The sequence below is a fragment of the Mucilaginibacter terrae genome (assembly GCF_042679325.1).
Classification (GTDB): Bacteria; Bacteroidota; Bacteroidia; order Sphingobacteriales; family Sphingobacteriaceae; genus Mucilaginibacter; species Mucilaginibacter terrae.
Genome location: NZ_JBHTMJ010000011.1, coordinates 403,700 through 512,744, shown reverse-complemented (window position 1 = coordinate 512,744; position 109,045 = coordinate 403,700). Strand labels below are relative to the sequence as shown.

Genomic DNA, 109,045 nt, shown 5'->3' with positions numbered 1-109,045 from the left:
GGGTGAGTGTGTTTCATGTAAATTGCAATAAGGCTGGTTGTTTAACCCACAGGCAAGATAAGTGATTGATTATTAACCTGCAAGGGAATTATTTTACAAAATTTTGTAAAATATTACCAGATTATAACTGGTATTTTCACCGCACCACTAATCAATAAGCAAAGCGAGGACAGCTATGATCGAATTTCCCCGCTGGCGAATGGTGCGTTGATAACACTGTACATAGGCCAAAAAACTATGAATCGAAAAACTTCTACTCCCCCTTTAGGGGGCAGGGGTTATTCTGCTCATGGCACCATCAACCGGTTATAAACCAAAAAAGCCTGCCATAGGCAAGCTTTTGGTAGGTTTTACTATTTTTATTAATGGATGCCCATAAACAACCGGTTCCAGCGTATTTTGTTGAGGAAGGTACCGTTAGTGTCCCAGCTCATCCATACAAATAAGGCTTTGCCCACTATATGATCTTCGGGTACAAAGCCCCAAAAGCGGGAATCGAGGGAGTTATGACGGTTATCGCCCATCATCCAGTAATAATTCAATTTAAAGGTGTAGGTATCCGTTTTGGTACCGTTAATGTATATATCGTTACCTTTCATTTCCAGCTTGTTACCTTCGTAAACGGTGATGGCGCGTTTATAAAACGGCAACGACAGGCTATCCAGCTTTACGGTCCACCCTTTTTTAGGAATAATAATAGGCCCGAAATTATCCTGGTTCCATTTAATATAATGCTTATCCATCGGGAACACTTCGCCGCCATCGCCCATTTCGTTTTTAGGGGTAATATGCGGTTTCATAATGGTGATGTTACCGAAACCTTTGAGTTTGGTAGCCGATTCTTTGGTCATGGTAAAATACGGGCTATACTCCGACATACTGATGTGCAGTTTATCCAGCAGCATAGGGTTTACCTGTGTACCATTGGTTTGCACCTCGTAATTAATCTGGCTTTCGGGCGGGTTAGGGTTGGCTCTACCGTTCACAAACACCTGCGCATCAACAATAGACAGGGTATCGCCCGGGGTACCCTGGCAACGTTTAATATAATTTTCGCGTTTATCAACCGGGCGGTATAAAGGGCTATCGGCCTCCATAGGCCAATTAAACACCACTACATCACCTTTTTTAATATTACTTAAACCAGGCAAACGGTAATAGGGCAATTTAACACCATCCCAATAAGCTTTGGTATTAATAATAGGCATGGTATGGTGCGCAAATGGGAACGCAATAGGCGTCATGGGCGTACGGGCGCCGTAATTCACTTTACTCACAAATAAAAAGTCGCCTACTAAAAGCGATCGCTCCATAGATTCGGTGGGAATGGTGTACGCTTCTATAAATAACGTACGGATAAGCGTGGCTGCCACTACAGCAAACAAAATGGCATCGGCCCACTCGCGTGCGGCACTTTTTTTCTTTTTGGGTTCGGTTGTATTCTTCTTATCCCAGAATTTCCAATTCATATTATCTTATATAAGCTAAGCCCTAATTAATCAGGCATTAAAGGTAAACATATCTGTTACCGGGTAAAATCCCTTTTTATCTTTTAACCACTCGGCCGCTAATACAGCGCCTAAGGCGAAACCGTTGCGGTTGTGTGCCGTGTGTTTAAATTCAATACTATCCACTTCCGAATCGTACATTACGGTATGTGTACCGGGTACGTTCTCTATCCGGTGCGATTCTATCAGTAGCTGATCTGCTGTTAAAGTCTCATCCTCAACCAGGCCGGTATCGCTTACCAGTATATTCTTCCAATGAATTTTGTCGTCCATGCTTTCTAAAATACCTTCGGCAATAGTAATAGCAGTGCCGCTTGGCGAATCCAGCTTTTGCGTATGGTGGATCTCCTCAACCTGTACATCATAGTACGGGTACTTGTTCATGATACCGGCCAGCACCTTATTCACATGAAAGAATATATTTACGCCCACACTATAGTTAGAGCCATACAGGAGCGTTTTGTTACCGGCCAGGCATTTTTCTTTTACTTCGTCCAATTGTTCGTACCAACCTGTGGTACCTACCACTACAGGTACACCCGCATCAAAACAACGGTTAATATTATCAATAGCCGATGCCGGGGTGGTAAACTCGATAATTACATCGGCTTGTTGCAGGTTTTCGGGAGTGGCCTCGTGCAGGTTATCTTTATCTATTTTCAGTACAACTTCGTGTTGGCGGCCCAAGGCAATTTTTTCAATAATTTTGCCCATTTTACCATAACCGAATAATGCGATTTTCATGTATTAAAAAATGTAGGGTTCTGTATAATTACCAACAGATTTAAGGTTTACTTTAAGGTAAAGGTAAGTTTTAAAACCGGCATAACCGAAGGAATATTACTGGAGGCATATACGGGCCCGGTTATTACACCCGGACTGATCTTAAAACTCAAATCCCTATCCATAGTGTAAGAGTGGATGAACTTGGCATCAATATAAGCGTCGACCATTTGAATACCCCAAAAACCTACCATTCCTAATATACTTAGTTGCATATTACGCTGATAGCCGGTTACCGCGCCCTCAATAGCTGTAATACTTACACCGCTTACATTGTTATACAATGTTTTAACGTCCTGCGAATCGCCATCTCCGGGCTGCTCGGCATTTTGCTTGAGGCGGTACACCCGAAGGTATTGCTTATAATAACGCTGGTTAAATTCTACGGCCAGCCCTAACGAAACTAAACCTCCGTAAACAAGCGGTACTTTCCACCAGCGGTGGTTATATAACTGCCCCCAGCCCGGCACAAAACCCGAGCGTTTAAATGCTAAACCCGGGCTATGTGTACTATCGGGGTTGTACTGCTTTTTATTTTTTTTACTGAGAATTACAGGGATTACCGGTTTGGACACCACCGAATCGCGTACGCGGGTAAGGCTATCGTTAACGCTTTTGTTCTTTACCGTATCGGGCTTTTGGGCACTTGCGGTAAAGGAAAATAAAGCCAGTATGCAAATTAGGAGTAACCTGTTCATTTTCACCAATCCAGCATTTGCAAAATACGGCCCAGGTCATCCTGCGATAAAAAAGGGATCTCGATACTGCCCGACCCTTTGTTACCTACCTTTAGTTTTACTTTTGTACTAAATTTAGAGGCCAAACCATCCTGTATCTTCTGGATCTGGAATGGTACCGGTTCGGGCTTTTTGCCTTCCTTTTTAATAAAACCGTTTTGCAGCGCACGTACCATCTCTTCTACCTTACGCACCGAGAGGCCTTGCTGTAAGATCAACTGGTGCAGGTGTATTTGCTTAACAGGATCTTCTACCGTAATTAAAGCGCGGGCATGACCCATGCTGATGTCACCATCGCGGATGGATGCCTGGATGCTTGGCGGCAGTTTTAACAAGCGCAGGTAATTGTTTACCGTGCTGCGGTTCTTGCTTACGCGCTCGCCCAACTGCTCTTGCTTTAAACCGCACTCATCCAGCATGCGCTGAAAGCTTAGCGCTACCTCCATGGCGTTCAGGTTTTCGCGCTGTATGTTTTCTATTAGGGCCATTTCCAGCATTTGCTGGTCGTTGGCGGTACGTATATAGGCAGGTATTGTGTTTAACCCGGCACGTTTGCAGGCACGTAAACGGCGTTCGCCCGATATGAGCTGGTATGAGTGCGAATTTACCCGCCTAACGGTTATGGGTTGTATTAGTCCCTGAACTTTAATGGATTCGGCCAGTTCAATAAGTGCCTGTTCATCAAAATCGGTACGGGGTTGAAACGGGTTAATCTCAATTTCGGCAATACGGATCTCGTTAACCGAACCTAAGCTGCCATCGTTACCACTATTATTACGCCCCCCGCCATCGGTTTCGGCACTGGTAAAGTTCCGCTGCGATTTTAAGCTCGATGTATCATCCAGCAGGGCACTTAGCCCCTTGCCTAATGCTTTCTTTCTGTCTACGCTCATTTAATTAAACTACTGCAGGGGTTGCCTTTCCCGTTGAATGAACTAACCCGTTTTTACGGATGATCTCGCGTGCCAGGTTCAAATAATTTACCGCACCCTTACAGGTGGCATCATGCATAATAACCGATACGCCAAAGCTCGGTGCTTCGCTCAAACGGGTATTGCGCTGTATAATGGTATCAAAAACCAGGTCCTCAAAATGTGTGCGAACTTCTTCTACCACCTGGTTAGACAGGCGCAGGCGCACATCATACATGGTGAGCAAAATACCTTCAATATCCAGTTCGGGATTTAAGCGGTTTTGTACAATTTTTATGGTATTCAGCAATTTACCTAAACCTTCCAATGCAAAATATTCGCATTGCACGGGTATAATAACCGAGTCGGCGGCGGTAAGGGCGTTAATAGTAATTAAACCTAACGATGGTGAGCAGTCGATAATAATGAAATCGTACTGGTCGCGGATGCTATTGAGTATGGCCCGCATTTTGTATTCCCGGTCGGTAAGGTTGATCATCTCAATCTCGGCACCCACCAGGTCAATATGCGCGGGTAACAGATCGAGGTTGGGGGTTTCGGTTTTTTGAATAGCTTCCGACGGATCGATCTGGTTAATAATACACTCGTATATGCTGTTTTTTATCGTACGCGGATCAAAGCCTATGCCCGAGGTGGAGTTGGCCTGCGGATCGGCATCTACCAACAAAGTTTTGTACTCTAACACAGCCAAACTTGCAGCCAAATTAATGGAAGACGTGGTTTTACCCACACCGCCTTTCTGATTAGCTAAAGCAATTATTTTACTCATTTTTTATACCTCAAATATTATAACACAACATCCTGGCCGGTTAGCCCCAAATAAAGCTAAAATTTTATACTTTCGCTTTGCTTTAACCAGGGGCTAAATATACGAATTTAAACAATTCGGCAGCCTGGCATGTTCAGCTTACTTATAAACACTTTTTAAATGATCACCATTGTTGCCTCTACTAATCGTCCTGGAAGTTCAACTCTAAAATTAGCTAAATATTATCAAAAGCTCCTGTTAAATAGAGGTTTGAAGGCAAACGTGCTATCGTTAATGGATTTGCCCGCCAACTTTATACAAACCGATATGTTTGGAAGCCGCAGTGCGGAGTTTGAACCCATTCAGCAATTGATTACCGCCACGCAAAAATTCCTGTTTGTTATACCCGAGTACAATGGAAGTTTCCCCGGAGTATTAAAGGCCTTTGTTGATGCTTGTACTTTCCCCGATAGTTTTTATGATAAAAAAGCCGCACTGGTGGGCCTGGCATCGGGTACGTATGGCAACGTACGTGGTATAGATCATTTTGCAGGAGTATGCAGTTACCTGCATTTAACGGTTTTGCCGCTACGTTTACACATCCCGCTTATCCGTAAAGAGATGAACGCTGAGAACGAGTTATTTGAAGAAAAGACGGTAAAGTTTGTGGAGGAGCAGGTGGAAAAGTTTGTTAAGTTTTAGCCCCTCCCAAACCCTCCCCGGGAGAGAGGGCTTCAAAAATTTAATAAGAAACAGCTAATATATCGTTTAGCTTTTCTTCAGTTAAACCATTTGCAATAGCCATTTGATCTATTTTTATCTAATTCAAACTTGTAAGCATCTAAAGAGGCATCATTAATCGACTTTTTCAACATCAGGCTGATCGTTTCCTTAAACCTGACTTTCGCCTCATCACTAAACCCATAGTAAATTTTACCAACAGCATCATCCACTTCTAATACGATCCATTCCATACTTGTAATACTTAATATCCAAATTTGCAATTATGATGTTTAGTATGCATAAAATATTTATAGAAGTATATTTCCAGCATAAACGTTTATACAGCTATTTTTATCCTTCAAAAACAAATAATTATCTAAAAGGTTAAATCTCTTACCATTAGCAAGTGATTTAATTATGAAAAGTATAAACTCCCTCTATGCTTTAGCTTTAGCAGCTGCAATTTTTACCGGTTGCCAGCAAAAGCAAAAACCCGACCCCAGTAAAGCCGACACCGTTGCCGATAATGTTGGCCAGCAGGTTGATCTTCCGGCACCGTTCGAAACCAAATCGGCACAGGTATTTTGTACCGTTATTGCATGGCCTAAGGGTAAAATGCCTACCGCCCCTGCCGGCTTTAAAGTAAGCTTATATGCCAAAGATTTAAACAACCCACGCAACCTTTACGTAGCACCTAACGGCGATGTTTTTGCCGCTCAGGCTACCACGGAAGCCAAAGGATTAAAGAAAATGCAATCGAAACTGGTTGGAAAAGACAAGTCGCAAAACATGGGCGACAGCCCCAACAGCATTGTAATTTTCAGAGATAAAGACGGCGATGGTGTTGTAGATAATAAAGGTGTGTTTTTGAGCGACTTAAACCGTCCTTTTGGTATGGCGGTTGTAGGCCGTTACTTTTATGTAGGCAATACCGATGGTTTATGGAAGTTCCCTTACTCACCCGGTGATACCCGAATTACCAAACCGGGCACCCGCATCTTAAAATTACCGGCAGGTGGTTACAACAACCACTGGACCCGTAACTTATTGGTAAGTAAAGATAGTACGAAGATCTATATCACGGTAGGATCGGGCAGTAACGTGGCCGAACATGGTATTGCCAACGAGGCCCGTCGTGCTAATATTTTGGAGGTAGATTTAGATGGCCGTAATGAAAAAATTTATGCCAGCGGTTTGCGTAACCCGGTAGGTGTACGCTTTTTCCCGGGAACTAATACCATATGGACCGCCGTTAACGAGCGTGATGAATTAGGAGACGAACTCGTTCCCGATTATTTAACCAGTGTTAAACAAGGTGGTTTTTACGGCTGGCCTTATGCCTATTTTGGCACTCACGAAGATCCGCGCCGCAAAGGTGAACGCCCCGATTTAGTTAAAACTACTTTGGTTCCCGATGTAGCTTTAGGTCCACATACGGCCTCTTTAGGTTTAGATTTTTACGAAGGTGATGGCTTTGGAGCCAAATATAAAAATGCAGCCTTTATTGGTCAGCATGGTTCATGGAACAGTAGTAAACTGGTAGGTTACAAAGTAGTAGCTATACCGTTTAGCGGCACCAAACCCGGCAAACCCGAAGACTTCCTGACCGGCTTTGTAGCCAATGCCGCAAAAAATGAAGTTTACGGTCGCCCGGTGGGTATAGCCACAAATAAAGACGGCAGTTTGTTGGTGGCTGATGATTCGGGAAATAAAATATGGCGTGTTAGTGCGGAGAAATAAGCCCCCCTTCTAAATCTCCCCCCGGGAGGGGGAGACTTTTTATTTTAATAAGCCAAGCCTCTATCTTAAGCCCTCCCTCCCGGGGAGGGTTTGGGAGGGGCTTTTCTACTCCTGTCAATGGTTAAAACATCTACTTTACTATTTATTGCTTCACTATTTTGTGGCTCAACGGTTAGTGCCCAGCAGCGCGATACATTAAAAACCGATAGCACCCGTAAGTTACAGCCGGTAACTGTTCGCGGTTATTTGTCGGAGCAGCAGGTATTGCAGGTACCGGCTTCGGTGGGTATTTTAACGGCTAAACAATTAAGCTTACAGCCTAACAACTCTTTAGTAAGTGCCATGAACACCATTCCGGGTATCCGCATGGAAGAACGTACCCCTGGCAGTTATCGCTTATCTATTAGGGGGAGTTTGCTGCGGTCGCCGTTTGGGGTACGCAATGTGAAGATCTACTTTGATGAGATCCCTTTAACCGATGCCGGAGGCAATACCTATTTGAATGCTTTAGATGGTAGCAGTTTGCACAGTTTAGAAGTACTGAAAGGGCCCGATGGAAGCTTGTTTGGCGCTAACTCAGGCGGCGTATTACTCATCAATCCGGTTAACCGTGGCGTAGATAGTAGCTTAGCATCCCTTAGCTTTACGGGAGGATCTTATGGTTTATTGCATGAAAATGCAGCCGTTCACCAAAAATGGAGCAGTAACGAACTAAACATTAACCAAGGTTACCAAAGCTATGATGGCTACCGCGATCATAGTTATATGCAGCGACATTATGTGCAGATAGTAGATAGGTATAAGTATAGCAATAGCAACCAATTGAAAGCCATAGGTTTTTACTCCGATCTGCAATACCAAACACCGGGCGGTTTAAACCTGGCACAGTTTGAGGCAAATCCGCGCGCATCAAGACCGGCAACGGCTACACTACATGGCGCCATTCAGCAAAACATCGGCATTACTACTAAAACCTTATTTGGAGGATTAGTGAATGAAGCCCGGCTAACCGATCGTATCCGTAATGTGGCTACTGTATTCGGTACACATGTTAATTTCAATAACCCGTTCATTACCAATTACGAGCAAAGGGAAGAAAGCACTTTGGGTGGCCGCACCTATTTTGAACTAAACAGTTTATCCTCAATCAACCTGGAATGGAAACTGAACCTGGGGGCCGAGTGGCAGCAAACCAATGCCGACATCAACAATTACGACAATTTGCAAGGCGAAAGGGGTAAACCACAGGCATTAGATGTAGTAAACACTAATCAGCATTTTTTTTTCACCCGTTATGCGGCCACGCTTTACCGCCGATTGAATTTAGAAGCGGCTTTAAGTTTAAACTATTACCAGTATAAATTCAGAAACGTATTTCCGCTTGACCAAACTAACCTCAATACCAAAAGCTTTACCCCGCAACTGATGCCACGGCTGGCATTATCATACCAGGTATTAAGCAACTTTATATGGCGGGCATCGGTTAGCCGGGGATACTCTACGCCAACCATTGCCGAGGTAAGGCCTACCAACAATATAATTAACACTGGTCTGCAACCCGAAAGCGGCTGGAACTACGAAACAGGTTTCCGCTTACGTAACCGAGATGAAAGCCTGATGCTGGATGCTTCAGTATTTTATTATCGTTTAAACAATACCATTGTTAACCAGCGCCTGCCTAACGAAACCGATTACTTCATTAATGCCGGCGGCACCAAGCAATTAGGTTTCGAGCTTAACTTCACCGGGTGGATCATAAGCCCAAGAACCAGCGGCATCATTCGTGGCATACAGTTTAACGAAGGATACACGCTCAGCCGTTTCAACTTTCGCAATTACAGCATTAACAATGTAAACTACTCGGGCAACCGTTTAACAGGCGTACCTAAACAAGTAGCCGTAAGCAGCTTGCAGTTCAGGCTGCCGCAAGATGTTTACCTGTTTGTGCAGCATAATTACACAGCCCGCATTCCGGTGAATGATGCCAATACGGTTTATGCCAAAAGCTATCACTTGTTACAGGCTAAAGCCGGCTTGCAATTTAAAGCAGGTGCCAAAGCACGGGTAAACCTGTTTGCCGGGGCCGATAATTTGCTGAACAAAACCTACAGCTTAGGTAACGATTTGAACGCGGTAGGCAACCGGTATTACAACCCGGCGCCATTGAGGAATTATTATGCTGGGTTGAGCGTAGGGATATAGAGCCCCCAGCCCCTAAAGGGGAGCAGAAAGCTTCGGCTCTTTCGCCCTCGCTCGGCTCGAGTGAGCACTATTATTCGGCCTCTGGCCGCCACTCTATCTCACACACTTTGCATACGTTAACACCGGCCGGAGGCCGGGTAATAGTTGCCACTCGGCTGCAGCCGGGCGGCTGCAAATTATGTTGAGTGGATGCATTTAAAACAACTGAAAGACGATGTGGGTTATACAGAGGTTTATCAATCAAATTCACTCGAAACTAATGGTAAACTCACCTGTATCGGTTGACGAAGCACTTCAAAAAGGCAAGAGCATGTTGTTGCTGCCCCGCGTTTTGCTGCTTTTTGGATTATGGGTTACGCTGTTTATAGGGTGGATATTTTTTATGGTGTGTAAAAATGCATCACCTAATGCTATTAACCTTGTGTTGTGCTTTGGTGAGGCCTGGCTGATCAGCTTATTCATAGTAGGCTTTTTGCCCTACTTATATTGGAGTAAGCAAACCACCAAATGGAAGCTATGGGCTTTAAAGAACGTGCAAAACGTGCATGAACTAAGGCACAGGGCTAAACGTGCAGCTTTGCTTTTTGATTACGGCAGTTTGATAGACAGACTGCAAATACAATCGGCCAGGGAGCGGGAAGAATGGAGCCTGTTACAAATCCGGTATCGCATACCCGACCCGGAAACAGACGATCCATCAATACCCATACAAACTAAGATATATTTATGGACAAGCTATGCTATAGCTATTATTGTCTTCTATTTACTTCTTACCGGTGCCAGCCTGTATATAACCTATCAAATTTATATAAGCGGCCGTTCCGATTTCTACACCATGTGCGGTATAGCTGTGGCGGCCCTGTTTTTGTATCTGATCTTCAGGAAAGCTAAAGTACTCATTGAACATAAACCACAGCTTATTATCAGTGACCATGGTATTCAATCGCCTTTATATGGTTTACATGGCTGGAACGATATATTTAACGAAGAAGTAAAGCCCGGCAGTTCGCGCAGAGACGAAGGCTGGTATTTAAGTTATCGTTTTTCAACCAGGTTTATCAAAGTTGAATTAACGCCGCTTAAAATCAGCGCAGACAGGCTGCAAAAAGTTTTAAAGATTTACAAATACAGGTATAAGGTTAATCAATCTTAAACGCTGCATATAATATTGATTTTGGCCGGAGGCCGGGTAATAGTTGCCACCCGGCTGGAGCCGAGCGGCGGCGGATATATTATCTTGATTCCTGATTCTGTACTCTTGATTCTATATATCAAACTTAATCCACCCTTCACCTTCGTACCCAAATATGAACTGTTTTGGATAGATAATTTCCGCCAGTATTTCTATCGAATCTACTATTCGCGGACCAGGGCGATTAAAATATTGATTACCATCGGTTAGGTATAGGCGTTTATTTTTAACAGCCTGCAGATCGGTAAAGTTAGGAAGTTGAAGCAACAGGTCAATTTCCTTTAGAGTACGTTCTATCGAAAAGCCGCAAGCCATTACCACAATTACTTCCGGGTCTTGCAGGCGCAGGTCTTCCCATTGCACGTAAGGCGAATGTTTACCGGCTTCAGCCATAACCGGGATGCCGCCTGCAATGCTCACCAGCTCGGGCACCCAATTACCCGATACCATCAGCGGCTCCAGCCATTCTATACAGGCTACGGTAGGTTTATTTTCTACAAATTTTAGTTTATGCCGAATAAGGTCTACCCGCTCCTGCAAATCTTCTATCAAGATGTTGGCGGCTGGCATGGCACTTAAGGCGCTGGCTATTTCGGAAATGTTGCCCATAACGTCGGCCAGGCTGTTGGGCTTTAAAGAAATAATGCGGGCAGGTTTCTGTAACTCGTTAGCCAGGGCTTGTTCTACATCGGGCAAAGACACCGCACAGGCTGCACACTGGTCTTGGGTAATGATCACATCAGGCTGCAACTGTTTAATCTGTTCGGCATTTACCTCATAAACCGAAAGTGCACTGGTAAGCAACTGTTTTACCTGCCTATCTATAGCTAAGCTACTCAGGTTGGTGCCAATACGGTCGTACGAACATACGGGTAATTGCTTCACGCTTTCGGGATAATCGCACTCGTGCGAGCGGCCAACCAGCTGACTTTCGAGCCCTAAGGCGCAAACAATTTCGGTGGCGGCAGGCAGCAGGGTAATAGTTCTTTCGGCAGGCATTCAGTCTTCAATCTTATAAAGTACAAAGAAAGTTTAATTTAGGGGCTAACTGAAAAAAAAATGGTCGTAGTAATCTCAAAAAACGGATTACTTTTGAGGTAATGATTTTCCTAACCTTTTTCCTGGGACTAATTGTCAACTTCACCGGTTATGTTCCGCCAGGTAATATCAACCTCACTTTAACGCAAATAGCTATCAATCGGGGCATGCGGCAGGCGTTGCGTTTTATAACGGCTTTTTCGTGTGTGGAGTTCTTTTTCACCTTCTTTATTATGCAGGCGGCCAAATGGTTGGCGGTGCAACCCCATATAGAAACCATTATTGATTGGGTTATGGTAGCCCTGTTTGGAACCCTGGGCACCATTACCTGGCTTAACCGTAATAAACCACCTAAATCAAACTACTCCGACCGCGAAAGCATCCGTTACGGCATATTGCTGGGCATTATTAACCCCATGCAAATCCCTTTTTGGATGATAGCCGGAACCTACCTGCTGGCTCACCAATGGATCTTACCGGGGTTATTTGCCCTGGGCGTTTTCAGTTTAGGATCGGCAGCCGGCTCGTTTGTATGCCTATACATTTATGCCCGGTCGGCACGGTACATTCAAAGCAAATTTGCATTGAGCAACCAGGTAATTAATACCAGTATAGCGATATTATTCTTTGGATTTGCATTATACCATGTAGCCAAGCAATTGTGGCTGGTTTTGGGGCATCGTTCAGTTGATATTCACATCAGCATGAATTTATGATGAGCCTTACTTACGGATTATGCTTCCGCACAATCAGCACAATGGTTGTGTTCAATATTATTGATTAACTCTTTTATATTTGCGCATGCCTATCGAAGAAATTTACCAACTTTATTTGCAGCACCCGGTTATTAGTACCGATACCCGAAAAATTTCGCCTGGCAGTTTATTTTTTGCCCTAAAGGGCGATAAGTTTGATGCCAACACATTCGCTGCCCAGGCATTGGAAGCCGGTGCCGTTTATGCCATTATTGATAACGCTGAATATCGCTTGTCCGACAAAACTATTTTGGTTGATGATGTGCTGACTACCCTGCAAAACCTGGCCCGCTATCACCGTAAGCAATTACAAATACCTGTTATTGGGTTAACCGGCAGCAATGGCAAAACCACCACTAAAGAATTGGTAAACGCGGTACTTTCGCAGCAGTTTAACGTACTGGCAACACAGGGTAACTTAAATAACCATATTGGCGTACCGCTTACTATACTTTCTATTAATACTTTACACCAGGTGGCCGTAATAGAAATGGGGGCTAATCATCAAAAAGAAATTGAACTGCTTTGTACAATAGCTCAGCCTACTTACGGATTAATTACCAACGTAGGCAAAGCCCATTTAGAGGGTTTTGGTGGGTTAGAAGGTGTTAAAAAAGGCAAAGGCGAACTGTATGATTACCTGAAAGCCACCAGCGGAACAGCCTTTGTAAATTCGAATAGCCCCGAATTGGTAAAAATGCAGGAAGACCGCCACCTGGATAGGGTAGTATATTACGGCCGCCATTCGTTGCTAAATACCATTAGCGGCAGCCTAACTGAAAATGCACCCTACCTGGCCTTGCAATGGAACGTTGCCGGTTCAACAGAAAAAGACCAGCACGTTAACTCGCAGTTAACAGGTGAATACAACCTGGATAATATACTCGCCGCCATTTGCATAGGTCATTATTTTAACCTGGGCAAAACCCTTATTAATGCCGGAATTGAGGGCTATCAGCCTAAAAATAACCGTTCACAAATTGTGACGACGGCTACCAATACCCTAATTTGCGATTATTATAACGCCAACCCCAGCAGCATGGCAGTGGCCATTGCTAACCTGGATAAAATACAGGCCGATCATAAAATAATGATACTGGGCGATATGTTTGAGATGGGCCCGCAGGCCGCCGCCGAACACGAAGCCGTTATTAAAATAGCCTTGTGTGTTAAAGCAGATGAGCACATTTTTGTAGGTGGCGAGTTTTACCTGCATAGGGCTAAGTACCCTGCTACTTTTTATAAAACAGCCGAAGATGTTGTTGCCGAGCTGCAATCAAAATCCATTATTGGTTCAACAGTGCTTATTAAAGGATCGCGCGGAATGGCACTGGAGCGGTTAGTTGCTTATTTGTAACTCATCCCGCTAAGCTATTTCCTTAAATAATGAAAACATGATACAACAAAAGGCACCTATAGATTACGTTTTGCAGCCGGTAAGCCGCTTTATTCAGCAGGAACACACCAGTGGTATTATTTTGTTTTTAAGTGTGCTAACAGCTATTATATGGGTTAATTCGCCTTTTCAGGAGAGCTATCATCATTTGTGGGAGATCAATTTTTCGCTGGGTTTTGCTGGAAGCGTACTTAGTAACCCTTTACACGTATGGATAAACGACGGCTTAATGTCCGTTTTCTTTTTTGTAATTGGTTTGGAGTTAAAGCGTGAATTTATGGCCGGTGAACTTTCCAGTTTACGCAAAGCAGCCTTACCTATGATTGCTGCATTAGGCGGCATGCTGGTACCCGCTTTAATTTATTATATTATAAACCGGGGTACCGAAGCCGCGCATGGCTGGGGCATACCTATGGCTACCGATATTGCTTTCGCCCTGGCCTTATTGTCTGTTGCGGGCAAAAACATCCCTTCATCGGTCAAAGTATTTTTATCGGCCCTTGCCGTAGCAGATGATTTAGGCGCGGTTTTAGTAATTGCTTTTTTTTACAGTAGTAACCTGCAATTTGTGCCTTTAACAATAGCCTGCGGCTTTTTACTGGTTTTGGTAACCGGCAATATATTAGGTGTGCGCAATAGCGCCTTCTACCTCATTATCGGCTTCGGAGTTTGGGTGGGCTTCCTGCTATCGGGTGTGCATGCAACTATTGCCGGGGTATTGGTAGCGTTTACCATACCGGCACGTACCATTATTGATGAAAAGGTTTACTCAGAAAAGCTACGCAAGCTTTCATACGAATTTGAGGAAGATATCCCTAATAACAGCACCTTAACCACACCCGAACAGCATGAAACCATTGAGGCTATAAAACGGTTAAGCCTGGCCGCCGAAACCCCGCTACAAAAAATTGAATACGTTTTGCATCCATGGGTGGCTTTTTTAATTATGCCGTTATTTGCCCTGGCTAATGCGGGTATTGTTATTGGCGGTGATTTCTTTTTATCGGTAATAAACCCGGTAAGTATTGGCGTAATTACAGGATTAATAGCCGGTAAGTTTATAGGTGTATTACTGTTTACCTGGCTCATGGTTAAAACCGGGTTTGCAGCATTGCCCAAAAATGCTACCTGGCGGCAAATGGCCGGAGTTGCCGCATTGGCAGGCATTGGCTTTACCATGTCGGTATTTGTTTCGGCACTGGCGTTTAAAAATGCCGAAATGATTACCCAAGCCAAATATGGAATATTGCTGGCTTCGCTTTTAGCGGGCAGTATGGGTTATATTATTTTAATGCAAAACAGAAAGCTGTAATTTAACACTGAGCTTAGCTTTCCTCATTAAACATAGCTTTAAGGGTTTCAAACCAAAGCTTGTTCTTTACGCTAAACCAATCGAGGTCAATAATAAGGTAAACTGATCTCATTTGGGCATTATCGGCATAGCTTAATTTAAGTGGCTGCCAAAAAAGACCTCCGTTTTTTGCAAAAGTTCTTCTGTACTGGTCATCAAAACCCATGTAAAGCTGTTGCAAATTATCTAAAGGAATTCGCAGGTCGGCATCCCCGTTAATTACGATCGAGTTATCGGTAAGCGTTATTTCGCCCACATGGTAATGTAACGGCATTGTAAACGACATCATGCCTCTGAACTCATCGGCCAAATTAGCCTGCTGTAGTTCATTATCATAACACCATAATACTTTCCCAGTTAACAAATTGCTACTGCCCATAACACCGGTAATTTACACATTAACCAACTAACTACAAAACCTATATGCATTAATGATATTTAAACATTATAAAAGGCATTTAGTTACAAAATGATTTTATCAAAATTCTATCTGTTAATATGCTCTCATTCAATACGTTGAATAAAATCTCTTCCCATGCTCATATCAAACATTTATAAGCGCTACCAAGGTATTGTTGAAACTACCTATAATAATTTACTTACTCTTCCTGTTTAATAATCAAGACATTTTAACATAATACATCTGCATTATTGACACGTTTTAATTAACGGCAAATGTTTACCATGGTTGCCCATACCTTAATAGCAGCTGCGGAATACTTTTTGATACCCATTAGTGTAAACATATCAAATACACATGAATAACATACTCATTATATTAGGCTACGTTGGCGGCGGCGGAATAAATTCGGGCTGGTTACTGATGATAGGCATAGGCCTCGTAAGCCTGGCGGTACAATGGCGTTTTAAAAGCAAATTTAAACAATATGCCGAAATTGGCCTGGCATCGGGCCTATCGGGGGCCGAAATCGCACAGCGTATGCTGCGCGACCATGGGATTGCTAACGTACAGGTAATATCGGTTGAGGGCGAACTGACCGACCATTACAACCCCGAAAACCGTACGGTAAATTTAAGCCCGGATGTGTATCACAGCCGTAGTGTGGCCGCGGCTGCCGTGGCCGCGCACGAGTGCGGGCACGCCGTTCAACATGCCAAGGCTTACAGCTGGTTAACCTTTCGCTCGGCTATGGTGCCTATTGTGAGCACGGCATCTACCTTAACTCAATGGACGCTGATGATAGGTGTAATGCTGCTCATCTTTTCGGGTAATAAGCTGGTATTGTTTATTGGCGTAGTAGCATTGGGTATAGTAACCACGTTTAGCTTTATTACCCTGCCGGTTGAGTTTGATGCCAGCCGCCGCGCATTGGCCTGGCTGGATAATAACCATAGCGTAATGCAAACCCGCCAGGAGCACGACGAAGCTAAGGATGCCCTTTGGTGGGCCGCCATGACGTATGTGGTTGCCGCTTTAGGTTCGCTGGCTACCTTGCTTTACTATGTGCAGTTGCTTAATAGCCGCAGAGGTTAAGATTGTTTTATGAAACGAAACAGGTCCGGTTACTTAGCGTAACCGGACCTGTTTGTTTGATAGATATGCTAATTAAGTTGCTTTAAACTTACTTAGGCATAAAATTTACAGGATTATTTTTTTGAGCCACAAGATCAATGACTACATTTTCTCCGGCGGTCATGAGCCATTTACCATTTTGCTTTACGTAAACCAGTAAGGCCAGGTCATCAGCCGCCGGCAGTTGATGACCATCGGGTGTAACAAACGAACCTACATGGCTGGTAAAATGCACCAAAGCAACGGTAGGACTAACAAAACGTACCGCCACCCCCTTTTTTTGCATAGGTGTTTTCTTAAACATTCTATCGTGGTAAAATTGAGTGCTAAATTCAACTTCTTTGCGGTTTTTCCACCACATGCCTACAATGTTCACCCAGTCGCAATCGACGGTAGTATAGTTTTTCATATCACTGTGATCGTGATTGTTCCAACTGGTTACCATGGCATCTACTTGTTTTTCGATGGCCTGGGCGTCTGCTTTTCTGTTTTGTGCCAGAGTGGTAAAGCTGCAAAGTACAGCGGCTAATAAAATGATGGTCGTTTTCATGGTTTTTGTTTTTTTATACCGGTAAAACTACCACTGCTACAACAAGCCAAATAGTACAAAAACGACATCTTAAAATTTCATACCGGCCTGTAAACCCATCGGTACATTTTTAATTTCGAGCGCAATGGTGCCGGGCACGGCATCGGTAAACTCTTTAAAATCGCGGATGAGGTGCATCTGGTCGAAGTAACCGCAGGTATGCGCAATATCGGTCCAGCTCAGGCCCTGCTGTTTTTCTTTTAACCGGTAAGCTTTAGAGAACCTAATGAGCCGCGAAAACACTTTGGGCGAATAACCCATAGACTCTTTAAACCTACGCTCAAATTGTCGCAAGCTTAGGCAGGCTAACGAGGCTGCTAACTCAATAGGCAGCAAACCCTCGCTTTTAACCATTTGTTTAAGGGCTAAATCAAAGCCTGCAATTTGCTCACCTACTGCTTTGGTTAAAAAAAACTGTTCCACGATAGTTTTCATATCCCAGGTATTAGCTGCTGCATTGAGTTGCTCAACAACCTGGTTAATACCACTGCCTAATAACCAGGCGGCATCATACGGCTCGTCGAACAGTTCGTACAAAGGCATTTTAAGCAAGCGGTGCAGGCCGCCAGGATGAAATACCACCGATACAATACAATGGTTGCGGCCCATTTTTAAATTAACCTTAGTAACCTGCGGACCTACCACAATACAATTGGGTGTAAAGACAAAGTCGCGGTTGAGCATTTGCGTTTGCAAGGCATCTCGCGGGTAAAAATGTATGCTATGCTGCGGCGTTGGCGGAAACGGGTACACTAAATGCTCCATGCCGGCGGGGAAGCGCGCTTGCATGATCATGATGTGGCTGATGTAGCCGCTCAATGCCGGGTTAGGTATGTAAAATACAGGCTGCAAAGCATTTACATTTTCATCAAGGTAATAAACTTTGCTTATATTATAACTGAAAATTATTTTCCCGCTTTAATACCCCACTAAACCAGTTCCCTTCTGCCGCTATTGGCCAGGCTGCGGTAAATGGCTTCCACTACTTTCATGTCTTTCAATCCTTCTTGGCCAGGTACACGAGTGGCTTTACCCTGTATAACACACTGTGCAAAATCGTCCATTTGAGCGGCTTGCTGGTTCATACGTGGGTAGCTGATGGCACCGTTGGAAGATTTACCCTGTATGCCATTATACGGAAAGCCCGGGTTTAGCTCAAAACCGCCTCTTTGTGCGGTAGCCTTTAAACTGCTCCAGTTATTGTTGTAACTGCTTTTGCACTGGGCTTTTAATCCGCCAGGAAACTCCAGTTCAAAAAACACGGTTTCGTCTACCTCTTTAAATAAGTCGGGCCGTGTTTTCTCCTGTCGGGCGGTTACAGCTATGGGCTCTTGTCCGGTAGTATAACGCGCCGCCTGTATAGTGTAAACGCCCATATCCATTAAACCGCCGCCGCCCGATAAGGCTTTTTTCAAACGCCAGGCATCGGGGTTGTTACCCCATTTAAAGCCGTTAGCAGCTTCAAAGCTGGTTAAAGCGCCAAATATCTGCTTTTGACCAAGCCGCATAACTTCCTGGTGATAAGGATCGAAATGCAAACGATAGCCGATAGACAGCAGGCGATCGGCTTTTTTACAGGCATCTATCATTTCCCGGCAGTCGGCCACGTTAAGCGCCATCGGCTTTTCACAAATCACATGCTTACCCGCATTGGCTGCCCTAATGGTAAACTCTTTGTGCATGGATACCGGTAGCACTACATACACAATATCAATATCGGGATTATCTTTTATGCTATCGAAGTTTTGATAATTGTAAATGTTTTTGCCAGGGATTTTATACTTTTCGCCCCATTCGGTAGCCTTGGCAGGCGTACCGGTTACTAACCCCGCCAAATAGCAATGCTGTGTTTGCTGCAAAGCCGGGGCCAGCTGCCCACCGCTGTAACCACCTAAACCAACTAACGCGATACCTAATTTTTTACTGGGTTGTGCTGCTGCTTTAAACGGCCACAGCGAGCCTAATGTTAAGGCCCCAATGCCTACAGACACGGTGCGTACAAACCCTCGACGAGACAGTTGCTCAAAATTTTTCATACCTAGTTTATTAGTGGATGTATGTCAAAGCTAAGCCTTGGATTTATAGAAAAAAAGCTTTAAATTAATTATATAAGTTTTTCTTAACTGCACCTTAGAATCGACAATTTACCTATTATCAAGACGGTACAATTATACGGCAGCACGATATGGCAGGTTTATTATGACCTTGCATTTGCATATCAGGATTGGGCTGAAATAAATAATTTATGCCATTTATGGAATCCCTTTCATTTGCGCATCATACAGTTATATTTAAAGTAAGCAAGACGAACTCACCGTTAACATGATCGATACTATAGCTGGTCGAGTTGTTGAAAAAAAGTGTAAAAATCTCTATAACTTAAAAAAGTTATGGCTTAACAGACCCTTTCGCAAGTTCAAGCCTTTCGTTTGAATTGTATTATTTGGAGCAAATACGCTCAAATAAAGCTAACATTTAACCATGGATACTTGACCCGGCTATGTTTAGAAGATCTAAGGTCAGAATGCAACAGCCATGCTCTCCAAAGGGGGAATAAATTTTAAAACACGATTTCACTGATTACCCGATAGTTAATTAGGCTTAACCGCCAATTAAGAGTACATTTACCAGGCATGGGTTACCTATTGTGATAGTGCATACTCATTTGGAAAAGATTTTTGATTGCCTGATAAATAGTTTTATAAACGATAAGGTAGGCATAGCCCATAATTTTTTAAGCGAAACCCTCGCTATGCAGTTGCACAACAATTTAAACCGGCTGTTTGCCAACGACCTTTTGTATGCCGCGGGCACCGGCAACCAAACCTTAGTTATTCAAAATACCATGGTACGCGGCGACCAGATCTACTGGCTGGACCGCAAACACAATGACTTATCTGAAAATACTTTTTTTGACCTGATGGATCAATTTGTGGCCTACCTCAACCTTACCTGTTACACAGGCATTACAGGCTACGAGTTTCATTATACCCGTTACGAAACCGGCAGCTATTATACCCGGCACCTCGATCAGTTTAAAAATAATAGCAGCCGGCAATATTCCATGATTATGTACTTAAACGAAGATTGGGTAATAGCCGATGGCGGCCAGCTTTGCATGCATCATACCCATAGCATTCAGTGCATTGCACCAACCAACGGCAAAAGCGTGTTTTTTAAAAGCAGCGAAATTGAACACGAGGTGCTGCTTACCCATAAACCCAGGCTAAGTATTACGGGCTGGTTAAAAGTAAATTAGCCGGTAACCAAAAAGCCCCGGTTTAAAACCAGGGCTTTCTATATTGATAAGCTTAACAAACGCTGTTAATTCATTTTAAACGGTGCTATCAGGTAAAACTCCGGGATCTGCGCATCGAACAAGGTATTGTCTATCAGACGCAGCATCTGGTATTCACCTTTCATGCTGCCCATATCGGTTTTTAAATTACAACCCGATATGTATTCGTGCGATTCGCCGGGTTCTATAATCGGCTGCTGCCCTACAACACCTTCTCCTTCTACCTCGCGGTGACTACCGTTTGAATCGAAAATATCCCAACGGCGGCGCAATAACTGCACGGTATAATCACTCAGGTTTTCAATGTTAATTTTATAGGCATACATGTAATGTTCACTTGCCGGGTTTGAGTATTCGGGTTGGTATTGTATTTCAACAGAGATTTTTACGCCATCTGTTATTGTAGTAGTTGTTGCCATTGTTCAGTATTGTGTGGTAATCAAATCAATAATCAAGCCAGTTCGGGTGTGTAACGTTCATTTATCTGCCATAGAATTTCGTACAGCTCTTCTATATTCTCGGTAGATACCATTCTCATCCTAAACTCCTTAAAGTTTTCTATCCCCTTAAAGTAGTTAGAATAATGCCTGCGCATTTCAAATATACCGGTTTTAGGGCCTTTCCATTCTATAGATTTTTGCAGGTGGGTTTTGCAGGCATCTATACGTTCGGCAATGGTAGGCTTTTCGCGATGCTCGCCGGTAGCAAAAAAATGCTTGATCTCGCGAAAAATCCATGGATAACCTATGGCCGCACGGCCAATCATCATACCATCGGTACCATACTCTAAACGCCAGTTAGCAGCCTTCTCCGGCGAATCGATATCACCGTTTCCAAAAATAGGTATCTGCACCCTTGGGTTCTTCTTAATTTCCCGGATGAGCGTCCAGTCGGCTTCTCCTTTATACATTTGGGCACGGGTACGGCCGTGAATAGTTAAGGCTTTAATACCTACATCCTGCAGGCGTTCGGCCACTTCATAAACGTTTTTGGTGTTATCGTCCCAGCCTAAGCGGGTTTTAACGGTTACGGGCAAATGGGTAGCTTCTACAACCGCCTTGGTCATAGCTACCATCTTGTCTATATCTTGCAGTAAACTGGCACCGGCACCACGGCAGGCCACATTTTTAACCGGGCAGCCATAGTTGATATCCATAAGGTCGGGCCCTGCCAGTGTGGCAATTTCGGTAGCGGTGCGCATGCTGTTAATATCGCTGCCAAAAATTTGGATACCTATAGGCCTTTCATACTCAAATATATCAAGCTTTTGGCGGCTTTTGGCGGCATCGCGTATTAATCCCTCCGATGAGATGAACTCCGTGTACATCATATCGGCCCCGTGCTGTTTACACACATAACGGAACGGCGGATCGCTCACATCCTCCATGGGTGCCAGCAACAACGGGAATTCACCCAAATCAATATTTCCTATTTGTACAGACATGGCTTATCTTTAACCGCTGCAAAAATACGAATTTGCAACAACTCTATGATCACCGAAAAACCACAATATGAGCCGCATTTAACACCGCCAATTCAACTTGCCATTTTTTTCGCCGTTTTAATCATACTATTATTCACCGGATATTTTATTGGACAAGGCATTGTAACGCTGGTATATGGGGCAAAGGTATTTAAACAGGTGAACTTATTTAACCTTACCTCGCTACAATCTATCAACGGTATGTGGATCATGCAAATAACCAGTACAACCATACCTATTTTGCTTACTCCTATACTGTTTGGCAAGTTTGTGATGCGCGACACCGAGGCTTACACCAGGACGAGCTTTAAATTTCCATTAATATTATTGATGATCGTTTTTTCGGTAATGATGATGAGCGCGCCCATTATGGAGGTACTGATAGCATTAAACCAAAAAATGGTACTGCCCGATTTTTTGAAGGGTGTTGAAAGATGGATGCGTGCATCGGAACAGGCGGCTCAAAAAGCCACTACAGCCTTGTTGAAAATGAATGACTGGATAGACCTCGTAAAAGCTGTATTACTGGTGGGACTGGTTACCGCCATTGCCGAGGAACTGATGTTTAGAGGTTGCCTGCAAACCATTTTTACCCGCTGGACACAGAATACGCATGTAGCCATTTGGATAACAGCTGCATTGTTCAGTGCTTTCCACATGGAATTCTTCGGCTTTTTACCGAGGCTGATGTTAGGGGTTTTCTTTGGATATTTTACGGCCTGGAGCGGTAGTGTATGGCCTGCGGTTTGGGCGCATTTTTTAAATAACGGCACCGCCGTGGTAATGACCTACCTGTTTCAGCATAAGCAGATCAATATAAACCCCGATGAAGCGTACTCGTTTAATTATAGTTTATATATTTTAAGTATTTTAATTACCGTAGCTTTGTTTTGGAGTTACCGTAACGCGGCGCTTCAAAAAAACGACCTTCAACGGCATTAATGGAAAAAAACTGGGTTAAAATTTATACTTCTACCGATTACTATCAGGCCGAAATAATTAAGCAGGTACTTATTGAACACGAGATAGGCGCTGTGCTGTTTAACCGGCAATCATCATCACACCGCAATTTTGGCAATATCGAAGTTTATATTCACCAGGATAACTTCAGCCATGCCATCGAGATTATGGTCATGAATCAAATTAGTTTATGAAAACACGTGCTATAACCGGAATATTTTTTGTGGCTGTAATGCTGGGCTCTTTTTTTGCCGGTGCGGTAGTTTATGGCTTGTTTTACCTTTTACTGAGCCTTATTTGTTTACAGGAATTTTACCGGTTAATTAAACATGCCGGCATAAAACCCAATGTACCAGCCGGGTTAATTAATGGCACCCTGGTATTTTTTTACTTTGGAGCCATTTGCTACCGCAATATATTAGTCACGCCCGATGCCGCGTTTAGCTTTCCGCTATACAAGTATGTTTTTTTATTACCGGTAACCTTAGGCTGCGTTTTAGTGCTCGAACTTTACCGCGACTTGCCCAATCCTTTTACCAATATAGCTTACACGCTTTTCGGGATCATTTTGGCGGTTGCGCCGTTCTGCTTTTTTCATGCGCTGGCTTATGTAAATACCGGCTATAATATCCATTTTCCTATGGCTTTTTTGCTGATGCTTTGGGCCAACGATACCGGGGCTTATTTAACCGGCCAATGGCTGGGCCGTACCAAGCTTTTTGAACGGCACTCGCCTAAAAAAACCTGGGAAGGCTTTATTGGTGGCATTTTAATAGCTGCTTTAGTGGGCTACATCATCAGCATTTACTTTACCGAACTGGCCTGGCGCCAATGGGTATCTGTAGCTATTATGATAGGCGTAGTGGGCACCGCGGGCGATTTAGTAGAATCGATGTTCAAACGGAGTATTAATATTAAGGATAGCGGCGGCATATTGCCCGGCCACGGTGGCTTGCTGGATAGGTTTGATGGTTTGCTACTATCGGCCCCGGTTGTATTTGCCTATTTATACCTCATATTTAATTAGTAATTTTGCATTTTATATTTACAAGTTATGACTTTTCATAAAGAAGGATACACCTCCATGGCCCTGTGCATTTTGTTTATTTTTATACTGAATGCGCTGGTACACTTTTTTTTGCCCGATGCCCTTATTTTAAGGTGGATCGTGTACATCCTATCGTTCCTGTTATTTATTATTATCCTGCAGTTTTTTCGCAGTCCTAAATTTGCTGTTACCACGCATAACCAGCATGTAATATGCCCTGCCGATGGTAAGGTAGTGGTTATTGAGGAAGTGGAAGAGACCGAATACCTGAAAGATAAACGCATCCAGGTTTCGGTATTTATGTCGCCTATAAACGTGCATGTTAACCGCAACCCTATTGCCGGTGTGGTGAAGTACTTCAAATATCACCCCGGTAAATACCTGGTGGCCTGGCACCCCAAATCATCTACCGAAAACGAGCGTACCACCATTGCTATTGAAAACCCCGAGGGCGTGACCGTATTGTTCCGCCAAATTGCCGGGGCCTTGGCCCGCCGTATTGTATGGTATGTTAAAGAAGGACAGGAAGTTGAGCAGGGCGAGCAGTTCGGGTTTATTAAGTTTGGCTCGCGGGTGGATATATTTTTACCTATAGGTACCCAAATTAATGTAGCCCTGGGCGATAAGGTTAAAGGTGGACGAACCATACTGGCCGAGTTAACCAATCCCCTGTAAACGGCACCCACAAAAGGGGATACTTGATAATAATGCAGTTGAAATACAGTTAATTAAATATAAACCCTACAACCATGAAAAAATCAGTATTAATTTTGGCTGCGGCTATCGTTTTATCGGCTGCCCAATCATTTGCCCATGATAAGGACAAAGGCAAAAAGAAATGCGGAAGCAGCGACTGCTGTAAAAAAGAAGTTAAAGCAACAGCGAAAAAAGCCCCGGCTGCCGTTGCTAAAAAAGCTTAAAGGTTATTCATTTAGCCTGTTGAAAAAACACCTGTTCACTCTATGTAATGAACGGGTGTTTTTTTGTTTAAATAACTTTGCATTTATAGTATGCGCAAATGCTCCCGGCCATAAGGGAATGCCCGCATTAATGCGCCATCAACAAAAAAGCCGGCATCCTTCAACGCCGGCTTTTTCATGAAATATGATTACTAACGCTTACTGGCCACCACCAAGCACATTACCAAATTTGGCTTCGTAGCCTTTGTATTGGGCACTTAACTTGGTAAACAGGGCCTTTTGCTGGTATTTGCCGGTCAGTTCAACCAGGCCGTTCAATATGTAAACGCCCAACTGTACATCGCGCTGGTTAACCGAACCGCCTTTTTGGGTTTGGGCATAGTTATAATCTAACGAGTTAGTAATGTAGGCATCCAGTTCTTCCGTCCATTTGTTAGCTATTTGCGTTTGGCCTAACTGGTAAGCATTGCCGTTCATATAAAACTTACGTAATGCCACCTCGCCGTAAGGGATCTTAGCAGGCATTACCTCTTCGTAGCGTTTAAGGGCTTTAACAGCCAAATCATTATGGCCTTCCTTCATCAAATTGCTAACCAGGCTATTAAACTGTTTCATGATGATAGGGTAAAACATGGTGATAGACTCATGATCCAAATAACGGGCGGTTTTCATATTGCCCCATTTAAACTTGGTCATCATGTTGTTATACATTACCATGGTGTTAACCGGCTCGGGCGCGTTGGCAGCCGTATCGGGCTTTAAGGGCTGTAAGTGGTAGGCAAAGCCTTCGTCGTGCATGTACTTATCCAGGCCCATCATGTTATCGTTACCCACGGTAATAGCAAAATAAACCGGGCGTTTCCATTGGTTGTGCGCCAGTATATCCATTAAGGCCAGGTTATCTTTAGTAACATAATTGGCGTTAAACTTCCACTCAACGGCAGGTACTATCTGGTCTTTTTGATTGGCTTTTACCGTACCTGTTTTTACCACATCATTGGGGTTAACCGTGATCTTAAAGTTTTTGGTAGGCAGGTAATTCATGGTTACACCACTTTCGTACTGCACTTTAGTTTCCGGGTTGTCCGAGGTAATAAAGTCGAACACGTCCTTCAGTTCGGTAGTATCGGTCACGTTCATCTGGTCGTTATAATAAACCACATCGCGCACACCGGCGGCAAACTTTTCGTTAGGCATGGTAATAGGCAACGGTGCCGATTGGTTCATCTGTTGCTTCATTTGGCGTATGTACCAATCGGTACCCAGCAAGCTCAGGTTTACAATACGCACATCGGGGCGAATTCCTTCCACTTCCTGGGCGTACCATAGTGGGTAGGTATCGTTATCGCCGTAGGTAAATAAAATGGCGTTAGGCTCACAAGAGTTCAGGTAGTTGCTGGCCATATCATGCGGGGTGGTTTTGGTAGAGCGATCGTGGTCGTCCCATTCCTGGCTGGCCATTAATACCGGCGCGGCCAATAAGCAAATTATGGTGGCAATTGCGGCACCCGCTTTAGGGCTTACAAGCTTGGTAAGCAGTTCGGCTAAAAACAATACGCCTAAACCAATCCAAATGGTAAATACATAAAACGAACCTACATACGCATAATCGCGCTCGCGGGGTTGCAGCGGGTTCTGGTTCAGGTATAACACAATAGCCAAGCCTGTTAGAAAGAACAGGGCGGCAACCACACCGGCATCGCGCTGGTTACGGCGGAAATGATAGATGAGCCCCATAATGCCTATAATAAGCGGCAGGCAATACAGGCGGTTATACGAGTTACTATCGGTAACCGAACTTGGGTACTGCTTAAACCAATCCAACGGACCAATCCAGTTACCATCGGTACCGTTGCTATCGTTTTGCCCGTCCATATCGTTGGTACGGCCGGCAAAGTTCCATAAAAAGTAACGGTTATACATTTGCTGAACCTGCCAGCTAAAAAAGAATTTTAAGTTCTCTACCATATTAGGCTGATCTTCGGCACCCATTTGCAGCCATTCGCGGTAGAATGCCGATTTATTTCCATCGGCATCGAATATGCGCGGGAACAGTACGTTACGGTCATACACCGTGCTCGATTTTTTACCGGCAACTTCGTATTTGGTAGCACCACGACGGTAAATAGTAGCACCTTCTTTGGATTCAATGGGTTTTGAATCGAAATACTGTCCGTAAATTAACGGGGTTTCGCCATACTGGTCGCGGTTAAGATAACCGTTTAATGCAAAGGCATCCTGCGGGTCGCTGTTGTTTAAGTTGGTACCTGCTTTAGCACGCACAATGATCATCACAAACGAGCTATATCCCAGCAGTAAGAACATGGTACATATCATCACCATGTTTAAAGTATAGCGTTTTTGGCGTACTTTTAACACGTATTCTAATAAAGCTAATACCGCAACAGCGGCAATAAAGCCTACAATACCGCCACTAATGGTTAAAGCCAGCACAAAGCTAACAGCGGCTGTTATTAAAGCTACTGCCGATAGGTTAACCGAATAGTAGATACCTGCAACCAGGGTAACAATAATTAGCAGGTAAAATATGATAGCTCCGCTATTAAAGCTGAAGCCGAATGAATTTACAAAAAGCAGATCGGCAAATGCCGCGCCTTTAACGGTAAACTGTATAATGCCCCAAAGCACTAAACCTAAAACTACGGTACCTATAATGAACGACCATATAGTGCCCGATGCGGTCACGTTTTTAGCCCTGCGGAAATAAATGATTAATGCAATAACCGGTATTACCAGCAAGTTCAGCAAGTGAATACCAATGGAAAGGCCCATTACATAGGCTATAAATATGATCCACCTATCGGCATAAGGTTCGTTGGAGTGGGCATCGAATTTAAGGATGGCCCAGAATACAATGGCCGTGCATAAAGACGATTGTGCATAAACTTCCGATTCCACGGCCGAAAACCAAAACGTATCGGAAAAAGTGTAAGCCAGCGCGCCTACCAGTCCCGACCCCATAATGAGGATCATATTGGTAGTGCTCATGTCTTCCGCTTTTTTAATGAGGATTTTTTTGGCCAACATGGTTATGCTCCAAAACAGGAACAAAATAGTGGCTGCACTGGCCAGGGCCGATGCCATATTAGTCCAGTAAGCAACCTTGGTTACATCGCCAAACGAGAGTAACGAAAACGCCTTACCTATCATGGTAAATAGCGGCGCACCGGGCTGGTGGGCCACCTGTAAACGGTAAGCGCAGGCAATAAACTCTCCGCAATCCCAAAAACTGGTAGAGGGCTCGAGGGTTAAAGTGTAAGTAATAGCGGCAATTGCAAAGGCCAGCCACCCAAACAGGTTATTAATTTTGGTATAGTTCATGTCCAAATATTACGATTCTGCAGTTTTATTTTAAGATGACGAAATTAATAAAACTATGCGTAGGTTAGGTTAAATAGTTATGCTTTAACATAAATTAACAGAGCCCCTCCTAAATCCTCCCCGGGAGGGAGGTCTTTTAATAAAATACGTCCGCGCAGACCTCTCGATAGAGGACCCTGCAATGCTGAAATAATTGCAACCGCTTGGTAACGCAGGGTCCCCTCCGAGAGACCCTGCGGAAACTCTAAAGAATGCGCTGTAGGAGCTACCTGTTTATAGCAAAGAGGTAAGCGTGTTTTTATACCTCGTAGAGGTTACCCTTAATAGCTATTTAGGGGTAGCACCTACGGCGCAAAATATTCATTAATACAAATTACTACAAACAGGTAGCCCCTAATGGGCACAAACCTTAACTTAATGACATTGCCGGGGAGGGGCTACTTTTTCATTTTTTTAAAATATATTTTTGAAGCTTCACATTTTCGCCTTACATTTGCATTCGATTTCGGAAGAGGATAACAATTCTGAAAAAGGATTGTCCGATAGTATAAAGGTAGTACGACGGTTTTTGGTACCGTTTGTCTAGGTTCGAATCCTGGTCGGACAACGAAAGAGAAATTCGAATTTCGGAATATCGAAATTCGAATTTTTTATTTTAAGTGGTTGGGAATCGTCTGAACCGGAATTTGAAGAATTTATAGAAAATACAAATTGAGTAACACGTGTTATGAATTCAGGTAATCTTATAAATTCTTTAAATTCCGGTTCGGGCAGCTAAATCGAAATCAAATATATGCCATTACAGTTCAATTCGGTTAAAGTATTTGCAGGCTCGGGGGCGCAAGACCTCGGCGTTAAGATTGCGAAATCGTATGACGGCCGGGTACTGGGCGATATGTCAATTTCGCGCTTTAGTGATGGTGAGTTTCAGCCGCACATTAACGAATCGGTAAGGGGTTGTGATGTATTCTTTATACAATCTACCAATCCGCCAACCGATAACCTGATGGAACTGCTGATGATGATAGATGCCGCCCGTCGCGCATCGGCCCATTATGTAACCGCGGTTATCCCCTATTTTGGGCTGGCCCGGCAAGACCGTAAAGACAAGCCACGTGTAGCCATTGGCGCTAAGTTAGTAGCAAACCTGTTAACTGCGGCAGGTGCCAACCGGGTAATGACCATGGATTTGCATGCAGCCCAAATACAGGCGTTTTTTGACATACCGGTAGACCACTTAGATGCATCGATCATTTTTGTGCCTTACATTAAAAGTTTGAATTTGCCTAACCTGACTATCGCTTCGCCAGACATGGGCGGATCGTACAGGGCGCGCACCTTTGCCAAGTTTTTTAACGCTGAGGTGGTTATTTGCGATAAGCGCCGTAAACGCGCCAACGAAATTGAAAGCATGACCATTATTGGTGATGTAACCGGTCAGGATATTGTACTGATAGATGATATTTGCGATACCGCCGGTACGCTGGCCAAAGCAGCCGGCTTAATTATGGAGCGTGGCGCCAACAGTGTAAGGGCGGTATGTACACACCCGGTATTATCGGGCAACGCGTACGAAACCATCCAAAACTCGGCTTTAACCGAGCTGATTGTAACCGATACCATTCCCCTAAAAAAGGAATGCAGTAAAATAAGAGTATTATCAACTGCCGAATTATTTGGTAAAGCCATTGCTAATGTAAATGAGCATGGTTCTATCAGCCAGTTGTTTAAAATAGATTGAAACCCACCCCGGCCCTCCCCAAAGGAGAGGGAGTTTTAACTTCCATTGGAAATACGGGAAAAAGTGAATTAATTAAATAGTTAACCATAAAAACGAGGCTTCAAACCCCCTCTCTTTTGGAGAGGGTTGGGGAGAGGTAAAAAAAAATGAAATCAATTGCTATTAGCGGTTCTCCAAGAGAGAACGTAGGGAAACGCGACGCTAAGGAACTGCGTTATCAAGGTCAGGTGCCTGCAGTACTTTACGGTGGTGCTACACAAACCCACTTTTCAGTGTCTGCAGCTGATTTGAAACCGGTTATTTACACACCCGTTGTTCAATTCATCGATTTAACCATTGCTGGTGTTGCTTCACAAGCTATCCTAAAAGACATGCAGTTTCACCCGTTAACCGACGAGATCCTGCACGTTGACTTTTTACTATTGGATGAGAACAAAGAAGTAACTATCGAAGTTCCAATCCTGTTAACCGGTACTTCGCCAGGTGTTAAAATGGGTGGTAAATTAGTGCAAAAATTACGTAAGCTACGTATTAAAGCATTACCTAAAGCTCATTTAGATAGTATTGAAGTAAGCATCGAAGGCTTAGAGGTTGGTAATTCAGTTCGTGTTAGAGATATTAGCTTCGAAGGCTTAACTATCACCAACACACCCGAAGATACGATCTTATCTATCACTACTTCACGTGCCCTGCGTCAGGCTGAACAAGAAGCTGCTGCCGGTGGTAAAAAATAAGTTGTAAATTCTTTTACTAAAAGAGCCGTTCCTTTGTTGGATACGGCTCTTTTTTTATGCTTAAAAATATTATCAGTTCCTCTTTCTGTTTAACATTTAGCAGTATAGTATAGTGGTTTGAATAATGCCGGTAAATGTTTAAAAGTACTTACCGTTTTAACCATTGTTTTTTATTTTAGCCTTATGGCCGAATACCGCATCCCCCTCAAATACCGGAAAATGGAAAACCTGCACATTGTTTTTTGGCTGTTAAAGGATATTGGCTGGTGCTTGTTCTGGAAACCGCTGGGCATCATTATGATCTTCCCTACCCTGCTGTTCTCTATCATCATTGCTTACCGCACACGCGATATGGCCTCCGAGCTATGCCATAACCTGGCCATTACCTTTTGGATAACAGCCAACTCTTACTGGATGATCAGCGAGTTTTTAGGGTTTGATGCGTTGAAGGTTTATGGTAGTATTACCTACAAACACCTATCACTTATCCCTTTTTTAACAGGTTTGCTTTGCTTGCTGTATTATTATTTGATCTGGCAACCGAGGCACCCACATGAAGAGGGGACGATGTGATTATTTAGCCGCCAATTTCAACTCCTTTTTAGTAAATTCTTTCCTGATGATCTCGGGTGAATCGGCCGCGGTATATTCCTGCTGTGGCACCAATACCACAGCCGCATTTTCGGTAGTACAAAATTTAGGAGTTATAAAGCCGTAATAGCTTTTAGAGGTCTTAAACGATTGATTGTCGGCAGTACCAAATTCAGCACTTTTAAGATAAGTAATTAATAGCGCAATGCTCGACCGGCCACTTGCACCAGCCTTGGCGGCTACAGCTAACGGCGTACCCGGAAAAACCGTTTGCCCTAATTTTACAGCTAAGCTTCCTTTTTTAAAGCCGCGGTAAGTAGCCAGCGTTCCATCGGCGTGTTCAATCATTAATTCGTTGGTTTGGCTGGTGTAGGCTACCTCGGCATTGGTATTGGTTTCGTAAAGGTCCTTTATACTCACCACTAATCCCTTTCGTACGGCGGTAACGGTATCTTCGGCCTGGGTAAAAAAGCGGTACACTTTCCAATCATCAGGGGTAGTGCTGCCAAAGTAGGTTGCGTTCACAAAGCTTGATTCAACGGCTTTTACCTTGGTACCTTTTTTAAAGGGCAACAGGTACACAAAATCGGCATTGTACTTTGGGTTCAGTTTACCACGGATGTAGGAATATTTGTACGAAAAACCAATGCCCTGCTCTTTGTTGGAAGGGGTTAAGGTTTTCAGGTTACCGGAGTAATCCTTAGCGGTTAAAGTCGACTGTTCGGCATCATAACTATTAGTGAGGTTGGTAAAAGCAAGTACCACAGTAAATGTGCCTGGGTCGGGTTTTGTAAAGCTAAAATCAACGGTTTTATTACTGTTCACTTTATAGCTTACCTGCACCGGGCTATCTTGCGCTGTAACATTTGCTGCCTGGAGGCCAATAAAAACAAAAATGATAAGGAATTTAAACAGGTTGTTCATGGCTGTAAAAATGCGTTATTCATATTAATAAGATATTAACACAAGCCATAAAATCAGCCGTAGTTACACTTTTTTGTGGATCACCAGTTTTTTGTTCTGCGCTTTGGCAATGTTATCCATGTATTGCTGCATTTCGGCGTATTTGGCCGCAGGTATTACATGGCGGTCCATGTTAAACTTAACAGTGCTTACCACTTCGTTTTTGGCCGCATCGTATTTATAACTGGCCTCATAGGTGCCATAGCTGAACTTCAGGTTTACGTTTTCGGGGAGCGAATCGGCCTCATAACCTGCGGGCAGGCTTATGACCGTGGTGCACGTTTTTTGCATAGGGTGCTCAAAGTAATAATCGCCCCGGCGCTTCTCTACTACGGGCAAAGTGGTTCCCCACAAATCAAACACCCGCGGACGGTAAAATTTTTTGCTACCTGCCGCTATCTCGGTAAAATTGTCGTACTCCAGCTCAAAGTTCACTTCTTTTACCCCCGCACTATCGGCCGCCTGTTTAAAATCAAAAAAAGAGGGTTGTTTAAAATTGAGGTTGCGTATAAGATACTGCTTTTGCTTATCCTGGCTAATGGTGGGCAATTCGCTCACAAACAAATCGCGGTAGCCGCCTGTACTTAATATTTTTACCTGGGCAATGGCGCCGCCATCGTCGGTAAGTTTTACCAGTACCCGGCTGTTAAACTGGTTATCGGCACTGGTACTTTTTGGAGTATTTACCAGTTTACCACCCTCTTCGGTAACTATTAACGCGCGCCGGTTTTCAGTAAACGCCCCTAACTTGCCATAGGGTTTGGTGGTGCTGGTACATTCCAGCCAGGTAGTATCTCCTTTAAAAGGGATACACAATATCACATGGTTAAACGGTGAGGCCGGAAAATCGGTATCGGCAGGTTCATCGTTTACCCCAGCGTTAATAATAGCATAATGCGAGCGGATACCCACGGCTTTAAGCAGCGCGTACATATAGTTGGATAGCGCCTTGCAATCGCCGTATTTGTTCTTATCTACATACGATGCCGGGAAGGGCTTTAAACCGCCTATACCCAACTGTACGCCTACATAGCGCATGTTTTGCTGCATGTAATTATACAAAAAGCGGGCTTTTTCGGGGTCGGTTTTTAAACTTGCGGTCATTTGTTTAATCTCGGCCTCGCGCTCAGGGCTCAGGCTGCATACATTGGCATTAAGGGCCATTTGCCATTGACCAAAATTTTGCCAGCTGCTGATATCACCGGGGATGCCGAAATATTCGAACTTGTTGGCGGCAAACACAATTTTTGGTTCAACCGTCCAGCCGGGTACTTCATCTTCGGGGGTTAAGGCTTTTAAATTTTTAACCTGCCAGGTGTAAACCTCATAAGCACCCTGGGTTTCTTTGGTAGGTTTAAGATTGGTGTTCTTATTTTTATACCTGAAATTGATAGCCGGCACCACCGAAATTTTGTAAGTAGCATTTTGAACGGCCGTTTCCTTTTTTTGAATACGCCATTCCGAAAGATCTATGTAACTGTTCTGCGTTTGTTCATAAATTTTTTCGATAGTGAGAGGATACGTGCCTACATCGTGCGATACCACCATAAAGCGGCTATCGGTAATAAGCGACATGCCATCGGCCGCGGCGCGGTCATACATATCGCTTTTGGTATATTTTTTCAATAGCTTGCCTTCGGCATTGTACACCTGCATCTGGGCCAAATTTATGCTGCTGTACTTTTTATCGTAATATAAAAACAGGGTTGCGGCATCATCCCCCTTGTCATCTAAAATGGTGATAATTTCGTGGGTTTTAGACTGAACCCTGCCCGGGCCCGCAACTTTAATATCTTCCATCGAATACCTGATCACACTATGCGCATCCTGCTTCAAACTATCGGGTATGGCGGCAGCCGTGTACAGTTCTTTAGGCAGGGTTTTATCCTGACCAAAAACACTTACATAATTCATCAATACAATAGCCGCTAAAATAAACGCGCTTTTAAATTGCCTGGAAAACATACGTTACGATGATTTTTTTAATACGACCTGCTCATTAAGCAACTCATGCATTTTTTTATAAAAAGCATATATCTGTGGGTAATCATCTTTAAAATAAAGTGTTTTTTTATATGTAATCACATACCTTATTAATATGGTACCGTCTTGTTCAACCACCATGCGGTTGCAGGTTATATTTTTATCGGGCATTACCAGGTTCATGCTTTTAGGAAGCGCGTCGGATTTAAAGCCTGCCGGTATTTTGTACATACCGGTTAAGTTGTAACTGCTGCAATGTCCAAAATCTATATCGCTTACCCGGTTCTCGCTCAAAAACGGGTTGCTCCGCAGCGAAGAAAACAAATTGGCGTTAAAATATATATAGTCCTTGTCCGATCCGGTTAGCTCTTGCTTAAAATTAATGTGTTGGTTTAAAGGCATATTGTCCTCATCCAGGTTTTCCATTTTGAGCGAGGTAATGCTCAAACTATTGTTATTATCGCGCAGGTAATCAATATACTTTTTTTCGCCATTTACCTTGTATTTTTCAACGTTGCTTGCCCTATCAAAGCTAAAGCTGCTTACCTGGGCCGTGCCATCCATCATACCACCGGGCTGTATCTGGGCATTAATCAGTACTACGCGCCTTACCGGGTTTTCGCGGGTGAGGTACACCAGGTCGTACTTTTTATTGTCTTTATCAATATATAAACCATGCGAGCCCAGTAAATTGGCCGGTGTTTCTAAATAACAGTTGTATTTACTGGTGGCGTCCAGCACATAATTGGTAGTGCTATCAACCGGCACATATACCACAGAGCGGTTAAACTGGTATAAAAAAGAATATACGGGGTTCACCTTGCCGTGCTCACGGGTACTTACTACCATGGGGTAAGCCTTAACGCCCGATTGTTTAAGCAAATGATATAAAATCAGATTTATTTCGGTTGAGTTACCTGTCTTTTTTTCCCATGCTTTACTGGTACCGTCGTTAGTGTACCAACGGTCAACGTTGTTCCACTTCATGGTATTTTTCACCTCGTTAAATACATAAGCAATTTTCTCTTCATCGGTTTTCAAGGTTTTTGCTTTATCAATGATGATATTTTCTCCCAACAGTTTCTTTTTTAACTGCAATCCAAAATCTTCATCATCTGCAAGCCTGCCCCCTACTTTAGCCCAGGTATTTGAAAACGACTGGGTAAAGCCAACCGGCGGCCTAAACGAGGTTAGGTGAAAGTACAAACATTGCAAATTATCCACTTCAGAGGTCATGTAAGGCTCCCTAACCATGGCAGGCACATTAGCCATTGCCCACTGGGTCTTATTTTCTAAAAACATTAAGGGTGTGCTGGTGCCACTGCTAATGGACCGCGATTCGGTTTGGGTTGCATATTTAGTGAACGGCCTGTAATGGCGCTGCTGCGTAGTAAAATCGAACCAATCGGGTATAGTGGTTACTAATTCACTGTATTTTATCGGGATCTCCTCTTGAAAAAACCAGTCGGGAATGTCACTCAGGGAATTTATGGTTTGCTGATATTTATATTCGATAACCGACCCCGATTTTACATTAGGGAACGAAAACACCAGGGCCATACGGCTTTTATCTACGTTTTCGGTAAAAATCTGTTTCTTATCCAGTTTTACGGCTTCTACCTTGCCATCGGCCAGGTTATAGATCTGCCCTTGCAGCCCGGTTATATACTCAAACCGGTTACCACCATAATACTCAATACGAACATCGGCTTGCTTTTTGCCGCTTTCGTTAAATATTTTAACCCGCTTATGATGCTGGATAACTATATTGAGGTTATCATCATAATAAAGCTCGCCTTTATTAAATAACACCATGGCGGCGGCATCTTTTTCAAACTCACATTCTTTAAGCTCCAGGTCGGCTTTATCAATTTTACCAAATGCCTGCCCCTCAGTTGTAAACTTTTGTGCATGCAGTGTAAGGGCACCAATAAACAGTAAAATGGTAGTAAATATTTTTTTCATGTATAAGGTTTATGGCACCAAAATAAATATAAAAGGTATTAAAAAAAAATATTAAAAACATTATTTAAAGCCGTTTGTAAAAAATCATATAGGGTTATAATTCAGCTTAAAGCCCCATAAAATCAATAAAAAGCCCTGAGTAAACTATTGTTTAAATAGTTTATAAGTTTTTTACTATAATCACTATATTAATACTAACTTTAAGTTAATATTTACATCTAAAAAATATTGCTACCATACGCTTAAATCACAGTTTTAATGTACAGCTGGCATGGATAATTTAAAACAGGTTAAACATTTATATGCACGAGCGGCTTTTGGTATAGATTATGCCACCCTGCACAATCAGCGTAACTGGGGACCAAAAAAATCGGTTAAAAATCTTTTTAAAGATTCGGAACACGCCAAACCAATTACAGCCGTAACCGAAAACCTTGACCTCATGCCTTTGGCTAAAGATGCTAATGAGGAGCAGCGAAAGGCTTTGCAGGAGAAACGCAACCAGCAGGAAAAAGCCCTGAACATGGCCTGGATGACGCAAATGGGAACTACCCGAGCCCAGTTGCGCGAAAAAATGACCCTGTTTTGGCACAACCACTTTGCCTGCAATATTGGTAATTATTACTATCAGCAGCAGTTAAACAACATACAGCGTACGCACGCCTTGGGCAACTTTAAAACTTTGCTCACGGCGGTATCGCAATCGCCCGCTATGCTGCAATTTTTAAATAATCAGCAAAATTATAAAGGCCACCCTAACGAGAACTTCGCCCGCGAATTGATGGAATTGTTCACGCTCGGCCGAGGCCATTATACCGAGCAGGACATTAAAGAATCGGCCAGGGCGTTTACCGGATGGGCTTACAACGGCAAAAACAGCGAGTACACCTTTAAGCCCGGCAGCCACGATACGCAGCCCAAAACCTTTATGGGCAAAACCGATAATTTTTGTGGTGAAGATATTATAGATATCATTTTGAATAACAAGCAAACTGCTCGTTACATCAGCACCAAGCTATACAAATATTTGGTGAACGAAATGCCCGACGATGCTCACATCAGTGAGATGGCAGACGTATTTTACAACGCCAACTATGAAATTCAACCCCTGCTGGAACATGTATTTACTGCCGATTGGTTTTACGAGGATAAAAATACGGGTAACCTGATTAAATCGCCGGTGGAGCTGTTGGTAGATTTAACACGCCGGTTTCACATCAGTTACCAAAACCCCGATGTGCTGATCCAGTTTCAACGTACATTGGGGCAGGTATTGTTCCGGCCGCCTAATGTAGCCGGCTGGCCGGGCGGAAGAAATTGGATAGACAGTTCGTCGCTCATGTACCGTATTAAAATACCATCAACCATACTAAATGCCGGGCTAATTGACTTTGCAGGCAAGGCCACGCCCGAAGATGAAGCCTACCTGGCATCGCAGCGTAAGCAGCAGTTAAATGTTATTAAACGTGTGCAGGCTTCGCCCGACTGGAATAAGTTTTTGCAGGGCATCCCCCTCAAGGTTCCGCACCAGGAAGTGGCCCAGTATTTACTCGAACCCATGTTGAACGACCGTATTATAGCGGAGGTGAATAAAGCACCCGACATTAAATCGATGGTAATACAGGTGGTTTCTACACCGGAGTATCAGCTTTGTTAAGCCAATGAGTGAGTTAGTGAGGGTGTGAGTTAATGAATTAAATTACAGGACTTGAATGAACTGATGGGTAGCGAAAAATCAAAGCAATCACTCATTCAAAAATCAGTCATTAATTATGAGACGCAGAGATTTCTTAAAGAGCAGTACCCTGGCATCGGGGGCGTTTTTAATACCGGCTTTTTTAAAGCCGTTCGAATCGTTGGCTATGGATGCCGTGAGCGGGTATAAAAACCTGGTGATTATCCAGCTTTCGGGCGGTAACGATGGTTTGAATACTATTGTACCTTTTGGCAGCGATGTATATTATCAAAAACGTAAAACGGTGGCTATTAATCAATCGGAGATCATTAAACTAACCGATATGCAGGGCCTTAACCCTAACCTGGCTGCCTTGCAGGAAATATACGACCAGGGCTGGATGAGCATCGTTAATTCGGTGGGCTACCCTAACCCCGACCGCTCGCATTTCCGTTCTATGGATATATGGCAAACCGCCAGTGATGCCGACCAGTTTTTAAGCACCGGGTGGATAGGCCGTTACCTGGATTCCAACTGCCAAACCTGCCAAAACCCATATACCGCTGTTGAGGTAGACGATACATTATCATTAGCTCTTAAAGGCGCCAAAATGAAAGGCATAGCCGTGCAAGACCCAAACAAACTGTTTCAAACCACGCGGGAACCGTTTTTTAAAGACCTGGTGAATGCTCCTAAAAACGATCACCTGCACGAAGACAACCTGGGCTATTTATATAAGACCATGATTGAAACCTATTCATCGGCCGATTATATACAGAAGACCTCTAAAACCTATAATGTAACGGCTACCTACCCCACCTCCGGTTTAGGTTACCAACTGAAAAATGTATCGAAGTTTATTAATGCGGGTTTACAAACACGCATTTACTACGTATCGCTCAGTGGTTTTGATACGCATGTGGGCCAGCAGGCACAGCAGGGCCGCCAGTTAAAAATTTATGCCGATGCCGTAGCCGCATTTGTAAAGGATTTAAAGCAAACCGGTAAATTGGATGATACCATGATTATGACGTTTTCTGAGTTCGGCCGCCGGGTTGAGCAAAACGCCAGTAATGGTACCGACCATGGCACGGCCAATAACGTTTTCCTGTTTGGCGGTAAACTGGCTAAACCGGGTATTTATAATGCAGCCCCCGACCTGGCTAACCTCGAAAACGGTGACCTGAAATACCAGGTAGATTTTAGGGAAGTGTATGCCACGCTGCTCAACAAATGGCTGGACGTGGATAACAGTAAGATTTTGAATAAAAATTTTGCGGGGTTGGATTTAGTATAGGTTCATGATTTTAAAAAAAAATTTCACCAACAGCTTTAAAAACTTTCTATTTATCCCAAAACACAGTTCATTGCATTGTATGATAAAAAATGCTGTCATATATTCTCCTGCTTTTACCTGTTCAATCATTAAACCGGGCCGTAACCGCAATGCTTACCGCTTACTTTTTGTTCAACCTTGCCCCGCTTTCGGCACAAACGGTTTCGCCAACCTATCCTAAAATAGCTGCCTACGTAGGTATTTTGCAACCTTTAATTACCTTCGGCAGCTATGGCACTCATGTTAATTTCAGCGGCAGCTATACCGTAGGCATACCAACAGGCATTAATATATGTAAGAGGGCCGAAAACGGCATCAGTAAAATGAATAACTTTTTATTTCATACCGGAGTGCTGATAGCTCTCGAGCATGGTTACACCATTGCCGGCCGTGCTCCATTTTAAACGTTGGGCAGGTACGGTGTAAAACCAGGTGTTTAATAAAGCACTGGTCACAAAAAGGATTATGGCTATTTTGCAGCTTACCCTTACCCGTACGCTTTGGTAACAATATGCCTACAAGCTATACAATTAGTTTTCAGTTTGGGATAGTGTTTTAATCATGGTTACTTACTCGTTAACATGATAATTGATGATTTTTTGCGGAAAAATGAAGTTTATTGAAGGTTTTATGAACTTTTATGAAGTAAAAACGCACTGAAATTGAGCAACTTTTTAAAAGCCATGTTTGAATTTTGTAATAAAATGTGTTATATTCGTAATAAGTATATCACATACAATAAATACTTTTGACTATAATTTTTAGCCATGGGAAAGCCGGAAACCTTAGAGGATTTTTATCAGCAAAAGTTTAATTACCTGCCCACCAACCTGCAGCAGGACATTGGCCATTTCAACGTATTCCGTTTGGAGGATTGTTATGATCCTGCTGCCAAACCGGTAACTTATAGCCGTCGCGATTTTTACAAAATCAGCCTTATGAGCGGCAGCGGACGAATACATTATGCCGATAAAAGTATTGAAATTGAGGGCACTACGCTTATGTTTTTCAATCCGCAGGTGCCTTATACTTTCGAATCCTTTTCGGATGACCGAAGGGGTTTTTTCTGTATTTTTTCAAAGTCGTTTTTTACCGATAAAGTACGTGGGGGCATAAGCGACCTGCCCATGTTTGCACCGGGTGGAAAGCCAGCTTATTCGCTTAATAATGAGCAATATGGCCAGGTAGCAAACGTGTTTGAACGCATGCTGGGCGAAATAGGTTCGGATTATGCCTTTAAGTACGACCTGCTGCGCAACTACGTAACCGAGCTTACCCATTTTGCTTTAAAATCTCGCCCTTCGGAGAGTTTATACCAGCACCCGGATGCCAAATCGCGCATTACGGCCGTGTTTACCGAGCTGTTAGAGCGGCAATTTCCTATAGAAACGCCATCGCAGCGGTTTACCATGCGTTCGGCTAAAGACTTTGCCTCACAGTTGGCTGTACATGTAAACCATTTAAATCGGGCCATTAAAGAAACTACCGGCAAAACCACTACCGATTTAATTGCCGAACGCATTGTAGCCGAGGCTAAATCGTTGTTGCGCCATACCGATTGGAACGTATCGGAAATTGGTTATTGCCTTGGTTTTGAGGAACCTGCACATTTTAACAACTTCTTTAAAAAGCAAACTCAGCTAACCCCCACAGGATTCAGGATAGCGGCTTAGGTTAAGTTGAAGCTTTGCGCAAACAAAAACTTTGCGGCTTGTTATGTAATATACAAATTACATTAAATGCCCAAATTATGGATCCCTTATTTAATGCCCTGCTGGTTACCGAAAAAGAAGGTGAATATGTAAAAGAGATTAACCAAGTAACTGTAGATCAGTTACCTGAAAATGATCTGCTCATTAAAGTAAGCTATTCTTCTATCAATTATAAAGACGCGCTTTCGGCTTCGGGCAATAAAGGGGTAACCCGCAAATTTCCGCACGTACCAGGGATAGATGCTTCGGGTATTATAGTACGCTCAAATACAAATATTTTTAGCGTGGGCGATAAGGTGCTGGTTACCGGTTTCGACCTGGGTATGAACACCTGGGGAGGTTTTGGCGAATATATCAGCGTACCTGCCGCTTGGGTTTTAAAGCTCCCCAAAAAGCTGTTGTTAAGAGATGCTATGGCTTTCGGTACTGCCGGCTTAACTGCCGGACTATCTGTTTATCAATTAATTAACGCAGGACTAAACCCCGATAAAGGCGAGGTGGTAGTAAGCGGTGCAACGGGCGGGGTTGGCAGCATTGCTACCGCAATATTAGCCAAACTGGGTTTTAATATAGCTGCGGTTTCGGGCAAAAAAGACGATGGTTATTTACTGGGTACACTTGGCGCCAAACGAATTATAACCCGGGAAGACTTTATAGCCGAATATGATAGCAAATCTGTATCCACGCCGACATTTGCAGCCGGGATAGATACGGTAGGCGGGCCAACCCTGTCGGGTATGTTAAAAGCCATGAAGTATGGTGCCACCGTTGCCAGTTGCGGCATGGTATCGGCTAACGAATTGAATACCAGTATTTTTCCATTTATTTTACGTGGCATTTGCCTTGCCGGCATCGATTCGGTACAAGCACCCATGCCACTGCGGAGCCAGGTGTGGAACCTGCTGGCAACCGGCTGGAGGCCGGCTAACTTAAACCAGATGATTACCGAAATTACCCTCCATGACCTCCCCGCCAAACTAAACGAGGTACTGCACGGACAGGCCAAAGGCCGCTACGTACTGGCGTATAGGTAATAATTTACAGGACTACAAAACCTGCCAGTTTAAGCTACTTGATGACTTAGCAAATTGTATAGGTCTTCGGCAAGCTTATACTACGTGGCAGTATTCCTGCAATTTTTCACTTCATAAAAGTTCACAAAACCTCATATAATTACATAAAACCACGTTATTTCTTCATAAAAGTTCATGTAGTGTGGCCCACCGGCTTAACCTGATCTTTATGATAATTTTATAGGATTGTTTGAATTTTGCAATCATTGGATTGATTTGCGCAAACGCTTGCCTGGTGTTTGCAGTACCTTTGAATCATCAAAACATCAGCACCATGAAAGCAAAAAAAGTATGGTTTATAACAGGCGCATCCAAAGGATTCGGGCTTAGCCTGGTGAAGCAGCTGCTAAGGTCTGGCCAGCCAGTTGCCGCTACCTCCCGCAATATAGATGAACTTGTTAAGGCTGTTGGCAGTAGCCCTGCTCACTTTTTACCCTTGCAGGCAAACCTGGCCAACGAGGCCAGTGTGGCCGCTGCTATTTACGAAACCAACGAACTGTTTGGCAGAATAGATGTGGTAGTAAACAATGCAGGTTACGGCATAGGCGGCAGTATAGAAGAACTCACCGACGAAGAAAACCGCAATAGTTTCGACGTGAACGTGTTTGGCACGCTCAACGTAATCCGCAAGGTAATGCCCTACCTGCGTAAACAGCAGTCGGGCCATATCATTAACCTGTCGAGCATTGCCGGCATAGCACCGGGTAGCGGGTGGGCCATTTATACCGCTTCCAAGTTTGCGGTAATAGGCTTGTCGGAAGTATTGGCCAACGATGTACGGCAGTTTGGCATTAAGGTTACCGTGGTTGCTCCCGGTGCTTTCCGTAACAATTTATTAACCCCCCATTCACTCATAATGACTGAAAATTCTGCAAACGAATACAGCGATGTACGTGACAGCCACACCCGTTACCTGCAAATAGACGGCAACCAGGACAGCGACCCCGAAAAAGCAGCCAATGCTATGATAGATATAGCTAACGAACAATATGCACCCTTGTACTTACTGTTGGGCACGGATGCTTACGAGCGTGCCATGCATAAACTGGAGTACCTGGATAAGGAGTTTCGCCTGAACAAAGAGCTGTCCAAATCAATGGCTTATCAAGGTTAATCACACAAAGTCAATCATACAATAAGCAAATACCGATCATGAGCAATCAACAAAAAGTATGGTTTGTAACCGGTGCCTCTAAAGGGCTGGGTTTAAGTTTAGTTAAAACATTATTGGCACAGGGATATAGGGTAGCCGCCACATCGCGCAAGGTAGAAGATTTGAGCGCGGCCGTGGGCCAGGCAGCTCAGGGACGGTTTTTACCATTTGTGATGGACTTAAAATCGGAAGATAGTGTAGGCGGGGCTATTAATCAAACCCTGAACCGTTTTGGCCGTATTGATGTGGTGGTAAATAACGCCGGTTACGGTATATTAGGTGCTTTAGAAGAGTTAACCGATGCCGAAGCACGCGAGAATTTTGAAGTGAACGTATTTGGTTCTTTGAATGTGATTCGTAAGGCTATGCCTTATTTGCGCGAACAACGATCGGGACATATCATCAATATTGCCTCTATTGGTGGTTTCAGCGGTAATTTTCCTGGGTTTGGTATTTATTGCGCTACTAAATTTGCGGTGCATGGTTTTACCGAATCGCTGGCGGCTGAGGCTAAAGCCTTTGGTGTGCATGCTACGGTAGTTTCTCCAGGTTATTTCCGTACCAACTTCCTCGAAGCCGATTCGGCAGTAGTGCCCCAAAATCCAATTGACGCTTATGAAGCCGTTCGCCAATCGCAAAAAACTCACCAGGAGGAAATCAACGGTAACCAGCCCGGCGACCCCGACAAAGCGGCCGATGCAATGATAGAACTTAGTAATGCCGAAAACCCGCCCCTTCATTTGTTTTTAGGCGAAGATGCTTATAACGTAGCCTATGCCAAAATAGATGCCTTAAAAAATGACTTAGAAACCTGGAAAGCGGTAACTGTTGGTACTAACTTTTCGGAATAATACCCCTCATATAGCGTTTATCGCATCATGTCATTACGAGCGATAGCGTAGCAACCGCACGCATGCCTATCTAAACGCGTGCGGTTGCCACGTCGCTATTGCTCCTCGCAATGACATGGTTTTTAATTACCAATCACCCAAAATAACACTTATGGAAATTTGCTATATCATGCTGAACATATTTCGTTTAGCACTGGCCGTTACAGTCAGCTATTACATGGTTAACCAGTTTTACACTATAAACAAAGGATAACAAGTCAACAACAATGGAAACCAAAACCGACTACACCGGCATGTGGGTAACGAAAGACGGCTACATACGCCACAACTTACTACCCAATGGCCGTTACGATGAAGCCCGCGGTGACCGAAAAAGCGCTTACCAGGGCCGTTATATCCTAACCGGTAACCATATAGACTATGTGGATGATACCGGTTTTACTGCGGACGGTGATTTTAGGGACGGAGTGTTGCACTATGAGGGAACGTTGGTTTGTAAGGAGTTGTGAATCCTATTGCACAATGCGTATTTACAAGAATAAGTTTATGGCATGAATTGCCTTATACTTTTTATATTTGTATATGGACGCACTCATTGTTTACCCGGAAAATAAAGACCAGCTTGTTGCTTTGAAAGCCGTTATGAAAGCCATGAAAATTGCTTTTGAGCAAAAGAGCGATACTTATCCTGATGAAGTTATTAAAGGTGTTGAAAAATCGTTACAACAAGCTAAAGACGGTGCTTTGATGCCTTATAAAGGAATAGACGAAATCCTTGATTTTCCCTATAGATAATACACTAAGCATAGAAACATTTATAAAAATTCCCTGTAATTTCTCTTCCAATACTGATTTATAAACCCCCATTTATAGTCTTTATAATTTTTAATAGTATTTATAGGGAGCTCAACAATTTTAATTTTCTTATCACCAACAATCTGATTAATATAAATACCGTCTTTAAAACGTTCATCATGGCATTGCCTCCCACTTATGTTTCCAATTCTTATTGTTCTATAATTTTTGATATAGAATAAATCACTATCCCAGTTCATATCTGCACATCCACTACGATGATACGAATAGTAATAATTTGAATGAGGGATTCGCTTTGAACCGGGAAATTTTTGTAAATCTATTACTTTCTTGAAGGTATGATTGTCCTTATCGTAAATTAACACATCTGTAATTCCGGGTACATTGGTCATGTATTCAATTAAGATATCTTTATAACCATCATTATTAAAATCAACAAATTGTTGATGTGGAGAATATACGCTATCCTGGTATATCGTGTCTCTTTTTTGATTTAGAATAAAAAGGCTATATGCACTGTTGCAGGTTATTGTAAAACGTTGGTCATCGACATTACCAGTAATTGAATTAAGTATGGTATCGACTTTTAGCACTTTTTTAGGATAGGCATTTAACATTAGAGCAGTTTGCCTTACACCTAATATAGGTTTATTGGTATTAGTACTTTGTTTGCAAGAGAAAGTTAGTATAAAAATCAGCAAGTAAAAGCAGCTGTTAAACCTAACGATAGAGTTATTTATACCAGCTTTTTTATAGATAACATTTGACATACAAAAATGGGGTATTTAGCTTATGGTCGGTGTTATCACTGCACCACTTATAAATAGTGTTACTCTTTTCCAAATTGTTCAATTTCTGCAATTACATCCTCTGCGCAATACTGAAAATAAGCAACATCATATTGAGCCAATACAGCCGAAAAATCCCATTTCTTCATACCACACATTTCAGCCGCCTGTGCTAACGATAATTTTTGAGCTTCGTATAATTTTGCAGCTATTAACTGCACGGTTTCGTCATGCTCTTTTTCAAGAGCATCTGGAATCTGGAGTGTCATGGTAGTCATATCATTTAACTATTCATATTTAAATATACACAGAAAGTACTTCATCAAAATCATTTTACTTGCATTTTCTGTATGCACTGCATGATGCACTCATTATCGTTAAGAGGTGGCTTTAGTTAAACTCGCACCAATTTCCTTTTATAACGAAGCTTGTGAGGTGCTGCATACTAATAGATACAATACAGCATCGAACCCAAAAATGGCCTAATAAATACAACGTACAGTATTAGCATATAGCGGGTGCTATCACCTAAAAGTAAAGTTGACGATATATTAATTTCTGAATCTCCAGAATTTAGCCACTTCAGCTCCGGGAGAAATTATTAGTAGCGTATCGTTTTTAAAACTTAAGCGAGTAATGTACTCATTATCTCTACAACAACTCTTCATCGGCAAAGCTGAAAAAGCCACCGTCGGTAATAATCAGATGATCGAGTACGCCAATGTCCAGGATACGGCCTGCTGCATGAATTTTGCGGGTGAGGTCAATATCCTGCTGGCTCGGTTTTAAATTGCCCGAGGGGTGGTTATGCGCCAAAATAATAGACGATGCCTGGTGTTGCAGGGCAATATGAAAGATGATCTTAGGATCGGCCACCGTGCCCGATAGGCCTCCCTTGCTAATCAGTTCTTTGGCAATAATTTTGCAGCTGCGGCTCAACAGCAATATCCAGAACTCTTCGTGGTTCAAATCTACCAAATGACGGCGCAATACATGATATACGCTGCGGCTACCGTTAATAACTTCAGGTGCTTTAACTTCGGTATCGCCGCGGCGGCGGCCTAATTCGAGGGCGGCAATAATAGATATAGCCTTGGCTTCGCCTATTCCTTTAAATTTAGAAAGTTCGGCTACCGATGCCTTGCCCAATCGTTGCAGATCGTTATCGTAGTAGTGGAGTATGCGCTTGCTCAGCTCCACCGCCGATTCATCGCGACTGCCCGAGCCTATGAGTATGGCTATAAGTTCGGCATCGCTTAATGCCCGGCGGCCCTGTGCATTCAGCTTTTCGCGCGGACGATCCTCTTCGGCCCAGGCTTTAATGCTTATTTTATTTTCATACGCTTCCACGCCGTTAAGCTATTCAAAAATCAGTACAAAACAAAAAAAGGGCTGCATAGTTATGCAACCCTGATCCTCATTTTTGAAATGAATATGTTAAGCTAAGCCGTTAACAAACTTAGTCAGTTTCGACTTGTTGTTAGAAGCTTTGTTTTTGTGTATAACGTTTTTCTTAGCCAAACGGTCAAGCATCGAAATTACGGTGGTCAATAAAGGAGCGGCTTCAGTTTTAGAAGTAGCACCTCTTAATTTTTTGATAGCGTTTCTGGTTGTTTTAGCCTGGTATCTGTTACGCAGACGCTTAGTAGCGTTGGCCCTGATTCTTTTTATTGATGATTTATGATTTGCCATTTGAGCTAATTATCTTTTTATTTTTCGGATTGCAAATATATCGCTAAAAAATATAACTATCAAGTATCTAATAAAAATATTTTTCGGTAACAGTTAAACAATATAATAATGGCCTTTATGTAAAACTAAAATGCCTTAAATAACTAATTAACAGCAACTACGCCAACGCCAAAAGCAGCGTTACCGGTTCCGCCTACTAATCCCTTAGCATATACCGTATAAATTTTGCCGCTCTCTAAATTAACCGTTGCTGTGGCAGAACGGGTTGTACCACTAACTACCGATAATACATAAGCTCCGGCATTAACTTCGGTTGAAGGTGCTATGCCCCTGAAATTTTGCTGGGCAACTACTATTCCGGTAGCCGAATTCAGCGTAGCTGCAGTAGCGTTAGGTGCCGCGTTTACAAAACGAACCTTAGCTTTACCTGCACCCGGAACGGTTAAATCGTCGGTAAAATACAATAAACCTAAGCTGCTGTTTTGCCCAACCAGTAAAAAGGTATATCTGTTATTGGCATCAAACTGCACCTGCGATGAGGTTAGCGTGGATTCGCCGGTGGTAGATCTGATGTCGACATCCTGATCGCCGAGGTAAGTTTTTTGGTATCCCGAAGCCTCGCCGTAATTGATACCCGTTGTAGTTCTTAAAATATCCTCCACATATAACCTGGCAGAGCCGGCATCGGGGCTGGCATTAATAAAATTAACTTCGGCACCAATGGTATCTTCAAAATTGTAAGGGTCATCTTTTTTGCACGATGACAATAACGTAAGGCCTAACAAACCAACAAATGCATAGCGCAACGTTTGTTTTATGGTAAGAGTAACTTTTTTCATAGAAAGCATTTTCGTAAAAATTGACCTTAAAAAGGCCGTGTGTTAGTATGTGTAAACGTAAAACCGAAAGTGGTAGTATTTGTTTTTTTGTACCTTGCTGCCTAAAGGGTACTGTAGCCACATAAATAATAGCTTAATAACCTATTAATCAATAACTACGAAATTGAAATTTTTTGTTCGGTTTTTACTGGGTTGTTTTTTTGTATGCCTGTTTGCATCGTGGGGATTTTATGCACATTACCGCGTTAACCGCCTGGCTATATTCACCTTACCTAAGGCCATGAGCGGTTTTTACCAGGCCAATATTAAATACCTTACCGAGCATGCTATTAGTGCCGACAGGCGACGTTATGTAGACTCGGCCGAGATACCACGCCACTTTTTTGACGCCGACCGCTACGGTAAAAATCCTTTTCATACTGTACCGCAAAAATGGACCGATGCCGTGCTAAAGTACACCGCCGATACCCTGCACAAATACGGCACCCTGCCCTGGACCATTCAATATAACTACTACCAGCTGGTAGATGCCTTTAAAAACCATGACACCAGCGCCATAAGGCATTACTCGGCCTACCTGGGCCATTATGTGGCCGATGCCTGTGTGCCGCTGCATACCACGCAAAACCACGATGGGCAACTTACCCACCAGGATGGCGTACATGCCCTTTGGGAGAGTCGCCTGCCCGAGCAATTTGGCAACACCTATAATTATTATGCAGGCAAAGCCCGTTATATTGAAAATCCATTATGGCAGGCTTTTATATTATGCCGCGGCTCGTTTAAAAGCGCCGATTCGGTTTTACGCCTGCAACGGCAGCTGGATAAAACTTTCCCGGCCGATAAAAAGTATGAAACCATATTGCGGGGCAAGCGTAAGATCAAAGATTATTCGGCGGCATACTGCCGGGCTTATCATACTTTACTTAAAGGAATGGTAGAACGCCGCCTACGCGTTGCGGTGCTTAATACCGGCAGTTATTGGTACTCGGCCTGGGTTGATGCTGGCCAGCCCAGCTTGAACAAACTGATAGACACTATACCCGATTTAGCCGAACAGCAAAAAACCGCCCATGAGGCGGCTTTGTATAAAATGGGGAAGATAGTTCCGCTACCTAACTTTGGTGTAGTGAACAAACCCTTGCTTCCGCTGCCATTAAGCAGCCGTACGGCTAAACCGGCTCCGTAAAGCGGCTACTATGGGTGGCAATAAAGATACCACTACTATACCTAAGGCAATAAGCGAAAAATTCTTTTCAAAGAAAGGTACTTTACCCAGCAGGTAACCTAAAAACAGGAAAATCACGATCCAGGCTATGCCGCCTACAATGTTATATAAACTATAACGGCCAAATGGCATACGGCCCACACCGGCCACAAACGGCGCTATGGTACGGATGATAGGCATAAACCTGCTGAAAATTACCGCCTTACCGCCATGTTTATCGAAAAATGCTTTGGTTTTTAAATAATAATCGAGCTTGAGCACTTTATTTTCGGCCTTAAAAACTTTGACTCCCAAATAATTTCCCAACATGTAATTGACCGTATTACCTAAAAAGGCGGCAATTATTAAAATTAAGGCCAGCAGGTATATATTCAAACCTGAATTACCAGGAGCAATTAATGCACCTGCGGCAAATAGCAAGGAGTCACCAGGTAAAAACGGGGTAACCACAAAACCGGTTTCAGCAAAAATGATGATGAACAGGATGAGATAGGTCCAGGCCTGGTAATCACGGGTTATATCCTTTAATTCCTTGTCAATGTGTAAAATGAAATGTATTAGATATTGAATTGTTTCCAAAGCTCAAAAGTTTGGGCAAAAGTAATCATATTTATGATGTGGCTAAAGATTTATCTGGTAACCGGCGGATTATTAGCCAGCACCCCAAGCCCGAAGGCGGCGGTATCGGTTGTAGCTTTGCCCACGATGCCGCGAGAGTATAGCGTATATAAACGGCCATCCTGTACGGTAACGTTCGGCAGCTCGGCTATACTGCTGGCAGAAGTTCCGGCAGGGTACACCCTGAACGTATAATTACCCGGCGACAGTGTAATGTAGTTTGACACGGTAGCAAAAGCCGTATTTTTTATAGCTACAGTTCCGTTCACCCATATATCTACATTTTCACTGCGTAGTGATGCATTTACAAAACGGATTTTCCCTCCCTTACCAACAGGCGGCAATGAGGTGGTATCGTCAACAGTTACAATTGTTTTAAGAGAGTTATTGGAATATAAACCTGTAAAAAATAAGCTGTACCGCGTATTAGGTAAAAAACCTCCGGTGTATGTATAAAATATCATCGTAGAATCGCCCGAACGGGTAGACCGAACCTGCAATGGTATATCGGTTTTATTAAGGTAAAAGTAGGCAGGTGTTAAACTATACCTGTAAGCGTTGTTTATTTTATCAGTACTCATATACAACTCAATGGGGTACGAATCGGGGCTGAGGTTAAGCACCTGCAACTGCACATTAGAGTTAGTTGGCGTAACCGTATCGCTGGTACCGCAGGAGGTAAGCAAGGGCAACACCAGTACCGCCATATTAAGCAGTAACAACACGTTAAATAAATTGAGTCTCTTTAGCATATAGAGGTATTACTGGTTAGTGGTTAAACCTGCCTTAAACGTTCTGTCGGTAACCCGGCCCTGGCTAAACAACGTATAGTTATTACCAACATTAAGTGTTAACCTGGTGCTATATAATAGCGTATTAGTATCTGCATCGCGTATTTCAACAGCTTTAACACCTGTACCCCCTACGGGTTTAAATACACTGGCTGATTTAAAAGCAGTAGTGGTAAAATACAATGTATCATTTAAAGTAACTTTTAGCTTGGTTGTCTCGGGCGATGCCACCACAAACCGCAGCTTAGCATTTCCGGTATCGCTTACTATAGTATCCCTGAGTATAAACGCGGTATTAGCGGTAGGGCCGGCCGTAAATAAAGAATACCTGCGGTTATCTGTACCGGTGGTGTCAACAGTAACAGGTACAGTAAACAAAATCTCTGAATTATCAAAAGTTTGGTTATTAAACAATCGCCGAAAGGCAAGCTGGCTGGCATAAGGAACATCAGTATAACCGCTGGCCGCTAACGGAAAAATACCCGTAGTGCTGTTTTGACGGGTTCCGTTCAGGTAAAAGTTCAGGATGTCATCGCTGGCATTTATGACGTTAACGTTAACTTCCAGGCCAACTATAGTTGGTGCCGGATCATTCTTCACACAAGCTGCCATTGTAAACAGTAACAGGGTTAGTAAAGCGTTTACACGTAAGTTTTTGATCATAGCCAAATTTATAACTGCTTTTTTCAAAGTTTGTTATCTTATACTTAACTAAAAAGTCCGGTTTTGCAACCGGACTTTCATTTTTGGATTTATAATTAAGTTTACAACTTAAGCGTAGGTATTCAGCATCACCGGCATCACCAGCATCAGCACATCTTCATTTTCATCGCCGCCTTGTGGCAGTAATAAGCCGGCACGGTTTGGCGTGCTCATGTGCAGGGCCACTTCTTCGCTGCTCAGGTTTTTCAGCATTTCTATCAGGAAACGGGCGTTAAAGCCTATCTCCAGGTCCTCACCTTCGTACTGGCAACTCAGGCGCTCGTGGGCCTCGTTAGCAAAATCAATATCTTCTGAGGAGATGTTCAACTCGCTACCGCTAACCTTTAGGCGAACCTGGTGCGTGGTTTTGTTCGCGTAGATAGCCACACGCTGCAAGGTGCCTAAAAACGCCTGGCGATCGATAGTCATTTTATTAGGATTACTTTGCGGGATAACGGCTTCGTAATCGGGGTAACGCTCGTCAATTAAACGGCAAACCAGGTTAATGTTACCGAATTTAAAGAACGCGCTGGTATTGTTATACTCTACCGAAACGTTCACATCATCAGATGGCAACGCCGATTTTAACAGGTTCAGCGCCTTTTTAGGTAAAATGAACGAAGTATTGGTTTCGGCCTTGGCATCTAAACGGCGGTAGCGCACTAACTTATGCGCATCGGTTGATACGAAGGTTAAGTATTGGTTGGACAGCTGGCAGTAAACACCCGTCATGGCCGGGCGCAACTCATCGTTACTAACGGCAAATATGGTTTTGTTAATAGCCTCGGCCAGTACCGATGCCGGCAGGTTAACCGACGATGCATTTTCTACAACCGGTATTTTAGGGAAATCCTCACCGTTTTCGCCGCTCAGTTTGTATTTACCGTCTCCGGCGCTAATTTCAATGGCGAAAGTTTTATCATCCACCGAAAAAGCTATAGGCTGCTCGGGTAACGATTTTAAAGTATCCAATAAAATACGTGAAGGGATAGCAATGCGGCCATTCTCTTTAGCCTCAACCGATAAGGAAGTGGTCATGCTGGTTTGCAGATCGGTAGCCGATATGGTTAATATACCGTCTTTGATCTCAAACAAAAAGTTTTCCAGTATAGGCAAAACAGTACTGCTGCTTAAAGCACCACTCACCGCCTGCAATTGCTTCAGTAAGGTTAACGTCGAAACAATGAATCTCATAAACAAATTTTAATCAACCCAAAAGTATAAAAATTTAGTGGGCATACTTCCTTTTGCGGTAATAATGTTGAAAAATAGCAAATATCAACACCGCTGCCAGCGGCACTACGGCGTTCACCACCTGCCAGTATGTTTTCTCGTTACGGAGGCGGGCCCGGTTTAGCAGGCGCAGCTTTATTTCTTTAGTACGTAGGGCAATTAGCCCCGAATCGTCGGTTAAATAATCGGCTATATTGAGCAGTAAATTTTTGTTGCCGTAGGTTTGCTGGCTGTACCTGTCGTACCCGAGCGGAAACGGTGAGCCATCGCTGCCTACCTGGTTTTTAAATATATCACCATCGCTTAACACGATCATTTTTGCAGGCTTGCTGGTATTAAGTACCGGGATGTTTTCCGTAATACCCTCGGGCACCGGGCGGTTTTTAAAATTGGACGTAAACTTACCTTCTACCAATACCCCTACTGCTTTAGGCTGACTTTGAAACTCACGCGGATTAGGCTCCTGCTCCAATGCCTGTAAAGATAAGGTACGCGGCGCGGTCAGCTTTTTATTAAAAGGCGATGAACTCAACAGGATGATTTGTCTCAACCCTTTTACCGGCAGCAGATCTATCGTACTGGCAAACTCACTGCGGATGCCTTCGAGGTTTTTAACTACCGGGTGTTTGGTAACCGGCATAAACACCGGGTAAAACAACCAGGGCAGCATTTGTATTTGCGCTTGCCCACCCATGTTGCCGGTACTCACCGGAATTTGCGAACAGTTGAGATCAGCTATCAGGTCGTAATTAATGCGCACTCCGTACCGAAAAAGCTGATCGTCTATATTCAGTTGTTTGGGGAAAGCCATTTGCTCGCCGCCGTGGCCGCGCAAACTGTCCAGCTCGGCGCTTACCTGATCTATAGCCCACAACACCCTGCCGCCCTGCATCAGGTATTGGTCTATCTTAAACTTTTCTACTTCGGTAAAAGGCTTTTCGGGCTTAGGAATCACCAGCAGCTTCAGGCTCTTTAAGTTAGCGAAAGGTATGGTTTGCAGGTTAACCCGGCCTACCTCAAAACCATCGGCCAGGCTTTTTAGCGCGTCGTTGAGTTGAAGGTCTGTCAGTTCTTTATGCCCATCGGTAAAACCTATCCGCGGGCGGCCACCACTGCTTACCTTTTTAATAGCTGAGGTTAAGGCATATTCCAGGTTTTGGATCGAATTGTTCAGCACTTCATCGGGGCTTAAACCTATCCGGGTTTGCAATAGCTTCACCCCTATCTGCCGTTCGCCCGAGGTAACAATTGCCGCCGGAAAAATAATTTTTTGCGATACGCCATTATCTGTTTTTACACTGAGGTTGGTAGGCTCAATACCCTGCTGCTGCATGGCTTGTATGGTTTGTTCCTGCTCCTGCTCACTAAGGCCTTCCAGCGGATTAATAAAATTAAAAGTAAGGCGATGATTGCTGTAGGCCTGCAAATCGTTCAGCATATCGCGCGTTCCTTGCTGCAGACGTTTCATGCCGCCGGGCAAATCTTTGCCTTCCAGGTAAACGGTCACTACTACCGGCTTGGGCAGGCTATCTAATATATTACGACTCACATCAGATACGGTAAAGCGTTTTTCGGCCGTAAAATCAAACCGGGTATAGGTAAAGTGCGATAATAGTGCTACAAACACCAAAGCACCGATTAGTATAGGCAGTGCTGTGTATTTCAAACTTTTTTCCCGCTGACGAGCAATTACCAGTAAGGTTAAGCCAATAAATATGCCCGATAGTATAATGAAATAAGCCAGATCGCCCGTGTTTAAAACGCCACGGCCTACGGCATCGTAATGCTCGGCTATGCCAGCATTTTCTATGTTGCTTGTTTGCAACGATAGCAGGCCGCTTAAAGAGTTAAACCCGCTATAAAAAAAGTAGCTGATGAAAACGGCAATGGTAAAAGCGATGATCTGGTTTTTACTTACTGATGAAGCGAACAAGCCAATGGCCACAAATGCGGCACCCAGCAAAAACAAACCGATGTAGGAACCTATAACGGCCCCCATATCCAAATTACCCTGCGGATTACCCAGTACCGATACCGAGTACACGTATATCAACGTGGGCACCAGCGCAAACACCACCAACAGCAAACAGGCCAGGTACTTGCCCATAACAATTTGCCAGTCGGTAAGCGGGCGGGTAGCCAATATTTCTAAAGTCCCCTCGCGGCGTTCTTCGGCCAGGGAACGCATGGTGATGGCCGGTATTAAAAACATGAACAGGTACGGTGCAGTGCTGAACAAGCTTTCTAAACTGGCATAACCATACTCCAAAATGCTCGACTCGGGGAACACCCATAGAAACAAACCCAGCACCAGTAAAAACACCCCGATGGTTACATACGCCACCAGTGAACTGAGGTAAGAACTGATCTCTTTTTGAAATATACTAAACATAAAGCCCCTCCCAAACCCTCCCCGGGAGGGAGGGCTTTAAAATTGAATGCATGGTTTGTTTCTTAGCTCCCTCTCTCCCGGGGAGGGCTGGGGAGGGGCTTACCATCCAAACCTGTACGCCACCCTGATCCCAAATTGCTGCGCACGATTTTTAGCCCAGTCTTCAAAACGCAAACCTAAGTCTATCATGTTTGTACTGCTTTTATTAATAGGAATAAGGAAACCGGTACCTATGGAATAAGCAAACAGGTTCTGATTAAAGCCGTTGTTATGGTCTATTACGCTACCCAGTTCAGCTTCGGTATAAAACCGGGGGTCGAAATAATATTTAATACCTGCTTTAAGCGGCACAAAGGTATCGTTACCCTGGCTAGCGCTGCCTATTAAAAAATTTTTACGATGAAATTGGTTGATACCTGCCGTAATTACCGCGCTGATAGTGCTGCTAACCGGTAGTTCAAACTTGCCCGATACGCCATAGCCTATATTGTATGCACTCCGTTGAAGCAAATTAAGTTCGGGGCCAATGCTCAGGGCTTTGGTGTTACGCTCCTGTGCTTTTAAAGTGCTATGTATTAAAGGCAGTAAAAGCAGCAGTAAACCGTATTTTTTCATCATCATGTAATAGTAGATTTAATCGGGCTCAAATTAAGCTATATCCTGTTAAAACAAAAAGTCCCTGCCGCTTTAAATTGCAACAGGGATATTGTATAAATGTTATTTTTCTTTGCACAACTGACCCATCTGATATCAATTGGTTAAATTTATAAAAATCTCTTCCAGGCTTTTGCCGCTGTGGTTTTCTTTTAAGCCTTGTAAACTATCGTTTGCTACAATGTTTCCTTTATTAATGATAATAACCTGGCTGCAAGTGGCCTCTACCTCCTGCATAATATGGGTAGAAAGAATAACCGTTTTAGTAGCACCCAAATTGCGGATGAGCTGCCGGATACCTACCAGTTGATTAGGGTCCAGCCCGGAGGTAGGCTCATCCAGTATCAGTACCTGCGGATCGTGCAAAATAGCCTGCGCCAAACCTACCCGCTGCCGGTAACCTTTTGAAAGCTGCCCTATCTTCTTATGCTGTTCGGGCTGCAGGCCGGTTTGCGCTATTACTTCGGCAATACGCTGGGCCGGGTTATGCAATTGATGAATGCCGGCCACAAAACCAAGGGCTTCCTTTACATACATATCGGTATAAAGCGGGTTGCTCTCGGGCAGGTAACCAATATGGCGCCTTACATCCAGTGTTTGTGTAACTGTATCAAAACCACATATACTGGCTTTTCCTGCCGTTTGAGGTATAAAGCCGGTCAGCATTTTCATGGTGGTTGATTTGCCCGCGCCGTTTGGGCCTAAAAAACCCAGCACACCCGGCATTGCCGTAAAGCTAATTCCGTTTACCGCCTTTTGCGTGCCGTAATGTTTTGTTAACCCCTCAACCCAAATGCTCATGGCGGTAAATTTATAGTGCAAACGTGAGATTACGAATTAATAGCTGAATTTTAATTACCAGGCAGGTAAAGGTAAGTTTTGATATGAATTTACAGGATATAAGCAATAACTCAATGATTGGAAGTATTTATGGCTATCTGCTTTTAGGATTAGCATTTAAGAATTGACGGCGTGATTGCCTTGATTGATTTGCTCCTACTATAATTTATTAACATGGTAATTCAAAATTCATCAAACAAAAGCCTATCTGAACCGTGTTTAAAAGAAATTAAAATAACTAATAGTAAAACACATCGCCATATATGAAAAATTTAGATCAACTCCTGCAATCTTTCTCGGGCCAGGATTCAGAATTAAACCGCCGCGATTTTATTGGCACTGCCGGTAAGGGCTTAGTTGCAGCTACCGTTACAGGAGGTTTAACATCTGGTGCTGCGCTGGCGCAAACTACCGGCAGCCCGGGTGGAGGTGGCGGTAAATCAATGGCTAATGTAATTACCGTAGATGTTCCCAGTCAGCATGCTACCAGCGAACGCCAGCAGGAAAACAGCACTAAAATGCTAAACCCCGATAACCGTATAGGCTACGCCATTGTGGGTATTGGCGAACTAACCATGGGGCAACTTATGCCTGCGTTTGGTTCGTGTAAATATGCCAAGCCTGTTGCCCTGGTAAGCGGTGATGCCGCCAAAGCTAAAAAGGTAGCCGCCCAGCACGGCATCCCCGAAAAAAATATCTACAACTACCAGAACTTCGACGAGATCAAAAACAACCCGGATATAGATGCCGTGTATATTGTGCTGCCTAATAGCATGCACGAGGAATTTGTGATCCGGTCGGCCAAGGCGGGTAAGCACGTACTTTGCGAGAAGCCTATGGCTAACTCGAGTAAGGAAGCGCAGAACATGATAGATGCGTGTAAGAAAGCGGGTAAAAAACTCATGATCGCTTACCGCATACAATACGAACCCAACAACCGCTTAATGATGAAGTGGACGCGCGAAAAGCATTTTGGGCAGGTAAAGGTAATTGACTCGGTTAATGTGCAAAACATAGGCGACCCTAACCAGTGGCGCTTAAAGAGAGCATTGGCCGGTGGTGGTTCCCTGCCCGATATTGGCTTGTACTGCATTAATACCAACCGGTTTTTAACCGGTGAGGAACCTTACATGGTATCGGCCGTGATCCATAGTGATGCTGCCGACCCGCGCTTTAAAGAAGTAGAAGATAAAGTGATGTGGCAAATGTTTTTCCCAAGCGGTACTATAGCCAATAATACTACTGCTTACAGCGTACACGACTCGAAGCATTACCGTTGCTACGCCGCAAACGGCGGCTGGTTTGGCATGGACCCGGGCTATAACTATAACGGTTTAAAAATTGAAGCCTCACAGGCTCAGGGCAAACTGGAGATGAAACAAAATGTAATAGTTGGCGAAAAGCAGCAGTTTGCCTTGGAGATGGACCACTTTGCCCAGTGTATTATGGAAAACAAAGAGCCCTACACTCCGGGCGAAGAAGGCCTGCAAGACCAAAAAATAATGGAAGCCATTTACGAAGCAGCCCGCAGCGGCAAACCTGTAAAACTGGATAAAATCACCACTATAGATACTTTCAGGAACGCGGCGAATGCGCCGAAGGAATAGTTGAACTGCAGAAACAAGAGGCAAGAGATAAGAAACAAGTAACGACATTTTAAATCAAAAAGCATTGCTCCTTTCTTGGCTCTTGCTTCTTGTCTCTTGTTTCTATCAATTACTTTTTCCGCTCCGTAGTGTACCTCACCAACTGTTCTAAGCCGGTGCGGGCCTCACCTTCGGGGAAGGTATTGAGGATAGCAAAGGCCTCGTTTTGGTATTTTTGCATTTGTGTTTCGGCGTAGGTTAATCCACCGGCTTGCTGCACAAACTTAATAATCTGCCCTATTTTTTCGGGGTCGTCGTTATGGTTTTTAACCAGGCTGATTATGCGTTTACGCTCGGATGAAGGACTGCTATTTAGTGCGTAAATTAACGGCAGGGTGATCTTTTTCTCTTTAATATCAATACCCAGGGGTTTGCCCACATCATCGGTACCAAAGTCGAACATATCATCCTTGATTTGAAATGCGATCCCTATCTTCTCGCCAAACAAACGCATCTTCTCAATATCCCCGGCATTTGCCCCGGCCGATGAAGCACCACATGCACAGCAGGAGGCAATTAACGAAGCCGTTTTTTGGCGGATCACTTCATAGTAAATACTTTCGTCGGTATTGGTTTTGCGGGCCTTTTCTACTTGCAGCAATTCGCCCTCACTCATTTGCTTTACCGCGTTAGAGAGGATGCGGAGCAGCTCGTAATCATTGTTTTCCAAGGAAAGCAGCATGCCCTTGGTCAGCAAAAAATCGCCTACCAAAACGGCTATCTTGTTTTTCCATAGGGCATTTATAGAAAAGAAACCCCGGCGCTGGTATGAGTTATCCACCACATCGTCGTGCACTAAAGATGCCGTATGTACCAGTTCTACCAAGGCAGCGCCACGGTAGGTAGACTCATTAATACCGCCGCATAGGCTGGCAGCAAAAAACACGAACATAGGCCTTATTTGCTTTCCCTTACGCTTTACAATGTAATGCGTTATCCTATCCAGTAACGGAACCGAGCTTTGCATCGAAGCTTTAAACTTCTCCTCAAACACATCAATTTCGGCAGCAATGGGCTTTTTAATTTCTTTTAGGTTCAGCATGTAAACTAAGCAACCTGTTTGTGTAAAATACGGTGTTTTGCCCTTGTAGGCATACAGGCGCAAACATAGCTAAAATAAATGATGTGGCTAATTACCGCAATTATTTTACAAGGCAATTAAACCAATAGTAGCGAGCGTAGTCATACTTGTGTTTATCTGAAGGTTGCAGATTAAACATAGGGTTATATTTAGTTGAAGTTTTGCTTGCGGGGCCTTGTTTACAGGGCCTCGCTTTTTTGTTGGTTAAACAGCCGTATTATTATACATTTGCAATCCATTTACCATGGAGAAGTGTCTGAGTGGTCGAAAGAGCACGCCTGGAAAGTGTGTATACGCCAAAAGTGTATCGAGAGTTCGAATCTCTCCTTCTCCGCAGTATCATACAAAAGCCTGCTAAACATCGATGTTTAGCAGGCTTTTTTTAACCCTTCTATTCAAAAAATATTTGCTCTCGTCATTTATACATCCGAAATAAATTCAAAAAAATTTGCGCAACTAAAAAGTTGCATATATATTTGCAACCTAAGAGTTGCGTAATTTATTATTGAGAATGAAACATGATATATTCCAGGCCATAGCTGACCCAACACGCAGGGCTATTTTAACGTTGATTGCTATCCAGGCGTTAACGCCAAATGCAATGGCCGAAAAATTTGATATGACCCGCCAGGCAGTATCAAAACATATTAAAGTATTGCACGAATGCGAATTAATTAAACCTGAGCATAGCGGCAGGGAGATCTATTATCACTTCAATGCCAAAAAAATGCAGGAGTTTGATAACTGGTTAGCCCAATTCAGGCAAAACTGGGAAACTCAATTTAACCAGCTCGACGCACTATTATCAACAATTAAAGAACAGTAAAATGAACAACGATTTGCTATTTGATTTCAATGTGGATAAAGCAGCGAAAACGGTAAACATTACCAGGGAATTTAATGCCGGTGTTTCTTTAGTATGGGATGCTTTTACTCAGCCAAACCTACTGGACCAATGGGGTGCACCTGCGCCCATGCGCGCCAAAACCAAGTATATGGATTTTAAGGTAGGAGGCCGTAGGTTTTATGCGATGATAAGTCCCGACGGGCAGGAGCGCTGGGCAGTACAGGAATTTACTTCCATTACTCCGAAGACCAATTTCAAGATGTACAACACGTTTGCAGATCAATATGAAAATCGAGAACTGCCGGGATCTGATTGGGATTACCATTTCAGCGAACAAAATGGTATAACAAAAGTACATATTACCATTTTTAATGAATCGTTTGAGCGATTAGAAAAATTACTGGAAGGCTTCAAAATAGGCTTCACCATGACTTTGAAAAACCTGGAAGAACTCTTAGCCACATTATCGTAAAAAGCATAAAAGAGAAATTTACAAACACTTGAAAAAATAAAATAATGAGAACAATTAACCCCTGGATCAACTTCAACGGAAATGCCGAAGAAGCATTCACTTTTTACAAATCAGTTTTTGGCGGAGAGTTCACCAAGATCGTTCGTTTCAAAGACCTGTCGAGCGACGAATTTCCGGTAGCCGAAAACGAAGCAGACAAGATAATGACCATTGCTTTGCCCATTGGCAAGCACCATGTATTAATGGCCAATGATGTTCCCGATTTTATGGGACGTGTAAACGAAAATGAAAACAGGTCTAAAATATCAATAAGTGCAGAAAGCCGTGAAGAAGCAGACCGACTTTTTAACGGATTATCAGCTGGTGGAAATATGGAAGGGCCTATTGGCGATAGTCCCTGGGGTACATACGCCGGAATGCTTAGAGATCAATACGGTATTGAATGGATTGTGGAATTCGACCCAAATTATAACGGGTAAATTTAACCAAAAAAAGGCCTCTTACTTGGTGTTTATAAAGTCGCTAAAAAAATCAAAAATGGTATAAGGTGTTCGATTAGAGTTTCTTCGCCTAACTGTAAGCTAAATCTCAGGAAGGCTTGTTTATGAAATATTTGTAAGACATTCTTATTTTTCATTTTTTAAACCGCTCATGAGATAATATATTTGCGGCCCTTCACCCGGAGAGGTGTCAGAGTGATCGAATGTGCCTGATTCGAAATCAGGTGTACTGTAACAGGTACCGGGGGTTTGAATCCCTCCCTCTCCGCAAACAATGATAGCCCGCAACACAAGCGGGTTTTCTTGTTTATACCAATGTAACGCGGTGTTTGCAACGTTACTGATGTAAGCAAACTCACTTCCTTTTTACTATTGCAACAGAACTATTAGCCATTATATTTGTCAATATGCAATTGCTGTTTACCTGCAATGCTCAATACCTCTATCTGCATGATTAAAACTGTTTTTATTACCAGTACCGAGCCGTACAGCGGCAAATCCATCGTATCGTTAGGTTTAATAAATATGCTGGTGGGCAAGGCGCAAAAAATAGGGTACTTTAAGCCTATTGTGAGCCGTAGTGCCGAAGAAGGCAAAAGCGACCACATTAAAACCGTGCTCAGCTATTTTGATTTACCCGTGAGTTATGAGGATGCACATGCCTTTACCTGGCAGGAGGCCATGCACCAGTCGGAAAATGAAAGCCAGGGCGAGATGATAGATACCATTATCCGCAAGTATAAAAAACTGGAAGACAAGTATGATTTTACCGTTATTGAAGGCAGCGATTACCAGGGCGAAGGCACCGCATTTGAGTTTGAGGTAAATGCTTCTATCGCTAAAAATCTGGGCGCTCCGGTTATTGTGGTAATCTCGGGCGAAAACAAAACCACGGCTCAGATTACTAATGCGGCTATAACCATTGTGCGCAATTTTGAATCGAGAGAGATCCAGGTACTGGCGCTGGTGGCTAATAAAATAAGCGAACAACAGGTTGATGATGTGCGCGAACTACTATCGGTACAACTGCCCGAAACCGTTATTGTAACCATTATACCAGCCATGCGTGGCTTGCAGGCTCCTACTATGAAAGAAATTTGCGAAAGCCTGGATGCTAAGCTTTTGTTTGGTGCCGAACGGCTGAGCAACCAGGTAGATAACTTTGTAACCGGCGCTATGCAGGTACCTAACTTTTTAAACTTTATTAAAGAGAACGTACTTATTATAACTCCGGGCGACCGTGGCGATATCATCATCGCAGCCTTGCAAGCCAACCTAAGTACCAGTTACCCGCAAATTGCTGGTATCATTTTAACGGCCGATACTATGCCCGAAGAGCCCATCATCAGGCTGATTGAAGGTTTGCAAACGGTAGTGCCTATACTTGCCGTTAAAACCGGGACTTTTCAAACCACAACTGAGGTAGGTAATATCCGCTCTAAAATCACTGCCGATAATACCAAGAAAATCCAGCTGGCTATTGATGTATTTAATAAATATGTGGATGTAGCCAAGTTAGATGAGCGCATTGTGACCTACAAACACAGCGGTGGCATTACGCCGCGCATGTTCCAGTACCAAATTACCAATTGGGCAAAAAGCTCTAAAAAGCATATTGTGTTGCCCGAGGGTAACGATGAGCGGATCTTAAAAGCAGCTGCACGCTTGATCAGTCAGGATATTGTAACCTTAACCCTTTTGGGGAACCCGGAGGATATTATGGCTAACATTAAGCGTTTAGGTTTAAACCTGGATGCCGGCAAAATCAACATTGTTAATCCGGCCGCGTCTGGTGATTACCAGGATTACGTGAATACCCTTTACGAACTCCGTAAAACCAAGAACGTGAACATGGAAATGGCTACCGATATGATGACCGATGTTTCTTATTTCGGCACCATGATGGTGTTTAAAGGCCATGCCGATGGCATGGTATCGGGCGCGGTGCATACCACGCAACATACTATTCGTCCGGCTCTGCAGTTCGTAAAAACCAAGCCGGGTATCTCAGTGGTATCATCGGTATTTTTCATGTGTTTGCCCGATAGGGTTTCGGTTTTTGGCGATTGCGCCGTTAACCCCAACCCTACTGCCGAGCAGCTTGCCGAAATTGCCATATCCTCTGCCGAGAGCAGCAAGCGCTTTGGCATTGAACCGAGGATAGCCATGCTATCTTACTCTTCGGGCACATCGGGCGAAGGCGAGGATGTAGAAAAAGTACGCCGCGCAACAGAAATTGTAAAAACCAAACGCCCCGATTTAAAGGTAGAAGGCCCTATACAATACGATGCTGCGGTTGACCCTATTGTGGGTAAAAGTAAACTGCCGGGTTCGGAAGTTGCCGGGCAAGCCAGTGTATTGATTTTCCCGGATTTGAATACGGGTAACAACACCTACAAAGCTGTTCAGCGTGAAACCGGTGCCTTGGCCATTGGCCCAATGTTACAAGGACTAAACAAACCGGTAAATGATTTAAGCCGTGGTTGTACGGTAGATGATATATTTAATACGGTAATTATTACAGCTATACAGGCGCAGGAGGTTGAGTAGTAGCAGTGGTGAGTGGCAGTAGCAGTTAACCTATCAGTCTGAGCCTATCGAAGCATTTGCCGCTTTGCTAAGTCTTCGATAGGCTCAGACTGACAATCGGTTATTAAGCATAAACATAATTTAACACATGAACATTTTCGTAGTCAATTCGGGCAGTAGCTCTATTAAATATCAGTTATTTAAAATGCCGGCTAAAAACCCGGTTTGCAGCGGCCTGGTAGAACGCATTGGGTTAGATCATCCTAACATTACCCATAAGGTTTACATTAACGGCGAGGAGAAAGTAATTAAGCTTACGCCCGAAGAACTGCCCGACCATGAGGCCGGATTGAAAGAGGTGAACAAACTACTTACCGAAGGCGAACTGGCCGTGATACAATACCCGGCCGATATACAAGTGGTGGGTCACCGCATTGTGCACGGCGGCGAACGTTTTACCACTACCACAGTTATTGATGCTAAAGTAAAGGAGGAGTTGAAACTAACCTTCCAGTTAGCGCCTTTACACAACCCGGCCAGTTATTTAGGTATTGAGGTGGCCGAAAAGATCTTTACCAATGCCACGCAAATTGGGGTGTTCGATACCGCTTTTCACCAAACCCTGCCACCTAAAGCTTATCGCTTTGCAATACCTAATTCTTACTATACCGATTTTAATATACGGTCTTACGGTTTCCATGGTACCAGCCATAAATATGTAACGGAGCAGGCAGCAGCTTATTTGGGTAAAACCGATTCAAAATTTATTAGCATTCATTTGGGTAATGGCTGTAGTATGGCCGCAGTAAGCAACGGGCAATCGGTTGATACGAGTATGGGCTTTGGTCCGCTGAGCGGTTTAATTATGGGTACCCGTTCGGGCGATATTGACCCTACGGTTGTTTTCTATTTGGTGAACCAGTTAGGGTATGATATTGACCAGGTAAGCAACCTGCTCAATAAACGAAGCGGAATGCTGGGCCTTACCGGCCAAAGCGATATGCGCGATATTACCGCAGCCATTGAAGCGGGCGACGAAAATGCCAAACTGGCTTACAACCTGTACGCCTATCGCATTAAAAAATATATTGGTGCTTATACTGCTGTTTTAAACGGGTTGGATGCCATTATTTTTACCGCTGGTGTGGGAGAAAACGATGCTAAAGTACGTGAACTGGTTTGCAGCGATCTGGAATATTTGGGCATTGAACTGGATGTGGCTGTTAACAAGATAAGAGCGAAAGGAATTAAAGAAATCAGCACTGCATCATCTAAAGTTAAAGTATTAATAGTTCCTACTAACGAGGAGTTAGAAATTGCGCAGCAGTGTTATGTAATGGTTGAATAGTTTGGATTTAGCCATGTAAAAAAACATCCATTTAAGTGCAATGAATGAGCATCGCCACGTGGCTATATTTATTACGTTTATAACAATAAGCAGTTACACTATACAACACTGGGTACACCTGTTGTTTAACGATAGGGTTAAAGTAAAACCGGTTGAAAACCTTACAAACTGGCCATAACCACCATTTGATTCATGGTTGGGTTAATACTGCCACCTCGTGGCTCAATAGTAACGGCAAACGCTTGAGCGGTGCTAATTGATTTCATCAGCTTCATATCTGCCGAATCGGCTACGGCACTGTCAAACACACCCAGGTCAACCGGTTTGCTATCGGCAATGGCCCATAACTGGTATTGGTGGTCTTTATCTATAACTGGTAATTCAGCATCGTGCATATCAACCATTACTTTTCGCTTTTTAGCACTCCAGGCTACGGTTAATACCGAAGCCGGAGTTTTAGGCGTTCCTTTTAAACGGATGAACTGGTATGAAGGATCGCGGAATACGGAAAGTTCGGTATCCATCTGGCTTACCTGGCGTGTAAACTTTTGCTCGCTCAGGCGCAGGCTTACCAATTGCTGCTGCGAATATTGCAAACGTTTATAAACAATACCAAGGGCGGCCACACTAACGCATAAAAGCAGCACGCTTGCCGCAAAGGCATATTTATAAAACCCACTGGAAATACTGGTTTGCGCCATAGGCACTACACGAGCTTCACGGTTGTGTTCTGGCTGAGTAGGTCTGAAATTTTGAGCGGTAACATTATTTCCATTAACATGCTGAACGGTTTTCAGGTTTCGATCATCGCCTAAGTTAGTAAGCAGGCTGTTCAGCACACGGTCACGCATTTCTGGAGCCGGTTCTATATCATGTAAATCAGCATATAATTCCATCGAACGCTCAATTTCATCCAGTTCGGCTTTAACCTGCGGATGCTGTTGCGCCATATCTTCTACTTGCAACTTTTCTTCTGCGCTCAAATCGCCCAGAACGTAAAGTTCCAATATTCCCGATTCTATATATGCCCTAATCTCTTCCACGTTAATTAAAATGTTTACGTAACTGCTGAATAGCCATGCGCAAACGAGTTTTGATAGTGCCTAACGGCATTCCAAGCTCATCCGCAGCTTCTGTGTGCGTGTAACCTTTAAAATATATAAGATCAAGTATTGATTTTTGCTCGGGTCTTAGCGTGTTAATCAAATCTTTTACACCCAACAGTTCAGGCTTATACTCTGTACTGTTATGCTTTTCAATATAACCTACGTTGTTTTCAAGCTCCTGGTTTTTAAACTGATTCTTAAAATCCTTAGACCGAATTTTATCGATAGACAAATTACGGGCTATGTTTACCATCCAGGTAAACAAACGTCCTTTCTCTGAACTGTAAGAGGCTGATGAATGCCAAATTTTTACAAAAACTTCCTGTAGTACATCTTCGGCGGTGGCCGTGTCTACAACTATACGGACTATAACTCCATACAACGACGAAGAATACATATCATACAATGCCTCAACGCCAATTTTATCGCGTCGTTGCAAAGCAAGTATGAGTTCTTCTTCAGAAAGGGAAAGTTTATGCTTTTTGGCCAAAACGCTGTAAATATATAATAATATACTATAACTTATATATCGAACAGATGTTTTTCCGCATGGTAAGAAGAACGTACCAATGGACCACTTTCCACATATTTAAAGCCCATTTGCAGGCCCACTTCTTTGTAATACTTAAACTGTTCGGGGGTAACCCAATCAATAACCGGGTGATGGGTACGGGTTGGTTGCAAATACTGGCCTAAAGTTAAAATGTTAACGCCTGCATTATAAAGATCGTGCATGGCTTCCAGTACATCTTCTTCGTGCTCACCTAAGCCCAGCATAATGCCCGATTTGGTGCGCAGCCCGGCAGCGGCTATATGCCTTAAACATTCCAGGCTACGATCGTATTTGGCTTGTATGCGTACTTCGCGGGTTAAACGGCGTACGGTTTCCAGGTTGTGCGATACCACTTCGGGGCGTACCGCCAGCACACGTGCCAGGTTATCCCAGTTACCCCTGAAATCGGGCAGCAAGGTTTCTAAAGTAGTTTGCGGACTTTCGCGGCGAATGGCATTAATTGTCTCGGCCCAGATGATAGAACCACCATCTTTCAGGTCATCGCGGTCTACCGAAGTAATTACGCAATGTTTAACCTGCATTAGCTTTACCGATGTAGCAACGCGGTTTGGCTCATCCATATCAACAGCCAAGGGCCTGCCGGTGGCTACCGCACAAAACGAACATGAACGGGTACATATATTACCCAGTATCATAAATGTAGCTGTACCTGCTCCCCAGCATTCACCCATATTGGGGCAATTACCACTCTCGCAAATGGTATGCAGTTTATGGGTATCTACTAAACTTCTTACGTGAGCATATTCTTTACCAACAGGAAGCTTAACCCTAAGCCAGTCTGGCTTGCGTTGCACCTGGTTGGCTGGAATTACCGGCAAATCAATCATGATGTAAAGTTAGGGATTTTAGGATAGAAGCAAGAACCAAGAGACAAGAAACAAGCTTTTTTACAATATGGTAGTTAACCGCCCAATTTAGGATAGTAATTGTACTGGTGGACAAGTCCAAAATCTTGGCTCTTGCCTCTTATTTCTTGAATCTGAAGCTTTACTGCACCATCACCAATGCTTCTTCAACCGAGATACCGCCGTGCGATTGGTCGAGGATGCATTCGCCGTCTTTGATCAGCAGTAACTGCGGCGATTCGTGGTGTACCTGGAAATCTTCGGCTATTTTGCCCGAAATATCGCGGTGTTTAATAAGGTCGAGAAAATATAAGGGAAGATTTTCGGGAAGTTGGTCCCAATCCAGCTCAAAACGGCGTTTAGCCATCATGCTGATAGAGCAACGGGTGCTATGTTTAAAGATGATACTGTAGCCCGGTTGTTGCTTAATGTCATTCAACTGATCTGCCGAATCTAACGCTGTCCATGTCATATAGAAAACTAAAATTATTTTCTACAAAAGTACGTTTAACGGCGACATAGGTTTTAACCTATTAGTAAAATGACAATTTGATGTTAGCGTCCCCGGCGGCTGGAGTTACCGTAAGCCGGGCACAATTTATTAGAACATGAAGCAAACGTGCTCAAAAAAGCGGCTAACAAGCCAATATAAATTATTTTTTTCATGATCTGTACTGCGCTATATTTAGAGTGACAATTAATTTTTTAATTGGTTTGCTAAATCGGCCATCTTAATAGCAGTTACAGCAGCTTCAACGCCTTTGTTACCGTATTTACCTCCGGCCCTGTCAATGGCTTGTTGCTCATTATCAGTGGTTAATACACCAAATATAACAGGTTTTAAGTGTTTTACCGCAACATTTGTTACGCCATTTGCTACAGCGGCGCAAATAAAATCAAAATGCCTGGTTTCGCCTTGTATAACACAGCCCAGGCAAATAACCGCGTCGAGGTTTTTATGCTGTAATAACAGGTCGGCACCCGAGGTTAATTCAAAGCTGCCAGGTACAGTGTAGGTAAAAATATTTTCATCTAAGGTACCGTTGTCCAGCAAACTTTGGTAAGCACCCTCATATAAGGCACCTGTGATTTTTGCATTCCACTCGGCCACTACAATGCCAAAGCGGTAAGCACCGGCATTTGGTATGGTAGTGTTTGAAAAATCGGAAAGATTTTTAAGCTGAGTAGCCATGTGTTGTGTTTTAAGTTAATGCAGAATGCGTTGACCTGTTATTGTTTGGCCTCGGCACGTGCTATATACTCATCAATGTTTTGAGCTTCGGCACTGGTTGGGTAGTCGGTCTTAATTTTCTGATAGTTTTCGGTAGCTGCCTTACTGTCTTTGCGGGCTTCGTTAACCAATCCTAATTTTTTAAGGTAAAAAGGGGTCAAAAATTTATTGCTGGCTTTATCAGCAGCTTTTTTAAAATAGCTTTCTGCCTTATCGTATTCTTTTAACTCTACATAGGCATCGCCAATGTTACCTAATGCTTCGGCACCAATCATGTTATCGTCACCATGGTAATTGGTCAGGTTATCAATAGCCTTACGGTACTGGCCTTTATTTAAATATGCTGTACCGGCATAATAGTAAGCAAGGTTAGCCGCTTTGGTATTGCTGTAGCTATCTATTATTTTTTCAAAACCTGGGTAGCTTGCATCACCTTTTAAGGCTTTGTCCCACTCCTTTTTGGCCCAGTAATCTTGCGCTACGTACATTTGGTTAGCTGCTTCGGTTTCGCGAGGAGCCAGGTATAATTTCTGGTAGCCTATATATACAGCAATTAACGCAACAATAGCTGCACCAATAAATATTAGGCTCTTTTGGTTCTCTTTTACAAAGCCACCTGTTGGCGCAAAAGTTTTTGGTTCAGTTGCAACACTGGCATTCACATCCGTTTTTGACATTTCTATGCTAAAATTAAGTTTGCAAAACTACGTTTTTAAAAAATTTTTATCAATACGAAATACATTAAATAATTTCAACCATATTTTTAACCCGCAAACCGGGCAAAACCACCGCTCTATTGCTACCTTTGAGGCTATTTATGTACCTGCAACAATTATCCTTGCTTAACTTTAAAAACTATACCGAAGCCCAATTAAGCTTTAGTGAGGGGGTAAACGCGTTTACGGGTAACAACGGCGCAGGCAAAACCAACCTGTTAGATGCTATACATTACCTATCGTTATGCAAGAGTTATTTTAACGCAATTGATAGCCAGCAGGTAAAACAGGGCAGCGATTTTTTTATTTTGAACGGCGTATTTGAGCGTGACCAACTGCCCGAAACAGTGGCTTGCTCCGTAAAGCGCAATCAAAAAAAAATCTTTAAGCGCAATAAAAAAGACTATCAGCGCCTGGCCGATCATATTGGCCTTTTTCCGCTGGTAATGGTATCTCCGTACGATGTGAGTATTATTATGGAGGGGAGCGAGGAGCGACGCAAATTTATAGACAATGTGATATCGCAAACCGATAACCATTACCTCGATGAGCTGATCGTTTACAATAAAATACTGGCTAACCGCAACGCGTTATTAAAAACCATTGCCGATACCGGCCGTTTTGACCCCAGTTTGCTGGAGATATTAGACGACCAGCTGGTGGCATCGGGTACCCGTATATTTCATAAGCGCAAAGCTTTTATGGAAGTATTTACCGGGGTGTTTAACCAGTATTATCTTTTTTTAAGTGGCGATGCCGAACAGGTAGAATTGGTTTACGAGTCGCAATTGCTGAACGAAGGCCTGGCTGCTTTATTAAAAAAGAGTACAGAAAAAGACCGTATTTTGGAACGTACTACCACGGGCATTCATAAAGACGACCTGTTGTTCAGCATCCATCAAATGCAGTTGAAAAAGTTTGGATCGCAGGGGCAGCAAAAATCTTTTTTAATTGCGCTTAAACTGGCACAATATAGTTACCTGCAACAGCAAAAAGGTTTTAAGCCCTTGTTGCTGTTAGACGATATTTTTGACAAATTAGATGAACACCGCATTACCAAGTTAATGCAGCTGGTATCGGACCAGGAATTTGGGCAGGTTTTTATTACCGATGCCAGCGAGGGCCGGGTTACCCGCATTTTCAGCCAGATTAATGTGGACGTGAAATTATTTAATGTAAACAAAGGGGAAGTGTTGGAGTGTTGAAAGTTTAAGGTTGAAAGTAAAAAAGTCAGTTAATATATTGATTTGTACTTAACTCTTTAACCCATTATTTTATACTTTTAACATATAACCTTATACTTTCAACTCAAAAAACTATGCGTAAGGCAAATGATAAAACCATGAAAGAAGCGATAGCGCAAATGCTGAACGTATATAAAATAAAACGCCGTTTTGATGAAACGGCGGTAATTGCAGCATGGCCCAATATTGTGGGTAAACCTATGGCTAACCGCACTAAAGAACTGTTTATCAATAATAAAAAGATGTTTCTGCGTATCGAATCGTCGGTGGTTAAAAACGAACTGATGATGATGCGCTCGCAAATAATAGAAAAAATTAATACCGAAGCGGGCGACTTATTAATAGAGGAAATTATTTTCCTTTAGCGTGACGCATGTTGTGTCCTGGTTTAGAGAACAAATCATCGCGGATGACAGCATAAATGATCATGATGGCTGCAGGAATGTAAAAAGTAAACTGCACTTCGGGGTGTGCTTTAACCAGTTCCCAGCTACCAATAATAAATAAAACTACAAATATTGAATAAATAGCGGCTTTTGATGCTGTTTTCATAAGGCTAATATAATATATATAACTGTTTTGCAGAAATAATTATGCCAAACAGGCATAAAAAAGATCAGATTTATCTATCGGGCAAAACGAAGTTGCTCAACAGGTAAATCTGATCATTCATATTAATGTGAACCCGTATATAAGGCTCTTAAAAATTAAAATTTCTCGAACGCTGAAAAGTAGAAGCTGCCTTCAATAGCGGCGTTCTCGTCCGAATCGGAACCATGTACCGCGTTGGCTTCAATTGATTCGGCAAACAGGTTACGGATAGTACCGGCTTCGGCTTTAGCAGGGTCGGTAGCACCAATCAGCGTACGGAAATCGGCAACGGCGTTGTTTTTTTCTAATATAGCGGCAACAATAGGGCCCGATGACATAAAGCTAACCAGGTCTTTGTAAAAAGGACGCTCACTGTGAACTGCGTAAAACTCACCAGCTTTTTCGGGGGTTAAAGAAGTGTATTTCATGGCTACTATTTTAAAGCCGCCTTTAATAATTTGATCTAATATACCGCCGATATGTCCGTTGCGCACAGCATCGGGCTTAATCATGGTGAAAGTTTTGTTATTTTCCATTTTTATTTTAAAATTGCCGCAAAAGTAAGGCTTTGTTGTGGTAAATTAAAGCTTTTTGTATAATTTACATCGCTTGTATTTCATTAATTTATATAAATTTGCGTCTTCTTTTTTTAGTTAATGTTAGATACAGCCGCGCTTAGCAAGTTATTAAACCAGCCTCAAAAGATTGTTATCACCACACATCATAAACCCGATGGTGATGCTATGGGCTCGTCTCTTGGGCTGTATAATTACCTTATACAGCTGGGCCACCATACCCAGGTGATTGCGCCGAGCGATTATCCTGAATTTTTAGCCTGGATGCCCGGCAACGAGGAGGTAATGATCTATACCGAAAATGCCGAACGCTCGGCACAACTGATAGCCAGTGCCGACATCATATTTTGCCTCGATTTTAATAATTTGACGCGCATTAACGAAATGGGCGAACTGGTGCGCCAGAGCGGCGCGGTTAAAGTAATGATAGACCATCACCTGGAACCCGAAGATTTTGATGATTACCGTTACTGGGATATTAACGCCTGCGCAGCCGCACAGTTAGTATATAGCTTTATAGCCGAAGAACTGCAACGCCCCGATCTGATTAATGCAGACGTAGCTACTTGCCTGTACACCGGCATCATGACCGATTCGGCTTCGTTCCGTTTACCTAAAACTACGGCCGCCGTACATCGTATTGTGGCGCACTTAATAGAAGCCGGTGCGGTTAACTGGCATATCCACGAGTTGGTGTACAGTAATTCATCCGAAAACCGTTTACGCTTTTTAGGCCATTGTTTAGCTAACAAGCTGGAAATTTTACACGAATATAATACGGCCATTATTAGTGTTACCCGCGCCGAAATGCAGCAGTACGATACCATAACCGGCGATACCGAGGGTATTGTAAATTATGCCTTAGGCATTAGCGGTATTAAACTTGCCGCCTTTATTGTGGAGCGTACCGACCTGGTTAAACTGTCTTTACGGTCAAAGGGGGAGTTTCCGGCCAACGAGATCTGCAAAAAGTATTTCAAAGGCGGTGGTCACCGCAATGCCTCAGGCGGACAATCGGACTTGTCATTAGAAGAAACAATCGAAAAATTTAAACAAATATTACCCGAATACAAAACACTATTAATTCAATAAAAAATGAGAAAGAATTTAATGCTTTTAGCCTTAGCTGCTATTGGTTTAGCCAGCTGTAACAGCGGCCAGAAAAAAGGTGAAGGCGGCTTACTTTACGAAATGCACGAGGATAAAGACGGCGCTACTGTTAAAGACAGCGATTTTGTGAGTATTAACCTCATTGTTAAAACTGATGCCGATTCGGTTATGGCCAACTCATACGATAACGGCATGCCATTTACTTTCCCGGTGCCAAAACCACAATTTAAAGGTGATTTTCAAAGCGGTTTAAACCTGCTTTCGGAAGGTGATAGCGCTACTATCAAGGTTAACTTAGATTCAATTGCCAAAGCATCGGGCAAACCTAAAGACCTTAAAGGTAAATACGTGGTTTACGAAGTGAAAGTGGTTAAGGTAATATCGAAAGGTAAACTTACCCAGCCTGTATTTCAGGGACGTGTAGAAGAATACTTTAAAGCCGAAGCTGCCAAAATGAAAAATGCTGAGCCAGGAAAAATTAGCAAGTACATTGCCAGCCATAACATTAAAGCTACTAAAACAGCAACCGGTTTAAACTACCAGATCACCAAGCCGGGTACAGGCCCGGTTATTGGTAAAGGCGATACTGCCGTAGTTAACTACGCAGTTAAATTAATGAGCGATAAGGTGTTTGATACCAATATTAAAAGCGAAGCCCAAAAAGCTAAAATTGACAACCCTATGCGCCCCTACACCCCTATGCGTGTTCCTATTGGTGTAGGCGCTTTTATAGCCGGTTGGGACCAAGGTTTGCAATTGCTGAACAAAGGCGCTAAAGCTACCTTAGTTATCCCATCGAGCCTGGCTTATGGTGAGCGTGGTTTTCAGCAGGTTGCACCTTATACACCAATTGTATTTGAAATTGAACTGGTTGATATTGTGCATCCTAACCCTAACGCGCCCAAACCAGCTATACCACAAGGACCGGCTATGCAGCCAGCTCCTCAACAATAATTTTTATACGGCCTTCTTAGCTTCTAAGAAGGCCTTTTACCTGAATAATGAAAAAGGCTTTTTTATATCTTATTTTTACGGCAGCCTTTGTTGGCCAGGCGTTAGCTCAACCTGTTTTCACCAAAACAGCTCAAGGCGCACAGTACTGTATTATTAAACCGGGCAACGGTTCCAAAGTAAAACAAGGCGAAGTAATTACCTTTAATTACACCACCAAGAATGATCGTGACTCCTTATTAGGCAGTACTTTTCAACGGGGCAGGCCCGAGATGGTGCAGGTACAACCCTCGCGCAATGTGGCCGACCTGATGGATGTATTCACCCTGTTAAGCGTGAACGATAGCGTATTGGTACGCATACCAACCGATTCGGCCTATGTTGGGCACGAAGAAGCTCGTCCGCCGTTTTTACCTAAAGGAAGCTTTTTGAACTTTGCCATTAAAATTGAGCGTGCACAAACTTTAGATGAAGCGATGGCCGAGCGAAACGCCGCCACTGAAAAAGCTAAAACTGAGCAAGCTGCCCTGGCTGCAAAGATGAAAGGTGCCGAAAGCGCTTCTACAGCCAAGTATATTACCGATAAGGGCATATCGCCACAAACAACGGCTTCGGGTTTAAAGTACGTAATAACCTCACCCGCAACCGGCCGCAAACCGTTAGCCGGGGATACGTTGGTAGTAAACTACGCAGGCCGAACGTTAGATGGTAAATTGTTCGATTCGAGCATTGAAACGGTTGCTAAAGCCAGTGGCTTACAACAGCCGGGCCGTACTTACGAGCCGTTAAAGTTTGTAGTAGGCAATAGCGAAGTGATTAGGGGCTGGGATGAAGGCTTGTTGTTATTAAATGAAGGTTCGAAAGCTACGTTTATCATCCCGTCTGCTTTAGCCTATGGCGAACGTGGTGCAGGTGAAGATATTAAGCCTTATAGCCCATTAGTATTCGACATTGAATTGGTTAAAGTAATAAAGGGCAAACCCAAACTTGTTAAACCTGCGGCGGCTGTAAAAAAAGCTGCGGGCAAAAAAAACCCGCTAAAAAAACCGGTAGTCAAGAAAAAAGTCACCCGTAAATAAAATATTATTAAAAAGCCCTGTTAACCACGCAGGGCTTTTTACTTTCGCAGCATGGTACTAACCGATACGCATACTCATCAATATTACGAAACCGACCCGGTAAAAAAGGCCGAGCTGATGCAGCGCTGCCTCGATAACGGAATCAGCCGGTTATTTTTGCCTAATGTAGATTCCACGAGTATATCGCAGGTAATGGATATGGTCGATACTTATCCCGATAACTGTTTCCCTATGCTGGGCCTGCACCCTTGCGATGTAAAGGCCAATTGGAAACAAGAACTGGAAACTATATATGCCGCTATAAAGGAAACCAAGGTGTATGCCATAGGCGAAATTGGGATAGACTTGTACTGGGACCAAACTTTTTTAGCCGAACAGCAGCAAGCCTTCCGGCAGCAAATTGGTTGGGCAAAGGCGGCTAAACTGCCTATAAATATTCACTGCCGTAACGCGTTTGATGAGGTATATGCCATTTTAAAGGATGAACATAACCAAGAGCTGCGCGGCATATTCCACTGCTTTTCGGGCACGTTAGAACAAGCCCGGCAAATTATAGACTTAAATTTTATGCTGGGGATTGGCGGCGTGGTTACTTATAAAAATGCCGGGCTGGATAAAGTGGTAGAACATATTGGACTAAACAGTATCGTTTTAGAAACAGATTCTCCGTATCTTACACCCGTACCATACCGGGGCAAGCCCAATGAGAGTTCGTATTTGATACACGTGGCGCAAAAAATAGCCGATCTGCATCAAACCACCCTGGAAACAGTTGCACGCATTACTACCGAAAATTCGAAAATAATTTTTGGTATATAAGCGTTTATTTAACTAATGATATTTATTTTTATAGCATAACCAATTATTCATGTGCCAAATACTGATCATCTATACCGGTGGGACAATAGGTATGGTGAGCGATCCAAAGACTAAAACTTTGGTACCTATTAACTTTGAACAGATTATGGAGAACGTTCCCGAACTAGAACGTTTGAATTGCCGCATCAAAGTGCATTCGTTCGAAGATATTATCGATTCATCTAATATGAGTCCGGCTATATGGAGCAGGCTGGCCGTTTTAATTCAAAAAAATTACCACGATGTAGACGGCTTTGTAATATTACACGGTTCGGATACCATGTCATACTCCGCATCGGCACTCAGCTTTATGCTCGAAAACTTGGGTAAACCCGTTATTTTCACCGGTTCACAATTGCCTATCAGCGCCATACGTACCGATGCCAAGGAAAACCTGATGACCGCCATTGAATTGGCCAAAGCTAAAAAGAATGATAAGGTACGTGTGCCCGAGGTTTGTATCTATTTTGATTACAAGCTGTTTAGGGGTAACCGCTCTTTCAAATACAATTCCTCTAAATTTGAAGCCTTCCGTTCGCCTAACTACCCGGTTTTGGCAGAGTCGGGCGTACATTTGCGTTTCAGCATTAACGATATCCGTCATCCCACTGAAGATGGAGAACTGATTGTGCATAAAGAACTGGTAAACGATGTGGCCGTATTAAAACTTTACCCCGGCATTAGCCCTAAAGTTGTTGAAACGATTGTTAATTCGGATGTGCGAGGTATTGTTATGGAAACATTTGGTGCCGGTAATACTACTACCGATGCCTGGTTTATAGATTTGCTTAAAGGCGCTATTGATAGCGGTAAAGTTATTGTAGATATATCGCAATGTAAAGTAGGTACTGTTGAATTAGGGCGTTACGAAACCAGTAAGCTGCTTAAAGACATAGGCGTAGCCAACGGTTACGATATGACCTTTGAAGCTGCTATTACCAAAACCATGTTCCTGCTCAGCCAGTTTAATGACCCCAAAGAGATTGTTAAATGGATAGAGACGGATATTAGGGGTGAATTAACGGTTTCATAGCCGTAACAAAGTTTCACACTAATATTTTATCCAGAAAATATTACGCGTTAGTAAACTTTGCAACAATGCTTGCGATATTTGCTTGATAATATCGCAAACACTGATAGGTAAGTAATATGGTATAAAGTGCGGTAATCTTGTAATAATTGTCACCATTTTATATTTCAAGGAATTAACCATTGCCCCTGCCAACCGCTATCTTTATATAAGTTAAATTTTGCCCTTCGGTTACCATCCCTGCTTAACTTTAACCACTCCAGTAAGTTTATCTGTACTTTTATTACAGCAAAATTTTCATAACCTTGCATGTCGGTTTCGTCGAAGTCTTTACCTTCAAGGTATTCCAGGCCGTCTACAGGCTCATTTATTACAGATGATGGTGCCGGTTGAGCCATATACGAACGGCGGCCTTTAAAACCATCCTTGTTCCAATATTGCTGTGTGGTTGCGTTTTGGTGATAAATAAATGCGGTGCCTTTAAAAATAAGCTGCTGCTTATCCTCTTCGTTATAGGTAATTAAGGTAAGGCGGTTATCACGTTTAATTTCAGCAACTTTTTCTGATCGGATGTCGGTATAAAACAGCAAACTTCCTTCGGTGTACGAAGCCTCTCTTAAAACAACGGTATAGGCATTAATATAGTCTGGTGCATAATTGCATACCGTAATAGTGCGGGTAACTTTTCCTCCCCTGTTTCCTTCCCCGGTAATTTTGTTCCAACTATCTGCAAATATTTCGTTTAAAGCATTATTCATATCCTAATGAGTTAATTATCAATTTATTTCAAAAATGCCGTAACGTTTTGCCGTTCAAAGCGTCTTAATAGTACTTTAAAAGTATTTGTTGTTCTTTATAAGGTCAGTTAATGTAAAAGGTTTGTTCGGATACTAACAAACCTTTTATGCTTTTATAGCATTTTTGCAACCGTAGCCGGTACACGCGCTGCTACTTGCCCGGGCAATACAACCTGTAACCGGTTATTTAGCACCAATTCATCGCCAGCCTTACCATGCAAATATACACCTATTATACAAGCTTGTTCCGGTGTATATTTTTGTGCTACCAAAGCGGTAATAATACCTGTTAATACATCGCCCATACCCCCAACTGCCATAGCCACATTGCCCGATGAGTTAAAATACAGCATACCATCCGGCGTACCGGTTATGGTGTAAGCATTTTTTAATACGATACATATCTTCAGTTCCTGAGCTTTTTTCCACAAGGTTTGCAGCCGTTGCCACCAGTTGTTATGCTTACCAAACAAGCGGTCAAATTCTTTCAGGTGCGGCGTTAATATACTGCCGGCCGGTAACATTTCTAACAATTCCGGGTTGGCCGATAACAGGTTGAGCCCGTCGGCGTCAACCACTACAGGCTTTTTATAATTAGCCAGCACAAAACGCAGTAGTTGCAAGGCATCATCATCCTTACCTAAACCGGGGCCTATAGCCACCACACTAAACCGATCCAATTGCAGGTGAGGAAGTTTACCTTGCCCACGCACAATAGCCATTACCTCGGCCTGGTAGCCATTTAAAGCAGTAAGTCCACTTTCGGGGATGCAGGCCGTGGTTAACCCCGCTCCGGCATACACACAGGCCGATGAACATAACAGAGCCGCCCCCATTGTTTCGGCCTGGCCGGCAATCAATAACGCATGACCAAAGGTACCTTTATGGCTAAACCGTGCGCGGGGTTTTAACAGGGTTATAATGTCTTTATCTTCCACCATTTGGTAAGGGGATTTAAGCCCTGCCATAAAGCCTTCATCCAAGCCAATGTTTACCGCTTCCCAGCATTCTATATACGGTTCCGATTCGGGCAACAAAAAGTTAACTTTAGGTTGCTGAAAGGTAATAACCAGGCTGGCTTTTAAAACGGTGGCATCTTTATCTACCTCTCCATCGGCATCAAAACCTGTAGGTATATCAACAGCAACTACAGTTTTATGCAAGTTATTGAGGTAATCCACCAATTGCTTATAACTCCCGCTTAAAGGTTTATTTAAACCGCTGCCCAGTATGGCATCAATAAGTATATTACAAGTTTCGATAGGTGTAACCTCATGCGAACTGATTTCGGTTAGTGCCACAGGCAGCTGCTGCAAACGCCGTAAATTTTCACTAAAGTCACCCGACTCGTTTTCCGAAAAACGCACCACCTTTACATTCATTTGCGCATAACCGTGTTCGTGTAATAATCTGGCGATAGCTAAACCATCGCCGCCGTTATTGCCGGTACCGCAGTACACACTTATATTTCTTTTTTTATCGGGAAAATGATTGATGAACCAACTCACAAAGGCTTTGCTGGCCCGTTCCATTAAGTTGATGGATGCGATCGGCTCATGCGTTATGGTATAAGCATCAACTTTGCGGGTTTGCAGGGCAGTTAGTAAGGGTATCATGTTTTGATTAAATGAAGATTGAAGTAAGATTGTTTGATATGAAAAAAAGACTCTATACCAGTTTGCCTATTCTTTTTAACTTATCTGCAATTTCATAAAGTTGATAATCACAATTTGTAACTTCAATTGAAAAGCTCTCACCATTAATTAAGTTTAATAACAAGTACTTTTCTTCGTGCCTTGTACTGCCCCAAGGTGAAATTTGTGTGTGTGTATCGATTGAATCTATTTCGTCCCAATTATATTTTCCAAATTTCAAAAATGTAACGCTCTCGTTATTAGCAATAATTACATAAACATCTTGCTCTCTCATCATAGATCTAACAAGAAATATAAAGTATATACTATAGATAGTAAAGGTTATAAAAAAAGCAATCAGATAATCATTTGAAACCATCGAGGCGATAGCCATAAACACTATAGGAAAAATAAAGATGGGAATAATTAACCAATAAACATTATTGTAATCTTTTACTTTAAATGTCTCCATTACAACTATCAATAACCTAAGTTAGTGATTAATTAGATCAAAAACAGCTATTACACCACTGAATATATCTTGAGCTAAGTTGAACTGTTTTAAAAATTACTCCACAATTTGTTAATAATTATTTTTCTTAATACTTAAACAAATAAACTACAATTCAGTTCTTTATTCAAACTAATACTACAACTATGTCAGAAGAAAAATCAGAAGCACAACATTTAGAAAAAACGATTGATGCTTTAGAAAACAGTATTGAAAACGAAACGGCTACCGGTTCATCTACGGGTATTAATAGCTGGATCAAAACCTTATCAGATCATACAGGCTTTAAAACCATTGTAAATGACCTTGAAAAATTAAAAGAAGCCATTGCCGATAAAGATGGTAAAAAGATTTACACCCTATTAGAAAAACTAGGTGATGAAACTGTAAAAGCAGCTGAAAAAGCCGATGGTAAAGAAAGCGCCTCCATTAAAAAATTAGGCAAAACGCTTTTGAAGGGATCGAAATTAATTGAGAAGTTAGTAGGTAAAGGCGAAGAAAAGTAGTTGAACCAAATTTTACAATGCAAAAGGCTGTCTTTTTTAAGGCGGCCTTTGTTGTATTGATGCTTTACAAGTGCATTTCTTTAGCTAAAAATACACCTGTAAAGCTTTCCTTTACCTTACATAAACCTTCGGGGGTGCCTTTATAAAGGATATTTCCACCACCCGAACCACCTTCGGGGCCCAGGTCTATCACGTGGTCAACTACTTTAATTACATCCAGGTTGTGCTCAATTACCAGCACCGTATTACCTTTATCAACTAACTGGTGCAACACGCCTAACAGTACATTAATATCTTCAAAGTGCAAACCGGTGGTCGGCTCATCTAATATATAAAAAGTGTTGCCGGTATCTTTTTTAGAAAGCTCGGTAGAGAGTTTAACCCGCTGCGCTTCACCACCCGATAGGGTTAACGAAGATTGTCCAAGCGTAATATAGCCCAAACCTACATCGTTCAAGGTTTTTACCTTACGGTAGATGGATGGCATATTTTCAAAAAATACGGTGGCGTCTTCAATACTCATATCCAGCACATCGCTAATGGATTTGCCACGGTAGCGCACTTCCAAAGTTTCGCGGTTGTAGCGTTTACCACCGCACTCTTCGCAAGGCACCTGTACATCGGGCAAAAAGTTCATTTCTATCACCTTTTGTCCGGCACCCTGGCAAGTTTCGCAACGGCCACCTTTTACGTTGAACGAGAAGCGACCAGGCTTGTATCCTCTGATTTTGGATTCGGGTAATTGCACATACAACGCACGAATATCAGAGAACACGCCTGTATAAGTAGCCGGGTTGGAGCGTGGCGTACGGCCGATAGGTGTTTGGTCTATTTCAATTACCTTATCAATATTTTCAAGTCCTTCAATTTTATCATAAGCCAAAGGCACTTTTTTAGCCCTAAAGAAATGATGGTTAAGTATAGGGTATAGCGTTTCGGTGATTAAACTGGATTTACCACTGCCCGATACGCCGGTTATCCCGATCAGTTTACCCAACGGAAATTGCACCGTAACCTTCTTTAAATTATGGCCGGTGGCTTTTTTGAGCGTAAGTACCTTGCCATTACCTTCCCTCCTCTTTTTAGGTACGGGAATTTCGCGGCTACCATTTAAGTAAGAGGTAGTCAGCGTGTTAACTTCCATTAACTGCGCGGGTGTACCCTCGGCAACTACGGTACCACCATGTACACCTGCTGCCGGACCCATGTCAATTACATAGTCGGCTTCCAAAATCATGTCCTTATCGTGCTCTACCACTAAAACGGTATTGCCTAAATCGCGCAGGTTTTTAAGGGCTTTAATCAAGCGGTCGTTATCACGCTGGTGCAAACCAATGCTGGGCTCATCTAAAATGTACATCACATTCATCAACTGCGAACCAATCTGCGTAGCTAAACGGATCCGCTGCGCCTCACCACCCGATAAGGTTCGTGCCTGCCGGTCGAGTGTTAAATAACTCAAGCCTACATCCAGGAGGAAAACAATACGCGCACGAATTTCTTTCAAGATCTCTTTGGCAATCACGTTCTGGCGTTCGCCCAGGCGGTCTTCCAGGTTTTCGAAGAACTCCTTCAAGGTCTTAATATCCATGCTGGCCAGCTCAAAGATGCTTTTCTCGTCAATTTTAAAATGCAGCGATTCTTTCTTTAAACGGGCACCTTCACAAACCGGGCAGGTTTTCAGCACACGGTAAGCTTCCAGGTCATCGCTTACGCCTTCGCTTTTGCGCTCCTGCTGTTCTTCGAGCATGCGGATAATACCATCGAACGTTACCTGGTATTTTTGTACATTCCATTTGTTGTACTCTACATCTACGGTAATAATTTCGTGCGAACCATTCAGGATAATGTCCAGCGTTTCACGCGGTAATTTCTCTAACGGTACCGATAGCGAAAACTCATATTTTTTTGCTACCGCTTTCAGCACGTGGAAGATCCAGGTTTCGCGGTATTCGCCTATAGGGGCCAAACCACCACCCGTTATGCTCAGCTTAGGATTTGGTATCACCGATGCTTCATCCACCACAAAAATGTATCCTAAGCCATCGCACTTTTCGCAGGCACCATAAGGTGAGTTGAACGAAAACGTATTTGGCTGCGGTTCATCGTAAGAGATGCCCGAAACCGGGTCCATCAAAAACTTACTGAAATAGGATACATTATTATCCTGATCGGCAATACGGATAATGCCTTTAGCCGTTTTTAAGGCCGCTTGCACCGAGGTATATAAACGCTTGCTATCCTTTTCGCTTACTACCAAACGGTCCACCACTATATCAATATCATGGATCTTGTAGCGGTCTACCTGCATTTTGGGTTCCACATCTACAATAGCGCCATCAACATAAACCTTTAAAAAGCCCTGTTTACGAATCTGCTCAAACAGTTCGCGGTAATGTCCTTTACGGCCTTTAACCACCGGGGCTAAAATATTTACCGGTTGCCCGTCAAACTTTTCCATAATGGTGCGTAAGATCTGATCTTCGCTCATACGCTCCATTTTTTGGCCGCTTACGTAGGAGTAAGCTTCACCCGCACGGGCGAACAGCAAACGCATAAAATCGTAAATTTCGGTAATGGTACCTACGGTAGAACGCGGGTTTTTACTGGTAGTTTTTTGTTCAATGGCAATAACCGGACTCAGGCCCGATACCTTATCTACATCGGGCCGTTCCATGCCGCCCATAAACTGGCGGGAGTAGGCCGAAAACGTTTCCATATAACGGCGCTGCCCTTCGGCATAAATAGTATCGAACGCCAAAGATGATTTACCGCTGCCACTCAACCCGGTAATTACTACCAGTTGATTACGCGGAAAAGAAATATCGATATTTTTTAAATTATGTACCCGGGCACCAAACACTTCCACATTGCGTTGCTCACCCAGGTCAATTGTTTTTTCGCTCATATATTATATCCAGAAACAAATACTTAACTTGTAAAAAGCCGCTAAGTTTTTAGTAAGCTGTAATTATCTCATAAAGAGGCGCAAATATACGAAAAAGGCCGGCTTGCACAATGCAAACCAGCCTTAAATGCTCCGTAAATACTAATTTTTTTAGTTGATACTTAAGGTTTCTGTTGGCTGTAAATTTGCCCATACTGTGCCATAGCCGTTTTCTACAGGCTTATCTATCACCTCTTTCATGGCAACCAGCTTATATACATAACGGTCGGTTTCCCGGTTGAGGTGCATATAAAAATAATTGCCTTTGTTTTTGCGGGTTATAGCTTTGTGTACCCGTGGCGAACCTGCATTGTATGCGGCAGCTGCAAGGGTCCAACTATGAAATTCACCGTAAAGTTCTTTGATGTACTTGCAGGCGGCAATGGTCGACCTTCGCGTGTTTAAGCGTTCGTCTTTACCATGGCCAACTTTGAGGCCGTATTCGCGAGCCGTGCCTGGCATAAACTGCCATATACCTACAGCACCGCGCGGCGATCTGGCTTTTTTATTGAAGCCCGATTCCAGCAAGGGAATATATTTAAAATCTTCGGGGATACCGTAAAGCCGGAGTATGGGCTCTATTACAGGGAACCATTTGCTGGCTTGTTGCTGTAGTTCATCGGTTTTTAAAACTTGACGACTGTGTTTCCAGATGGAGGTTTTTATCTTTTTATTAACCTTTGCATTATGCACCGGTACCTCTTCATCGGCAAAGTTTAAGTTTTCATTTGCACTATTTTTCCATGCAAAATAGTTAGTAAGAGCACTACTGTTTTTCAACGGCTTTCTGTCAGGAACACTGAAAATAAAGAGCCTTGAAATGATAAACAGCACACAAATTACGGAGCACGTAACTAAGTGTTTTTTAATCATTCAATTTAATTTAGTTCAACAATACAGGTTTAGGTGTGTGGGGCAAAGGTACAAAACATTGCACACAATCAAACACTTAGCCATACTTAGTGTTTTGGTGAATGTTGAAAAATAACTAAAACAATGCTTTAAACGCCGTGCAGGCTGATTTTGAATGTGGAAAAAAATTTTAACTATTGGCAAATTTTCGTAATTTTGCCCTCTGCTTTTTATAAGCGCATAACTAAAAAAACATGTTTAAAAAACAAGGGAACAGTCGCGACGACAAGTCCAACAATTCTACCGGCAGGCGTACCGGCAGTGGCGACCAGCCACGCAACAGCTCTTCTCCACGCACCCGCAACGCAGGCTCAGGCTTTAAAAAATCAGATTCATCCGAATCTAAAAAGAGATACGGAAATGATGACGCCTCAAGTGGTGATAAAAAACCATTTTCGTCTTCACGTAAAACCTCTTCGGGGGGCTTTAACGCCGAAGAAAAACCCAAAAGAAGTTTTGGTGGTGCATCGGCCGATAAAAAGCCGTTTTCATCGAGAGGTGCCAGCGGTGATCGTCCGTTTAAAAAGAGCTTCGAATCACGCGGTGATAATACTAACCGGGATTTCAACAAAGAAAATTCATCGAGAGGAACCAGCAGCGACAGACCTTTTAATAAGGAATCACGTGGCGGAGCCGACAAGCCATTCGGCCGTAGTGCAGGATCGCGCGGTGGCAGCAGTGCCGATAAGCCTTTCAGCAAATTTTCGCCACGCAGCGCGGAAGATAAACCACGCAACCGTCGTCCGCCTGAAACCAATAACGTACCTAACCCCAATGCCGATAAGTCATACAAAAAGAACGACAGCTTTGGTGGTGAAAAACGCAGGACTCATAAGCCCCGCAATATAGATAATGCCGAAGGTGGCGAAGAAAGAAAGCCATACAATAAGGCAGTAGGCAGCAGCCGTACCTGGGATAACCGTACCGAAGAAGAAAAAGCCGCACCTAAACGCGATCGCAGCGAGTTTGAAGAAGAACGCCCTACCCGTGTAATAAGAGGTCGTAATAAAAAAGCTGCTGAAAAAGCAGATGATCACCTTATCCGTTTAAACCGATACATAGCTAACGCAGGTATTTGCTCTCGTCGTAAGGCCGATGAGCTGATTGCTGCCGGTGTGGTTTCGGTAAATGGCGAGGTGATATCTGAACTGGGCCATAAAATTGACCCGAGCCAAGATGTGATCCGTTACAATGGCGAAACGCTGAAACGTGAAAAGATGGTGTATGTGCTGCTGAACAAGCCTAAAGATTACATCACCACAACCGAAGATCCGCAGGAACGCCGTACCATTATGGCCCTGGTTGATAAAGCCAGCAAAGAGCGTATTTACCCCGTTGGCCGTTTAGACCGTAATACTACCGGTTTAATATTAATGACCAACGATGGCGATTTGGCCGATAAGCTTTCGCACCCGCGCAACAGTGTTACCAAACTTTACCAGGTTGAACTGGATAAGGCGTTAACCCAAGGCGATTTAAATAAAATACAATACGGCCTGGAACTGGAAGACGGTGTAATTAAGCCCGACCTGGTGGCTTATGTTACCGGCGGTACCAAACGTGAAATAGGCATACAGATCCATAGCGGCAAAAACCGCATTGTACGCCGTATTTTTGAGCATTTAGGTTATGATGTAGTTAAACTTGATCGTACCATTTACGCCGGATTAACCAAAAAAGACCTGCCCCGCGGCCGCTGGAGATACCTTGATGAAAAAGAGGTGATCCAGTTAAAGCATTTGGTGCAGGTGAACAAAGCTTAGTACAAAGCCGGGAGTTCCGAGTTTGTAGATATTAATGTCATTTCGGCGGTAGGAGAAATCTGAGCGTTTGAAATGACATTTTTTGTTAGGCTATTTTTAGCGATTGTCATTTCGAACGATAGTGAGAAATCTTGTTCCGTGCGTTTAAGTTGAGTTAGTGCAGTTTGAACTTAAGTTTATGCTAATAAACGCGTTCCGTCTGCTCTTGGCCGCAGAGGCCCATTACTTTTGGCATAGCCCCAAAAGTAACAAAAAGGCCTATTGATGGCAATCCCCGCCTCTGCATACAAGGCCAACTCCCGGCCGGGTGCCATCAATGCCCCGCGCTTCTTTTAACAGTGGCGGTTGCTACGCAACCACATATTTTTTAAAAAATCAATCAGTCATGCCGATGTGTATCGGCATCCCACTTGCAAGGTAGTCAGCCTAAAGTTGTTACGCGTTTTCCTTTCTGATGGGATGCCGATATTCATCGGCGTGACAGGATAACAATCTGACCTTCTGTTTGAGAAAGGCCGAGTTGGATTTTTCGTCATCTTCCAGCTTCGGGCGAAAGCGGGGCAGCACTTGGTGGCCATGCGCATGGAGGGGCCTTCTAGATTTTGCCTAAAAAATAAGCTAAGCGGTAAACAATCTAAGGGCAAAATATAAACAGCCCGTGGTGCTGCCCCGCTTTGCAGGGTAAAGGCCTCGTGCGGCAAAGAAGCATAGTGGAGGTGACTTGATTTTTGGTTCTTTTTATCAAGAAAAAGAACAAGGGCCTCTCCGGCCAAGAGGAGACGAAGTAAGTTTATTAGCACTAAACAAGATTCAAAACGCACAAAACGAAAACACTGCTCTCATCAAAGCGATGAAACAGTACATTGCCGCTAACTTATAATGCCCTCCCTCCCGGAGAGGGTTTGGGAGGGGCTTCTTTTTTATTACCTTGCGTTATTCTAAAAATACGAAACCAATGAAGAAGCTATTGTTTTTATTAAGTATGTTACCGGCATTACTTATGGCCCAGCCCAAGCCACCTTCTACGTTCGATCTGCTGATTGGAACTTATACCGGCAATGGCAGTGAGGGTATCTATGTATATCGTTTTTATACCGAAAGCGGCCGTTTAGCTTATTTAAACCGAACTACCAGCATTGAAAATCCCTCGTACCTGTGTGTATCTAAAAACGGTAAATTTGTGTACTCGGTTAACGAAGTGGGCGATGACCGGAAGGGTAGCGTCACCGCTTTTTCGTTCGAACCGAAAGTAGGTACCATTAACCCTATCAACAAACAGGTATCGGGGGCCGGTCCTTGTTACATATCGGTTGATAAGGATCAAAAGCATGTGTTCACAGCTAATTATGCCGGAGGCAGCATGTATGTTTTCCCGGTTAATAAAGATGGTTCGCTTAACCCGGCATCGCAAATTATTCAAGACAAACCGGAGGGTTTGGGCCCTAATAAGTCCCGCCAGGATAAACCTCACGTACACATAGCCATGCTATCGCCCGATGAAAAACACCTGATTTACACCGACCTGAGTACCGATAAGCTGAACATTTATAAATATAAATCGTCGCAACCACAACCGCTAACACCTGCATCACCAAATTTTGTAAAGGTTGCATCCGGTGATGGTCCACGCCATATTGATTTTAGCGCTAACCGTAAATACCTGTATGTCATAACCGAAATGGGTGGCAACATAGTTGCTTACAACTACAATAATGGCCAGCCCAAGCAAATTCAAAGTATTACTATGCTACCCGACGGCTACAACAAACAGGTAGGTGGTGCCGATATTCATGTATCGCCCGATGGTTTATTTTTGTACGCTACCAACCGTGGCGATGCTAATGAGATCATTGTTTATGCTATAAATCAGGAAACCGGCATGTTAACGTTTATAGAGCGCCAAACCACCCGCGGTAGCCATCCCCGCAACTTTGTAATTGACCCAAGCGGAACTTTCCTGCTGGTGGCTAATCAAAAAAGCAATAACATTGTGGTATTTAAAATTAACCGTACTACAGGTAAGCTAACGTTTGTGCGCACCAATACCGAAATAGATAGCCCGAGTTGTTTAAAGTTTACAGCGGCAGAGTAGGTGTATTCATCTATGGGCGTTGCCTACGGCCCAGGCTGTACGCTAATACTACACCGGCCTTAGCCACAAGCCGGTATCCGCTTCCATCCCTAACGCTGGCCCAGAAACAAAAGAGCCGCGATAACGAAACGTTACCGCGGCTCTTTAAATATATTAAAGACTTTTAGTCTTTATACTGCAGTTGCAGTTTTTCAATAGTAGCTAACGCTTCCTTAATACCATCGCGCTGGCCGGTAAGCAGGTTGAGGTGATCGGCATGGTCAACGTAATCGGCTATATATTCATCATATTTAGCAATGGCGGCACGTTCGCCGGTTACAATGGCTTCTAAAATAGCTGAATCCTTGTTGCTGCTTAACGCTTGTTTAATGGTTAACCAGGTACGGTGTACACCGCCTAATATACCACCAGCTTCGTTTTCAGCTTCTTCGCCATGTTTGGTAATATGCTCTTTCAGTTCGGAAGCATATACAATTCTTTCGCCTTCCCATTGCAAAAACAATGCTTTCAATTCGTTTGATGAAGTTGCCTCAGCCGATGACTTGTAACCTTCTTTACCATCGTTTACTAATGATAATATTTCTTTTAAATCGCTAACGATCTCTTGATTGCTTTTCATTTTCTTAGTTCTAAATGTAATGATTGAACTATCGCGAAAGCTAAATGTTTTACAGATTATACTAAAAGAATAACCGATGATTAGCGGTGTAGTTTTCAAAAAAAAAGCCGCAATAACTACGTTATCACGGCTCCAGTTTACAATTGATTATGAATTTTTTTAGTTAGCCGTTACCGCTTCGCCAGATGCTGTGCCCAGCGTAGCCAGTTCCTTATCAACTTTCAAGGTTTTACCGGCAGCTAAACCTGGTGCAATTACTTTGAGCTTAGTGCCCGGTACGGCCTTGTTGCCGCGTATGTTGTTCCAAATGCGTAGGTCTTCCAGGTCTACGCCGTATTGAGCGGCTATACTGCTCAGGGTTTCACCTTTACGTACGATATGAGTCGATTTTGCTTTGCCTGAACCCGATGTATCATCGGGGAGGGAAGCGTAAACAGGTTGTACAGGCGCTGTACTTACCGGTATAGCTTCGCCGTTTAAGGCTGCGTAAAGTAAGGGATATTTTTCTTTACCCAACTGCGGGATTACAATACGCCGCGGGACTTTGGTAGTTCCATTAATAATGCGCTGTGTATAGGCCGGGTTTAGCAAGGCTAATTGATTGGCATCCAAATTTAATACACGGGCCACATTGTTTAACGACACAAACTTGTTCACCAGCACCGTATCGGTATTTAAGGTAAAAGTGCACGTTTGCGGAACGATACCATGCTGATCGGCATATTTCATTACATACATGGTGGCTATAAAGGCGGGTACGTAACCGCGTGTTTCGGCAGGCAGGTACTGGCGTATCGACCAAAAATCGACTGCGTTGGCTTGCTGCATAGCACGTTCTACGTTGCCTTTTCCACAGTTATAAGAAGCAATGGCCAGCAGCCAATCGCCAAATTCCTGGTAGGCATCTTTTAAGTAAGCGGCAGCAGCGTAGCTGGCCTGTATAGGATCGCGGCGCTCATCCACATAATTGTTCATGTTGAGGCCGTAAATTTTGGCGGTGGCATACATAAACTGCCAAGGGCCTGTAGCCCCTACTCTTGATACCGCATTAGGATCCAGCGCCGATTCTACCACCGAAAGGTATTTGATCTCATCGGGGATACCGGCATCGCGAAAGGCTTTTTCGTAAATAGGAAAATAGTATTTAGATAAGCCCATAATACGGCCAATATCGGTACGGCGGCCACCTGATGTATAAGTGTTTATATAAGCTTGTACAAATTCGTTATAATCTAAGGGCACATCTTTACGAATAGAATCTAACCTGATACGGAAAGCAGAGTTTTCGTAAGCATTTTGCTGAATTTGGGCAGTTACTGCGGCAGGAACACCGGCAGTACGCTTGTAAACCTGGCCGAAGCTCCGCTCGTACATGGAGGTATCCTGGTAAGCCGGCTCCTGCGCCATTGCTTTGTAGGATTGGAATGCAATAAAACAAACAATGATCGTAAATAGTTTCTTCATTATCAGGTTATTATACTTGCGGATTTTGGGAAGTTTTCTGCAGCCACTAATTTATTAACTTTTACGCAAACCAGCAAAATAAGTTGCAAAATTTAACAGTTCGGCTTCTCCAAAGGCTTTGGTAGTTAACTGTAACCCTAACGGCAAACCCTTACTATTATTTTGAACGGGTAAAGAAATGGCCGGTACACCCGCTAATGAAGCCTGTACGGTGAATATATCTTCCAGGTAAGTAACAATCGGGTCTATATCCTGCCGCCCAATTTTAAAGGCCGGCTCAGGCGCGGTTGGGGTAAGTATAAAATCATATTGTTGCAAAATTTCGTCGGTGCGTTCTTTAATTAAGCGACGTACTTTTTGCGCTTTGGCGTAGTATGCATCATAATAACCCGCGCTCAGTACAAATGTGCCCAGCATAATGCGGCGTTTAACCTCGGTGCCAAATCCTTCGGACCGTGAACGTTTGTAGGTAGTAACCAAATCTACCGCGTTAGGACTGCGGTAGCCGTAATGTACACCATCGTACCGGGCCAGGTTAGAGGAAGCTTCGGCCATAGTGAGGATATAGTAAGTGGGCACCACATAATCAAGGTACTCAAATGATACCGGCTCCACCGTGTGACCATCGGCCTTTAAGTCTTCAATCGCTTTCAGCAACGTAGCTTTAACTTCAGCATCCAACCCTTCGCTATCAAAAACTTCTTCTAAATAGGCGATCCGCTTTTTACCGGTTGATGACTGTAATTGTTGGGCATAAGCTGGAACGGCGGCTTGCGAAGCCGTGCTATCATAAGCATCCGGTCCTGCTATTACCTCCAGCAGCAATGCTGCATCTTCTACCGAGCGGGTTAACGGCCCGGGTTGATCGAAAGAAGAAGCATAAGCAATAATACCATGACGTGAAACCCTGCCGTAGGTAGGTTTTAAACCCACCACACCGCAAAAAGAAGCGGGCTGACGGATAGAACCACCGGTATCGGTACCGATGGCGGCATGACACATACCCGCCTGTACCGCCACTGCCGAACCGCCAGACGAACCACCCGGAACACGGGTTTCATCGGCCATGTTTTTAACCGGGCCAAAATAAGAGTTTTCGTTAGCGCCGCCCATGGCAAATTCATCGCAGTTGCAACGGCCAATAATAATGGCATCCTCAGCCAGCAAACGCTCCACTACGGTTGATGAAAAAATGGAAGTAAAGTTTTCGAGTATTTTGGAGGAGGCCGTTACCTGGTGGCCTTTATAACAAATATTATCCTTAATGGCAATTACCATACCTGCAAGGCGGCCACTACTCCCTGTTTTTAAACGGGCATCCAGTTCGGTAGCCTTTTGCAGTGCCTCTTGTTCAAACACCTCGTTGAAGGCATTAAGGTGGGCATACTGCTTAATATTAACCAGGTAGTTTTTTACCAGTTCCTCAACGGATGTATTTCCACCCTGCAAATCCTGCTGTATTTCCGTTAAGGTTACGTAATTTTTAGCCATAGGCTGCTAAAATAAAAAAACTTATCAGTTGATAATAAATTATTACCTGCTGATAAGTTTAATAAATTAAAAACTACTATTTAATACGCCCTATTACGGGTGTACGTTGGTTTTTTCTTCAGTGGTTGTAGTTCTTGTCGTCGAATCTTTCGGATCCTTGTTCGATGCATCTTTAAATTCTTTAACGCCCTGGCCTAATCCTTTCATAAGCTCAGGAATTTTGCGTCCTCCGAATAAAATTAATATCGCAACGATAATTAGAATAATTTCTGGTGCACCTAATCCCATGATTTGATAATTTATATTTTAATATTCTTTTTTAATAGTGTGATCCGGCTCAGTAACAACCGGTTCGGCATCGTTATTGTCTTCAGCAATTACGGTATGCGTTTCTGTTTCGGTAACTGAATTACGAACTACAGGCTCAGATGGTTTTTCATCGAAGTTATTTATTTGATTGTGTAACTCGCGTTTAACACCATCTGAAGCATCTTTGAAATCGCGGATACCCTTACCTAAACCACGTGCGAGCTCGGGCAGTTTATTACCGCCAAATAACAACAGGGCCACAAACAGAATTAGTATTAACTCGGGTGTACCAATATTTAAAAAAAGGAAAACCGAACTGAACATAAGTAATTTATTTAAAGGTACAAATATATACAATTATAACTCGGTATTGTTTATAGTTATTGTGACGCAAGCCATGTTTTGGGGTTTACAGAGGTACGGCCCTGGTTCAACTCAAAGTGTACGGAAGTTTCGCCGGTTGACGGATCGGTAGCGGCAACGCCAATGGTTTGACGGGTACTTACCTTTTGCCCGGCACTCACGCTAACCGATTTTAAGTTTACATAGCCGGTAAAATACTCACCGTGGCGAATAATTACCAGATAGGTGCCGCTTACATCAACTACCTTGCTAACCTCGCCTTCAAAAATAGCCCTTACCGGAGAATTACTGCTGGTGCGTATATCTATACCGGTATTATCGTTCTTGATACCATCCTGGTAATAAACACCAAAGCCCTGTATTATTTGACCGTTAGCAACGGGCCATGGCAGGCGGCCACGGTTCCCTAAAAAGTCATTCGATAGTTTAGCGGCCTCGGGTGTTGCCGATAGTACCTGCGCATCGCTGCTGCGGGTAATGGCCTTCGGCTTGGCTGCAACAGCAATTTCAGCAGCCGATTTATTTTCAGACTTCGCTTTCTCGGCGGCCAATGCGGCCCGGCGGGCAGCTTCGGCACGTGCCTCGGCTTCTGCCTTACGACGGGCTTCGGCAATCTCGCGGGCAATAGCAGAATTAATAGCACGATTAGCTTTGGCAATATTAGCACGGATCTCCCGCTGTTGTTTACGTAATGCGACCTCTTGTTTGGATAGGCCTACCACCACCTGGTCTTGCGATGATTTTTCTTTAGCCAGCGTTTCCTTTTCTTTTTTCTGTTCTTGTAATAGATCGCTCTTTTCGTGCTTGGTACGGTCGAGCTCATTTATTTTAACGTGAAGATCTTGCTGGGTGCCTTGTATGGATTGTGCCTGTCTCTCCCGGTAGGTACCAAACTGCTGCAGGTATTTTAGCCGTTTATATCCCTGGTTAAAATCTTTAGCTGCAAAAACGAACATCATTTTATTATAAGCGCTCTGGTTATGATAAGCGAAAACGATCATAGCGGCATATTCCTTTTTCAGATCGTCCAGTTGCTGTTGCAGGGTGCGTACGGTATTGCTGTTTTCGTTGATCTGGCTGTTCAGCAACCTTATTTCCGAATTTACCGTACTGATTTTTTCTTCGCGAAGCCCTATCTGGGCTTTAATAATGTTTAACTGTTTTAAGGTCGATTTTTTATTGCTTTGTGTTTCCTGCAATTCGCGGCGCAGGTTTTCCAGCTCGTTGGTAAGCTCCAGGCGGCGGCGCTTTAATTCGGCGCTGCTTTGCGCATGTGCTTCAAATATGCCAAACGCACATATAAAAAACAGTACAAATTTTAAAAGTTTCATCCGCTCCAAAAATATCGAATTTAATTGGCAGGTTCAAATCCGCCGGGAATACTAAAAGGAAATTCTAAAGCACGGTTAAATTCGGTACGGTTATACTGCAGTTCGGCCTGTACACTATTGCTTTGCACATTGGATAAAATATTTATTTGTGAAGGCACTATCCTACCCTCGGCCTCTATAAACTGACTATTGGTTACCTGTAACGATTGCCTTGCCGCTGCGTTGGCAAAACTGGTTTTAGTCACCTTCATATCGGGCCCTACCAGCAGGTTGTACACCAGGCTTTGCAGGTTGCCGTTTATAGTGGTATTACCACTCGCTGAGGTTTCTACTTTGCCGTTCTCGTTCAGCAACTCCTTAATGGCGTTACCCACCAATAGCGATTCTACCGTTTGAAAATTAGCTTGTTTGCCCGCGTAAGTGTGTATAAAGCTAAAAGGTTTTCTTAAATAAACGCTTTGAATGCGGTTAACCACTAAAATACTATCGGGTGTAATTAAGGCACGTGCAACCTCAATACCCAATAGGGCGGTAATAGATACCCATATTTTTTTACCCTGCTGTATGCGGATGTTCAGCGTAACATCATTACTCTTACCATCAATATTCAACTTGGTTTTAGCCCTCCCCGAAAACGTATTGAAGGTAACCTGTTTAGACCGGATGGCTTCTAACTTAGCCAATGCGGGGTTAATGGTGGGCTTTACGGCAACCGAATCGGCCTTGCGGACTATTACTTGTTTTTTTGCCTTACAGCCAAATACGGCCGCTATGCAAAAAACTATCAGTAGCTTATTCAATATATTTCTTCTCATTAATTTTTCGATCTAAAACAGGTGATTGCGCGCCGTATTCTTTTGCTTTTTTCCAGTTTTGTACCGCGGCTTCGGTATTGCCTAACTGAAACATAATATCACCGTAATGCTCGGTTTGTGTGGCACTTGAACTTTTGCCATGTGCCAAAGCTTTTTCTATCCATTGTTTGGCATCAGCATATTTTTTAAGCCTGAACAAGATCCAGGCATAGGTATCCTCGAACGATGCCGTGTTGGGCTGCAGATCGATACTATGCTTAGACATTTGCGCAGCCTTTTCCAGTTGCTCACCCCGTATAGACAGATAATAGGCGTAGTTGTTTAATGTGTAAAAATTATCGGGGTTATAGGTCAAAGATTTATCGTAAGCCGCATCCGATCTGGCGTTATCTTTCAGCTCGTGATAACAATCGCCTAAGGCAGCGTAGCTTTGTGCCGACAGGTCTTTATCCTCCAGTTCCAACGCTACTGCATTTTTCAAATAACTTAAAGCTTTTGCAGAAGCCTTTTTTTGCAGATAGGCAACACCTACCAAATAATTCATCCAGGCCTGGTTAGGGAAAAGCGATAAGGCATTTTCTCCGTCTTTAATGGCCTCATCCAGGGCATTTTCACCCAGGTCCAACCGTACCAGTTGCTCATGCACCACATAAATTTCGGGATTGATCTGTACCGATTTCCGGTAAGCTTCTTTAGCTTCCTTCAATTTATTGTTCTGCGCCAGCATATCGCCATAAATGGCTTGGGCTTTGGCATCGTTAGGGTGTACGTTAGTAGCAATACGGCTCAGTTCAAGGGCGCTGGCTTTAGCGTTAGGATCGGGAAACTTTGGAATGTAACCCAATATGATACGCACTTTCTGGTCAATATCTAAAGTAGGCGCTGTAAAGGCCAGCTCCAATTGCTTATAACTTGCCTCAAAATCTTTTTTGGTACGGTAGGTATCGGCCAGTGCCAGGTGCAGCATCCCGTTATCGGGTTTTACCTTTTCGCCCCGTTGTAAAACCTTGAGTGCCTTATCGGTCAAATTGTTTGAATTATAAATCTCGCCCAGCAAAAGATAATATCTTACCTGGTCGGGGTTCGCTTGCAATAACTGCTCCAACTCAGCGGCGGCCTTATCAATATTTCCTTGCTTTAAATATATTTTTTGACGGTTAGCTACCAAATCATCATTTAAACCTGTCAGCTGTTCCAGCTTAGCGTATATTTCCAGGGCTGCATCATACTTTTGCTCAATAAAGAGTGCGTTAGCTTTATCAAAGTAGTGCTCGGGCTTGTCGGGTTTTAAGCGCAGCAACTGGTCAAAAACACGCTGTAGCTTTATTATGTCGTTGGTTTTCTCGTAGCTATCGGCCAGGGCTGCCCAATACCACTCATTATCGGGTTTAAGTGTAACCGCTTTTTCCAGCAGTTGCTGCGCATCGGGCTGGTTATTTTGCAGCTTGCGCAGGTTAGAGAGCTCGTACATGGCAGCATCGTTACCACCATCCAGCCTTAATACCTGGGCAAACAATTCGGCTGCACCCTTTTGGTCTTCAATGGTTTTTTTACGAAGTGCTTCAAAGTAAATTTGCTGTACTAACAAACTATCGGTAGAAGTTGCCGGTGTACGTATTGGCCGGGCAGGCAGGTTACCTCCATTGCTTTGTGCAACAGCCATAACCGTAACCAGCAGTAAACCTACAACTAAGTAACCTAACTTCATTTTTATTTAAACTATACCCGTATGGCCGTAACCACCCATACCGCGCGATGTTTCATTCAATACTTCTACCTGTTCCCACTCCACTTTTTCATGTTTGGTTACCACCATCTGGGCTATACGGTCGCCGACGTTAATCTCAAAATCGGTATCCGAAAAATTAATGAGCAGCACTTTGATCTCTCCGCGGTAATCGGCATCAACCGTGCCCGGAGAGTTTACAATGCCAATACCATACTTAAACGCTAAACCACTGCGTGGGCGTATCTGCGCCTCAAAACTTTCGGGCAGTTCAATGTGCAGGCCGGTAGGTATCAACTTACGTTCCATCGGTTTTAACACCACGGTGCCTTCCACATCGGCGCGCAGGTCCATACCTGCGGCGTGTAAGGTTTCATAAGCCGGCAGGTTATTTTTTGAGTTATTGATAATACGGATGATCATTTATCTTTTAATTATAGCCAGTATTTGTTTTCGTTCAGCCATAAACGCAGCACCTGCAAATAAAACCAGCAGGCTGTTGCCAATAAGTAAATTGCGGTGAAATATGCTGAATGATAAAAATACGATAATGATTGAACTTATAATGTACGTCAGGTTTTTTTTGATATTGTAAGGGATAGGATAATTCTTTTGTCCCCACAGGTAAGAGAGCACCATCATGGTAGAATAGGCTACTAAAGATGCCCATGCCGAAGCCATATAACTGAATTTAGGAATAAACAACACGTTTAAAATTACGGTTAAAACCGCGCCTATGCCCGATATATAAAGCCCGTATTTGGTTTGATCAGACAGTTTATACCAAATGGATAAGTTCATATAAATACCTAAACTTACATAGCCAAATAGCAGCAATGGCACCACGTTTAAGCCAGCCCAGTAAGATGGCCCTATAAAATATTTCAGCAGTTCGATGTTAGCTACCAATCCTACAAATATAATGGCGACCGCGATTATAAAGTAGTTCATGATCTGCGCATAAGTATGTGTAGCATTTTCCTTTTTAGCCTGACTAAAAAAAAACGGCTCGGCACCCAACCTAAAAGCCTGCACAAACAAATTTAAAAATACCGCAATTTTGGCACAGGCGGTGTAAATGCCCAATTGCGTACTGCCTATATTTTCGGGAAGCAATTTAGCAATCAACAATTTATCCAGGTTTTCGTTCAGGATGAAAGAGAAATTAGCTATTAAAACCGGCCAACTGTATCGCAGCATTTCTTTAAGCATGTGCTTATCAAAATTTGGCTTTATTTTCAGCAGCTCGGGCAGCAGCATTAAAAAGGTAATAAAGCTGGCAACAAGGTTCGATAAAAAAACGTAACCTAACCATCCTGGCCTAAACCAGCTTTGCAGCCATGCCGCACCCGGTAATTGATGGCTGATTATATAGGGCAGTACAATAATAAATATAAGGTTGAGCCCTATGAACGTAAAGATGTTGACCAGCTTTAACACACCATAGCGGCCCGGCCTGCCCTCGGCACGAAGCTTGGCAAACGGAATAACACACCAGGCATCAATTACCAGTATAGCTATAAATAACCGGGTGTAATTCATATAATCATGAGCCGTGGTTTGCTCATCTATCCTAATCCAGTTGGTTATGGGAGCAACAAAAGGAAGTGTAGCCAGCAAAAACAGAACGGTGATCATGAATACCGCACCAAACGAATTGTTATAAACCTGCTGCTTATTATCGGCATGCTTGTTTAGGTACCTGAAATAGGTGGTTTCCATACCAAACGCTAAAAATGCGTTAAGCATAGATGCCCAGGCAAACATGTTACCGAATATGGCATACACATTGGGTGCATACGCCCGGGTATATAATGAGGTTAAAAAAAAGTTTAACGTACGGCCGGCTACCGTAGTTAAACCGTACACCGCCGTTTGCCCGGCAAATTTTTTAGCAGTTGACAAGTTTGACTATAATTTACTGATCTTAATATTGATTACACCGATGAAATTGAAGGTGTTCCCTTTCGGGCCGGGCTATCTGCTCATACGCTTGCAGGCCTTAGCCCAATGTCGTTAAGTTAAGGAGATAAATATCGAACATTAAATGTTGAATATCCAATAATGAAGTAAAAGTTGATATTGGACATTCGAAGTTCATTATTCTATATTATTACACATTAATCATTCTTAACTTAATGACATTAGCCGGTATCCGCTTCTATTATAAGTAAATGGTTCAATCGCATGGATTGGCTTCGTTCCTCGCGCCCCCGCTCTTTTACGTCTTGACTCTGTACTCTTGACTCTCTTCTCCCCCTACTTCTTTACTACTTCAAAGTTACGATAGTTTTTAATTTCACCCTCGGTGGTGGTAACGGCGGTTACGCGGGCCGGATCTGGGCCATCTTCGCACCATTCCATAAACAATTCCATGAGGGATTGTTCGGCTTCAGCTTCTATGTACACATCGCCGTTAGCTTCGTTCCTGATAAAACCGCGCACGCCCAACTGATCGGCTACGGCTTTAGTAGTTACCCGATACGATACACCCTGCACCTTGCCTTGTACGGTTATATTTAAATGCTTGATCATTTAGCCTGTTATTATCAAATGCAATTATACGGCTTATGATATAATTAAGAAGAGATTAAAGTAAACGTTTTACCTGGGTATCGGCCGTAATTTTAAAACCGTCTAACCCGGTCAGCAAATTCAAACCTGGCTTTTTACCAGGTTCCAGCGTACCTACCTCGTCATCAATACCTAAAAATTTCGCACCGTTAATGGTTCCCCATTCCAGTAGCTTGTTAATAGTTAAAGCCGGGAAGTTTTGCTGCAGGGTACGCATTTCACTTAAAATACAAAGCTTATCGTTTGAGGCCAGGCTATCGGTACCCAAGGTGATGTTGAAGCCTTCGTCTAAAAACAGATCAACTTTGGGCAACCGGCCTTCGATGTACAAATTGGCATTAGGGCAAAAACACCAGTTAATTTCACGGTCAAAACGTTTAACAAAGTAAATGTCTTTTAAATTGGTACAGGTATTATGAACCAGCAAAAATTTTTGCTTATTGCTTAGTAAAGGGATAACCGATTGTATGGAGTTACGGGCCTGGGGTTTAAAATAGCTGATATCTAAGCCAAAGGTTTCGTACATTTCTATAAATTTTCCGTTTTTGTAACGGTAAAACTTATTCTCGTCCTCACACTCCTGGTTATGCATGCTCAACAAGTTATGGTTGGCATCGCTGTAATTTTTAATGAGCTTGAATAAGTCTTTAGAAACCGAATATGGCGCATGCGGCGTAAGCGATGCCGACAAAGGCTTAAACTGTTTAACCAGTTCGAGCGCACTCTCAAATGCCTGTTCGGCCCGTTCGGGTAAAAAACTGAACACCTCTATAAATGTATGGTAGAACAGCTTGCTGTTCTTTTTTACGTGCAGGCTATTTGCACTGTTTGCTATATCGCCAACGGCAACTATACCATTATCGTACATCTGCTGATCGGCACGGGTGGCGGCATCGGTTATGGCAGCATCATCGCTATTACGCAATTGCTGTACGGCAGTAATAAAATCTACTAAACCTATACCCTGTTGGGTTTGCTTATGTAAGTGCGAAAGTTCTACATGGCAATGGGTATTTACAAATCCCGGGCAAATAACACCATTGAGTTGTTCAACCTCAATATTGGGTTGTGCAAAAGCGCTTACTGATACAATTTTACCGTCATCGTCAATGGTAACAATTCCATTTTTTATCGGATCGGCAATTATAGGAAAAACGTAATCGGCTCTAAAACTTTTCATTTAAATGAAATTTATCGTATCAATCACCCACACTCATCTTAAACCACTTTTATGGTATCATATTTCAATGACTATTTACTACAATTAACTTTTAGTTGTTGTTTTTTAATTTTACATTTCAAAAACGCGGCCGCAATTAGAGCCGGCAATTTTTTAGTTATATTTGTAATGTGAACGCAAATAATAGTAAGATTGATATCCGCAGCCTGAGCTTAGAAGCTCTGCAACAACACTTTATTACTTTGGGCGAAAAAAGCTTTAGAGCAAAACAGGTGTATGAATGGTTGTGGCAAAAATCATGTATTTCATTTGAGAACATGAGTAATATTTCAAAAGAACTCCGTACCAAACTCGAAGATAAATTTACTATTAATAACGTAACAATAAATAACTCGCAGTATAGTGCGGATAAAACTATAAAAAATTCTTTTAAGTTGCACGATACGCATTTAATTGAGGGTGTTTTAATTCCTACAAGTGAGCGTATGACGGCCTGTGTATCCTCGCAAGTGGGTTGCAGCCTTACCTGTAAGTTTTGCGCTACCGGTTATATGGACCGTAAACGTAACCTGAACCCCGATGAAATTTACGACCAGGTTGTACTGCTGAGCCAGCAGGCACAACAAAATTACGGTATTCCGCTTACCAACATTGTGTATATGGGCATGGGCGAACCCCTGCTTAATTATGCTAACGTATTAAAGTCGATAGAGCGCATTACCGCCGAAGACGGCCTGGGCATGGCCGCCAAACGTATTACCGTATCTACAGCGGGTATTGCCAAAATGATTAAAAAATTAGGCGATGATGAAGTGAGGTTTAACCTGGCTTTATCCCTGCACGCTGCAAATGATATTAAGCGTAACGAAATAATGCCTATAAACGAGCAAAACTCATTAAAGGCCCTGGCCGAAGCTTTGAAATATTTTTACAGCAAAACTAAAAGCTCGGTTACTTACGAGTATATTGTGTTTAATAACTTTAACGATGAGTTGCAGGATGCCGTTGAACTGGCTAAGTTTTGCAAGCACATTCCTTGCAAGGTTAACATAATTGAATACAACCCCATATCTTTTGCTGATTTTACCAATGCTGGTGAAGATAAAATAGAAGCTTTTGCGGCTTACCTGCGCAAACAGGGCGTAATTACCAATGTGCGCCGCAGTCGTGGTAAAGATATTGATGCCGCTTGCGGTCAGTTAGCGGTTAAAGATCAGGCCGCTGCCTTAGTAGAGTAAGGACATACAGATTCGAAATTGAACATTCGAACTTCGTAATCTCTAAAAGTGCTTTTCCTTGATCTGGATCAGGAACCTAATACCTCTTTGCCATAAAGTACCTTTACGGTATTTGAGGAATTGCTGAATGGCTTTGTAAGCTTGCATGTTTTCCTGCAACACAGTTGGAAAATCCTTTACCGGCTCACAGGCTATTTGTACATCATAAGTATTTTCCAAATTAGAATGCCTGCCGCTGCCATCGTGACCAATGTTTTGTATCAGCGATTTTGCCGGGTTTAGGGTTAAACCATTTTTAAGAAAGATAGACGCATACCAGCGAATAGCCCAGGAGTTATTTTTCCCTGATTTAAACTGCTGCATCTGCTTCCAGAAGTTCATGGTGCCTTCTATTGAAAACTCGTGAATTTTACGCTTATCGAACTGTGGCATCAGCACGTCAATATCTGGTTCAAAGTTTTTCCAGGCACGTGCCCAGGTAGCCCATCCCCAACTGGTGGCCGCACGGTAGAAAAAGGTTTGCGGCAATCCCGGCGTTTTTAAATCATACATGTAAGCGCCTATGTGCATTACTTCGGGCTGATTAGCGTAACGACCTAAGGCCTCATTAAAATATTCGAGCGTGTAGGGTGACGAAAGCAGATCATCTTCAAACACTATCACTTTACCATATTCATTTACCAGTTGTGTAACCCCACTGATAATGGAATTGGCTAAGCCTACGTTAACTTTGCGCTCAATAACCTTTACCAATTTAAAGCCGGTCACCAGTTTAGCCTGTTGCCTGATCTCTGCTATTTTGGCCTCATCGGGCCCGGTTTTGGCACCATCCGAAAATATAAACAAACACGACTCAGCCGCCAGTTCGTTTTTTTGCAAATAACTGAGCGTGCGGCGCATGTGATCGGGCCGGTTGTAAACAAACAGAGCTATAGGCGCCAAATTTTGCATGCTGTTAAACAGGATTAAAAAATATCGGTTTGCTGGTTGGTTTTGCTGCACAATACCGTGTAAGCGTTGGCCAGTTGCTCTTGTTTCTTTTTACCCATTATGCTGCCTAAGATATTCTTAACCGCATACTCAGCAGTTATCTTTAGGTCAGTCAACAAACTTTTCGCTTTCTTTTGATTAATATAGCTGTTAAACTTGGTTACTTCAGGTTCTATCATAGAAGTCAAATCGCTCACTACTTCAAAGCCCTCTGTGCGCAGCAGGTAACGTAAAGAGGTTGGCGTGTACACGTTGATGTGTCCGTAAGCCAGGAAATGCTTAATGCGATGGTCAACATTCGCTTTATAATCGCGCGGCACCTCTATCACACACATTTTACCTACACGTTTCAGTTCGCGCAGCAACAGGCGTTCGTGCTCCACATGCTCTAATACATGCGAAAGGATGATGAGATCAAAACTATCGTCGCCGAAAGGCAACTGGTAACCATCAAAAATCTGCACCGATTTTAGGTCTTTGATACTGCGCGATTTAATGTAGTTTACCCCGCTATCCGAAATTTCAACGGCATGGTATTCGGGCGCAAAGTTTTGTTCGGCCAGCATCTTTAAAATACTGCCATCGCCTGCACCCACTTCCAGTACCTTGCTAAAAGTGCGGCCTTTGCAAACTTCTACAATATGTTGCGCTTTGTATTTGGCACCCAGCATGCGCCAGGCCTCATCGTGTGTTTTATAAAATTCGTCGTAAGCGGTTTTAACATTGCCGCTCAATTTTTCGTCGGCCATGGGTTAAATTCCTAAGCAATTATCGGCCTTGTAAAATACAGTGGTGGTTTTGTAGTAGAACAATCCCGGAGATATACCGCTGAAAGGAATTTGCCTGAAGCCTTTATCCAGCAGGTAATTAATCCCGTCACGGTAGCCAGGCCTTTCCGAATCGTCCAGCACAATCACACCATTGGCCGAAAGTGCTTCTACAGCCTGTATACAGCAATTTACCCTATCACGTCCATCTACAATTATAATATCGAACTCTTCACCCAGTTTAACCGGCATACGGCAGTAGTCACCGTCGCGTTCCAGTTCGCAAAATATCATTTCGGCATTTTCGGGCTTGGTAGCGCTTATTTTAGCAAACCATTCTTTATCGTGTTCCACCGATACCACTATACCCGTACGCTGCGCATAAAATATGGTAGAGTTACCCGATCCAAATTCAAACACGGCATGTTCGGGGCGCAACCTGTCCTTAATAAAATCTATAAATGAATATGTTACCCAGGGTATTGGGTTCTCTTTTTCATCTATGGGAGACTTACTATCGAAAGCCTTGAACCAGCCAATAGTATCCAGGTAGCCTTTGCTGTTGAAAGAAAGTAGCGAACGCAGCCTTTCGGGTTGCTTAATCAGATCTATAAGTAACGAAATATTGCTCAACGGTTGAATGCTTTTTGAAAAAGTGAAAATAAGAATAAAGATTTTAACATCATTATTCCTTGCTTATTTACTTTAGGAATAGCCAATATTATAAACGCGGCACTGGCATAAGCTATTAAAGTGGCAATGGCAGATCCCATCATCCCCATTTTAGGGATTAAAATTAAATTGAGCACAATGTTTATAATAGCGCCGAAACCGGTACGCAAAAAGGTAAGCTTGTTCAGGTTTTCGGCAATGAGGTATTGGCCGCTGGCCGCTCCTAAAAACACGAACACGCCCGACCAGATATGTACCGATAACACCGGCGCAGCATAAGCATATTCGGGCTTATATAATTTATAAATTAAGGGCGATGCGAAGCTAATGATTAAAGCTGCCGGTACGCTCAGGTACACCATCAAATCATACAAATGCTGGATGCGCTTTTTGTAACGTACCGGGTCGTCCCTACGGGCATTTAATATAGCGGGGAAAAGCGACGACACGATGATGGCCGGCACAAAGTTCCAGGCTTCGCTCAATTGCGCTACTGTGGCGTATGCTCCCGCCTCTTTAACGCCTACCATATTTTGCAACATCAACTGGTCAATTTTCATATACAGGGCCACCATTATGCCCGATATAATTAACGGCCACGAATAAGTAAGCAGTTTGCGGGCAAGCATGCCGTTAAAATTCCAGTTAAAAACACTGCGTTGCTTGCGCTGGTAGGTAAAAAAGTACCCGGTACTCAGCAGCACCACATCAAACAAAAAAGCATAAGCAAAATACACCAGCGGCATTTGTTGGTATATCAAAGTCATTTTTACACCGGCCGATAACAGGTTACCCGCCACCTGTACCTGCATAATGTATTTGGATTGTACCTGCGATTGAAAATAACTATCGATAACGTTAAACGCCTGCGCAATGCCAATAAACGACAGAATGAAAACGTAGCTATAAGGCGTGGCCTTGGCCGGGTATATCATATACGCCCCATAAATTAACGGGATGCAAATGATGCCCGATAATACTTTGAGCCAAAAGGAGGTACCCAAAATGGCATCGCGGTTTTCGGGGTATTGGTGAAGTTCTTTTACTATAAACTGATCGAGCCCCAGGGTTGCCACAGCAGAGAAGAAATAGATATAAACCGTACCGCCCGTAATAATGCCGTTGCTCTCCCGGCCCAGGTAATTGGCAACCTGTATGCCTACCATCATTTTAATAAGCAGGCTGCCAATACGTCCCGCAAACAACATCCCCGTATTTTTGAAATACTTTTCAAGGGCCTGCTGGTCAAATCCGGGAATATTGGGTATGCGCATATTGGGGTACAAAGGTATAAAAAAGCAAAGAGCCCTTTGTAATTTTTACAGAGGGCTCTTGGTTATAATAAAGTTAGATCAGCTTATTGGTTCACAAACTTTTTAGCATTAATCTTTCTTTCGTTTTCGTTAAGATAGATCTTACGCATACGGATGCTTTGAGGAGTTACCTCAATGTACTCGTCGGCCTGGATGTACTCCATCGATTCTTCTAACGAAAACTTAATAGCAGGTGATATACGCACGTTGGTATCACTACCAGATGCACGCATGTTGGTTAACTGCTTACCTTTAGTTAAGTTAATAACCAAATCGTTATCGCGGATGTGCTCACCCAAAATCTGACCTTCGTAAATATCAACCCCCGGATCGATGTGGAAACGACCACGGTCTTGCAACTTATCAATAGCGAAAGCAGTAGTTTTACCGGTATCCATAGATACCAACACACCGTTTGCACGGCCAGGGATAGTACCTTTCCAAGGCTCGTAAGCTTTAAAGCGGTGAGCCATAATAGCCTCGCCACCGGTAGCGGTTAATACGTTGTTACGTAAACCGATGATACCGCGGGCTGGTATTTCAAATTCTAAATGTTGCAAATCGCCTTTAGGCTCCATTACCAACAAATCGCCTTTACGTTGGGTTACCAGTTCAATTACCTTACCGGCAACTTCTCCAGGTACATCAACCGTTAAAACCTCAATTGGCTCACATTTGGCACCGTCAATTTCTTTAACAATTACCTGTGGCTGGCCAACCTGTAACTCATAACCTTCACGACGCATAGTTTCGATCAGTACCGATAAGTGAAGGATACCACGACCGTAAACCAGGTACGAATCAGGAGATTCGGTTTCCACGATTTTCAGGGCCAGGTTTTTCTCCATCTCTTTATATAAACGATCGCGCAGGTGGCGTGATGTTACAAACTTGCCTTCTTTACCAAAAAACGGTGAAGTGTTAATGGTGAACAGCATGTTCATAGTAGGCTCATCAATATGAATAACTTCCAGTTGTTCCGGTTTATCAAAATCGGCAATGGTATCGCCAATATCAAAACCTTCGATACCTACAACAGCACAAATATCACCAGAGTTTACTTGTTGAACTTTAACTTTACCTAAACCTTCGAAAGTATAAAGCTCTTTAATTCTTGATTTTTGGATAGTACCATCGCGTTTTACTAAAGATACCGGCTGGTTTTCTTTAATAGTACCACGTGCAACACGACCCACTGCAATACGACCTACGAAAGATGAATAATCTAACGAGGTGATCTGCATTTGCAAAGTACCTTCGCTTATAGGAGCCGGTGGAATGTTAGCCAGGATAGCATCCATTAAAGGGAAAATGTCTTCGGTTTTAACTTTATAGTCGGTGCTCATCCAACCTTGTTTAGATGAACCGTAAATAACCGGAAAATCCAGTTGATCTTCGGTAGCCTCTAAGTTGAAGAACAATTCAAAAATTTGCTCGTAAACCTCTTCGGGGCGGCAGTTTTCTTTATCTACCTTGTTTACAACCACAATTGGTTTTAAGCCTAAAGCCAAAGCCTTTTGAGTTACAAAACGGGTTTGAGGCATGGCGCCTTCAAAGGCATCACATAACAACAATACACCATCGGCCATTTTTAACACACGCTCAACCTCACCGCCAAAATCGGCGTGACCAGGAGTATCGATAATGTTAATTTTAATGCCTTTATATTGAACTGATACGTTTTTAGATACGATGGTAATACCTCGCTCACGCTCCAGGTCATTATTGTCCAATATCAGCTCGCCTGTTTCCTGATTATCGCGGAAAATGGCGCAGCTATGAAGAATTTTGTCAACCAAAGTGGTTTTACCGTGGTCAACGTGTGCTATAATAGCAATATTACGAATTTGATTTTGCATGAAATATGCCGCTAATTTTGCGCAAAGATACGCTTAATAACTGGCTTTTTAAAGGGTTGTTTGCTTTTTACAATTAGTTGATTATTACCAGCTAACGTTTGCGGGATACGCATCGAACTGCCGGTCGGCCGAAATGATGGTTAGACCTTCGGTAAGTGCTTGTGCAATAAGCATGCGATCAAATGGATCGCCGTGGTGAAGAGTAAGGGTTTCTAACGTATTCAGATGTTGTAATGAAACATTAAGCAATAAGTAATCTCTATCAACGATATGATTATACACATCAGCAAATGTTATATCAATAGATAATCTCTTATGCTTACTGGTTTTAATCACTACTTCCCATAAAGACACTATGCTAACTATTATATCATTATCAGTATCATTTATTATATTACGTATCCTATCAGGAAGTTTTTCACTTCCATCCAAATACCAAATTAAAACATGTGTATCAATCAAAAATTGCATGCTTACATGTAAGCTTTGAAATCATCCATAGGAGCATCAAAATCATCGGCCATATAGGTTACAAAACCTTTAAGTCCACCAAACTCTCGCTTCATTTTGTTTTTTTGCTTGAACGCATGATCGGGTTCTTTGACAGAAAAAACTCCAGTATTACTATCGACAGGTAAATAAGTTTGGAGGACTTTATCGACCACAGTTACATTGATATTATTTTGATTTAACAAAGCATCTACATATCCTTCGGCCTTTAACCGTAATGAAGTTGGCAGCATTGCTATTTTCTTTTCTAATGTAACCTGTTTCATATTTGCTAATTTACAAAAACCGCACCTAACTACCAAAAGCCCAGCACAAAAACTTAGGCATGGCCTTGGCCCAGGTAGCCGGGTTATGTTCACCACCTACCATTTCCAAATATTGTATATCGGCCGGGCGGGTGTAGCCTTTAGCTTCCAGTTCTTTAATAAAGTCAACAGCATCATCAATCGAATCGATGATGCCGTTCTTGTTACGATCGGCCGTTTCATCGGCAGTGCCGGTTTGCAGCCAGAATTTCAGATCAGGCTTACTTACACTCTCGCTAATTAAACGGTGTGCAATACGGTCAGCATCGGTATAACCATCGGTCAAATCCTTACTTCTCCACCAAAACGAACCGGAAAATATGCCTACTTTATCGAAAATCCCCGAATGGTTCCAGGCAATATCCAGCGCCGATAATCCTCCTAATGAAAAACCTGCGTAAGCCGTAGTTTTAAAACTGGAAAAACCTGTCTCTTTATAAACGGCCGGCAATAATTCTTCTGTTATAAACTGGCTGTACAAACCGGCCTTGTCACCACGCTGTTTAAAGTCGGGCTTGCCCGCTACGCCATATTCCTGTATGCGTTCTTCGCCAGCATGTATGGCTACCACCATTAAAGCGTCGATGCCGTAGCGCTCGTACTGCTGCTCGAGCGTAGCTTTTAATTGTAAGGCTTCGGCATCTTGTCCGTCGTTCAATAACAATAAGCTTTGAGGCGTTGTGCTTTCGGGTAAATATATAGTGTATGTAACTTCGCGGTTAAGCAAAGCCGATATAATATTGATTGTGCTTTCTATAACGGGCATAGCGGTTTCGGGCCAGGCAGTGTGCATTTAATGTTCAGTTAATAAGAGGTCCAAAAGTACGTCCTTTTACTACTTATACACAATTATTGCCCTTAATGTTGCCTAAATCAAACAAACCGGCTATCTTACCCTTATCAAACTATATAACTGACTAATTTGACTGAACAATATCACCGTTTTTACTCCCACAGCCTGAGCAGAGACATGGAAATGCTGGTTTATGGCACTCGAGGCTATCCGGTTATCCTGTTTCCAACCTCCATGGGCCGCTATTATCAAAATAAAGATGCCGGCCTTATTGATAGCGCACGCTGGTTTATAGATAATGGCCTGGTTAAGATCTACTGTATCGATGCTATCGACACACAAAGCTGGTATAACAAAGGCATTCACCCGGCCGATAGGGTACGCACCCACATGGCTTACGACCGGATGCTGCACGACGAAGTAGTTCCCTGGGCTATGCACGAAACCGGCGTGGGCAAGGTAGCCATGGCAGGCTGTAGCTTTGGCGGCTACCATGCAGCCAATTACGCCTTTAAACACCCCGAACGGGTAGCTCACCTGTTTAGCATGGGCGGCGCTTTCGACATTAAAATGTTTGCCGAT

The 109,045-nt window shown here is 43.2% G+C and carries 108 protein-coding genes and 3 tRNA genes (1 of these 111 only partly in view); 48 read left to right on the top strand and 63 right to left on the bottom strand.

What is annotated here, in order from left to right:
• Window positions 1-362: 362 nt before the first annotated feature.
• The 5 genes from lepB to ACFQ3S_RS11925 are packed head-to-tail and all read right to left on the bottom strand — an operon-like array spanning window position 363 to window position 4,729.
• Complete coding sequence (lepB, locus tag ACFQ3S_RS11945) at window positions 363-1,469, bottom strand: signal peptidase I (protein WP_377164653.1); 1,107 nt, start codon at window positions 1,467-1,469, stop codon at window positions 363-365.
• 30 nt (window positions 1,470-1,499) lie between these two features.
• Entirely contained in the window at window positions 1,500-2,252 is a 753-nt protein-coding gene (dapB, locus tag ACFQ3S_RS11940) for a 4-hydroxy-tetrahydrodipicolinate reductase (protein ID WP_377164651.1), read from the bottom strand.
• A 47-nt stretch (window positions 2,253-2,299) separates the two neighbouring features.
• Window positions 2,300-2,989 (bottom strand): DUF5683 domain-containing protein, encoded by a 690-nt coding sequence (locus ACFQ3S_RS11935; RefSeq protein ID WP_377164649.1) that lies wholly within the window; start codon window positions 2,987-2,989, stop codon window positions 2,300-2,302.
• A 2-nt stretch (window positions 2,990-2,991) separates the two neighbouring features.
• A complete protein-coding gene (locus ACFQ3S_RS11930) occupies window positions 2,992-3,921 on the bottom strand; it encodes a ParB/RepB/Spo0J family partition protein (protein ID WP_377164647.1) in 930 nt (309 codons plus the stop codon).
• A gap of 4 nt (window positions 3,922-3,925) precedes the next feature.
• Window positions 3,926-4,729, bottom strand: a complete 804-nt coding sequence (locus ACFQ3S_RS11925; RefSeq protein WP_377164645.1) for a ParA family protein — start codon at window positions 4,727-4,729, stop codon at window positions 3,926-3,928.
• Window positions 4,730-4,888: 159 nt separating this feature from the next.
• On the opposite strand from ACFQ3S_RS11925, the gene ACFQ3S_RS11920 reads away from it, so the two are divergent.
• Window positions 4,889-5,410 carry an NADPH-dependent FMN reductase gene (locus tag ACFQ3S_RS11920; protein WP_377164643.1) on the top strand — a complete coding sequence of 174 codons (522 nt, stop codon included), beginning with the start codon at window positions 4,889-4,891 and terminating at the stop codon, window positions 5,408-5,410.
• Window positions 5,411-5,487: 77 nt separating this feature from the next.
• Here the strand turns inward: ACFQ3S_RS11920 and ACFQ3S_RS11915 are convergent, their stop codons facing one another.
• Entirely contained in the window at window positions 5,488-5,682 is a 195-nt protein-coding gene (locus ACFQ3S_RS11915) for a hypothetical protein (RefSeq protein ID WP_377164641.1), read from the bottom strand.
• 166 nt (window positions 5,683-5,848) lie between these two features.
• Between ACFQ3S_RS11915 and ACFQ3S_RS11910 the strand changes: the two genes are divergently transcribed.
• The 3 genes from ACFQ3S_RS11910 to ACFQ3S_RS11900 all read left to right on the top strand — a co-directional run bounded on the left by ACFQ3S_RS11910 (window position 5,849) and on the right by ACFQ3S_RS11900 (window position 10,526).
• Window positions 5,849-7,171 carry a PQQ-dependent sugar dehydrogenase gene (locus ACFQ3S_RS11910; protein ID WP_377164639.1) on the top strand — a complete coding sequence of 441 codons (1,323 nt, stop codon included), beginning with the start codon at window positions 5,849-5,851 and terminating at the stop codon, window positions 7,169-7,171.
• A gap of 117 nt (window positions 7,172-7,288) precedes the next feature.
• On the top strand, window positions 7,289-9,373 hold the full coding sequence (locus ACFQ3S_RS11905; RefSeq protein WP_377164637.1) for a TonB-dependent receptor: 2,085 nt from the start codon (window positions 7,289-7,291) through the stop codon (window positions 9,371-9,373).
• A gap of 259 nt (window positions 9,374-9,632) precedes the next feature.
• A complete protein-coding gene (locus tag ACFQ3S_RS11900; RefSeq protein WP_377164635.1) occupies window positions 9,633-10,526 on the top strand; it encodes a hypothetical protein in 894 nt (297 codons plus the stop codon).
• Window positions 10,527-10,637: 111 nt separating this feature from the next.
• Here the strand turns inward: ACFQ3S_RS11900 and ACFQ3S_RS11895 are convergent, their stop codons facing one another.
• Window positions 10,638-11,564, bottom strand: coding sequence for a cobalamin-binding protein (locus ACFQ3S_RS11895; RefSeq protein WP_377164633.1), 927 nt, complete (start codon window positions 11,562-11,564; stop codon window positions 10,638-10,640).
• Window positions 11,565-11,665: 101 nt separating this feature from the next.
• Between ACFQ3S_RS11895 and ACFQ3S_RS11890 the strand changes: the two genes are divergently transcribed.
• The 3 genes from ACFQ3S_RS11890 to nhaA all read left to right on the top strand — a co-directional run bounded on the left by ACFQ3S_RS11890 (window position 11,666) and on the right by nhaA (window position 15,066).
• The gene (locus ACFQ3S_RS11890; RefSeq protein WP_377164631.1) at window positions 11,666-12,319 is read left to right on the top strand and encodes a LysE family translocator; all 654 of its coding nucleotides are present in this window, start codon (window positions 11,666-11,668) and stop codon (window positions 12,317-12,319) included.
• Window positions 12,320-12,404: 85 nt separating this feature from the next.
• Window positions 12,405-13,715 carry a UDP-N-acetylmuramoyl-tripeptide--D-alanyl-D-alanine ligase gene (locus ACFQ3S_RS11885; RefSeq protein WP_377164629.1) on the top strand — a complete coding sequence of 437 codons (1,311 nt, stop codon included), beginning with the start codon at window positions 12,405-12,407 and terminating at the stop codon, window positions 13,713-13,715.
• A 37-nt stretch (window positions 13,716-13,752) separates the two neighbouring features.
• The gene (gene nhaA, locus ACFQ3S_RS11880; protein ID WP_377164627.1) at window positions 13,753-15,066 is read left to right on the top strand and encodes a Na+/H+ antiporter NhaA; all 1,314 of its coding nucleotides are present in this window, start codon (window positions 13,753-13,755) and stop codon (window positions 15,064-15,066) included.
• A gap of 13 nt (window positions 15,067-15,079) precedes the next feature.
• Here nhaA and ACFQ3S_RS11875 read toward each other — a convergent pair whose 3' ends face one another.
• The gene (locus ACFQ3S_RS11875; RefSeq protein ID WP_377164625.1) at window positions 15,080-15,484 is read right to left on the bottom strand and encodes a hypothetical protein; all 405 of its coding nucleotides are present in this window, start codon (window positions 15,482-15,484) and stop codon (window positions 15,080-15,082) included.
• A gap of 378 nt (window positions 15,485-15,862) precedes the next feature.
• Here ACFQ3S_RS11875 and ACFQ3S_RS11870 point away from each other — a divergent pair, with 378 nt between their 5' ends.
• Entirely contained in the window at window positions 15,863-16,600 is a 738-nt protein-coding gene (locus ACFQ3S_RS11870; protein WP_377164623.1) for a zinc metallopeptidase, read from the top strand.
• 88 nt (window positions 16,601-16,688) lie between these two features.
• Here the strand turns inward: ACFQ3S_RS11870 and ACFQ3S_RS11865 are convergent, their stop codons facing one another.
• The 3 genes from ACFQ3S_RS11865 to ACFQ3S_RS11855 all read right to left on the bottom strand — a co-directional run bounded on the left by ACFQ3S_RS11865 (window position 16,689) and on the right by ACFQ3S_RS11855 (window position 19,264).
• On the bottom strand, window positions 16,689-17,189 hold the full coding sequence (locus tag ACFQ3S_RS11865) for an SgcJ/EcaC family oxidoreductase (protein ID WP_377164621.1): 501 nt from the start codon (window positions 17,187-17,189) through the stop codon (window positions 16,689-16,691).
• 69 nt (window positions 17,190-17,258) lie between these two features.
• Window positions 17,259-18,080, bottom strand: a complete 822-nt coding sequence (locus ACFQ3S_RS11860; protein WP_377164619.1) for an AraC family transcriptional regulator — start codon at window positions 18,078-18,080, stop codon at window positions 17,259-17,261.
• 77 nt (window positions 18,081-18,157) lie between these two features.
• Entirely contained in the window at window positions 18,158-19,264 is a 1,107-nt protein-coding gene (locus ACFQ3S_RS11855) for a Gfo/Idh/MocA family oxidoreductase (RefSeq protein ID WP_377164617.1), read from the bottom strand.
• Between the two features lie 611 nt (window positions 19,265-19,875).
• Between ACFQ3S_RS11855 and ACFQ3S_RS11850 the strand changes: the two genes are divergently transcribed.
• Window positions 19,876-20,487: a 2OG-Fe(II) oxygenase gene (locus ACFQ3S_RS11850; RefSeq protein WP_377164615.1), complete on the top strand. Its 612-nt coding sequence runs from the start codon at window positions 19,876-19,878 to the stop codon at window positions 20,485-20,487.
• 65 nt (window positions 20,488-20,552) lie between these two features.
• Here the strand turns inward: ACFQ3S_RS11850 and apaG are convergent, their stop codons facing one another.
• Both apaG and dusB read right to left on the bottom strand, forming a co-directional pair.
• On the bottom strand, window positions 20,553-20,945 hold the full coding sequence (gene apaG / locus ACFQ3S_RS11845; protein WP_377164613.1) for a Co2+/Mg2+ efflux protein ApaG: 393 nt from the start codon (window positions 20,943-20,945) through the stop codon (window positions 20,553-20,555).
• Window positions 20,946-20,977: 32 nt separating this feature from the next.
• Window positions 20,978-21,970, bottom strand: a complete 993-nt coding sequence (gene dusB / locus ACFQ3S_RS11840) for a tRNA dihydrouridine synthase DusB (protein WP_377164611.1) — start codon at window positions 21,968-21,970, stop codon at window positions 20,978-20,980.
• A 45-nt stretch (window positions 21,971-22,015) separates the two neighbouring features.
• Between dusB and ACFQ3S_RS11835 the strand changes: the two genes are divergently transcribed.
• From ACFQ3S_RS11835 to ACFQ3S_RS11815, 5 genes are all read left to right on the top strand, one after another.
• Window positions 22,016-22,951 carry a CPBP family intramembrane glutamic endopeptidase gene (locus tag ACFQ3S_RS11835; protein ID WP_377164609.1) on the top strand — a complete coding sequence of 312 codons (936 nt, stop codon included), beginning with the start codon at window positions 22,016-22,018 and terminating at the stop codon, window positions 22,949-22,951.
• On the top strand, window positions 22,951-23,163 hold the full coding sequence (locus tag ACFQ3S_RS11830; RefSeq protein WP_377164607.1) for a putative signal transducing protein: 213 nt from the start codon (window positions 22,951-22,953) through the stop codon (window positions 23,161-23,163). The genes ACFQ3S_RS11835 and ACFQ3S_RS11830 overlap by 1 nt, the downstream gene beginning before the upstream one ends.
• Entirely contained in the window at window positions 23,160-23,996 is an 837-nt protein-coding gene (locus ACFQ3S_RS11825) for a phosphatidate cytidylyltransferase (RefSeq protein ID WP_377164605.1), read from the top strand. Before ACFQ3S_RS11830 ends, ACFQ3S_RS11825 begins: the two co-directional genes overlap by 4 nt.
• Window positions 23,997-24,023: 27 nt before the next feature.
• Window positions 24,024-24,692, top strand: a complete 669-nt coding sequence (locus tag ACFQ3S_RS11820) for a phosphatidylserine decarboxylase family protein (protein WP_377164603.1) — start codon at window positions 24,024-24,026, stop codon at window positions 24,690-24,692.
• Between the two features lie 74 nt (window positions 24,693-24,766).
• Entirely contained in the window at window positions 24,767-24,937 is a 171-nt protein-coding gene (locus ACFQ3S_RS11815) for a hypothetical protein (protein ID WP_377164601.1), read from the top strand.
• Between the two features lie 198 nt (window positions 24,938-25,135).
• Here the strand turns inward: ACFQ3S_RS11815 and ACFQ3S_RS11810 are convergent, their stop codons facing one another.
• A complete protein-coding gene (locus ACFQ3S_RS11810) occupies window positions 25,136-28,279 on the bottom strand; it encodes a DUF2723 domain-containing protein (RefSeq protein WP_377164599.1) in 3,144 nt (1,047 codons plus the stop codon).
• Window positions 28,280-28,815: 536 nt separating this feature from the next.
• On the opposite strand from ACFQ3S_RS11810, the gene ACFQ3S_RS11805 reads away from it, so the two are divergent.
• The 4 genes from ACFQ3S_RS11805 to ACFQ3S_RS11790 all read left to right on the top strand — a co-directional run bounded on the left by ACFQ3S_RS11805 (window position 28,816) and on the right by ACFQ3S_RS11790 (window position 31,327).
• Window positions 28,816-28,886, top strand: a tRNA-Gln gene (locus ACFQ3S_RS11805).
• A 186-nt stretch (window positions 28,887-29,072) separates the two neighbouring features.
• Entirely contained in the window at window positions 29,073-30,020 is a 948-nt protein-coding gene (locus ACFQ3S_RS11800; protein WP_377164597.1) for a ribose-phosphate pyrophosphokinase, read from the top strand.
• A gap of 146 nt (window positions 30,021-30,166) precedes the next feature.
• Complete coding sequence (locus tag ACFQ3S_RS11795) at window positions 30,167-30,754, top strand: 50S ribosomal protein L25/general stress protein Ctc (RefSeq protein ID WP_377164595.1); 588 nt, start codon at window positions 30,167-30,169, stop codon at window positions 30,752-30,754.
• Between the two features lie 183 nt (window positions 30,755-30,937).
• Window positions 30,938-31,327 carry a hypothetical protein gene (locus tag ACFQ3S_RS11790; protein ID WP_377164593.1) on the top strand — a complete coding sequence of 130 codons (390 nt, stop codon included), beginning with the start codon at window positions 30,938-30,940 and terminating at the stop codon, window positions 31,325-31,327.
• On the opposite strand, the gene ACFQ3S_RS11785 is transcribed toward ACFQ3S_RS11790, so the two are convergent.
• The 3 genes from ACFQ3S_RS11785 to ACFQ3S_RS11775 all read right to left on the bottom strand — a co-directional run bounded on the left by ACFQ3S_RS11785 (window position 31,328) and on the right by ACFQ3S_RS11775 (window position 36,256).
• On the bottom strand, window positions 31,328-32,269 hold the full coding sequence (locus ACFQ3S_RS11785; RefSeq protein WP_377164591.1) for a hypothetical protein: 942 nt from the start codon (window positions 32,267-32,269) through the stop codon (window positions 31,328-31,330).
• Window positions 32,270-32,332: 63 nt separating this feature from the next.
• Complete coding sequence (locus ACFQ3S_RS11780) at window positions 32,333-34,273, bottom strand: DUF3857 domain-containing protein (RefSeq protein WP_377164589.1); 1,941 nt, start codon at window positions 34,271-34,273, stop codon at window positions 32,333-32,335.
• A 3-nt stretch (window positions 34,274-34,276) separates the two neighbouring features.
• Complete coding sequence (locus tag ACFQ3S_RS11775) at window positions 34,277-36,256, bottom strand: DUF3857 domain-containing protein (RefSeq protein WP_377164587.1); 1,980 nt, start codon at window positions 36,254-36,256, stop codon at window positions 34,277-34,279.
• A gap of 271 nt (window positions 36,257-36,527) precedes the next feature.
• On the opposite strand from ACFQ3S_RS11775, the gene ACFQ3S_RS11770 reads away from it, so the two are divergent.
• The 9 genes from ACFQ3S_RS11770 (at window position 36,528) to ACFQ3S_RS11730 (ending at window position 44,851) form a co-directional block, all read left to right on the top strand.
• A complete protein-coding gene (locus ACFQ3S_RS11770) occupies window positions 36,528-37,913 on the top strand; it encodes a DUF1800 domain-containing protein (RefSeq protein ID WP_377164585.1) in 1,386 nt (461 codons plus the stop codon).
• A gap of 115 nt (window positions 37,914-38,028) precedes the next feature.
• Window positions 38,029-39,228, top strand: coding sequence for a DUF1501 domain-containing protein (locus ACFQ3S_RS11765; RefSeq protein ID WP_377164583.1), 1,200 nt, complete (start codon window positions 38,029-38,031; stop codon window positions 39,226-39,228).
• An 89-nt stretch (window positions 39,229-39,317) separates the two neighbouring features.
• Window positions 39,318-39,671, top strand: coding sequence for a hypothetical protein (locus tag ACFQ3S_RS11760; protein WP_377164581.1), 354 nt, complete (start codon window positions 39,318-39,320; stop codon window positions 39,669-39,671).
• A gap of 363 nt (window positions 39,672-40,034) precedes the next feature.
• Window positions 40,035-40,940 carry a helix-turn-helix domain-containing protein gene (locus tag ACFQ3S_RS11755; protein WP_377164579.1) on the top strand — a complete coding sequence of 302 codons (906 nt, stop codon included), beginning with the start codon at window positions 40,035-40,037 and terminating at the stop codon, window positions 40,938-40,940.
• Between the two features lie 77 nt (window positions 40,941-41,017).
• Window positions 41,018-42,013 carry a YhdH/YhfP family quinone oxidoreductase gene (locus ACFQ3S_RS11750; RefSeq protein WP_377164577.1) on the top strand — a complete coding sequence of 332 codons (996 nt, stop codon included), beginning with the start codon at window positions 41,018-41,020 and terminating at the stop codon, window positions 42,011-42,013.
• Between the two features lie 313 nt (window positions 42,014-42,326).
• Window positions 42,327-43,166, top strand: a complete 840-nt coding sequence (locus ACFQ3S_RS11745; protein ID WP_377164575.1) for an SDR family NAD(P)-dependent oxidoreductase — start codon at window positions 42,327-42,329, stop codon at window positions 43,164-43,166.
• A gap of 38 nt (window positions 43,167-43,204) precedes the next feature.
• A complete protein-coding gene (locus ACFQ3S_RS11740; RefSeq protein WP_377164573.1) occupies window positions 43,205-44,056 on the top strand; it encodes an oxidoreductase in 852 nt (283 codons plus the stop codon).
• A 266-nt stretch (window positions 44,057-44,322) separates the two neighbouring features.
• Complete coding sequence (locus ACFQ3S_RS11735) at window positions 44,323-44,565, top strand: Atu4866 domain-containing protein (protein ID WP_377164571.1); 243 nt, start codon at window positions 44,323-44,325, stop codon at window positions 44,563-44,565.
• A 73-nt stretch (window positions 44,566-44,638) separates the two neighbouring features.
• Window positions 44,639-44,851 (top strand): DUF2683 family protein, encoded by a 213-nt coding sequence (locus ACFQ3S_RS11730; protein WP_377164569.1) that lies wholly within the window; start codon window positions 44,639-44,641, stop codon window positions 44,849-44,851.
• Between the two features lie 20 nt (window positions 44,852-44,871).
• Here ACFQ3S_RS11730 and ACFQ3S_RS11725 read toward each other — a convergent pair whose 3' ends face one another.
• From ACFQ3S_RS11725 to ACFQ3S_RS11705, 5 genes are all read right to left on the bottom strand, one after another.
• Window positions 44,872-45,642, bottom strand: coding sequence for a hypothetical protein (locus tag ACFQ3S_RS11725; RefSeq protein ID WP_377164567.1), 771 nt, complete (start codon window positions 45,640-45,642; stop codon window positions 44,872-44,874).
• A 59-nt stretch (window positions 45,643-45,701) separates the two neighbouring features.
• Complete coding sequence (locus ACFQ3S_RS11720; protein WP_377164565.1) at window positions 45,702-45,938, bottom strand: UPF0175 family protein; 237 nt, start codon at window positions 45,936-45,938, stop codon at window positions 45,702-45,704.
• Between the two features lie 373 nt (window positions 45,939-46,311).
• Complete coding sequence (radC, locus tag ACFQ3S_RS11715; RefSeq protein WP_377164563.1) at window positions 46,312-47,010, bottom strand: RadC family protein; 699 nt, start codon at window positions 47,008-47,010, stop codon at window positions 46,312-46,314.
• An 87-nt stretch (window positions 47,011-47,097) separates the two neighbouring features.
• The gene (gene rpsT, locus ACFQ3S_RS11710) at window positions 47,098-47,352 is read right to left on the bottom strand and encodes a 30S ribosomal protein S20 (RefSeq protein ID WP_377164561.1); all 255 of its coding nucleotides are present in this window, start codon (window positions 47,350-47,352) and stop codon (window positions 47,098-47,100) included.
• Window positions 47,353-47,495: 143 nt separating this feature from the next.
• A complete protein-coding gene (locus tag ACFQ3S_RS11705) occupies window positions 47,496-48,191 on the bottom strand; it encodes a DUF4397 domain-containing protein (protein WP_377164559.1) in 696 nt (231 codons plus the stop codon).
• Between the two features lie 163 nt (window positions 48,192-48,354).
• Here ACFQ3S_RS11705 and ACFQ3S_RS11700 point away from each other — a divergent pair, with 163 nt between their 5' ends.
• Window positions 48,355-49,380 (top strand): zinc dependent phospholipase C family protein, encoded by a 1,026-nt coding sequence (locus ACFQ3S_RS11700; protein WP_377164557.1) that lies wholly within the window; start codon window positions 48,355-48,357, stop codon window positions 49,378-49,380.
• Here the strand turns inward: ACFQ3S_RS11700 and ACFQ3S_RS11695 are convergent.
• The 7 genes from ACFQ3S_RS11695 to ACFQ3S_RS11665 all read right to left on the bottom strand — a co-directional run bounded on the left by ACFQ3S_RS11695 (window position 49,348) and on the right by ACFQ3S_RS11665 (window position 56,610).
• Window positions 49,348-49,998, bottom strand: a complete 651-nt coding sequence (locus ACFQ3S_RS11695) for a DedA family protein (RefSeq protein ID WP_377164555.1) — start codon at window positions 49,996-49,998, stop codon at window positions 49,348-49,350. The genes ACFQ3S_RS11700 and ACFQ3S_RS11695 overlap by 33 nt on opposite strands.
• Window positions 49,999-50,048: 50 nt before the next feature.
• Complete coding sequence (locus ACFQ3S_RS11690; protein ID WP_377164553.1) at window positions 50,049-50,789, bottom strand: DUF4397 domain-containing protein; 741 nt, start codon at window positions 50,787-50,789, stop codon at window positions 50,049-50,051.
• 9 nt (window positions 50,790-50,798) lie between these two features.
• Entirely contained in the window at window positions 50,799-51,491 is a 693-nt protein-coding gene (locus ACFQ3S_RS11685) for a DUF4397 domain-containing protein (RefSeq protein ID WP_377164551.1), read from the bottom strand.
• Window positions 51,492-51,599: 108 nt separating this feature from the next.
• Window positions 51,600-52,724, bottom strand: coding sequence for a DNA polymerase III subunit beta (gene dnaN, locus ACFQ3S_RS11680; protein ID WP_377164549.1), 1,125 nt, complete (start codon window positions 52,722-52,724; stop codon window positions 51,600-51,602).
• Window positions 52,725-52,758: 34 nt separating this feature from the next.
• Window positions 52,759-55,155, bottom strand: a complete 2,397-nt coding sequence (gene gldG / locus ACFQ3S_RS11675; protein ID WP_377164547.1) for a gliding motility-associated ABC transporter substrate-binding protein GldG — start codon at window positions 55,153-55,155, stop codon at window positions 52,759-52,761.
• A 99-nt stretch (window positions 55,156-55,254) separates the two neighbouring features.
• Window positions 55,255-55,776, bottom strand: a complete 522-nt coding sequence (locus ACFQ3S_RS11670) for a hypothetical protein (RefSeq protein ID WP_377164545.1) — start codon at window positions 55,774-55,776, stop codon at window positions 55,255-55,257.
• Window positions 55,777-55,905: 129 nt separating this feature from the next.
• Window positions 55,906-56,610 (bottom strand): ATP-binding cassette domain-containing protein, encoded by a 705-nt coding sequence (locus ACFQ3S_RS11665; RefSeq protein WP_377164543.1) that lies wholly within the window; start codon window positions 56,608-56,610, stop codon window positions 55,906-55,908.
• A gap of 302 nt (window positions 56,611-56,912) precedes the next feature.
• On the opposite strand from ACFQ3S_RS11665, the gene ACFQ3S_RS11660 reads away from it, so the two are divergent.
• Entirely contained in the window at window positions 56,913-58,256 is a 1,344-nt protein-coding gene (locus tag ACFQ3S_RS11660; RefSeq protein WP_377164541.1) for a Gfo/Idh/MocA family protein, read from the top strand.
• A gap of 109 nt (window positions 58,257-58,365) precedes the next feature.
• Here the strand turns inward: ACFQ3S_RS11660 and ACFQ3S_RS11655 are convergent, their stop codons facing one another.
• Window positions 58,366-59,337 (bottom strand): polyprenyl synthetase family protein, encoded by a 972-nt coding sequence (locus ACFQ3S_RS11655; RefSeq protein ID WP_377164539.1) that lies wholly within the window; start codon window positions 59,335-59,337, stop codon window positions 58,366-58,368.
• A gap of 285 nt (window positions 59,338-59,622) precedes the next feature.
• Here ACFQ3S_RS11655 and ACFQ3S_RS11650 point away from each other — a divergent pair.
• The 7 genes from ACFQ3S_RS11650 (at window position 59,623) to ACFQ3S_RS11620 (ending at window position 65,072) form a co-directional block, all read left to right on the top strand.
• Window positions 59,623-59,710, top strand: a tRNA-Ser gene (locus ACFQ3S_RS11650).
• A 177-nt stretch (window positions 59,711-59,887) separates the two neighbouring features.
• Entirely contained in the window at window positions 59,888-60,202 is a 315-nt protein-coding gene (locus ACFQ3S_RS11645) for an ArsR/SmtB family transcription factor (RefSeq protein ID WP_377164537.1), read from the top strand.
• 1 nt (window position 60,203) lies between these two features.
• Window positions 60,204-60,695, top strand: a complete 492-nt coding sequence (locus ACFQ3S_RS11640; protein WP_377164535.1) for an SRPBCC family protein — start codon at window positions 60,204-60,206, stop codon at window positions 60,693-60,695.
• 44 nt (window positions 60,696-60,739) lie between these two features.
• On the top strand, window positions 60,740-61,174 hold the full coding sequence (locus ACFQ3S_RS11635; RefSeq protein WP_377164533.1) for a VOC family protein: 435 nt from the start codon (window positions 60,740-60,742) through the stop codon (window positions 61,172-61,174).
• A 202-nt stretch (window positions 61,175-61,376) separates the two neighbouring features.
• Window positions 61,377-61,463, top strand: a tRNA-Ser gene (locus tag ACFQ3S_RS11630).
• A 182-nt stretch (window positions 61,464-61,645) separates the two neighbouring features.
• Window positions 61,646-63,745, top strand: a complete 2,100-nt coding sequence (pta, locus tag ACFQ3S_RS11625) for a phosphate acetyltransferase (protein WP_377164531.1) — start codon at window positions 61,646-61,648, stop codon at window positions 63,743-63,745.
• Between the two features lie 127 nt (window positions 63,746-63,872).
• A complete protein-coding gene (locus ACFQ3S_RS11620; RefSeq protein WP_377164529.1) occupies window positions 63,873-65,072 on the top strand; it encodes an acetate/propionate family kinase in 1,200 nt (399 codons plus the stop codon).
• Between the two features lie 161 nt (window positions 65,073-65,233).
• Here the strand turns inward: ACFQ3S_RS11620 and ACFQ3S_RS11615 are convergent, their stop codons facing one another.
• From ACFQ3S_RS11615 to ACFQ3S_RS11590, 6 genes are all read right to left on the bottom strand, one after another.
• A complete protein-coding gene (locus ACFQ3S_RS11615; protein WP_377164527.1) occupies window positions 65,234-66,115 on the bottom strand; it encodes an anti-sigma factor in 882 nt (293 codons plus the stop codon).
• A 1-nt stretch (window position 66,116) separates the two neighbouring features.
• The gene (locus tag ACFQ3S_RS11610) at window positions 66,117-66,668 is read right to left on the bottom strand and encodes an RNA polymerase sigma factor (RefSeq protein WP_377164525.1); all 552 of its coding nucleotides are present in this window, start codon (window positions 66,666-66,668) and stop codon (window positions 66,117-66,119) included.
• 32 nt (window positions 66,669-66,700) lie between these two features.
• Window positions 66,701-67,579: a lipoyl synthase gene (lipA, locus tag ACFQ3S_RS11605; RefSeq protein WP_377164523.1), complete on the bottom strand. Its 879-nt coding sequence runs from the start codon at window positions 67,577-67,579 to the stop codon at window positions 66,701-66,703.
• A gap of 160 nt (window positions 67,580-67,739) precedes the next feature.
• On the bottom strand, window positions 67,740-68,069 hold the full coding sequence (gene ytxJ / locus ACFQ3S_RS11600; RefSeq protein WP_377164521.1) for a bacillithiol system redox-active protein YtxJ: 330 nt from the start codon (window positions 68,067-68,069) through the stop codon (window positions 67,740-67,742).
• Window positions 68,070-68,294: 225 nt separating this feature from the next.
• Window positions 68,295-68,789, bottom strand: a complete 495-nt coding sequence (ribH, locus tag ACFQ3S_RS11595; RefSeq protein ID WP_377164519.1) for a 6,7-dimethyl-8-ribityllumazine synthase — start codon at window positions 68,787-68,789, stop codon at window positions 68,295-68,297.
• Window positions 68,790-68,827: 38 nt separating this feature from the next.
• Window positions 68,828-69,505 (bottom strand): tetratricopeptide repeat protein, encoded by a 678-nt coding sequence (locus ACFQ3S_RS11590; protein ID WP_377164517.1) that lies wholly within the window; start codon window positions 69,503-69,505, stop codon window positions 68,828-68,830.
• A 140-nt stretch (window positions 69,506-69,645) separates the two neighbouring features.
• Between ACFQ3S_RS11590 and recF the strand changes: the two genes are divergently transcribed.
• Window positions 69,646-70,749, top strand: coding sequence for a DNA replication/repair protein RecF (gene recF, locus ACFQ3S_RS11585; protein ID WP_377164515.1), 1,104 nt, complete (start codon window positions 69,646-69,648; stop codon window positions 70,747-70,749).
• Between the two features lie 113 nt (window positions 70,750-70,862).
• Complete coding sequence (locus ACFQ3S_RS11580; RefSeq protein WP_377164513.1) at window positions 70,863-71,153, top strand: DUF721 domain-containing protein; 291 nt, start codon at window positions 70,863-70,865, stop codon at window positions 71,151-71,153.
• Here the strand turns inward: ACFQ3S_RS11580 and ACFQ3S_RS11575 are convergent.
• Both ACFQ3S_RS11575 and ACFQ3S_RS11570 read right to left on the bottom strand, forming a co-directional pair.
• Window positions 71,140-71,340 (bottom strand): hypothetical protein, encoded by a 201-nt coding sequence (locus ACFQ3S_RS11575; protein WP_377164511.1) that lies wholly within the window; start codon window positions 71,338-71,340, stop codon window positions 71,140-71,142. The two genes, ACFQ3S_RS11580 and ACFQ3S_RS11575, sit on opposite strands and share 14 nt — an antisense overlap.
• A gap of 155 nt (window positions 71,341-71,495) precedes the next feature.
• Window positions 71,496-71,915, bottom strand: a complete 420-nt coding sequence (locus ACFQ3S_RS11570) for a nucleoside-diphosphate kinase (RefSeq protein WP_377164509.1) — start codon at window positions 71,913-71,915, stop codon at window positions 71,496-71,498.
• A gap of 120 nt (window positions 71,916-72,035) precedes the next feature.
• Between ACFQ3S_RS11570 and ACFQ3S_RS11565 the strand changes: the two genes are divergently transcribed.
• Genes ACFQ3S_RS11565 through ACFQ3S_RS11545 form a run of 5 tightly spaced genes read left to right on the top strand, consistent with a single transcriptional unit; the run spans window position 72,036 to window position 76,985 of the window.
• A complete protein-coding gene (locus tag ACFQ3S_RS11565; protein ID WP_377164507.1) occupies window positions 72,036-73,046 on the top strand; it encodes a DHH family phosphoesterase in 1,011 nt (336 codons plus the stop codon).
• A gap of 3 nt (window positions 73,047-73,049) precedes the next feature.
• On the top strand, window positions 73,050-74,018 hold the full coding sequence (locus tag ACFQ3S_RS11560; RefSeq protein WP_377164505.1) for an FKBP-type peptidyl-prolyl cis-trans isomerase: 969 nt from the start codon (window positions 73,050-73,052) through the stop codon (window positions 74,016-74,018).
• Between the two features lie 47 nt (window positions 74,019-74,065).
• A complete protein-coding gene (locus ACFQ3S_RS11555; RefSeq protein ID WP_377164503.1) occupies window positions 74,066-75,094 on the top strand; it encodes an FKBP-type peptidyl-prolyl cis-trans isomerase in 1,029 nt (342 codons plus the stop codon).
• 51 nt (window positions 75,095-75,145) lie between these two features.
• The gene (locus ACFQ3S_RS11550) at window positions 75,146-75,913 is read left to right on the top strand and encodes a TatD family hydrolase (RefSeq protein WP_377164501.1); all 768 of its coding nucleotides are present in this window, start codon (window positions 75,146-75,148) and stop codon (window positions 75,911-75,913) included.
• Between the two features lie 49 nt (window positions 75,914-75,962).
• The gene (locus ACFQ3S_RS11545) at window positions 75,963-76,985 is read left to right on the top strand and encodes an asparaginase (RefSeq protein WP_377164499.1); all 1,023 of its coding nucleotides are present in this window, start codon (window positions 75,963-75,965) and stop codon (window positions 76,983-76,985) included.
• Window positions 76,986-77,149: 164 nt separating this feature from the next.
• Here the strand turns inward: ACFQ3S_RS11545 and ACFQ3S_RS11540 are convergent, their stop codons facing one another.
• From ACFQ3S_RS11540 to ACFQ3S_RS11530, 3 genes are all read right to left on the bottom strand, one after another.
• A complete protein-coding gene (locus ACFQ3S_RS11540; RefSeq protein WP_377164497.1) occupies window positions 77,150-77,740 on the bottom strand; it encodes a pyridoxamine 5'-phosphate oxidase family protein in 591 nt (196 codons plus the stop codon).
• 152 nt (window positions 77,741-77,892) lie between these two features.
• Window positions 77,893-79,395 (bottom strand): NAD(P)H-hydrate dehydratase, encoded by a 1,503-nt coding sequence (locus ACFQ3S_RS11535; RefSeq protein ID WP_377164495.1) that lies wholly within the window; start codon window positions 79,393-79,395, stop codon window positions 77,893-77,895.
• 52 nt (window positions 79,396-79,447) lie between these two features.
• The gene (locus tag ACFQ3S_RS11530) at window positions 79,448-79,711 is read right to left on the bottom strand and encodes a hypothetical protein (protein ID WP_377164493.1); all 264 of its coding nucleotides are present in this window, start codon (window positions 79,709-79,711) and stop codon (window positions 79,448-79,450) included.
• Between the two features lie 359 nt (window positions 79,712-80,070).
• On the opposite strand from ACFQ3S_RS11530, the gene ACFQ3S_RS11525 reads away from it, so the two are divergent.
• Window positions 80,071-80,430: a hypothetical protein gene (locus ACFQ3S_RS11525; RefSeq protein WP_377164491.1), complete on the top strand. Its 360-nt coding sequence runs from the start codon at window positions 80,071-80,073 to the stop codon at window positions 80,428-80,430.
• A 64-nt stretch (window positions 80,431-80,494) separates the two neighbouring features.
• Here ACFQ3S_RS11525 and uvrA read toward each other — a convergent pair whose 3' ends face one another.
• Both uvrA and ACFQ3S_RS11515 read right to left on the bottom strand, forming a co-directional pair.
• Window positions 80,495-83,338, bottom strand: coding sequence for an excinuclease ABC subunit UvrA (uvrA, locus tag ACFQ3S_RS11520; protein WP_377164489.1), 2,844 nt, complete (start codon window positions 83,336-83,338; stop codon window positions 80,495-80,497).
• A gap of 150 nt (window positions 83,339-83,488) precedes the next feature.
• Window positions 83,489-84,157, bottom strand: a complete 669-nt coding sequence (locus ACFQ3S_RS11515; RefSeq protein ID WP_377164487.1) for a lytic transglycosylase domain-containing protein — start codon at window positions 84,155-84,157, stop codon at window positions 83,489-83,491.
• Between the two features lie 326 nt (window positions 84,158-84,483).
• Between ACFQ3S_RS11515 and ACFQ3S_RS11510 the strand changes: the two genes are divergently transcribed.
• Window positions 84,484-86,052, top strand: coding sequence for a pseudouridine synthase (locus ACFQ3S_RS11510; protein ID WP_377164485.1), 1,569 nt, complete (start codon window positions 84,484-84,486; stop codon window positions 86,050-86,052).
• Window positions 86,053-87,007: 955 nt separating this feature from the next.
• The gene (locus tag ACFQ3S_RS11505; protein WP_377164483.1) at window positions 87,008-88,144 is read left to right on the top strand and encodes a lactonase family protein; all 1,137 of its coding nucleotides are present in this window, start codon (window positions 87,008-87,010) and stop codon (window positions 88,142-88,144) included.
• Between the two features lie 163 nt (window positions 88,145-88,307).
• Here the strand turns inward: ACFQ3S_RS11505 and ACFQ3S_RS11500 are convergent, their stop codons facing one another.
• The 12 genes from ACFQ3S_RS11500 to ACFQ3S_RS11445 all read right to left on the bottom strand — a co-directional run bounded on the left by ACFQ3S_RS11500 (window position 88,308) and on the right by ACFQ3S_RS11445 (window position 100,016).
• Window positions 88,308-88,763, bottom strand: a complete 456-nt coding sequence (locus ACFQ3S_RS11500; protein WP_377164481.1) for a PA2169 family four-helix-bundle protein — start codon at window positions 88,761-88,763, stop codon at window positions 88,308-88,310.
• 159 nt (window positions 88,764-88,922) lie between these two features.
• Window positions 88,923-90,227 (bottom strand): lytic transglycosylase domain-containing protein, encoded by a 1,305-nt coding sequence (locus tag ACFQ3S_RS11495; protein ID WP_377164479.1) that lies wholly within the window; start codon window positions 90,225-90,227, stop codon window positions 88,923-88,925.
• A 54-nt stretch (window positions 90,228-90,281) separates the two neighbouring features.
• The gene (gene gatA, locus ACFQ3S_RS11490) at window positions 90,282-91,718 is read right to left on the bottom strand and encodes an Asp-tRNA(Asn)/Glu-tRNA(Gln) amidotransferase subunit GatA (protein WP_377164477.1); all 1,437 of its coding nucleotides are present in this window, start codon (window positions 91,716-91,718) and stop codon (window positions 90,282-90,284) included.
• 93 nt (window positions 91,719-91,811) lie between these two features.
• Window positions 91,812-92,006 carry a Sec-independent protein translocase subunit TatA/TatB gene (locus tag ACFQ3S_RS11485; protein ID WP_377164475.1) on the bottom strand — a complete coding sequence of 65 codons (195 nt, stop codon included), beginning with the start codon at window positions 92,004-92,006 and terminating at the stop codon, window positions 91,812-91,814.
• A gap of 18 nt (window positions 92,007-92,024) precedes the next feature.
• On the bottom strand, window positions 92,025-92,351 hold the full coding sequence (tatA, locus tag ACFQ3S_RS11480) for a twin-arginine translocase TatA/TatE family subunit (protein ID WP_377164473.1): 327 nt from the start codon (window positions 92,349-92,351) through the stop codon (window positions 92,025-92,027).
• 56 nt (window positions 92,352-92,407) lie between these two features.
• Entirely contained in the window at window positions 92,408-93,721 is a 1,314-nt protein-coding gene (locus ACFQ3S_RS11475; protein ID WP_377164472.1) for a murein hydrolase activator EnvC family protein, read from the bottom strand.
• A gap of 20 nt (window positions 93,722-93,741) precedes the next feature.
• On the bottom strand, window positions 93,742-94,536 hold the full coding sequence (locus tag ACFQ3S_RS11470; RefSeq protein WP_377164470.1) for a DUF4292 domain-containing protein: 795 nt from the start codon (window positions 94,534-94,536) through the stop codon (window positions 93,742-93,744).
• Window positions 94,514-96,244 (bottom strand): tetratricopeptide repeat protein, encoded by a 1,731-nt coding sequence (locus ACFQ3S_RS11465; RefSeq protein WP_377164468.1) that lies wholly within the window; start codon window positions 96,242-96,244, stop codon window positions 94,514-94,516. Before ACFQ3S_RS11465 ends, ACFQ3S_RS11470 begins: the two co-directional genes overlap by 23 nt.
• A gap of 6 nt (window positions 96,245-96,250) precedes the next feature.
• Window positions 96,251-96,685, bottom strand: coding sequence for a dUTP diphosphatase (dut, locus tag ACFQ3S_RS11460; RefSeq protein WP_377164466.1), 435 nt, complete (start codon window positions 96,683-96,685; stop codon window positions 96,251-96,253).
• A complete protein-coding gene (locus ACFQ3S_RS11455) occupies window positions 96,686-98,167 on the bottom strand; it encodes an oligosaccharide flippase family protein (protein ID WP_377164464.1) in 1,482 nt (493 codons plus the stop codon). It lies immediately after the preceding gene.
• A 354-nt stretch (window positions 98,168-98,521) separates the two neighbouring features.
• Complete coding sequence (locus ACFQ3S_RS11450) at window positions 98,522-98,797, bottom strand: acylphosphatase (protein ID WP_377164461.1); 276 nt, start codon at window positions 98,795-98,797, stop codon at window positions 98,522-98,524.
• Window positions 98,798-98,852: 55 nt separating this feature from the next.
• Window positions 98,853-100,016, bottom strand: coding sequence for an amidohydrolase family protein (locus ACFQ3S_RS11445; protein ID WP_377164459.1), 1,164 nt, complete (start codon window positions 100,014-100,016; stop codon window positions 98,853-98,855).
• Window positions 100,017-100,186: 170 nt separating this feature from the next.
• Between ACFQ3S_RS11445 and rlmN the strand changes: the two genes are divergently transcribed.
• Window positions 100,187-101,254: a 23S rRNA (adenine(2503)-C(2))-methyltransferase RlmN gene (rlmN, locus tag ACFQ3S_RS11440; RefSeq protein ID WP_377164456.1), complete on the top strand. Its 1,068-nt coding sequence runs from the start codon at window positions 100,187-100,189 to the stop codon at window positions 101,252-101,254.
• 42 nt (window positions 101,255-101,296) lie between these two features.
• Here rlmN and ACFQ3S_RS11435 read toward each other — a convergent pair whose 3' ends face one another.
• The 8 genes from ACFQ3S_RS11435 to ACFQ3S_RS11400 all read right to left on the bottom strand — a co-directional run bounded on the left by ACFQ3S_RS11435 (window position 101,297) and on the right by ACFQ3S_RS11400 (window position 108,463).
• On the bottom strand, window positions 101,297-102,205 hold the full coding sequence (locus ACFQ3S_RS11435) for a sugar transferase (RefSeq protein WP_377164454.1): 909 nt from the start codon (window positions 102,203-102,205) through the stop codon (window positions 101,297-101,299).
• Window positions 102,206-102,219: 14 nt separating this feature from the next.
• A complete protein-coding gene (locus ACFQ3S_RS11430) occupies window positions 102,220-102,993 on the bottom strand; it encodes a class I SAM-dependent methyltransferase (RefSeq protein WP_377164451.1) in 774 nt (257 codons plus the stop codon).
• 3 nt (window positions 102,994-102,996) lie between these two features.
• Window positions 102,997-103,644, bottom strand: a complete 648-nt coding sequence (locus ACFQ3S_RS11425) for an FkbM family methyltransferase (RefSeq protein ID WP_377164449.1) — start codon at window positions 103,642-103,644, stop codon at window positions 102,997-102,999.
• Entirely contained in the window at window positions 103,641-104,957 is a 1,317-nt protein-coding gene (locus ACFQ3S_RS11420) for a flippase (protein ID WP_377164447.1), read from the bottom strand. Before ACFQ3S_RS11420 ends, ACFQ3S_RS11425 begins: the two co-directional genes overlap by 4 nt.
• Before the next feature lie 83 nt (window positions 104,958-105,040).
• Window positions 105,041-106,855, bottom strand: a complete 1,815-nt coding sequence (typA, locus tag ACFQ3S_RS11415) for a translational GTPase TypA (RefSeq protein ID WP_377164445.1) — start codon at window positions 106,853-106,855, stop codon at window positions 105,041-105,043.
• 84 nt (window positions 106,856-106,939) lie between these two features.
• Window positions 106,940-107,326: a type II toxin-antitoxin system VapC family toxin gene (locus ACFQ3S_RS11410; protein ID WP_377164443.1), complete on the bottom strand. Its 387-nt coding sequence runs from the start codon at window positions 107,324-107,326 to the stop codon at window positions 106,940-106,942.
• Window positions 107,327-107,328: 2 nt separating this feature from the next.
• Complete coding sequence (locus ACFQ3S_RS11405; RefSeq protein WP_377164441.1) at window positions 107,329-107,631, bottom strand: DUF2281 domain-containing protein; 303 nt, start codon at window positions 107,629-107,631, stop codon at window positions 107,329-107,331.
• A gap of 25 nt (window positions 107,632-107,656) precedes the next feature.
• On the bottom strand, window positions 107,657-108,463 hold the full coding sequence (locus ACFQ3S_RS11400; RefSeq protein WP_377164439.1) for an alpha/beta hydrolase: 807 nt from the start codon (window positions 108,461-108,463) through the stop codon (window positions 107,657-107,659).
• A gap of 129 nt (window positions 108,464-108,592) precedes the next feature.
• Between ACFQ3S_RS11400 and ACFQ3S_RS11395 the strand changes: the two genes are divergently transcribed.
• Window positions 108,593-109,045: the 5' portion of an esterase family protein gene (locus ACFQ3S_RS11395; RefSeq protein WP_377164437.1), read on the top strand. The gene runs 255 nt beyond the window's last position; the window shows 453 of its 708 coding nt (coding positions 1-453); it begins with the start codon at window positions 108,593-108,595; its stop codon lies beyond the right edge, outside the window.

Excerpts from the sequence above, each read along its gene's own strand:
- lepB (WP_377164653.1), bottom strand. The coding sequence starts at position 1,469 with ATGAATTGGAAATTCTGGGATAAGAAGAATACAACCGAACCCAAAAAG.
- dapB (WP_377164651.1), bottom strand. The coding sequence starts at position 2,252 with ATGAAAATCGCATTATTCGGTTATGGTAAAATGGGCAAAATTATTGAA.
- ACFQ3S_RS11935 (WP_377164649.1), bottom strand. The coding sequence starts at position 2,989 with ATGAACAGGTTACTCCTAATTTGCATACTGGCTTTATTTTCCTTTACC.
- ACFQ3S_RS11930 (WP_377164647.1), bottom strand. The coding sequence starts at position 3,921 with ATGAGCGTAGACAGAAAGAAAGCATTAGGCAAGGGGCTAAGTGCCCTG.
- ACFQ3S_RS11925 (WP_377164645.1), bottom strand. The coding sequence starts at position 4,729 with ATGAGTAAAATAATTGCTTTAGCTAATCAGAAAGGCGGTGTGGGTAAA.
- ACFQ3S_RS11920 (WP_377164643.1), top strand. The coding sequence starts at position 4,889 with ATGATCACCATTGTTGCCTCTACTAATCGTCCTGGAAGTTCAACTCTA.
- ACFQ3S_RS11915 (WP_377164641.1), bottom strand. The coding sequence starts at position 5,682 with ATGGAATGGATCGTATTAGAAGTGGATGATGCTGTTGGTAAAATTTAC.
- ACFQ3S_RS11910 (WP_377164639.1), top strand. The coding sequence starts at position 5,849 with ATGAAAAGTATAAACTCCCTCTATGCTTTAGCTTTAGCAGCTGCAATT.
- ACFQ3S_RS11905 (WP_377164637.1), top strand. The coding sequence starts at position 7,289 with ATGGTTAAAACATCTACTTTACTATTTATTGCTTCACTATTTTGTGGC.
- ACFQ3S_RS11900 (WP_377164635.1), top strand. The coding sequence starts at position 9,633 with ATGGTAAACTCACCTGTATCGGTTGACGAAGCACTTCAAAAAGGCAAG.
- ACFQ3S_RS11895 (WP_377164633.1), bottom strand. The coding sequence starts at position 11,564 with ATGCCTGCCGAAAGAACTATTACCCTGCTGCCTGCCGCCACCGAAATT.
- ACFQ3S_RS11890 (WP_377164631.1), top strand. The coding sequence starts at position 11,666 with ATGATTTTCCTAACCTTTTTCCTGGGACTAATTGTCAACTTCACCGGT.
- ACFQ3S_RS11885 (WP_377164629.1), top strand. The coding sequence starts at position 12,405 with ATGCCTATCGAAGAAATTTACCAACTTTATTTGCAGCACCCGGTTATT.
- nhaA (WP_377164627.1), top strand. The coding sequence starts at position 13,753 with ATGATACAACAAAAGGCACCTATAGATTACGTTTTGCAGCCGGTAAGC.
- ACFQ3S_RS11875 (WP_377164625.1), bottom strand. The coding sequence starts at position 15,484 with ATGGGCAGTAGCAATTTGTTAACTGGGAAAGTATTATGGTGTTATGAT.
- ACFQ3S_RS11870 (WP_377164623.1), top strand. The coding sequence starts at position 15,863 with ATGAATAACATACTCATTATATTAGGCTACGTTGGCGGCGGCGGAATA.
- ACFQ3S_RS11865 (WP_377164621.1), bottom strand. The coding sequence starts at position 17,189 with ATGAAAACGACCATCATTTTATTAGCCGCTGTACTTTGCAGCTTTACC.
- ACFQ3S_RS11855 (WP_377164617.1), bottom strand. The coding sequence starts at position 19,264 with ATGAAAAATTTTGAGCAACTGTCTCGTCGAGGGTTTGTACGCACCGTG.
- apaG (WP_377164613.1), bottom strand. The coding sequence starts at position 20,945 with ATGGCAACAACTACTACAATAACAGATGGCGTAAAAATCTCTGTTGAA.
- dusB (WP_377164611.1), bottom strand. The coding sequence starts at position 21,970 with ATGTCTGTACAAATAGGAAATATTGATTTGGGTGAATTCCCGTTGTTG.
- ACFQ3S_RS11835 (WP_377164609.1), top strand. The coding sequence starts at position 22,016 with ATGATCACCGAAAAACCACAATATGAGCCGCATTTAACACCGCCAATT.
- ACFQ3S_RS11830 (WP_377164607.1), top strand. The coding sequence starts at position 22,951 with ATGGAAAAAAACTGGGTTAAAATTTATACTTCTACCGATTACTATCAG.
- ACFQ3S_RS11825 (WP_377164605.1), top strand. The coding sequence starts at position 23,160 with ATGAAAACACGTGCTATAACCGGAATATTTTTTGTGGCTGTAATGCTG.
- ACFQ3S_RS11820 (WP_377164603.1), top strand. The coding sequence starts at position 24,024 with ATGACTTTTCATAAAGAAGGATACACCTCCATGGCCCTGTGCATTTTG.
- ACFQ3S_RS11815 (WP_377164601.1), top strand. The coding sequence starts at position 24,767 with ATGAAAAAATCAGTATTAATTTTGGCTGCGGCTATCGTTTTATCGGCT.
- ACFQ3S_RS11810 (WP_377164599.1), bottom strand. The coding sequence starts at position 28,279 with ATGAACTATACCAAAATTAATAACCTGTTTGGGTGGCTGGCCTTTGCA.
- ACFQ3S_RS11800 (WP_377164597.1), top strand. The coding sequence starts at position 29,073 with ATGCCATTACAGTTCAATTCGGTTAAAGTATTTGCAGGCTCGGGGGCG.
- ACFQ3S_RS11795 (WP_377164595.1), top strand. The coding sequence starts at position 30,167 with ATGAAATCAATTGCTATTAGCGGTTCTCCAAGAGAGAACGTAGGGAAA.
- ACFQ3S_RS11790 (WP_377164593.1), top strand. The coding sequence starts at position 30,938 with ATGGCCGAATACCGCATCCCCCTCAAATACCGGAAAATGGAAAACCTG.
- ACFQ3S_RS11785 (WP_377164591.1), bottom strand. The coding sequence starts at position 32,269 with ATGAACAACCTGTTTAAATTCCTTATCATTTTTGTTTTTATTGGCCTC.
- ACFQ3S_RS11780 (WP_377164589.1), bottom strand. The coding sequence starts at position 34,273 with ATGTTTTCCAGGCAATTTAAAAGCGCGTTTATTTTAGCGGCTATTGTA.
- ACFQ3S_RS11775 (WP_377164587.1), bottom strand. The coding sequence starts at position 36,256 with ATGAAAAAAATATTTACTACCATTTTACTGTTTATTGGTGCCCTTACA.
- ACFQ3S_RS11770 (WP_377164585.1), top strand. The coding sequence starts at position 36,528 with ATGGATAATTTAAAACAGGTTAAACATTTATATGCACGAGCGGCTTTT.
- ACFQ3S_RS11765 (WP_377164583.1), top strand. The coding sequence starts at position 38,029 with ATGAGACGCAGAGATTTCTTAAAGAGCAGTACCCTGGCATCGGGGGCG.
- ACFQ3S_RS11760 (WP_377164581.1), top strand. The coding sequence starts at position 39,318 with ATGCTGTCATATATTCTCCTGCTTTTACCTGTTCAATCATTAAACCGG.
- ACFQ3S_RS11755 (WP_377164579.1), top strand. The coding sequence starts at position 40,035 with ATGGGAAAGCCGGAAACCTTAGAGGATTTTTATCAGCAAAAGTTTAAT.
- ACFQ3S_RS11750 (WP_377164577.1), top strand. The coding sequence starts at position 41,018 with ATGGATCCCTTATTTAATGCCCTGCTGGTTACCGAAAAAGAAGGTGAA.
- ACFQ3S_RS11745 (WP_377164575.1), top strand. The coding sequence starts at position 42,327 with ATGAAAGCAAAAAAAGTATGGTTTATAACAGGCGCATCCAAAGGATTC.
- ACFQ3S_RS11740 (WP_377164573.1), top strand. The coding sequence starts at position 43,205 with ATGAGCAATCAACAAAAAGTATGGTTTGTAACCGGTGCCTCTAAAGGG.
- ACFQ3S_RS11735 (WP_377164571.1), top strand. The coding sequence starts at position 44,323 with ATGGAAACCAAAACCGACTACACCGGCATGTGGGTAACGAAAGACGGC.
- ACFQ3S_RS11730 (WP_377164569.1), top strand. The coding sequence starts at position 44,639 with ATGGACGCACTCATTGTTTACCCGGAAAATAAAGACCAGCTTGTTGCT.
- ACFQ3S_RS11725 (WP_377164567.1), bottom strand. The coding sequence starts at position 45,642 with ATGTCAAATGTTATCTATAAAAAAGCTGGTATAAATAACTCTATCGTT.
- ACFQ3S_RS11720 (WP_377164565.1), bottom strand. The coding sequence starts at position 45,938 with ATGACTACCATGACACTCCAGATTCCAGATGCTCTTGAAAAAGAGCAT.
- rpsT (WP_377164561.1), bottom strand. The coding sequence starts at position 47,352 with ATGGCAAATCATAAATCATCAATAAAAAGAATCAGGGCCAACGCTACT.
- ACFQ3S_RS11705 (WP_377164559.1), bottom strand. The coding sequence starts at position 48,191 with ATGAAAAAAGTTACTCTTACCATAAAACAAACGTTGCGCTATGCATTT.
- ACFQ3S_RS11690 (WP_377164553.1), bottom strand. The coding sequence starts at position 50,789 with ATGCTAAAGAGACTCAATTTATTTAACGTGTTGTTACTGCTTAATATG.
- ACFQ3S_RS11685 (WP_377164551.1), bottom strand. The coding sequence starts at position 51,491 with ATGATCAAAAACTTACGTGTAAACGCTTTACTAACCCTGTTACTGTTT.
- dnaN (WP_377164549.1), bottom strand. The coding sequence starts at position 52,724 with ATGAGATTCATTGTTTCGACGTTAACCTTACTGAAGCAATTGCAGGCG.
- gldG (WP_377164547.1), bottom strand. The coding sequence starts at position 55,155 with ATGTTTAGTATATTTCAAAAAGAGATCAGTTCTTACCTCAGTTCACTG.
- ACFQ3S_RS11670 (WP_377164545.1), bottom strand. The coding sequence starts at position 55,776 with ATGATGATGAAAAAATACGGTTTACTGCTGCTTTTACTGCCTTTAATA.
- ACFQ3S_RS11665 (WP_377164543.1), bottom strand. The coding sequence starts at position 56,610 with ATGAGCATTTGGGTTGAGGGGTTAACAAAACATTACGGCACGCAAAAG.
- ACFQ3S_RS11660 (WP_377164541.1), top strand. The coding sequence starts at position 56,913 with ATGAAAAATTTAGATCAACTCCTGCAATCTTTCTCGGGCCAGGATTCA.
- ACFQ3S_RS11655 (WP_377164539.1), bottom strand. The coding sequence starts at position 59,337 with ATGCTGAACCTAAAAGAAATTAAAAAGCCCATTGCTGCCGAAATTGAT.
- ACFQ3S_RS11645 (WP_377164537.1), top strand. The coding sequence starts at position 59,888 with ATGAAACATGATATATTCCAGGCCATAGCTGACCCAACACGCAGGGCT.
- ACFQ3S_RS11640 (WP_377164535.1), top strand. The coding sequence starts at position 60,204 with ATGAACAACGATTTGCTATTTGATTTCAATGTGGATAAAGCAGCGAAA.
- ACFQ3S_RS11635 (WP_377164533.1), top strand. The coding sequence starts at position 60,740 with ATGAGAACAATTAACCCCTGGATCAACTTCAACGGAAATGCCGAAGAA.
- pta (WP_377164531.1), top strand. The coding sequence starts at position 61,646 with ATGATTAAAACTGTTTTTATTACCAGTACCGAGCCGTACAGCGGCAAA.
- ACFQ3S_RS11620 (WP_377164529.1), top strand. The coding sequence starts at position 63,873 with ATGAACATTTTCGTAGTCAATTCGGGCAGTAGCTCTATTAAATATCAG.
- lipA (WP_377164523.1), bottom strand. The coding sequence starts at position 67,579 with ATGATTGATTTGCCGGTAATTCCAGCCAACCAGGTGCAACGCAAGCCA.
- ytxJ (WP_377164521.1), bottom strand. The coding sequence starts at position 68,069 with ATGACATGGACAGCGTTAGATTCGGCAGATCAGTTGAATGACATTAAG.
- ribH (WP_377164519.1), bottom strand. The coding sequence starts at position 68,789 with ATGGCTACTCAGCTTAAAAATCTTTCCGATTTTTCAAACACTACCATA.
- ACFQ3S_RS11590 (WP_377164517.1), bottom strand. The coding sequence starts at position 69,505 with ATGTCAAAAACGGATGTGAATGCCAGTGTTGCAACTGAACCAAAAACT.
- recF (WP_377164515.1), top strand. The coding sequence starts at position 69,646 with ATGTACCTGCAACAATTATCCTTGCTTAACTTTAAAAACTATACCGAA.
- ACFQ3S_RS11580 (WP_377164513.1), top strand. The coding sequence starts at position 70,863 with ATGCGTAAGGCAAATGATAAAACCATGAAAGAAGCGATAGCGCAAATG.
- ACFQ3S_RS11575 (WP_377164511.1), bottom strand. The coding sequence starts at position 71,340 with ATGAAAACAGCATCAAAAGCCGCTATTTATTCAATATTTGTAGTTTTA.
- ACFQ3S_RS11570 (WP_377164509.1), bottom strand. The coding sequence starts at position 71,915 with ATGGAAAATAACAAAACTTTCACCATGATTAAGCCCGATGCTGTGCGC.
- ACFQ3S_RS11565 (WP_377164507.1), top strand. The coding sequence starts at position 72,036 with ATGTTAGATACAGCCGCGCTTAGCAAGTTATTAAACCAGCCTCAAAAG.
- ACFQ3S_RS11560 (WP_377164505.1), top strand. The coding sequence starts at position 73,050 with ATGAGAAAGAATTTAATGCTTTTAGCCTTAGCTGCTATTGGTTTAGCC.
- ACFQ3S_RS11555 (WP_377164503.1), top strand. The coding sequence starts at position 74,066 with ATGAAAAAGGCTTTTTTATATCTTATTTTTACGGCAGCCTTTGTTGGC.
- ACFQ3S_RS11550 (WP_377164501.1), top strand. The coding sequence starts at position 75,146 with ATGGTACTAACCGATACGCATACTCATCAATATTACGAAACCGACCCG.
- ACFQ3S_RS11545 (WP_377164499.1), top strand. The coding sequence starts at position 75,963 with ATGTGCCAAATACTGATCATCTATACCGGTGGGACAATAGGTATGGTG.
- ACFQ3S_RS11540 (WP_377164497.1), bottom strand. The coding sequence starts at position 77,740 with ATGAATAATGCTTTAAACGAAATATTTGCAGATAGTTGGAACAAAATT.
- ACFQ3S_RS11535 (WP_377164495.1), bottom strand. The coding sequence starts at position 79,395 with ATGATACCCTTACTAACTGCCCTGCAAACCCGCAAAGTTGATGCTTAT.
- ACFQ3S_RS11530 (WP_377164493.1), bottom strand. The coding sequence starts at position 79,711 with ATGATGAGAGAGCAAGATGTTTATGTAATTATTGCTAATAACGAGAGC.
- ACFQ3S_RS11525 (WP_377164491.1), top strand. The coding sequence starts at position 80,071 with ATGTCAGAAGAAAAATCAGAAGCACAACATTTAGAAAAAACGATTGAT.
- uvrA (WP_377164489.1), bottom strand. The coding sequence starts at position 83,338 with ATGAGCGAAAAAACAATTGACCTGGGTGAGCAACGCAATGTGGAAGTG.
- ACFQ3S_RS11510 (WP_377164485.1), top strand. The coding sequence starts at position 84,484 with ATGTTTAAAAAACAAGGGAACAGTCGCGACGACAAGTCCAACAATTCT.
- ACFQ3S_RS11505 (WP_377164483.1), top strand. The coding sequence starts at position 87,008 with ATGAAGAAGCTATTGTTTTTATTAAGTATGTTACCGGCATTACTTATG.
- ACFQ3S_RS11500 (WP_377164481.1), bottom strand. The coding sequence starts at position 88,763 with ATGAAAAGCAATCAAGAGATCGTTAGCGATTTAAAAGAAATATTATCA.
- ACFQ3S_RS11495 (WP_377164479.1), bottom strand. The coding sequence starts at position 90,227 with ATGAAGAAACTATTTACGATCATTGTTTGTTTTATTGCATTCCAATCC.
- gatA (WP_377164477.1), bottom strand. The coding sequence starts at position 91,718 with ATGGCTAAAAATTACGTAACCTTAACGGAAATACAGCAGGATTTGCAG.
- ACFQ3S_RS11485 (WP_377164475.1), bottom strand. The coding sequence starts at position 92,006 with ATGGGATTAGGTGCACCAGAAATTATTCTAATTATCGTTGCGATATTA.
- tatA (WP_377164473.1), bottom strand. The coding sequence starts at position 92,351 with ATGTTCAGTTCGGTTTTCCTTTTTTTAAATATTGGTACACCCGAGTTA.
- ACFQ3S_RS11475 (WP_377164472.1), bottom strand. The coding sequence starts at position 93,721 with ATGAAACTTTTAAAATTTGTACTGTTTTTTATATGTGCGTTTGGCATA.
- ACFQ3S_RS11470 (WP_377164470.1), bottom strand. The coding sequence starts at position 94,536 with ATGAGAAGAAATATATTGAATAAGCTACTGATAGTTTTTTGCATAGCG.
- ACFQ3S_RS11465 (WP_377164468.1), bottom strand. The coding sequence starts at position 96,244 with ATGAAGTTAGGTTACTTAGTTGTAGGTTTACTGCTGGTTACGGTTATG.
- dut (WP_377164466.1), bottom strand. The coding sequence starts at position 96,685 with ATGATCATCCGTATTATCAATAACTCAAAAAATAACCTGCCGGCTTAT.
- ACFQ3S_RS11450 (WP_377164461.1), bottom strand. The coding sequence starts at position 98,797 with ATGATCAAGCATTTAAATATAACCGTACAAGGCAAGGTGCAGGGTGTA.
- ACFQ3S_RS11445 (WP_377164459.1), bottom strand. The coding sequence starts at position 100,016 with ATGAAAAGTTTTAGAGCCGATTACGTTTTTCCTATAATTGCCGATCCG.
- ACFQ3S_RS11435 (WP_377164454.1), bottom strand. The coding sequence starts at position 102,205 with ATGCAAAATTTGGCGCCTATAGCTCTGTTTGTTTACAACCGGCCCGAT.
- ACFQ3S_RS11430 (WP_377164451.1), bottom strand. The coding sequence starts at position 102,993 with ATGGCCGACGAAAAATTGAGCGGCAATGTTAAAACCGCTTACGACGAA.
- ACFQ3S_RS11420 (WP_377164447.1), bottom strand. The coding sequence starts at position 104,957 with ATGCGCATACCCAATATTCCCGGATTTGACCAGCAGGCCCTTGAAAAG.
- typA (WP_377164445.1), bottom strand. The coding sequence starts at position 106,855 with ATGCAAAATCAAATTCGTAATATTGCTATTATAGCACACGTTGACCAC.
- ACFQ3S_RS11410 (WP_377164443.1), bottom strand. The coding sequence starts at position 107,326 with ATGCAATTTTTGATTGATACACATGTTTTAATTTGGTATTTGGATGGA.
- ACFQ3S_RS11405 (WP_377164441.1), bottom strand. The coding sequence starts at position 107,631 with ATGAAACAGGTTACATTAGAAAAGAAAATAGCAATGCTGCCAACTTCA.
- ACFQ3S_RS11400 (WP_377164439.1), bottom strand. The coding sequence starts at position 108,463 with ATGCACACTGCCTGGCCCGAAACCGCTATGCCCGTTATAGAAAGCACA.